Origin of the sequence: Massilia sp. DWR3-1-1 (assembly GCF_049898325.1) — a bacterium.
Lineage (GTDB): Bacteria > Pseudomonadota > Gammaproteobacteria > Burkholderiales > Burkholderiaceae_D > JAFCUW01.
In genome coordinates this window covers 1-101062 of sequence record NZ_JAFCXL010000019.1, presented here as the reverse complement: position 1 = coordinate 101062, position 101062 = coordinate 1, and the positions used below count along the sequence as shown (strand labels likewise).

The window sequence follows — 101062 nt, the reverse complement described above, 5'->3', positions numbered from 1 at the left end:
CACTGGTCGTCCCGCATGGTCATCACGACGGCGCGCTCCTGTGTCGTCAGATGGGTATAGATTTTCGGCATGGCAGCACCTTACAGCAAAGGGTGTTGCACTTGGTTTTAGAGGCTGCCTGGCATATGCATGGATGTTTTAATAAAATCGAAATATTGATTTTAAGAAAATATCATCTTTTTGCCGGCTTGGATAGCCCCGCGCTCCCCCTCGCGACGCCGTGTTACGCCTTGGGCAGGGTCACGCCCCGCTGGCCCTGGTATTTGCCGCCGCGGTCCTTGTAGGAGGTCTCGCACACTTCGTCGCTCTCGAAAAACAGCACCTGCGCGCAGCCTTCGCCGGCGTAGATTTTCGCCGGCAGCGGCGTGGTATTGGAAAACTCCAGCGTCACATAACCTTCCCACTCCGGTTCGAACGGCGTGACGTTGACGATGATGCCGCAGCGCGCGTAGGTCGACTTGCCCAGGCAGATCGTGAGCACGTTGCGGGGAATGCGGAAGTACTCGATGGTGCGGGCCAGCGCGAACGAGTTCGGCGGGATGATGCAGACATCGCTCTTGACGTCGACAAAGGAGTTCGAATCGAAGTTTTTCGGATCGACGATGGTGCTGTTGATGTTGGTGAAAATCTTGAATTCGTCGGCGCAGCGGATGTCATAGCCGTACGAGGAGGTGCCGTAGGAAATCGTCTTGTTGCCGTTGGCATCGGCACGCACCTGGCCTGGTTCGAACGGCTCGATCATGCCCGTTTCCTGCGCCATGCGGCGGATCCATTTGTCGCTTTTGATAGTCATCGATGAGGCTTTCGGAGGTAGTGGCGGATGAGGTGGCGCAAAACGGCGTGGCGCCGCACAGACCTGCTGGGGGCCGCGTCGCGGTGAGCGCGATTTTACGCCATAACCGTGCTACCGGGCCAGCCCCGGCAAGAGCTGATCGATCATCCGCGCCGTCAGCGCCGCCGCCTGCCCGGGCGACTCCATGGGGAACAGGTGGCCGCCTTCGATCTGCAGGTAATGCGGTCCGACCAGCTTGCGGGTGGCGCCCAGGCCAGCCTGGCGCAGCTCGGCCGAAGCACTGCCGCCGATGAAGCCGACCGGCAGGGGGAACGGCGGCTTGACGATGGTGCCCATGTGGTGCGGCAGCGAACGGTAGATCGCCGTTTCCACCTCGCGCGCGAAGCGCAGCTGGACGCCGTCCGCGTGCGCTTTGAGGCCATGGGCGATGTAGTCGTCGAGCACGCCGGGAGCCCAGGCGGCGAAGATGTCCTTGGCGGCAAAGTGCGCATGCGCCTCGGCCGCGCTGGGCCAGAGCATGCGGCGCTTGTGCGAAAAGCGCGCGGGCGAAAAACGCTCGGCCCAGCTGCCGCGCTTGGCATGACGGAGCAGGAACGCGCGCCAGCCCGCCACCACCGGCGAATCGAGCATCACCACGCAGCGCGCCAGCGCGGGACGGCGCCGCGCCGCCATCAGGCTGAGCATGCCGCCCAGCGAGTGGCCGACCAGGATCGCCGGCGTGGGATAACTGGCCAGCTGCGCGCTCAGTTCGTCGACCAGTCCCGGCCAGCCGTCGCTGACGGGGTAGGCGGGATCGTGGCCCACCATGTCGGAGACGCGCACGTCGAAGCGCGCGCGCAGGCCGTCGAGGTAGCGGCTGTAGACGCCGGCGGGAAAGCTGTTGCCGTGGGTGAAGTGCAGCAGAGGTTTTGTCATCCAACAATTGTATGCGCAGGGCGGCCAGCACGGCTAGAGGGAAGCCCCTAAGCGCCCAGTCAGCGCCAAGTCAGCGCCAGGCGCACATGCCAGCAGGCATTGTGGCCCATCAAGACCGTCGTGCCCGATTGGCATAAGGTCGTCAAGGTCCCCTGCCGCCTGGCGCGGCGCCTCTACCAGGAGAATGCATGAGTACCATCGACGACAGCAGTGCGGAAACCGGCGGCGGCAGCGCGCCGTCCCCCCACAAGCGGGCCCGGGCGGGCGAAGCGGCCGTGAAGGTCCGCCCGGCCACACCGGGGCCGACCAGGGCGGCCTGCCCGGCCGGGGCCGCCCTGCCCCGCTTCGCCGACATGTGGCGCGGCTATCCCGAGGGGCAGCCGTCGACCGAGCGCTGGCAGAGCGACATCATCGAGCAGGGTATCGTGCTGGCGCGCAAGGGCGAGCTGAAGTACCCGGACCAGTGCGCCATCAAGCTCAGCGTTGCCCTGCATGCGGGCGGCGTCGACATGCGCGCCTATCCGGGCGCCGCCACCGTCATCGACGGCAAGCGCGCGGGCCTGCGGGCGGCCGAACTGGCTGCCTGGCTGAACAGGCAGGCGTTCTGCGGGGTGCCGCTGGCGCTGCGGGTCACGGGCGCCGACTGGAAAGACCAGATCGCCAACAAGACCGGCATCATCTATTTTGCCAATTACTGGCGCCGCAGCGGCGAATCAAAGCCCAGCGGCGACCACATCGACCTGTGGAACCGCTCGACCTTGTCACCCTCGCTGGAATCGTTCTTCCGCTTTCGCTTGGGCATCGACCGCATTCCCAATCCCTTCGAGCGCCTGCGCGGTCAGCCAGGCAACTGGTACTCGAACCTGGACGAGGCGACCGAGATCTTGCTGTGGGAAGTGGCATAGGCCAAAAAAAACGGGCTGCCACGCAGCCCGTTTTTTCACCTGCCTGTGAACGTGCGCGTCAGGCGCGCGCCGGCAGGTGCAGCTCGCCGCCGCCGGCCAGTTCCTGTGCCTGCAAGGTGCGCGACGCCTCGACGTGCCGGGCCAGGGTCGGCCGCAGCACCACGATGGCCAGGAAGGCCGCCGTCAGGTCCATCGCCGCCACCGTGTAGAGCACCGTCGACCAGGTTCCGGTCGCTTCCATCATCAGGTTGCCGACCGGGACGAACAGCGCGCCGATGCCCTTGGCCGTGTACAGCACACCGTAGATCTTGCCGATATGCCGGGTGCCGAAGGCGTCGCCGGCCAGTGCCGAGAACAGCGAATAGACTTCGCCCCAGGCCAGGAACACCACGCCCGACAGGATCAGGAAGGCGTAGGGATTGCTGCCGAAGTAGCCCAGCGCGATAATCCCCAGGCCTTCGAGCGTGAAGGCGATCACCATGGTTTTTTCACGGCCGATGTTGTCCGAAATCCAGCCGAACAGGGGCCGCGAAATGCCGTTCATGATCCGGTCGAGCATCAGCGCCAGCGGCAGCGCCGCCATCACGAAGAAGTACAGGTCGACCTTGAATTCCTTCACGCCCAGATCCTTGGCGATCACGCCCAATTGGGCCACCGCCATCATGCCGCCCGTGACGACGAGGATGAACATCAGGAACATCAGCCAGAACAGGCGGGTGTTCAAGGCTTCCTTGAGCGTGTAGTCGCGGCGCGCCTGCACCAGCTTGGCCGAGCCCTTCACTTCGGCCGCAGTGGGCGAGCGCAGGAACCAGGCGGCAACGAAGGCCAGGCTGCCCTGCAGCAGGCCGAACACCAGGAAGGTATGCTGAAAGCCCGAGCTTTCGATCATGGCGGCGATCGGCAGGATGGTGGCGGCCGAACCGGCGCCGTAGCCGCCGGCGGTCAGTCCGACGGCCAGGCCGCGCCGGTCGGGGAACCACTTGAGGGCATTGTTGATGCAGGTGGCATAGATGGAACCGACGCCCAGGCCGCCGACGGCGGCGCCGATATAGAAGCCCGTCAGGCTGCTCGCCTGCGAGTTGATGACCCAGGCGGCGCCGATGAAGACGGCGCCGAACGCGACCATCAGGCGGGGACCGAATTTGTCGATGAAGTAGCCTTCGATGGGCGCCAGCCACGTTTGCACCAGCACGAAAATGGTAAACGCGAGCTGGATCTTGGCGCGCGACCAGCCGTAGGTTTCCTGGATTTCAGGCACGAACAGGGTCCAGGCATACTGGATATTCGCGGTGGCGATCATGCAGATCACGCCGACGGCCAGTTGCAGCCAGCGGGTGTTGGGGGAAGCGGCGCCGTGCGGCCCGTGCGCCAGGGCGGGGCTAGTCATGGCGCCCTCCTGCGACGGCCAGGGGGCGGCGGGCCGCGACGGCAGGCATCGCGGCGGACCCGCGCGGCGCCCGGCTCAATATGGTATTCGGCATTGTTTGTCTCCATTGTCATGGTTATGCTGTGTCGGCTGCACGAGGCGCAGCCCACCAGTTTTTTTATGCAAAATCAAAACACGTGCATGTCACGGCCGCCGTCGCCTCGCGCGCTGTGGCCCACCTCCCCTGGACGAATCTCCTCATCGAACGAGCGCCATCGCCTGCTCCAACAGGCTGCCTGCGCTCCCGCGGGCGATGGGTTTGTCAGCCACCGCGCCGACCGTGTATGTACAGCGGCGAAGTCATTGTGCAAAAACTTATTTTGCGAATCGTTGACCGCCGTTAGGTTTTTGAATTTTTATGCAAGGTTCCACAAGATTGTTTGCTATGCCAAACAGCCACACAGCGCCGGCCTGGCGCACACGGTCAGCGACCGTACCAGTAGCGGGGGTGGCTGTGGCGGTAGGCCTCGGCCTCGATTTGCGGGCCGAAGTGCACGGTCACCGCGCCCGATTCGTCGGTGCGCAGGCGGGCGATGCCGGCATCGCCGTAGCGTTGCCACACTTCCTGCTTGGGATGGCGGTAGCGGTTGCGGTAGCCCACCTGGAAGATGGCCAGGCTGGGCCGCACGGCGGCCAGAAATGCCGTCGTCGACGAAGTGCCGCTGCCGTGGTGGGGCGCCAGCAGCACGTCGGCCGGCAGGTGGGCGATGTCACGCCCCAGCAGTTGCGCTTCCTGCGCCGCCTCGATGTCGGCCGCCGCCAGCAGGGTGCGGCTGCCGGTCGAGATGCGCAAGGTGCAGCTGCGCGCGTTCGGCTTGAGGCTGGCGTCGGCGTAGCTGGCGGCGGTGGGCTGGAGCATGTCGAACTGCACCCCGTCCCAGCGCCAGTGCTGGCCCGCCGTGCACGGCAGGGCCGCGCGGGCCGCCCGCACGATGGGGTGGCGCGCCTCCAGCGACGACCAGAGCTGGTCGACCGGCAGCGATGCCAGCACGGACAGGGCGCCGCCGGCGTGGTCGGCGTCGCTGTGGCTGATCACCATCGCATCAAGCCGGCCGATGCCGCGTGCTTTCAGGTAGGGGTGGATGACGCGGTTGCCGCCGTTGCCATCGACCGAATACTGGGGACCGGCGTCGACCAGCAGGCGATGGCTGGCCGTTTCGATCAGCACCGCCATGCCCTGCCCCACATCGAACACGGTGGCGGTGAAGGTGCCCGGCGCGGGAGATACCGGCAGCGCGGTCAGCGCCGGCAGCCAGGCGGCCAGCCCCGCCGCCCGCAGCGGCCAGCCACGGGGAGCCAGCAGCCAGGCGGTGCCCAGCAGGGCAAAGGCAAACAGCACCGGAGTCGGCGCCGGCGCCGACACCACCGCCAGCGCGCCGCTGCCGAGCCAGTCCAGCCAGGCGGCCAGCCCTTGCACCAGCGCGTGCGCGGCGATCAGCAGATAGTCCGACAGGGGCGCCGGCAGCAGACTGCCCGCCAGCGCCAGCGGGGTGACGGCAAAGCTGATGACGGGGATCGCCAGCGCATTCGCCAGCGGGCTCACCAGCGAGACCTGCGCAAACAGCAGCAGCGTCAAGGGCACCAGCCCCACCGTGACGACGTACTGGGTGCGCAGGGCCTGGACGCCGCTGCTGGCGAGGGCGGCGCGCAGGCGGCCCAGACGGGTGGGCGCCGTGCGCGCGCGCGGCGACCGCAGTTGCGTGCGGCCCACGCTGGCGTACAGGATCAGGCCGACGGCGCCGAACGACAGCCAGAAGCCGGGCGCCAGCACCGCCCACGGGTCGAGCAGCAGCACCAGGCCCAGGGCCGCGCACAGCACGTGCGAGATGCTGGTCAGGCGTCCGCTCCACAGGGCCAGCGCCAGCACGCTCAGCATGTACAGGGTACGCTGGGCCGGCACGCCGAAGCCGGCCAGCAGCACGTACAGCAAGGCGCTGGCGGTGCCGGCCAGCGCCGCCACTTTTTGCGCCGGCAGCAGCAGCGGCAGTTGGGCGCGGGTGAAGAACGAGCGCCGCCACAGCGCCGAGGCCAGCATGGCGACCATGCCAGCGACCATGGTGATGTGCAGGCCGGAGATGGAAATGAGGTGACTGACCCCGGTGCGACTGAACACCTGCCAGTCGTCCTGCTCGATGGCGCGCTGGTCGCCCACCACCAGGGCGACGATGACGCCGGCATAGGGCCGCCCCGCCAGCGCCCGCTCGATGCGCGCGCGCAGCACGGCGCGCCCGTGCCCGACCAGGTTCGATGGCGTGGCGACGAAGGCGTCGAGGCGGCGGTTGCCGCTGTCGGCGCGCACGTAGCCGGTGGCGCGCAGGCCCTGCTCGAGCAGCCACACTTCGTAATCGAAGCCGTGCGGATTGGCACTGCCGTGGGGCCGCTGCAGGCGCACCGTCAGCTGCCAGCGCGCGCCCGGCTGGACGTCGCCGACCGGCACGCCCGGCTTGCCCATGAAGCCCGCATACCAGGACAGCGCGAGGCGCGGTGGCACCCGCGGTGCCACCTGCGAGCGCGCGCCATCGTGCACCTGTTCGACCCGGAAGTGAAAGCGCACGCCCTGCTCGAAGCGGTAGGGCAGGCTGTCGATGGTGCCAACGACGGTGATGTCGCGCCCTTCATCGTCCGCCGCCAGTTGCGGCGCCAGCGCGGCGTGCGCCAGCAGGGCCGCCCAGCACAGGCCCAGCAGCGCGCCCGCCAGCGCCGCCCGCGCCCTGGCAAGGCCGCGCCAGGCCAGCAGCAGCACCAGCGCCGCCAGCGCCAGCGCGATCAGCGTGGCAGGGGCCGGCAGGCTGGCACAGCGCTGCAGCCAGGCGACTCCTGCCGCAAAGCCCAGAATCGCACATCGCATGGCGCGCTCCCCGACAAAAGGAGCCAGTGTCGGGGCAAACGGGGATGCAGCGTTTGGCGGGCGTCGAACGGACGCCAAATGGGCGTCGACCGGGAGTCAAACGGTGTAGCCGTGCAGGCAAGGTTCAGCCGCCATCTTCGTCCCCCGTGCCAGGAAGACGGCTGGCTGCTCAGCGCTGAACATTGCCTTGGAGAAGCGGATTCTTCGATTCCCGATGTTGAAGAACGTGTGACTTTCCAATAGGGCAATAGCCACTCTTAGTTACCATTTGCCATGGACAAACTGTATTACCATTCGGCATCAAGTCTTGGTGTTCATCGTGCTCCCTCAACCGGTGTCACCCCTGCCACTTCGTCGTTCCGCAAGTGCGCACCCCAGCATTCGCGCCATCATCGCCCCGGATCGGGCTTACCCTGTATTAGAAATTAATCATGATCAAAAAGTCAACTGGCGATGCGGCGTCGCGCCTCACTTACGGCGATCCGAAGCTCGAATTCCTTGTCTCCAAGGATGATGTACTGATTACCCGGACCGACCCGAAAGGCGTCATCGTCTACGCCAACGATGCCTTTCTGGAATCGGCACAATTCACCTTGGGCGAAGTTCTGGGCAAGGCCCATAACATCATCCGCCATCCTGACATGCCGCGCGCCGTCTTCGCCGACATCTGGGGCACGCTCAAAACCGGCAAGTCGTGGTCGGGCATCGTCAAGAATCAGCGCAAGAACGGCGGCTTCTACTGGGTGCGCGCCTTCGTCACGCCGGTAGCCAGTGGCGGCAAGGTCACGGGCTATATGAGCGTGCGGGTGCGCGCCACCAAGGAAGAGGTGGCGGCGGCCATCGCCGTCTATCGCCAACTCGACGCGGGCACCCTGATGAGCCCGGACAGCGCGCGCCAGGCCGCCGCCGCATCGGCCTATATCCTCCAGCAGGGCATGGCGGTGCGGCGCTTCGCCCCTTTGCGCCTGAAACACTGGTTGATGACGCGCCCCGTGGGCGCGCGCCTGGGTGCGTGCTGCGCCATGCTGTCCGGCGCCGTCGGCGTCGCCCTGCTGGCGCCCGTGCTCGGGCTGCCGGCCTGGCTGGCCATCGCCGCCGGCATCACCGCCGCGGCCATGCCGTGGGTCGGCTTCGCCTACCTGAACGTGCGCATCCTGCAACCGCTGGGCACGCTCAACCGCACGATTGGCCTGGTTATCAGCGGCACCCCGCTGGCGCAATTTACCCACCATGGCGACCAGGCCATCCTGAGCCTGGCCAGCGGCATGAACCAGATGACCATGCGCACCGCCGGCGTGCTGCGCGACGTGCAGGACCGGCTGGCCGTGCTGACGGCGACCGGCAACGACATGCAGGCCACCAGTGAAGGCCTCAGTGCCGGCGCAGAGCAGCAAGCGGCCAGCATCGCGTCGGTTTCCCAGTCCATCGCCGGCATCGCCGGCGGCGTGCGACAGACCACGCGCCAGTCTGACGAGGTGACGGACCTGGCCCGGCAGGCGCTGGCGCTGGTCGATTCCGGCACCGCCGCCTCGCACGATGTCAGCAACGCGTTCAATGGCATTGACGCAGCGACCCGCCAGGTCACGACCTTGATGGTGGCGGTGCGCGCCATTGCCATGCAGACCAATATCCTGGCCATCAATGCCCACGTCGAAGCGGCACACGCGGGCCAGGCCGGCGCTGGTTTCGCCGTGATCGCCATGGAAGTGCGTTCCCTGTCCGAGCGCGTGACCCACATCGTCGACCAGGTCGATAGCGTGAACGCCTCCGTCAACAGCGAGCTGGTGAACGCGGGCGCATGCCTGCAGCGCATGCATGGCGCCATTGCTGACATCCAGACGGCTTGCTCGCAAGTGGGCGGGCTTGCCACCGAGGTGGCCGCCACCACGCATGCGCAGAGCGCTGCCATCTCCGAAGTGTCCGATGCCATGGGCGAACTCGATACCGCCACCCAGCAAAATGCCCAGGCAGCGGAGAATTCGGCGCGGGCCGCGCATGATCTGCTAACGCACGCCATGCGCCTCGGTGCTGCAATTGCCTGAGTTGCCGCACCGGGGCGCTGCGCAGGCAAGTCAACCCAGGCAAACAGGACGCCCGGGGTGACCCGCCAGGCGTAATTTTTGCCCCGCACCAGCCTGAAAAGCCACATAATCGCCGTGGGACATTCCCCACTGCCACCTGCTATCCCACCCTTGCCATGATCGAACCTGGCTTTCCCACCCTGCTCGCCTATCCGGCCCTGTCGCTGGCGCTGGGCGCACTGTTGATCGGCCTGGCCGCGCTGGCGCTGGTCCGCTGTGGCCGTGCGCGCGCGGACGCGGCGGCGACGCGCTACTGGCGCCGCCTGCACCTGCTGTCGGAGGTATTGCTGGCGCTGGGCCTGATCGGCCTGGCCGTGTTTGCCGGCCGCTTGACGGTGGCGGCCGACCAGGTGCTGCTCGATGAGCGCGTGCGCAGCGCCCGGCAGGAGGTCGACGTGCGCCTGCGCGCCGTGATCGACACCGAATGCCAGCCGGCGCGGGCGCAGGCAGCTGGTCCGGCCCGGCGCACCGAACGGGGTGCCGTGCCCGACTCGGCCAACCTGACGCCCTACAATCCGGGCGTCGCCGCCAACGACTTGTGCGCCATCGCGCGCGCGCGTCCCGCCAACGGCGCCGTGCTGCTCGACTGGCAAATCAGCGCCCACGCGCTGCGCCAGTTCGGCGCGCGCTATCCGGGCTGCTTCGACAATATTTTTGGTCGCCACAACGATTGCGAGAGCACCTTGCGCGCGGCCGAGGACACGGCGGCGGCGCTCGAGCAACTGGTGCAGGCACTGGCAGCGCAACAGCAGGGTGGCGCGCAGATGCTGGCCGTGCAGGGCCGGCGCGACTGGGGCTTTGCCCTGCTGGCGGCGCTGCTGGCCGGCGCCGGCATGGCGATGCGGATCGCCCGCGCCGCCGCCCTGCTCAAGTAAGCGCACCAGCCAGTAAAGGACCAAGGCGCGGCAAGGCCGCCAGCGCGTTCTGCCAGGTGTGCGCGGCGATGTCGCCGGCGTCCACGCCACGCAGTTGCGCCAGCACCGCACCGATGGCCGGCAACTGCGCCGGGCTGTTGCGGCCCGGGTGCAGCCAGGCGGGCGCGATGTCGGGTGCGTCGGTCTCGAGCACGATCGCGGCCAGCGGCAGCTCGGTGGCCAGGCGGCGGATCTGCAGCGCACGCGTAAATGTCATGGCGCCGCCAAAGCCCAGCTTGAAACCCAGGTCAATGAAGATCTGCGCCTGCTGGGCGCTGCCGTTGAAGGCATGGGCGATGCCGCCCGGCGGGCGCACCTTGCGCAGGTGCTTGAGGACCTGGTCCTGCGCGCGGCGCACGTGCATCAGCACGGGCAGGTCGAAGTCGCGGGCGATGCGCAGCTGCTGCTCGAAAAAATGCGCCTGCTTTTCGCGCATGGCCGGTTCGGTCAGCGCGGGAATGAAAAAATCGAGGCCGATTTCACCGATGGCGACAAAGCGCGCATCGTCCATCGCCGCCGCCACCCGCGCGCGCAGCGCCAGCAAATCGGCTTCGACCGCGTGCGGCACGCAGATCGGATGGATGCCCAGCGCATAGGCGGCGTTCGGGGCGGTCGCCGCCAGCGCCGCGACGGCTTGAAAATTGTGCCGGTCCACCGCCGGAATGACCACCATCGACACCCCGGCGGCGGCGGCCTCGCGCGCTATCGCCAGCGAATCGGCGAGGCCGCCGAATTCACTGGCGTCGAGATGGCAATGGGTATCGATCCACATGCTGCGCCGTTCGACCTGCGCTCAGGCCGGCTGCAAGCCGTGCTCGGTCAGGCGGTACACGCGGTCGCAGCGGCGCGCCAGTTCGATGTCGTGGGTGACGATGACGAAGGCGGTGCCCAGCCTGGTCGACAGTTCGAGCATCAGGTCGAAGATCGACTGGGCGGTGGCGTGATCGAGGTTGCCGGTCGGTTCATCGGCCAGCACGCAGGCCGGCTGCGTCACCAGGGCCCGCGCCAGCGCCACGCGTTGACGCTCGCCGCCCGACAATTCGCCGGGGCGGTGAATCACCCGCTTCGACAGGCCCACCCGGGTCAGGATGGCGCCCGCGCTGGCGTTGGCGTCGGCGCGCTTCTGGCGCCGGATCAACAGCGGCATGGCCACGTTGTCGAGGGCCGAGAACTCGGGCAGCAGGTGGTGGAACTGGTAGACGAAACCCAGGTCACGGTTGCGCAACTCACCGCGGCGCGATTCCGACAGACCGGCGAAATCCTCGCCATTCAAACGCACCGTGCCGCGGGTGGGCGTGTCGAGCCCGCCCAGCAGGTGCAGCAGGGTCGACTTGCCGGAGCCGGAGGCGCCGACGATGGCGACGCGCTCGCCGGGGAAAATAGTGAAGTCGACGCTATTTAAGACGTCGACGGCGTAATCGCCCTGGCGGAAGGTCTTGCCCAGGCCGGTGCAACTGAGGACCGGCACGGCGGCCTGCCCGGTGCCTGCCTGATTGAAGACCTCAGGCTGATTCATGTCAGGCTTATTCATAACGCAGCGCCTCCGCAGGTTTCACGCGCGAAGCGGCGTAGCTTGGATACAGGGTGGCCAGGAAGGCCAGCACCACCGCCAGCACGCCGATCTTGGCGACGTCGGGCCAGCGCAGGTCGGACGGCACGGTGCTGATGAAGTAAATGTCCTTGGACAGGAACTGCACGCCCAGCAGGTGCTCGATGAAAGGCACGATGACGTCGATATTCATCGCCACCAGCACGCCGAAACCGACGCCGATGGCCATCCCCATCAGGCCCACCAGCGCGCCCTGGATCATGAAGATCTTCATGATCGAGCGGGGCGAAGCACCGAGCGTGCGCAAGATGGCGATGTCGGCCTGCTTGTCCGTCACCGTCATGACGAGCGTGGAGACGAGGTTGAAGGCGGCCACCGCGATGATCAGGGTCAGGATGATGAACATCATCTTCTTCTCCGTCTGCACGGCGGCGAACCAGGTGGCGTTGGCCTGCGACCAGTCGCGCACCACCAGCGGGCCGCTCATGCTGTTTTTCAGCTGCTGCGCCACTTGCGGCGCCTGGTGCATGTCGTCGATGCGCAGGCGCAGGCCGGACGGGCCGTCGAGCCGCTCCATTTTTTCCGCGTCTTCCAGGCTGATGAAGGCCAGGCCGGAATCGAATTCGTAGTGACCCGCCTCGAAAATACCGGCCAGGGTGAAGGTGCGGGTGCGCGGCAGCATGCCGGCCGGGGTGGTTTGCGCCTGCGCCAGCAGCATCGTTACCTTGTCGCCGATCGACAGGTTGAGCGCGCCGGCCAGGGCGTAACCCATGACGATGTTAAACGAGCCCGGTTTGAGGTCGCTGAAGCTGCCCGCCTTCATTTGCCGCGCCACGTCGGACACCTTGCCCTCTTCCTCGGGCAGCACGCCGCGGATGATGGCCGGGCGCATGACGTCGCGCACCAGCATGCCCTGGGTTTCGACGAAGGGCGCGGCGCCCTTGACGGCGGGATTCTTGAACGCTTCGCGGGTCGAGGCCTGCCAGTCCGGCAGCGCGCCGCGCGGATCGAACACCTCGACGTGGGCCAGCACCGACAGCATGCGGTCGGTGACCTCTTTCTGGAAGCCGTTCATCACCGACAGCACCACGATCAGGGCGGCCACGCCAAGGGCGATGCCGGCCACGGAAATGAGCGAAATGAAGGAGATAAAACTGTTGCGGCCACTGCGCTTGCCGGCGCGCGTATAGCGCAGGCCGACCAGCCATTCATACGGCAGATTCTGGATGATGCTCATGTGCTCCAACGGGAAATGCGGGTAAGAGCGAAGTGTGCCACACAAACTCGGGCGGTGTGAGCTTGTCACAACACAATTGTTCCCAGGACAGGGCAAGGGCGCGCCCCTTGGCGGCGGCCGCCCGCCGTGGCGCCGGCCGATGCCCTACAATGGCGGCATGACCGAATTGACGCTTGTATTGCCGTTTGCCCTGCCCCCTGATGAACTGGCCGCCGACCTGGTGCGCGTCCTGAAGGCGCCGAACCTGGCCGCGCTGCTCTCGCGCAGCGCCCGCTTTTCACGCCGCAGCGACGACGGCTTCGCCCGCAGCCTGCCGCACGAACGGCTGCTGGCGCATGCGCTGGGCCTGGCCGGCAGCGATCACGCCGGCCTGCCCTTCGCAGCCGCCGTCATGCGCGGCTACGGCCTCGACCCGGGCTCCGACAGCTGGCTGATCGTCCACCCGGCCCACATCGAAATCGCCCGCACCCACCTGCTGATGGGCGATGCTCGCCGGCTGGGACTGGTCGAGTCGCATGCGCGCGCCCTGTACGACAGCGCGCGCCCGTATTTCGACGAGGACGGCCACACCTTGTTATATGGCGACGCCCTCACCTGGTTCATGCGCGCCGGCGACTGGGCCACGCTCGATACCGCCAGCCCCGACGCCACCGGCGGCATGAACCTGACCGACTCGATGCCGCAGGGTGCGTGCGCGCTGGCCTACCGCAAGCTGCAAAACGAGGTGCAGATGCTGTGGCATGATCATCCCGCCAACGCCGAGCGCGAGGCGCGCGGCCTGCCCGCCATCAATGGCTTCTGGCCGTGGGGCGCGGCGGCAGCGGCGCCGGCGCCGGCCGGCGCCATGGCCTTCGCCAGCGCCAACGCGCCGCCGTGGATGGCGGCGCTGGGGCCGGTCGTGCACGGTCCGTTCGGGCCATGGCTGGCAACGCCCGCGCGGCCGGCCGGCTTTGTCGAAGCGTCGCTGATCGGCCCCGCACTGGGCGGCGACTGGGCCGACTGGCTCGTGCAGATGGGCCGCATCGACACCGAACTGCTGGCGCCGGCGCTGGCCGCCGTCAAGGGCGGGCTCACACTGCGCCTCGTGCTCAGCCACCGCAGCGCGCTGATCGAGGCGCGCGTCAGCGCCCTGTCGCAGCGCAGCTTCTGGCGCCGCCACAGCCTGGAGCGCCTGCTGGGCTGATCTGGCCCGTTCGCCACTATTTACCGCATTTACCTACCCGGACAATTTTCGCCATGACCCGTATCGCCATCCGCCCCTGTTCCTTCCGCCATTCCGAAATGCTGCGCCAGGGCGGCGTGCACCCCGTGCTGGCGCGCCTGTACGCCGCGCGCGGCCTGACCGATGCCCGCGAACTGTCGAGCGACCTGGCGTCGCTGATCGCGCCGGCCGGCCTGCTGCACATCGGCGCGGCCGCCGTGTTCCTGGCTGACGCCATCGGCGCCGGCAAGAAAATGGTGATCGTCGCCGACTACGACTGCGACGGCGCCACCGCCTGCGCCGTCGCCCTGCGCGGCTTGCGCGCGATGGGCGCCACCGTCGACTTCATCGTGCCGAACCGCTTCGAGTACGGCTATGGCCTCACCCCCGAGATCGTCGCCCTGACGGCGCGCGAAAAGTCGCCCGACATCATCATCACCGTCGACAACGGCATCGCCAGCATCGACGGCGTGCTCGAAGCGAACCGGCGCGGCATCGAAGTGGTCGTCACCGACCACCACCTGCCCGGCGACGCCCTGCCGGCCGCGCGCGTGATCGTCAATCCGAACCAGCCCGAGTGCGGCTTCCCCAGCAAGCACCTGGCCGGGGTCGGCGTGGTGTTCTATGTGTTGCTGGCGCTGCGCGCCGAACTGCGCCGGCGCGGCGTGTTCGACGCCGCCAGCCAGCCCAAGCTCGACAGCCTGCTCGACCTGGTCGCGCTGGGCACCGTGGCCGACGTCGTCAAGCTCGACCCGAACAACCGCATCCTGGTCGCCCAGGGCATCAAGCGCATGCGCGCCGGACGCATGCACGCGGGCGTGGCCGCCCTGTTCCGGGTGGCCGGGCGCGAAGCGCGCAGCGCCTCGCCGTTCGACCTGGGCTTCGCGCTGGGCCCGCGCCTGAACGCCGCCGGGCGGCTCGACGACATGTCGCTGGGGATAGAATGCCTCGTCACCGACGACGAGGGCCGGGCCTGGGCGATCGCCCAGCAGCTCAATGAAATCAACCTCAAGCGCCGCGAGATCGAGGCCGACATGCAGGACACCGCCCTGCTCCAGCTCGACGCCTACGAGCCTGCCGACAGCAGCACCATCACCGTCTTCGACGCCGGCTGGCACCAGGGCGTGATCGGCATCGTCGCCTCGCGCCTGAAGGAAAAGTACTTCCGGCCCACCATCACCTTCGCCCCCGGCGCCGACGGCTTCATCAAGGGCTCGGGCCGCTCGATTCCCGGCTTTCACCTGCGCGACGCGCTCGACCTGGTGTCCAAGCGCGCCCCCAGCCTGATCGACAAGTTCGGCGGCCACGCCATGGCGGCCGGCCTGACCCTGCGCGCCGACGCGTTCGAGGCGTTTTCCGCCGCCTTCGAAGAAGTCGGCAAGGCCTGGCTGAGCACCGCCCAGCTCGAACGGGTGATCGAAACGGACGGCCCGCTCGAAGACGCCTATTACACCACCGCCTTCATCGCACTGATGGATGGCGAAGTGTGGGGCCAGGGTTTCGCGCCGCCCGTGTTCTGCGACGAATTTCGCGTCGTCAGCCAGCGCATCCTCAAGGAGCGCCACCTGAAACTGCTGCTCGAGCGCAACGGCCAGCGCTTCGACGCCATCTGGTTCGGCCACACGGCGGCCGTGGGCGAGCGGGCGCGGGTGGCGTTCCGCCTCGACGCCAACGAATACAACGGCGTCACCAAGGTGCAGCTGCTGGTCGAGCACGCCGAACCGGCGTGACGGCGCGCGCGGCGGCGCACCCTTGCAACCTTTCCGAAACCGGAGTATAAATACTCCATCACCGGAGCCATCATGAATGCAGCCTACGCCTATCCCAAGAGTCGCTACGAGCCGGCCGAACTGGTCGACCTGAACAACCGCGCCGAGCGCGAGCGCCTGTCGAAGTCCGCCCTGAGCGGCTTTTTCAAGCTGACGGCAGCGTGGCAGCTGCGCGACGAAGACGCCCGCGAACTGCTGGGCGGCCTGTCCTCGTCCACCTTCTACGAGTGGAAAAAGAACCCCGACCGGGTGCTCGAGGTGGACCGCATCACGCGCATCTCCTACCTGCTGGGCATCTACAAGGCCCTGCACATCCTGTACGGCGACAAACTGGCCGACGAGTGGGTGGCGCTGCCCAATACCAATCCCGTGTTCGGCGGGCGCACGCCCCTGTCGCAGATGCTGGCCGGCGGCCTGCTGGCGATGCAAACGGTGCGCAAGTTGCTCGACGCGCGCCGCGGGGGTCTATGAGCCTGCTGACCTTGCCCAATCCGACGCTGCCACCATTGACCCTGCTGCGCCAGTTCGACACCTGCCGCCTGATCCCGTCGCGCTTTGCCGACCTCGAGGACTCCGTGCTGGCGCCGCTGGCCGACGACGCGGCCGTGCTGGCCGACCTGTTCGAGCTCGATAACGCCACCAACGAGCGCCTGCGCGGCGAATACGGCAGCCTGCCCGGCATCGGCGTCGATGAACTGGTGTTCGGCGTGCCCAATTTCCGCATCATCAATGCCGCCTACACCTATCCGCGCCCGGAAGGGAGCCGCTTCAACGACGGCGAACGGGGCGCCTGGTACTGCGCCTTCGAGATCGACACGGCGCTGGCCGAAATCACCTTCCATAAAACCGTCGAATACCAGGAAATCGGCCGCTTCGACGACAGCGTCACCTACCAGGTGATGCTGTCGGACTTCACGGGCACTTTCCACGACCTGCGCGAGGTGGCCGGGCAGGCGCCGTTTGCGGCCGTGCTGGCCGGCGACAGCTACATCGCCTCGCAGGCGCTGGCCGCCACCCTGCTCGAACTAGGCTCGATGGGGGTGATCTTCCCCAGCGTGCGCCTTGACGGCGGCACCAACCTGGCATGCTTTCGCCCGGCCCTGGTGAGCAACACCCGCAAGGGCGGCGCCTACCGCCTGACCTGGGCCGGCACGCCGCAGCCCGTCATCGAAGCGCTCTGACGGCATTTTTATTGACCCCGCTCGAACGTATTGCTTACTTATCCAGACCCACCATGCTCAATCCCGACAAAGACCTCGAACTGCACCATAAAATCAACAGCGAAACGGCGCGCCTGCCGTGGGCCGAACTGCAACGCCATTTTGCCCAGGGCGCGGTGATTTTCGTCAGCCCCGATCTCGACCTGATCGAGGTCGCCGTGCGCATCTCGCACGACGACAAGGCCAGCATCGGCGCCTGGCTGGCCGACGGCAAGGTGGGCAAGGTCAGCGACGAGCAGGCCCAGGCCTGGACGGAAGCGGCCAGCATGCTGTGGACCTCGGTGGTGCACCCGTTCATCCTGGTGCAGCAGGAAAAAGCCCGGCTGAACTAGCGCGGCACGCTACTTCGCCAGGTCCAGCCCGTACAGGGCGAAGCCCTTGCCGGCGCCATCATCGGCCTGCAACTGCGTCACATTGGCGATCCCCGCCGCCTGCGCCAGCGCCAGTTTGCCGGGCGCGCCATGGAACACCACCGGCCCGGCGGTGCGCACTTTCGCGAAGCGCCAGCTGCGCTGGGCGCCATGCGCGGCCATGGTCAGCTGTTTCGCCCCCTTGATCCAGCCGATCAGCACATCGCGGTTGGCGTCGGGCGACGCCAGCACGGTCTTGCTGCCATCGAGGCCGGGAAAACCGCCGCCGCCGCTGGCGCGGTAGTTATTGGTGGCGACGATGAACTGCGCGTGCGCTGCCACCGCCTGGTCGCGGTAGCGCAGATTGACGATGCGCTGGCCGGGCGCGCGCGTGAGATCGATCTCGTATTGCAGCGCGCTGGTGGTGGGCATGTCGAAGTTATAGCTGGGAAAAGACGGATTGATCAGCTCCTGCGGGGCGGCGCGGGCCGGATCGATGGTATTGAAGCGCCCGGCGCTGTGCTCGAGCCAGGCCTTCAGGCCGGCGCCGTCGATCTTCACCGCGTACAGGGTGTTCGGGTACAGGTACAGGTCGGCCGCATTATTGAGCGCCAGCGTGCCGGCGGGGACGTCGGTGTAGTCGGACACGCCGGCCGAGCCGCTCTTGAAGGCCGAGGCCATCGACAGCACCGGCAGCGCGGCGTACTGGGGCAGATTGGCCTGGACGTAGCGGGCCACGTAGTCGGCCTGCGCCAGGTTGACGGGGGCGATCGCGCTCACCTCGCCCACGTCGGCAAAGTAGCTCGACATACGAAACGCGCTGGCGCCCACCGGGGTCTTGACGTAGTCGATGGTGGCCGCGTGCTCGGCGGCGACGAGCGCCACGATGGCCGGATCGGCGGCGACGAAGGACTTGTCGGCCTGCTGGGCGCCGCGCGCCTCCACGGTGGTGCGCGATTTGTCGATCAGCCAGTGCGCGCCATCCCATTGCAGGCGCAGGCCGATCACGCCCAGGTGCTTGCCCCACAGGTTGGCCATGGTGGTAGGCACGCCGTTGACGGTGCCGGCCGCCTTGTCGACGCCGGGCAGATTGAACTGGGCGACGGCGCTGGCGGCGTTCGGAAACACCTGGTGCGAGTGGCCGATCAGCATGGCATCGATGCCGGGCACTTGCGCCAGGTACCAGTTGGCGTTTTCCATCGACGGCGCGTACGGGCTGTTATCGAGCCCGCCGTGCGAAATGGCGATGACGATGTCGGCGCCGGCGGCGCGCATCTGCGGCACATATTTTTCGGCCGTCTCGCGCACCCCTTCCGTGTAGACCTTGCCGTCGAGCCAGCGCTTGTCCCATTCAACGATGGTGGGCGGGGTGAAACCGATGATGCCCACCTTGACGATGGCGCTCACGGCCTTGCCGTCGGCGCCGGTGGCGCTGATGCGCTTGTCGATGATGTGGAAGGGCGCAAACAGCTGCCTGCGCGTCCTGCTGCTGTAGACATTGGCCAGCACCTGCGGAAAGGCGGGGCCGGCGCAGCGGGGCTGGGCGGGATCGACGCCGTCGACCTCGAAGCGGCTGCCGGTGACCTGGTTCAGGTAGGCCAGGCCATAATTGAATTCATGGTTGCCGATGCCGCCCCCTTCCATGCCCAGCCGGTTCATCACCTTGTAGACGGCCAGGGTGTCGGTGCAGGCGAGCGGCTTGACCATGGCCTGGTAATCGGCCAGCGCGGTGCCCTGGATGGTGTCGCCATTGTCGAGCAGGAGCGTGTTGGGGAACTCGGCGCGGGCGCGCGCGATCAGGGTGGCGGCCCGGTCGAGTCCGAACGACTTGTCCTCGGCCAGCTTGTAGTAGTCGTAGCCGATCACGTTGGCGTGGACGTCGGTCGTCTCCAGCACGGCCAGGGTGGCGCTGGCGCCGGCGGCCAGCGGGGCCGGCGTCTCCAGCGCCACCCGCGCGACCGGCCCCGCGCAACCGGCCAGCAGCAGCGCCGTCATCAACAGGGTCAGACAAGGCAAAGTGGGGCGAGCAGTGTGCATGGGCAGGTTCCGGTAAAGTCGAGGCAGGCGGCCATCATACGGCAGCGCCGGCGTCATCGCCAACGCTGGCGATGACGGGATATATCAGGCAGCCACAGTCGCGCTCCGGTATAATCGAAGGTTCATTTCATACTACGCAAAGACACCAAGATCATGGAAGCCGAACGCATCAACGCCCTCTCCGCCCTGCTCAACGACCTGACCAGTCGTGAAGCCGAACTTCGGAGGTATCTTTGACTTCGATAAAAAGTCAGAGAAACTAGAGCAGGTCAACGAAGAGCTGGAAGACCCCACCGTCTGGAACGACCCGAAACGGGCGCAGGAACTGGGCAAGGAGAAGAAGGCGCTCGAGGGCGTGGTGGACACGCTGATCAAGGCGGACGCCGACCTGAAGGACGCCCACGACCTGTTCGACATGGCGCGCGAAGAAGCCGACGAAGACACGCTCGAAGCGGTCAGCGCCGACGTCGACGCCATCCTGAAGATCATCGAAGGCATGGAGTTCCGCCGCATGTTCAGCGGCCAGCTCGACGCCAACAACTGCTTCATCGACATCCAGGCCGGCGCCGGCGGCACCGAGGCACAGGACTGGGCCTCGATGCTGTTGCGCCAGTACCTGCGCTATTGCGAGCGCAAGGGCTTCAAGGTCGAGATCATGGAGCAGTCCGACGGCGAGGTAGCCGGCATCAAGACGGCCACCCTGAAGGTCGAGGGCGAGTACGCCTATGGCCACCTGCGCACGGAAACGGGCGTGCACCGGCTGGTGCGCAAGTCGCCGTTCGACTCGGCCAATGGCCGCCATACCTCGTTCACCAGCCTGTTCGTCTACCCGGAAGTGGACGACTCGATCGAGATCGACGTCAATCCGGCCGACATCCGCGTCGACACCTACCGCGCTTCCGGCGCCGGCGGGCAGCACATCAACAAGACCGATTCGGCCGTGCGGATGACGCACGGCCCCACCGGTATCGTGGTGCAGTGCCAGAACGACCGCAGCCAGCACCGCAACCGCGCCGAGGCGATGGAAATGCTCAAGGCGAAATTGTACGAGCATGAACTGCGCAAGCGCATGAGCGAGCAGCAGAAACTGGAAGACTCCAAGACCGACGTCGGCTGGGGCCACCAGATCCGCTCGTACGTGCTGGACCAGTCGCGCATCAAGGATCTGCGCACCAATTTCGAGACGGGCAATACCAAGGGCGTGCTCGACGGAGACCTCGACGACTTCATTTCGGCGTCGCTGAAACAAGGCGTCTGATGGCCGCTCCAGCAACTGCCGCCTGCGCCTTCATCTTCGACATGGACGGCACCATCGTCGACAACATGGCCTACCACACGCGCTCGTGGATTGACTTCTTCGGGCAGCGTGGCATGGCCATCGACGCCGACGAGTTTTTCCGCTCCACGGCCGGCCGCCAGGGCAAGGAAATCATCCGCGCCCACCTGGGCGAGCACCTCGCTGACGACGCCGTCAGCGCGCTCAACCTGGAAAAGGAAGCGGTGTACCGCGAACTGTACGGCCCGCACCGCAAGAGCGTCGCCGGTTTCGATGCGCTCATCGCGCGCGCGCGCGCGGCCGGCGTCAAGCTGGCCGTGGCCACCGCGGCGCCCGTGGCCAACATCGAGTTCACCCTCGATGGGCTGGACCTGCGGCGCCACTTCGACGCCGTCGTCGGCGCCGCCGACGTGGCGCGCGGCAAACCGCACCCGGATGGCTTTCTGCTGGCCGCCGAACGCCTCGGCGTGCCGCCGTCGGCCTGCATCGTCTTCGAAGACGCCCCGCTGGGCGTCGAAGCGGCGCGCAACGCCGGCATGCGCTGCGTGGTGCTCACCACCACCCTGCCAGCGGCCGCCTTTGCCGCCTTTGACAACGTCATTGCCATCGTCAGCGACTTCGCCGCGCTCGATGTCGACGCCCTCTTTCACTAACACCAACGACAACACCATGACCACGGACATCCAGGACCAAGCCGCCTCGCCGGCGGACGAAAACAAGATCATCGCCGAGCGCCGCGCCAAGCTGGCCGCCATCCGCGCCAAGGGCATCGCCTTCCCCAACGACTTCCGCCCGCAGCACAACGCGGCTGCGCTGGCGGCCGAATACGGCCACAAAACCCGCGAAGAACTCGAAGCATCGCCCGTCGCCGTGGTCGTCGCCGGCCGCATGATGCTCAAGCGCGAAGCGGGCAAGAAAGCCGCCTTCGCCACCTTGCAGGACGCCTCGGGCCCGCGCGCCGACGGCCGCATCCAGATCTACGCCACGCTCGACCTGACCGGCGCCGAGGCGATGGAAGCGCTGCACCACTACGACCTGGGCGACATCCTCGGCGTCGAGGGCACCCTGTTCAAGACCAAGACGGACGAACTGACCATCAAGGTCAGCACCCTGCGCCTGATCACCAAGTCGCTGCGCCCCCTGCCGGACAAGTTCCATGGCCTGTCGGACCAGGAAACCAAGTACCGCCAGCGCTACGTCGACATGATCATGAGCGAGGAAACGCGTCGCACCTTCAAGGCGCGCACCGCCGCCATGTCGTCGATCCGCCGTTTCATGGAGAAGCACGACTTCATGGAAGTGGAGACGCCGATGCTGCACACGATTCCCGGCGGCGCCGCGGCCAAGCCCTTCATCACCCACCACAATGCGCTCGACATGGAGATGTTCCTGCGCATCGCGCCGGAGCTGTACCTGAAGCGCCTGGTGGTGGGCGGCTTCGACCGCGTGTTCGAAGTGAACCGCAATTTCAGGAACGAGGGCGTGTCGCCGCGCCACAATCCTGAATTTACCATGATGGAGTTCTACGCCGCCTACACCGACTACCAGTGGATCATGACGTTCACGGAAAACGTGATTCGCCAGGCCGCCATCGATGCGCACGGCACGGCCGAGCTGACCTATGGCGGGCGCGCGCTCGACCTGAGCAAGCCCTTCCACCGCATGACCATCGTCGAAGCGATCACCAAGTTCGCGCCCGCCTACAGCAACGCGCAACTGCACGATGCCGACTTCATCAAGGCCGAGCTGCTCAAGTTCGGCGTCAAGCCGTTCGCCACCGCCGGCCTGGGCGCGCTGCAACTGGCGCTGTTCGAAGAAACCGCCGAAGCGCAGCTGTGGGAACCGACCTTCATCGTCGACTATCCGGCCGAAGTGTCGCCGCTGGCGCGCGCCTCCGACACCGTCGCCGGCGTCACCGAGCGCTTCGAGCTGTTCATCGTCGGTCGCGAAATCGCCAACGGCTTTTCGGAGTTGAACGACGCCGAAGACCAGTCGGCGCGCTTCCTGGCACAGGTGGCGGCCAAGGACGCGGGCGATGAAGAGGCGATGTTCTACGACGCCGACTACATCCGCGCCCTCGAGTACGGCATGCCGCCCGCGGGCGGTTGCGGTATCGGCATCGATCGCCTGATGATGCTCATCACCGATTCGCCCAACATCCGCGACGTGATCCTGTTCCCCCACCTGCGCCGGGAAGAGTAATCAAGCAGGGGGCGGCAGCCTGCGCTGCCCGCCCCCTGCGCGGTTTATTTGATCACCCGGTAGCACGGCACATAGGCCTTGCCCGGCAGTTTCATCCTGCTCTGCTCCACGAACGACGCCAGCAGCGCGTCCATCGGTCCCATGATCTCGGCGTCGCCGTGAATTTCAAAGTGGCCGAATTTTTCGATGGCGCGGATGCCCTCGTCCTTCACGTTCCCCGCCACCACGCCTGAAAACGCCCGCCGCAGATTGGCCGCCAGCAGGTGCGTCGCCTGGTTCTTGTGCAAACTGAGCGAGCGCATGTTGTCGTGATTGGGCTTGAACGGGCGCTGGAATTCTTCGTCGATTTTCAGCAGCCAGTTGAAGTAATAGGCGTCGCTGCGCGACTTGCGGAACTCGCGCACTTCCTTGATCGCCGTCTGCATGGTCTGCGCCACCAGTTCCGGGTCGTCAACGATAATCTGGTAGCGCGCCTGTGCCTGCTCGCCGAGCGTGGTGCCGATGAAGGCGTCGATCTGCCTGAAATAATCGCGCGACGATTCGGGGCCAGTGAAAATGAGGGGAAATGGTATCGCCGCGTTCTCCGGATGGAGCAGAATGCCCAGGATGTACAGGATTTCCTCGGCGGTGCCGGCGCCGCCCGGGAACACGATGATGCCGTGGCCCGTGCGCACGAACGCTTCGAGCCGTTTTTCGATATCGGGCATGATCACCAGGTCGTTGACGATCGGGTTGGGCGACTCGGCGGCGATAATCCCCGGCTCCGAAATACCCAGGTAGCGGCCATTCGTCAGGCGCTGCTTGGCGTGGCCGATGGTGGCCCCTTTCATCGGTCCCTTCATCGCCCCCGGCCCGCAGCCGGTGCAGATGTCGAGGTCGCGCAGGCCCATCTGGTAACCGACTTCCTTCGAATAATTGTATTCGACCCGGTTGATCGAATGGCCACCCCAGCACACCACCAGGTTCGGATTGCGCATGGGCCGCAGCACATTGGCGTTGCGCAGGATATGGAACACCGAATCGGTGATGCCATCGGAGCGGCTCATGTCGAAATTCGGGTTGTCCGTCACTTCATTACTGATGAAGACAATATCGCGCAGCACCGCGAACAGGTGCTCGTGAATCCCCTTGATCATTTTGCCGTCGACGAAAGCAATCGCCGGCGCGCCCTTGATATCGAGCTTGATGCCGCGCTCGCGCTGGACGATATGGATGTCGAACGAGGCATACCGTTCGAGCAGTTCCTTGCCATCGTCGATCGAGCTGCCGCAATTGAGCACGGCCAGCGCGCAGCTGCGGAAAACCTCGTACAGGCCGCCTTTGCTGGTATCGAGCAGCTTGGCCACTTCGGCCTTGGAGAGCACTTCGAGCCGGCCTTCCGGCGAAATGAGGGTGTCGACGATGTCGTATTCCATGGGGGCCTTCCTTTTCAATTCCTGTTTCTGGTATGAGCGAACGCACGTGCAATGCCAATATACGACAAATTCCGGGGCACCGGCCGCTGTTGCGCCGAATGGTGCGCTGCGCCAAAATCGGCGTATTGACGACACGGGGCAAAAGTTCGCAGGCGCTGTCTGATTTACATTAGAATGCAGCCGTTAGTGAAAAGGGCCGCCTGCGCCCGGCGCTTACCCGCGCCGGCGCCGGCTGCCCTTTGTATATGATTTATCCATTCATAATTTCAAATATTTTGGGGGAACCCCGCATGAGCGGTGCAGCTACATCCGACCAGCCAGTCGTCGTCCCGGAGTTCAAGCAGATCTTGGGTCATCCAAGTCCGCTCTGGATGTTGTTCATGACCGAATTCTGGGAGCGCTTCGCGTTCTACGGCATTCGCTGGGCCCTCGTGCTCTACATCGTCACCCAGTTCTACGGCGGCGCCGCCGTCGGCGAAGCCGATGCCAACCTGACCTACGGTTCCTACCTGGCGCTCGTGTATGCGGGCGCCGTGTTCGGCGGCTATGTCGCCGACCGCGTGATCGGCTACCAGCGCTCGATCCTGATCGGCGCCGCCTTCATGGCCGCCGGCCTGTTCGCCATCACCATTCCCGATCCCGATGTGTTCAAGGTCGGCCTGGCCACCATCATCGTCGGTAACGGCCTGTTCAAACCGAACATCTCGACCATGGTGGGCAAACTGTATGCCATCAACGATACCCGCCGCGATTCGGGCTTCACGATTTTCTACATGGGCATCAATGCCGGCGCCTTCCTCTCGCCCATCCTGACCCAGATCCTGGCGCAGAAAATGGGCGTCACGGACAATATCCCCGCCTATAAAGTGGTGTTCTTCGTCTCCGGTATCGGCATGCTGATCAGCCTGGTGTGGTTCGCCATCGGCCGCAAGACCCTGCAAGGCATCGGCGCGCCCGTCGGCGCCGCCAAAAACCCCATGCGCATGGTAATGGTCGTCCTCGGCGGCCTGTGCGTCATTCCCGTCATGTACGGCCTGCTCAAGGCGGGCGCCGGCAATCTGCAGATCGTGCTGACGATCCTTTTCGTGATCCTGGCCATCATGCTGATGGTCGAGGGCATCCGCGACGGCAAAGTCGCGCGCGACAAGACCATCGCCATGATGATCATCTTCGCCTTCAACATCCTGTTCTGGATGTTCTTCGAACAGGCCGGCAGCTCGTTCACCTTCCTGGCCGAGAATATCGTCCAGCGCAACCTGGGTGGCTTTATCTTCCCCACCGCCTGGTTCCAGAGCGTGAACTCGATCGCCATCATCGCCTGCGCGCCCGTCATCGCCTGGATCTGGGTGGCGCTGGGCCGGCGCAACGCCAACCCCTCGATTCCCCGAAAATTCGGCCTGGGCATCATCTTCAATGCACTCGCTTTCGGCCTGCTGATCTACGCGCTGTCGGTGCTCGTTGGCGCCGACAACAAGATCCCGTTCTGGACCCTGTTCGCCGTCTACTGCATCCAGTCGATCGGTGAGCTGTGCCTGTCGCCGATCGGCCTGTCGATGGTGACGAAGCTGGCGCCGACCCGCCTGGTGGGCCTGGGCATGGGCGGCTGGTTCCTCTCGACTGGTATCGGCAACAACCTGTCGGGCATTTTCGCCAGCCACGTCAGCGGCGAAGCGGGCATGTCGGTCGCCTCGGCCCTGTCCGGCTACACCTTCGGTTTCTGGTCGCTGCTGGCCGGCGGCGTGCTGCTGCTGGTGCTCGCGCCCTTGATCCAGAAGCTCATGCACGGCGTCAAATAAGACGCGGCTGTTCGATGCGATGAAAGGCGGGCCTGCGGGCCCGCCTTTTTTTTGGCAGGCGCGGTCTTCTGCCTTGCTGCCAAAAGCACCGTCCAACGCGCCCGCGCCGCCTGCTCTTGCCGAATCGGCGCCGCAGCCTTAAGGTTCGCTTCAATCGGCCCGCCTTATAATGTGGTTCACTTCGCGAGAGACTGTTTTGACAAGCTTACACAAGCTGGCGTCCCGCCGGCCCTCCCCTGCCTCCCCGGGCGGCTTCATCATCGTCGCCCTCCTGATCATCGTCGCTCTCATCCTCGGCGCCATTTACACGGGCGTGGTCCTGTGGGCGAATGTGCCCTCGATCGCCGCCGTCACCGATTACCAGCCGAAGATACCCCTGCGCGTCTACACGGCCGACCACGTCCTGATCGGCGAATTCGGCGAAGAGCACCGCGACTTCGTGCCGGTGGCGCAGATGCCGCCGCTGATGGTCAAGGCCCTGCTGTCGATCGAGGACAAGCGCTTTTACGAGCACGGCGGCATCGACTGGATCCGCGCCATGGGCGCGGCGCGCTCGAACCTGAAAGGCGGCTTTCGCCAGGGCGGCTCGACCATCACCATGCAAGTGGCGCGCAATTTCTTCCTCTCGCGCGACAAGCTGATCGCCCGCAAGGCCACCGAGGTGGCGCTGGCCTACAAGATCGAAGGCGCCCTGTCGAAGCAGCAGATCCTCGATCTGTACATGAACCAGATCTACCTGGGCCAGCGCGCCTTCGGCTTCTCCAGCGCCGCCCGCACTTACTTCGGCAAACCGCTCGACGCCCTCTCGATCGCCGAAATGGCCATGCTGGCCGGCCTGCCGCAAAACCCGGCGCGCCACAACCCGGTGGCCAACCCGCAGGCGGCGCGCGCGCGCCAGCAGGTGGTGCTCAAGACCATGCGCGACCAGGACATCATCAGCGCGCCCCAGTACCAGGCGGCGCTGGCCGAGCACCTGCGCATCAACGCCAGGGGCCAGCAGTTCGAGGTGCACGCCGAATACGTCGCCGAACTGGCGCGCCAGGCCGTCTACGAGCAGTTCAAGGAAGACGCGTACACGCGCGGTATCGTGGTCACCACCACCATCGTCAGCACCGACCAGGATGCCGCCTACAAATCGCTGCGCCGAAACGTGCTGGCCTACGACCAGCGCCACGGCTACCGCGGCCCCGAGAGCCGCATCGACCTGCCGGACAAGCTCGAGCAGCGCGACGACGCCATCGAGGAGGCGCTGCAAAAGCGCCGCTCGAGCGACGCCCTGCTGCCGGCGGTGGTGCTGGCCGCCTCGCCCAGGCTGGTGCGCGCCGTCACGGTGGACGGCGAAACGGTCGAGATCAGCGGCGCCGGCCTGAAGTTCGCCGCGCCCGGCCTGGCCGCCGGCGCCAAGGCATCCTTGCGCCTGGACGCCGGCGCGATCATCCGCGTCAGCCGGGACAAGAGCGGCTGGGCGATCGTCCAGCTGCCGCAGGTGGCGGCCGCCTATGTCGCCCTCGACGCCTCGACCGGCGCCTACCGCGCGCTGGTGGGAGGCTTCGACTACAACCTGCAAAAGTTCAACCACGTCACCCAGGCCTGGCGCCAGCCCGGATCGGCATTCAAACCCTTCCTGTATTCGGCGGCGCTGGAAAAAGGCTACTCGCCGGCCACCGAAATCCTCGACGCGCCGCTCGACATGCCAGGCGAAGACGCCGGCAAGACCTGGTCGCCGCAAAACGACGACGGCGTCTTCGACGGCAAGGTGACGATGCGGCGCGCGCTGGCGCTGTCGAAAAACGTGCCCTCGGTGCGCCTGCTGCGCACCCTGGGCGTACCCTACGTGCACGAGAGCCTGGCGAAATTCGGCTTCGACGGCGCGCGCCAGCCGAACAACCTGACCATGGCGCTGGGCACGGGCGCCGTCACCCCGCTGCAGATGGCCGGCGCCTACGCGGTGTTTGCCAACGGCGGCTACCGGGTGCAGCCCTACCTGATCGCGAAAATAGTCGATGCGCGCGGCGCCGTCATCGCCGAGGCGAAAGCGCCCACGCCGGGCCGCGCCGAAGACCGCGTCATCGACGCGCGCAACGCCTTCATTACCGACTCGATGCTGCGCGACGTCACCCGCTACGGCACCGGCGCCGACGCCACCCGCAAACTCGAGCGGCGCGACATCGCCGGCAAGACCGGCACCACCAGCGATGCCTTCGACGGCTGGTTCGCCGGCTACGGCGCCCAGCAGGTGGGGGTGGCCTGGATGGGCTACGACGAGCCCCGCTCGCTGGGCGGGCGCGAATTCGGCGCCACCCTGGCCATGCCGATCTGGATCGACGCGATGCGCGCGGCGCTGGCCGGCAAGGCGCAGCAGGAACGCATCGAGCCGGAAGGGGTGATGCGCCAGGACGACGACTGGATCTACGCCGAGTATGCCGGCTCGACCGAATTCAAGGGCATCGACCTGGAGCAGGCAGCACCGGCCGATCCAGCGCCGGAACCAGCCCTGGCGCAGCCGTGAGCGGCCAGTCGACAGCAACGCTTGGGAATTCGTGGTGAGGCGGTTATGATGGGGCGGGCCGGCTTTTGCATGCATTAAAAACAAGCATGCACGCGCGGCCTGACTTTTCATCAACCTCTCAATGGAGCGCTGCGGATGGCGACGGTATCACTGGCTGAACCAAAAGAGATCACGGTCCGCGGCATCGTCCTCGGCGTGATCATCACCCTGATCTTCACCGCCGCCCAGGTCTACCTGGGCCTGAAGGTCGGTCTCACCTTCGCCACCTCGATCCCGGCGGCCGTCATCTCGATGGCCCTGCTGTCGGCGTTCAAGAGCGCCACCATCCAGGAAAACAACATCGTCCAGACCATCGCCTCGGCGGCTGGCACCCTGGCCTCGGTGATTTTCGTGCTGCCCGGCCTGTTGATGATCGGCTGGTGGGCGCACGTGCCGTTCTGGCCCACCTTCGGCTGCTGCGCCATCGGCGGCGTGTTGGGGGTGATGTACACCATGCCGCTGCGGCGCGCACTGGTGTCGCAGTCCGACCTGCCCTACCCGGAAGGGGTGGCCGCCGCCGAGGTGCTCAAGGTGGGCATGTCCTCGCGCAGCGGCGCCGCCGAAGGCAAGGCGGGCCTGTGGGCGGTGATCTGGGGCAGCCTGGCTTCGAGCCTGTTCGCCGCCTTCGCCGCCGCCAAGCTGATGGCCGGTGAAGTGGCGATCTACTTTCGCACCGGTTCCGGCGCCACCGGCATCGGCGCCTCGAGTTCGCTGGCGCTGATCGGCGCCGGCCACCTGATGGGCATCACCGTCGGCATCGCCATGCTGGCCGGCCTGGTGATCGCCTGGGGCGTGCTGGTGCCGTGGATGACCTCGGGCATCCCGGTGGCCGACACCGTCAGCGCCGCCGACCAGGCGCTGGGCGTGTGGAGCCGCCAGGTGCGCATGATCGGCGCCGGCGTCATCGGCGCGGCCGCCCTGATCACCCTGGCCAGCCTGGCCAAGCCCGTCATCGGCGGGCTGCGCTCGGCGATGGCCGCGTCGCGCCACTCCAGCGCCACCGACGGCGCCCTGCCCCGTTCCGAGCGCGACCTGCCGATTTTCCTGGTCGGCCTGGTGACCCTCATTTCGATGGTGCCGGCGGGCTGGCTGCTGTCCGAATTCCTGCAAGGAGGTCCGCTGGCGTCGCTGTCGGTGCCGCTGGTGGCCGTCGGCGTGGGCTACATCCTGATCGCCGGCATGTTCGCCGCCGCCGTCTGCGGCTACATGGCGGGGCTGATCGGCTCGTCCAATTCGCCCGTCTCCGGCATCGCCATCCTCACCATCCTGGGCGCCTCGCTGTCGGTCGGCATGGTTGGACGCCACCTGATCGGCCCCGATGTCGCCCAGGCGCTGGTCGCCTTCGCGCTGTTCGTCACCACCGTGGTGCTGGCGGTGGCGGTGATCGGCAACGACAACCTGCAAGACCTGAAAACCGGCCAGCTGGTCGACGCCACCCCGTGGAAGCAGCAGGTCGGCCTGATCATCGGCGTGTTCGCCGGTTCGGCCGTGGTGCCGCCCGTGCTGGAACTGCTCAACCGCGCAAATGGCTTCGCCGGCGCGCCGAATATCGGCGCGATTTCCTCGACGCCGCTGGCGGCGCCCCAGGCCACCCTGATCTCTACCCTGGCCAAGGGCGTCATCGGCGGCGACCTGCCGTGGTACCTGCTCGGCTACGGCGCCGCCATCGGCGTCGCCCTGGTGCTGGTCGACTACCTGCTCAAAAAATCCAGCGCCGGCAAATACAGCCTGCCGCCGCTGGGCGTGGGACTGGCCATTTACCTGCCCAGCGCCGTCACCCTGCCGGTGGTGGTGGGCGCGGTGGGCGGCTACCTGTTCGAACGCGCCGTTTCCAGCCACAGCTGGGGCGAAGCGGCCAAGCGCATGGGCGTGCTCGTCATGTCCGGCTTCATCGTCGGCGAGAGCCTGTTCAACGTGGCGCTGGCGGGCCTGATCGTCTCGTCCGGCAAGGGCGAGCCGCTGGCCATCGCCAACGGCCTGAGCGAACACCAGGGCATGCTGGTGGCGCTGGTGCTGGGCGCGGCGCTGCTGGGCAGCTTGTACCGCTGGTCGGCGCGCAACGCCCGCCGCGTCGAAATTTGACCAGCCCGGATGGCAGCGGCCACGTCTGATATAAGATAAGCCGTCTTTTATTTCATCATTTCCTGCGCGGCGCCCCGATGATCAACTGGATTACCCGATGGTTCAAGGGGAGCGGGGCCGCGCAGGCGACCGGGCAGCAGCGCGCGCCGGCCGCGCCAACTGCTGGCGCATCGCTCGCACCACCATTCACCACCGAGGTCCCCGTCATCGATCTGCCCCTGCTGTTTTATCGCTACCTGGCCGGCGGCCCCTCGGCCGAGGTGCCGGCCGCCACCGAGCAGTTGATTCTCGACGAATTCGCCCGCCTGGCGGACTCGCCCCACGATGGCGCCGACCTGGTGCCACGGGTGCCCGCAGTGATTCCCCAACTATTAAGAAGCCTGCGCGACGACGCCATGTCGGGCGCCGAGCTGTCGCGCCAGCTGGCGCAGGACGTGGTGCTGGTGGCCGAAGTGATCCGCGAAGCCAATAGCCCGTATTACAGTCCCGCCGCCCCCGTGCGCACCATCGAAGGGGCGGTCATGCTGCTGGGGCAGAACGGCATGCGCATGCTGCTCGCGCGCGTTGCCTTCCGGCCCATCATCAGCATGCAGGCGGGCCGCTTCGCCCACCAGTGCGCGCCGCTGGTATGGCGCCAGTCGGAGTCGTGCGCGCTGGCGGCCAGCCTGAGCGCGCCGTCCGCCGGCGCGAATGTCTTCGAAGCCTACCTGGCGGGCCTGTTGCACCATGTCGGCCTGATCGTCGCCCTGCGCCTGATCGACCAGATCTACAGCGGCGCCTCGCTTCCCCGCTCGGCGCATTTTTGCGCGCGCCTGCTGGCCGACGCGCGCCGCGTGTCGGCCGGCATCGCCACCGTGTGGGAGTTCCCGCCCAGCGTGGCCGCGGCCATCGCCGGCGACGCCGCCGGTGGCCCATCGAGCCTGGCCGGCGTGCTGGCCGCCGCCGACCGGCTGGCGATGCTGCGCCTGCTGGTCGACGCCGGCCAGATCGACCCTGCCCTGCTGCCCGCGCTGGCCGACACGGGCGAACTGGCCATCCTCGAACAGCTGCGCGTGGCGCCCCACTGATGGCCTTCGACATCAGCGAAAAACTCGTCATCGGGGTGGCCTCGTCGGCCCTGTTCGACCTGTCCGCCTCGCACCAGATTTATCTCGACAGCGGCGCCGAGCAGTACCGCAGCTATCAGGAACAGCACCTCGACGTCATCCTCGAACGGGGCGTGGCCTTTCCCTTCATCCGGCGCTTCCTCAACATCAACAAGTACTTTCCCCGCCAGAGCCCCGTCGAGGTGGTGCTGTTTTCCCGCAATTCACCGGAAACGGGGCTGCGGGTGATGCGCTCGATCGCCCACTACGGCCTGGACATCTCGCGCGCCGCCTTCATGACGGGCGCTTCGCCGTATCCGTATCTGCCGGCCTTCAACACCGCGCTGTTCCTCAGCGCCAACGAGGGCGATGTGCGCAGCGCCATCGCCGCCGGCCACGCGGCGGGGCTGGTGCTGCCATCGAAGATCGATGACGACGACAGCGACCCGGAGCTGCGCGTGGCCTTCGACTTCGACGGCGTCATCGCCGACGACGAATCGGAGACAGTGTTCAAGCAAGAGGGCCTCGACCAGTTCCACGCCCACGAGACGCTGCACATCGCGCGGCCGCACCAACCGGGACCGCTGGCGGCCATGTTCCAGCGCCTGGCGCTGATGCAGCGGCTGGAAGAGCGCATGCAGCGCAAGGACCCCGCCTACCGCAAGCTGCTGCGCATTGCCATCATCACGGCGCGCAGCGCGCCCTCGCACGAGCGCGTCGTCACCACCCTGAAAAACTGGGGGGTGTCGGCCAACGAGACCTTCTTCCTGGGCGGGATGGACAAGGCGCGGGTGCTGTCGGTGTTCAAGCCGCACATTTTTTTCGACGACCAGCTCAGCCACCTGCGCACCGCGCCCGATGGCACCATCCCCATGGTGCACGTGCCGTTCGGGATCGCCAACCGCGCCGCGCCGGCCTGAGCGGCGCTTTCGCTTGCGGCCAGGCGCCGGTGCCGGCGGGCGAATCGGACTATAATGGCAGGCTCCAGAATACGCATTTCGCCACTCACACTCGCGCCTCCCGCATGCCCTTCGAGCTCTCCCAATCCCTGCCGAAACCGGGCGCACGTTTCGCCCTTCCCACCCTGTACGGCTCCGCCGACGCCTATGCGCTGGCGGTCGCCGCGCTGGCGCTGAAAGCGGAAAAACGCATGCTCACGGTGGTTGTCGCCAACGCCAGCGACGGCCAGCGCCTGCTCACCGAGCTGCCCTGGTTTGCCAGCGGCCTGGCCTGCCACCTGCTGCCGGACTGGGAAACCCTGCCCTACGACGCCTTCTCGCCGCACCAGGACCTGGTCTCGGAGCGCCTGGCCACGCTGCACGAAATCCGCAACGGCCAGTGCGATGTGCTCATCGTGCCGGCCACCACCGCGCTGGTGCGGCTGGCGCCGCCGTCCTTCCTGGCCGCCTACACCTTCTTTTTCAAGCAGGGCGAAAAGCTCGACGAGGCGGCCCTCAAGGCGCAACTGACCCTGGCCGGTTACAGCCACGTCAGCCAGGTGATGTCGCCCGGCGAATACTCGGTGCGCGGCGGCCTGATCGACCTGTTCCCCATGGGCTCGGCCCTGCCCTACCGGCTCGACCTGTTTGGGGACGACATCGAAACCATCCGCACCTTCGACGCCGACACCCAGCGCTCGCTCTACCCGGTGCGCGAAGTGCGCCTGCTGCCGGGCCGCGAATTCCCCATGGACGAGGCGGCGCGCACCAGCTTTCGCAGCCGCTGGCGCGAGCGCTTCGAGGGCGACCCCAGCCGCTCGGTGGTCTACAAGGACATCGGCAGCGGCATCGCCTCGGCCGGCATCGAATACTACCTGCCGCTGTTCTTCGAACAGACCGCCACCCTGTTCGACTACCTGCCCGCGCACGCCAGCCTGGCGCTGGTGGGCGACATCGACGGCGCCATCAAGCGCTTCTGGAGCGACACCCAGTCGCGCTACCGCTTTCTCAAGGCCGACCGCGAGCGCCCGATCCTGCCGCCCGACGAATTGTTCCTCAGCGATGAAGCGTTTTTTACGCTGGCCAAGCCGTATCCGCGCTGGATCGTCACCCGCGACGGCGACGGCGCCGCCTCGGCGCTGTCGGCGCCGATCCCGAACATCGCCGTCAACCGCCGCATCGACGACCCGCTGACCAATCTGCGCGCCTACCTGCTAGGCCAGCGCGGACGGGTGATGATCTGCGCCGAATCGAACGGCCGCCGCGAAACGCTGCAGCAGTATTTCAACGAGTACCACCTCGAACTGGCCAGCGTCGAAGGCTTTGATGGCTTCAGGGAGTCGTCGGCCCGGCTGGCGCTGGGCGTGGCGCCCTTGCAGGCCGGTTTCGAGCTGTTCGACCAGGGCCCGGACCCGCTGGTGTTCATCACCGAGACGGAGCTGTACGCCGGTTCCGGGCGCCGCGTGGGGCACAAGAAGCAGGAAGGCGTCACCCAGGTCGAGTCGATGGTGCGCGACCTGTCGGAGCTCAAGATCGGCGATCCGGTGGTGCACATCAACCACGGCATCGGCCGCTACATGGGCCTGACCAGCATGGACCTCGGCGAAGGCGAGACCGAGTTCCTGCACCTCGAATACGCCAAGGACACCAAGCTCTACGTGCCGGTGTCGCAGCTGCACGTGATCGCCCGCTATTCGGGCGCCTCGCCCGAAGACGCGCCGCTGCACTCGCTGGGCTCGGGCAACTGGGAAAAAGCCAAGCGCCGCGCCGCCGAACAGGTGCGCGACACCGCCGCCGAACTATTGAACCTGTACGCGCGCCGCGCGCTGCGCCAGGGCCACGCCTTCGAATACTCGTCGCACGACTACCAGAATTTCGCCGACAGCTTCGGCTTCGAAGAGACGCCCGACCAGGCCGAGGCGATCACCAACGTCATCAAGGACATGACCAGCGGCAAGCCGATGGACCGCCTGGTGTGCGGCGACGTCGGCTTCGGCAAGACCGAGGTGGCGCTGCGGGCGGCGTTCATCGCCGTCATGGGCGGCAAGCAGGTGGCCATCCTCGCGCCCACCACCCTGCTGGCCGAGCAGCACGCCCAGACCTTCGCCGACCGCTTCGCCGACTGGCCCGTGCGGATCGCCGAGCTGTCGCGTTTTCGCACCGGCAAAGAGATCAACAACGCCATCAAGGGCATGGCCGACGGCACCCTCGACATCGTCATCGGCACCCACAAGCTGCTCTCGCCGGACGTGCAATTTACCCGCCTGGGCCTGGTCATCATCGACGAGGAGCACCGCTTCGGCGTGCGCCAGAAGGAGGCCCTGAAGGCGCTGCGCGCCGAGGTCGATGTATTGACGCTCACGGCCACGCCGATTCCGCGCACGCTGGGCATGGCGCTCGAAGGCCTGCGCGACTTTTCCATCATCGCCACGGCGCCGCAAAAGCGCCTGGCCATCAAGACCTTCGTGCGTAGCGAAGACGGTTCCGTCATCCGCGAAGCCTGCCTGCGCGAACTGAAACGGGGCGGCCAGATCTATTTCCTGCACAACGAGGTCGAGACCATCGGCAACCGCATGGCGATGCTGACCGAACTGCTGCCGGAAGCGCGCATCGGCATCGCCCACGGCCAGATGCACGAGCGCGACCTGGAAAAAGTCATGCGCGATTTCGTCGCCCAGCGCTACAACATCCTGCTGTGCACGACCATCATCGAGACCGGCATCGACGTGCCGACGGCGAACACCATCATCATGCACCGGGCCGACAAATTCGGCCTGGCCCAGCTGCACCAGTTGCGCGGCCGGGTCGGCCGTTCGCACCACCAGGCCTATGCCTACCTGCTGGTGAACGACGTCGCCAGCCTGACCAAGCAGGCCCAGCGCCGCCTCGACGCCATCCAGCAGATGGAAGAACTCGGTTCCGGCTTCTTCCTGGCCATGCACGACCTGGAAATCCGCGGCGCCGGCGAAGTGCTGGGCGAGAACCAGTCGGGCGAGATGCTCGAAGTGGGCTTCCAGATGTACTCCGACATGCTGCAGGAGGCGATCCGCTCGCTCAAGGCGGGCAAGGAGCCGGACCTGGCGGCGCCGCTGGCGACCACCACCGAGATCAACCTGCACGTGCCGGCGCTGCTGCCGGTCGATTTCTGCGGCGACGTCAACGAGCGCCTGTCGATCTACAAGCGGCTGGCCAACTGCGCCAGCGCGGAAAAAGTCGACGATATGCAGGAAGAGCTGATCGACCGCTTCGGCAAGCTGCCCGACCCCGTCAAGGCGCTGATCGAGACGCACCGCCTGCGCATCGCCGCCAAGGCGGTCGGCATCGTCAAGATCGACGCCCACGGCGAGGCGGCCAGCCTGCAGTTCATGGTCAATCCGCCCATCGACTCGCTGCGCATCATCACCCTGATCCAGAAAAACCGCCACATCAAGCTGGCCGGCCAGGACAAGCTGAGAATTACCGCCAGCATGCCGGACCTGGCGGCGCGGGTGACCCAGGTCAAACACACCATCAAGCAACTGCTGGCATAACACCATGACAATGAAACTGATTTTGCAGGGCCCCGGCGCCGACATGGCCACCCTGAACCGCCTGGCCGCGCTGGCCGCCCCCGCCGGCACGCGCGAACTGTCGCGGCACGCCTTGCGCTGCGACAGCGTGCAGGCCGATGCGGCCACGCGCCAGGCAGTCGAGGCAGCCGCGCTGGCGGCGCGCATCGACGCCACCTTCATCGCCAGCGCGACAACGCTGGCCGATTTCGGCCTGCTGGCGATGGACATGGACTCGACCCTGATCACCATCGAGTGCATCGATGAAATCGCCGACATGCAGGGCCTGAAGCCCCAGGTGGCGGCCATCACGGAAGCGGCCATGCGCGGTGAAATCGGCTTTGCCGACAGCCTGCGCCGGCGCGTGGCGCTGCTGGCGGGGCTCAGTGCCGACGCCCTGCAACGGGTCTACGAAGAACGCCTGCAACTGTCCCCCGGCGCCGAGACGCTGCTGGCGGCGGTCAAGGCGGCCAATATCCAGACCCTGCTGGTGTCGGGTGGCTTCACGTTTTTCACCGACCACCTGCGCGCGCGCCTGGGCCTGGACTACAGCAATGCCAACACGCTCGAGATCGTCGACGGCAAGCTGACCGGCCATGTCGCCGGGGCGATCGTCGACGCCGAAGCCAAGCGCGACACGGTCAAGCTGGTGTGCGACGAACTGGCCATCCACCCGTCGCAGGCGATCGTGATGGGCGATGGCGCCAACGACCTGCAGATGATGTCGATCGCCGGCCTGTCGGTGGCATTTCGCGCCAAGCCGGTGGTGCGCCAGCAGGCCGACGTGGCGCTCAATTTCAGCGGCCTCGACGGCTTGCTGCACGTGCTGGCCTGACGGCGGGCCCGCTCAGGGCCGCTGGTCCTTCAGCGCCACCCCCGTGGTGTGCAGGCGCCGCGCGCCGTCGATCAGGTAGAGCAGCGCCGCCAGCGCCTGCCCGTACGGCAGCCCTTCCGGGCGCACGTTCGAGATGCAGTTCCGGCGCTCGTCCGTCAGCCCCACCCGCGGCGCCCAGGTCAGGTAGATGCCCATGCTGTCGGGCGAACTCAGGCCCGGCCGTTCGCCGATCAGCACCACCACCAGTTGCGCGCCCAGCGCCGCGCCGATGTCGTCGCCCAGCGCCACCCGCGCCTGTTCGGCCAGCACGGGCGGCGCAAAGCGCAGCGACGGCAGTGCCTGGCGCAGCAGCGCGTACAAGGGCGCGCCGTGGCGCGCGATGGCCGGCGCCGACAGGCCGTCGGCCAGCACCACGCCGATATCGTGGCGGCCCGCGTGCGCCGCCAGGCGTGCGCGCGAAGCCTCGTCGAGGCGCCGGCCCAGGTCGGGGCGGCGCAGGTAGGTGGGACGGTCGGGCGCCAGGCTGTGCACCGGCAGGCTGGGCTCGCCCAGTTGCGCGGCCAGCGCGGCCACGTCGAGCGGCACGTGGACGGCGTCGCGCGCCTGCGCGTGCGCCAGCTGAAACGCCAGCTGGGGCGCGGTCGGCATCGACACCCCCACGTGGCCCTGGGCGATGCGCGCCGCCGTCAGCCGGCGCAGCCCGTGCCAGGGGTCGAGCGGCGTCGTCATGGCGCTCATGGCAGCAAGCGCCGCGCCGCCTGCGCCAGCAAGGGCGGCATGGCTCCCAGCCGTACACCGTCGGCGTCGGCGCCGGCAAAAATGCCCATGCGGCGCAGCCAGTGTTCGAATTCCGGTGCTGGCTGCAAGCCCAGCAGGCGGCGCACGTACAGGGCGTCGTGGAACGAGGTGCTCTGGTAGTTGAGCATGATGTCGTCCGCGCCCGCCACCCCCATGATGAAGGTGCAGCCAGCGGCGGCCAGCAGGGTGAGCAGGCTGTCCATGTCGTCCTGGTCCGCCTCGGCGTGGTTGGTGTAGCAGACGTCGCAGCCCATCGGCAGTCCCATCAGCTTGGCGCAAAAATGGTCTTCCAGGCCGGCGCGGATGATCTGCTTGCCGTCATATAAATACTCGGGGCCGATGAAGCCCACCACCGAGTTCACCAGCAGCGGCTCGAAGGCGCGCGCCACCGCGTAGGCGCGCGCCTCGCAGGTTTGCTGGTCGACGCCATGGTGGGCATTGGCCGACAGGGCGCTGCCCTGGCCCGTCTCGAAATACATCAGGTTCGTGCCCAGCGTGCCGCGCCCCAGCGACAGCGCGGCCGCCCGCGCTTCGCCCAGCAGGGCCAGGTCGATGCCGAAGCTGCGGTTGGCCGCCTCGGTGCCGGCAATCGACTGGAACACCAGGTCGACCGGCGCGCCCTTCTCGATGGCGGCAAGCGTGTTGGTGACGTGGGTGAGCACGCAGGACTGGGTGGGAATGTCGAAGCGGGTAATGAGGTCGTCGAGCGTGTGCAGCAGCGTGACGAGCCCGCCCACGTGGTCCGAGGCCGGGTTGATGCCGATGCAGGCGTCGCCGCTGCCGTACATCAGGCCGTCGAGGATGCTCGCGCCAATGCCGGCGCTGTCGTCGGTCGGGTGGTTCGGCTGCAGGCGCGTGGACAGGCGGCCCGGCAGGCCGATGGTGTTACGAAAGGCGGTGGTGACGCGGCAGCGCGAGGCGACCAGGATCAGGTCCTGGTTGCGCATCAGTTTAGAGACCGCCGCCACCATCTCCGGCGTGAGCGCTGGCGCCACTGCCGGCAAGGCGCCGGTGTCGTCGCTAGCCGCCTGCGTGAGCAGCCAGTCGCGCAAGCCGCCCACGGTCAGGTGGCCGATGGCGGCAAAGGCGGCGCCGTCGTGGCGGTCGACGATCAGGCGCGTCACTTCGTCGCTCTCGTAGGGCACCACCGCTTCGCTCAGGAACACCGTCAGCGGCAGATCGGCCAGCGCCATCTGCGCCGCCACCCGCTCGGCGGCGCTGCGCGCGCCAAGGCCGGCGAGCATGTCGCCCGAACGGGCCGGGCTGGCCTTGGCCAGCAAGTCGCGCAGGTCGGCGAAGCGGTACACCATGGCGCCGACGGTGTGGGCGTAGGCAGTCATGAGGGCGCCAGCGCGCGCCGCATCAGCGCCACCGGTACCGGTACCGCCAGCGGCAGGTGGTAATGCTCGACGAGCGCGAAGCCGCGGCTGCGGTACAGGGGCACCCCGGGCATGGTGGCGACCAGTTCAACGGCGCTGAAACCGGCGGCGGCGGCCTGCCGCTCGCAGTGCGCCAGCAGCATCGAGGCAATGCCCCGCCGCGCCATCGACGGGGCGACAAAAAAGGCGCGGATCTTGGCCGCCTCGCGGGCCGGATCGAGCAGCCGTTCAGGCGCCGACTTGTGCTTGTCGCCGCCGCAGCCGGTCGAGCGCTTGCCCCAGCCGCCGCAGGCGACCAGTTCGGCGCCGTGTTCGACCAGGTGTTCGACAAGGAAAAACGTGCCGTCGGCGATCAGCTGGCTGTCGACGCCGAACACTTCGCGGGTAACGGCGTCGAGCTGGGCCGGCGTGTAAAAATCGCCGTTCAGGCCCCGCGCAGATTGCTCGATGAAGCGCTCGAGCGCGATAATATCGGCGGGAACGGCCTGGCGGATGGTAAATAGGGGCTCAAGCATGTTGCAGGCCCCCTTGCAACTGTAACAAGCTGTAATCCGCATGGAACATGGCAGGTCGCCCCCTTATGATGATGTGCATCAAAGTGCCCCCCAAGCGTGAGGATCCCATGAAAACCCTGATTTCTGTACTCGCCGTCGCCGCCACCGCCACCCTGGGCGGCTGCGCCTATGATGCGCCGCGGGGCGCTTATGGCGCACCGTACGCCGCACCGTACGGCGCTAACTATACCGCGCCGGCCGATCCGGGTCAGTGGCGCGTGGTCTCCGTCACGCCCGTCGCGCCCGGCACAGGCGAGCGCCTGGCGGCCAGCTCGTCCAGCGGCTCGGCGACGCAATACAGTTCCGCGCCGATTGTGACACAGCCCGTCTACGTTGCGCAGCCCGTCTACTACCCGGCCCCCGTGTATTACGCGCCAGCGCCCTATTACTACCCTCCCGTGTCGATCGGCCTGGACCTCGGCTTCGGCCGCAGCTGGGGCGGCCACCGGGGCGGCCGCAACTGGGGCGGCATCGGCATCGGCACCCGCTTCGGGCGCTGAAATAGCGCACCAACTTGGGGAGGCCGCATCGTGATGCGGCCTTTTGCGTTTCCGTTCTAAGTGCTTGATCTTCCTACGCCTTCTTCCTTACCAACACCTTACGCCCAAGTTTGTTGCAGCGCGTCACATCTAACGATTGCTGTTAGCAAAATGGTCCCCTACAATCAGCCATCGATGGACGGCGACGTTCACGTAAGGCAGGTAGAACACAACATCATGGAGACAGCAAATGAATTTCAAGTTGAAAACGTTGGTAGCAGCGGTAGCGCTTGGTGTATCGATGTCGGCAATTGCTGCCGATCCCATCAAAATCGGTGTGGCCGGTCCCTTCACCGGCGGCTCGGCCCCCATGGGCGTGTCCATGCGCGACGGCGCCAAGCTGGCCGCTGCTGAAATCAATGCCAAGGGCGGCGTGCTGGGTCGCCAGATCCAGCTGATCGAGCGCGACGATGAAGCGGCCCCACCGCGCGGCGTGCAAGTGGCCCAGGAGCTGATCAACAAGGAACACGTCGTCGCCACCGTCGGCTACATCAACACCGGCGTGGCCCTGGCCTCGCAGCGCTTCTACCAGGAAGCAAAAATTCCGGTCATCAACAACGTCGCCACTGGCTCCATCATCACCCAGCAGTTCGCCAAGGAGCCGTCGAACTACATCTTCCGCAACGCCGCCAGCGACCAGATCCAGTCGGAAATGATCATCCAGGAAGCCGTCGACCGCCGCAAGTTCAAGAAGGTCGCGATCCTGGCCGACTCGACCAACTACGGCCAGCTTGGTCGTGAAGATCTGGAAAAAGCCCTCGACAAGCGCGGCATGAAGGCCGTCGCCACCGAGAAATACAACATCAAGGACGTCGACATGACGGCCCAGTTGCTCAAAGCCAAGCAAGCCGGCGCCGAAGCGGTGCTGACCTACGGTATCGGCCCGGAACTGGCGCAGATCGCCAACGGCATGGAAAAACTGGGCTGGAAAGTGCCGCTGGTCGGTAGCTGGACCCTGTCGATGGGCAACTTCATCGACAACGCCGGCAAGAACGGCGACGGCACCCGCATGCCGCAAACCTTCATCCAGGACCCCACCAACGCCAAGCGCAAGACCTTCATCGACTCCTACGTCAAGGCGTACAACCCGCCAAACGGCCGCATGCCGTCGCCGGTGTCGGCAGCCCAGGGCTATGACTCGATCTACCTGCTGGCCGCGGCCATCAAGCAGGCCGGCTCGACGGAAGGTCCGAAGATCCATGCTGCGCTGGAAAACCTGAACGAGAATGTCGACGGCGTCGTCACCTCGTACAGCAAGCCGTTCAGCAAAACCGACCACGAAGCGATCGACTTCAAAAATACCGTGTTTGGCGAAGTCAAGGGCGGCAAGGTCGTTCAGGCGAAGTAATTGCATAAATTGCCGCCATGCGCGGTAATTTTCGGCCGGGCTTGACTCTCAAGCCTGGCCGATTTTTTGTTGACCGGCGGCGCACTCGCGGCCCCGCCCACCGGACCCCATCATGGATATCCTGCTACAGATCGTCTTTTCCGGTATCGCGCTCGGCATGATTTACGCCGTCATCGCGTTCGGCTACCAGCTTACCTTCGCCACTTCCGGCACCCTCAATTTCGGCCAGGGCGAAGCCCTCATGCTCGGCGCCCTGGTCGGCCTGTCGCTCGTCAGTTCGATTCACGGCGGCCCTTACCTCAGTTACCTCCTGATGATCCCCGTGGTGCTGTGCTTCGGCGCGCTGCAGGGCATGTTCGTCGAATGGATCGGCGTGCGCCCGGCCATCAAGATCAAGTCCGAATTCGGCTGGATCATGTCGACCATCGCGCTGGCCATCATCTTCAAAAACGTCGCCGAAAACATCTGGGGCAAGGACGACCTGACCTTCCCCTCGCCGCTGCCGACCGCGCCGATCAACATCCTCGGCGCCAATGTGCAGCCGATGCAGATCGCCGTCATCGTCGGTGCCATCGCCATCATGCTGGCGGTCGAACTGTTCAACCGCAAATCGATCTACGGCAAGGCCGTGGTCGCCACCTCGAACGACCGCGACGCGGCCGGCCTGATGGGCATTAACACCAGCATGGTGATCACGTTCTCGTACGCGCTGTCGTCGGCCACGGCGGCATTCGCCGGCGTGCTGGTGGCGCCGCTGACGCTCACCGGCGCCACCATGGGCGCTTCGCTGGGACTGAAAGCGTTCGCCGTGGCCATCATCGGCGGCCTGACCTCGGGCATGGGCGCCATCGTCGGCGGCCTGATCCTGGGCATCGCCGAAACCGCCACCGGTTACTACATCTCGACCGGCTACAAGGAAGTACCGGGCCTGGTGCTGCTGCTGCTGGTACTGGCGATCAAGCCGGCCGGCCTGTTCGGCAAAACCGCGATCAAGAAGGTTTAATAGGCATCCCATGAACAAGAAAATCTTTTTAGCGTCCGTCATCGGCATCATCGCGCTGATCGCGTTCCCCATCCTGATCCCGAATCCCTACTACATCCACCTGGCCGAGACCATCCTGATCTACGCCATCCTGCTCTTTGGCCTGGACATCGTGGTCGGTTACACGGGCCAGGTCTCGCTGGGCCACGCCGGCCTGTTCGGCATCGGCGCCTACATCACGGGCGTGCTGGTGTTCAAACTGGGCGTGCCATGGCCGCTGGCCATGCTCGGCTCGATCGGTGGCGCCGCCCTGTTCGGCGCCATCCTGGCCTTGCCGGCCCTGCGCGTGACGGGCCCCTACCTGGCGATGGTCACGCTGGCCTTCGGCACCATCATCCAGATCCTGATCAACGAGATGACCTTCATCACCGAAGGCCCGCTGGGCATCAAGATCTCCAAGCCCGTCCTGTTCGGCACCAAGCTGTCCGAAGTGGGCTATTTTTACCTGGTCGCCGCGCTGATGGTCATTTCGCTCATCGTCGTCCACCGCATCCTCAAGTCGAACCTGGGGCGCGCCTTCGAAGCACTGCGCGACAGCCCGATCGCCTCGGACTGCATGGGCGTGTCGGTGTACCGCTACAAGGTCTACGCTTTCGTCATCAGCGCCGGCCTGGCTGGCCTGGCCGGCAGCCTGTTCGCCTATTCGGAAGAATACATCTCGCCGCAGACCTTCAATTTCGAGCTGACCATCCTGTTCCTGCTGGCCGTCATCATGGGGGGCCGCAAGACCCGCTCGGGCGCCCTGATCGGCGCGCTGATCGTGGTCATGCTGCCTAGCCTGCTGGCCGACATCGAACTGTTCCGCAAGATCGCCGTGTTCTTCGCCGTCGTCGCCGTCGCCAGCGCCATCTACCTGCTGGCGCGCCAGAAGAGCACCCCGCGCAAGGTGCTCATCCCCGTCGTCGCCACCGTCGCCATGGCATATTTCTCGTACCGGCTGGAGAACATGACGGACTGGCGCCTGACCATTTTCGGCTTGATGACCCTGTTCGTCGTCTACTACCTGCAAGATGGCATCGTCGGCTTCTTCCGCTCGCTGCTCGGTCGCGGCGCCGTCCACGACACCTCGCTGGCGGTGGCCGCCGGTAATGCCGACGCCTTTGCCGGCGCCGCCAGCAGCGGCAAGGCCGGCGTCGCCCTGCTCAAGGTCGACCAGGTCCTGATGCAGTTCGGCGGCCTCAAAGCGCTCAACCGGGTCGACCTGCAAGTGGGCGAACGCACCGTGCACGGCCTGATCGGCCCGAACGGCTCCGGCAAGAGCACCATGATGAACGTGCTGACGGGGATCTATCAGCCCACCGACGGCAACGTCGCCTTCGACGGCGTCGTCATCACGGGCCGCACGCCGGCGCAGATCGCGCTGGGCGGGGTCGCGCGCACCTTCCAGAACGTGCAACTGTTCGGCGAGATGACGGCCACCGAAAACGTGCTGGTGGGCCTGCATCACACCTTCCATTCGAACGTCGCCGACGTCATGCTGCAAACGCCGCGCTACCGCCGCGAGGAAAAGGCGGCACGCCAGCGCGCCGCGTCGATCCTCGAATTCGTCGGCCTGTCGGACCTGGCCAACGAGGAAGCGCGCAATCTGCCGTACGGTAAGCAGCGCCTGCTCGAAATCGGCCGCGCGCTCGGTCTCAATCCCCGCCTGCTGCTGCTCGACGAGCCAGCGGCCGGCCTGACCGCGCCCGACATCAAGGAGCTGATGGCGATCATCCGCAAGATCCGCGACCACGGCATCACCATCATCCTCATCGAGCACCACATGGACGTCGTCATGGCCATCTGCGACACCGTCACCGTGCTCGACTTCGGCCAGAAGATCGCCGAAGGCACGCCGGCGGCAGTACAGAGCGATCCGAAAGTGATCGAAGCCTATCTGGGCGGCAGTGCCGATGCCCCTGCGGCGCACTAATAAGGACAACCATGTTATCGATCCAAAATCTGTACGCCGCTTACGGCAAGGTGCAAGTACTGCACGGTATTTCGCTGGAAGTGCCGAAGGGCAAACTGGTCACCCTGATCGGCTCGAACGGCGCCGGCAAGACCACCACCATGCGCGCCATCTCCGGCATGATCCGGCCCACCTCGGGCACGGTCAGCCTCGGTGGCAAGGACATCACGGGCCTGGAGTCGCACAAGATCGCCCGTAGCGGCCTGGCCCACTCGCCCGAGGGGCGCCGCGTGTTCCCCACCATGAGCGTGACGGACAACCTGCTGCTGGGCGCGTTTCCCCGCTTCACGGGCTCGCGTCCGAAAGGCGAGATCAAGCTGGACCTGGAAAAGGCGCTCGAACTGTTCCCCCGCCTGAAAGAGCGCCAGCACCAACTGGCCGGCACCCTCTCCGGTGGCGAGCAGCAGATGCTGGCAATGGCGCGCGCCGTCATGCTCAATCCCGAAGTGATCCTGCTCGACGAGCCCTCGATGGGGCTGGCCCCGATCCTGGTCGAAGAGGTCTTTCGCATCATCACGCGCCTGAAAAGCGAAGGCGTGACGATGCTGCTGGTGGAGCAGTTCGCCGCCGCCGCCCTCAACGTGGCCGACTATGGCTACGTGCTGGAAAACGGCAGCATCTCCGTGCACGGTCCCGCCGAGAGCCTCAAGACCGATCCGAAGGTGGTCGCCGCCTACCTGGGCGGTTCGCACTAGGATCGCCACCGTGGAAAAATCCCTGGGGGCGCGCGACTACGTCGCCGCCCTCGGCGTGGTGCTCATCTGGGGCACCAACTTCATCGCCATGAAGTTCGCCCTGCACGACATGACGCCGTTCCAGCTTGGCGCGGGCCGCTACCTGTTCGCCGTGCTGCCCCTGATCCTGTTTTTCCGCCCCCCCAGGCTGCACTGGAAATTCGTGCTGGCCTACGGCCTGCTGCAGGGCGTCGGCCAGTTCGGCTGCCTGTTCCTGGCGCTGAAGGTGGGCATGTCGGCGGCACTGGGTTCGGTGCTGATGCAAACCCAGGTGTTTTTCACGGCCCTGTTCGGCTTCGTGCTGCTGCGCGAGCGGGCCAGCACGGCGCTGCTGTGGGGCCTGGGCCTGGCGGCGCTGGGCATCGCCTGCTTTTCGCTCAATTACCTGGCGCCGGGCGCGGCCACCGGCGGCACCACCGCGGCCGGCTTCGTGCTGGTGCTGGGCGCGGCCGCCATGTGGGCCGCCTCGAACATCGTCGTGCGGCGCGCCCAGCAGGCGAGCGCCGGCTTCGACGTGGTCCCGTTCATGGTGTGGAGTTCGCTGGTGCCGGTGCTGCCCTTCATTTTGCTGTCGCTGGCCTTCGACGACCCCGCCACGCGCTGGCGCTGGCTGGCGGCGCCGTGGACCACCTGGGCCTCGCTGGCCTACCTGGGCTGGTTCGCCACCATCCTCGCGTATGCCTTGTGGACGGGCCTGTTGAAACGCCACCCGCTCAACCGGGTGGCGCCGTTCAGCCTGGCCGTGCCGGTGGTGGGCATCAGTTCCGGCATGATCATCCTGGGCGACGTCATCACCCCCTGGCAATGGGCCGGCACCGCGCTGGTGGTGGCCTCGCTGGCGACCGTGATGTTCGGCCCCCGCCTGCTGCGCTGGCGCGCCCGCGCCTGAGGCGGCAGGTGCTGCCAATGTATTGACGAAAGCAACACTTCGTTGTCCGCAAACAACTGAACGTGTTGCTCGCTAAACAATCTTGCCGGATTCTGATTGCGGGTCAAATGTTTTTCATGGGAGTATAGACCCACCAATTGACCACCCTGTGCATGCTGGTTCGGCCTTTCGCCGCACGCGCAGGCGGACACCACCAAAGGCCGACATGCAGCTCGATCCCCAGTCTCTTCCCCACCCACGCCTGTTGGCGCAGCGCGCCATGGCGCTGGCCCTGCTGGACGCGATCATCTGTCCCGAAGTCGACTACCGTTATTTCAGCTACGATCCCGGCTTCGCCGCCGGCGAGCACCTCGCCGCGATGGGCAATGGCGAGGGCGATCACTGGTATCTGCACCTGTCGGGCGCGGGCGCCATCATCAAGGGCCACGTGCAGGAGCTGCCGCATGCCCAGGCGCGCGCGATGGCGCTGCAGGCGCAGGCGACGTTGCCGGACGCCTTCGCGCCCCTGCTGCACCATGCGTCCTTGCAGATGGACAAGGTGAGCTTCTGTTACTGGCGCGGCGCCAGCGACGCGGCCTGGTCGAGGCTGACCGCTTCGGACGGCCGCCTCCAGCACCGCTACGACGGCTCCGAGGACTACCTGTCGATCCTGCTGGCGCCGGCCAGCTGCTATTACGAATACGCCGTCGATTATTTTGAATGCGAGCCACCGCTGGCCAGTATCGAGCAACTCTACGCGCACGGGCCACTGACGGCGGCGCTGGTCAAGTCGCTCAACCCGCACATGTGCCTGGGCGACGCCATCGAGGCGGCGGCGCTGATCGGCTACCCTGGCCTGCCACAGCGCCCCGCCGTGCCTGCAGCGCACCTTGCCGGCGTGCGTACCACGCACGAGCACGCCGGCGGCGCGTCGGCCTGACCGCCACCATCACTTTGCGCACCAGCACTGCGTGGCGCGCGTCGGCGGACGAAAAAATTGTTTATAGTGCAATTCTGCGGCGCCCCCCCGCAGTGTGGCCGCGCGCTAACGAACACCCCGCGTTCGTGCGCCGGATTTACAATCCTGTTAACAGAAAAATGGAGCCCGACCTGCAATGAGTGAAACAATCTACGAGCATGTGGTGTGCCCTCACTGCGACGCCGTCAACCGCCTCGCCCATGCGCGCCTGGCCGACCATCCGGACTGCGGCAAGTGCGGCCAGCCCCTGTTCCAGGGCCGCCCGCTCGACGTCGTCAGCGCCCGCTTCAACCGCCACATCGAGCGCAGCAGCATTGCCGTGCTGGTCGATTTCTGGGCGCCGTGGTGCGGACCGTGCAAGGTGATGACGCCAGCCTATCAGCAGGCCGCCAGCGAGCTCGAGCCTGCCATGCGCCTGCTGAAAGTCGATACCGAGCAGGCCCAGGACCTGGCGGCGCGCTGGAACATCCGCTCGATTCCCACGCTGGCGCTGTTTCACAACGGCCGCGAAATCGCCCGCCAGGCCGGCGCCATCGACACCCGCGCCATCGTGCAATGGGCACGCACACATCTGCCGGCGACGCAATCCCGGTAAATAACTAGCTCGTGCGGTTTTAGTTGAAACATCATTAACAAAGGAGTGCATATGTCACAAATACTGGTCATGGACAACGAGCTCGAAGACGCCAAAAATTTCGCCCGCGTCATGTACGTGGTGCACGCCGTGGTCTTCCTCTTTTCGCTGGGCACGCTCTCGCTGCTCCCGCTGATCGCCAACTACATCAAGCGCCCCAGCACCGAGGGCACCTTCGTCCATAGCCACCATACGTGGATGATCCGCACCTTCTGGTTCTCGCTGCTGTGGGCGCTGGTGGGCTGGTGCCTGTTCTTCACCATCGTCGGACCGTTCATCGTCTGGGGCCTTGCATGGATCTGGTATGTGTACCGGGTCATTCGCGGTTTTGTTGATCTGAATAATAACAAGGCGATGCCAGTGTAGCGCTCTAGCCTCGCCGTTGAAAAATTACTGTACAGCAATGGTGAAGTTGCTGGCATACTGTCGAACAGTTCATTCAACCATCGAGAGCACAGATGAAAAACGTTCAGCAGGAAGTCGACGAGCGCAGCAATTTGACCGGCACCAACAAGTTTGAGTTGCTGCTTTTTCGCCTCGGCGCTGACAAGAACGGCGACCGCAACGAGCTGTTCGGCATCAACGTTTTCAAGATCCGCGAAATTGTCGCGATGCCGGAAGTGACGGCCATCGCCGGCGCCATGGATCATGTGCTGGGGGTGGTCAACCTGCGCGGCGCCATCATCCAGGTGCTGGACCTGCCGGCCATCGCCGGTTGCGTGCCGAAAAGCGGCCTGAACATCATGCTGGTGACGGAATTTGCCCGCACCACCCAGGCCTTCGCCGTCGAATCGGTCGAGGAAATCGTCCGTCTCGACTGGAGTTCGGTGATGTCGGCCGAACGCAGCGCCGGCACCGGTGGCCTGGTCACCAGTATCGCCCGCCTGGAAGACGACGCCGCCGGCCCGCGCCTGGCCCAGGTGCTCGACCTGGAAACCATCTTGCGCAATATGAATCCGTCCGACCGGCCCGACGTCAACGCGGCCACCATCGGCGCACCGATCAAGATCAAGCCCGGCTGCGTGGTGCTGGCCGCCGACGATTCGGTGGTGGCGCGCGCCCTCATCGAACAGGGTCTCGATGCGATGGGCTTGCCCTTCATCATGACCAAGTCCGGCAAGGAAGCCTGGGACCAGTTGAACATTATCGCCAACCAGGCCGAAGCGGATGGCCGCAGCGTCTACGACCGCGTGGCGATGGTGCTGACGGATCTGGAAATGCCGGAAATGGATGGCTTCACCCTGACCCGTTCGATCAAGAAAAGCAACCGCTTCAAGGACTTGCCCGTGCTGATCCACTCGTCCCTGTCGGGCACCACGAACGAAGAACACGTCAAGTCGGTGGGCGCCGATGCCTACGTGGCGAAATTTAACGCCGACGAACTGGCCGCGGCACTGCGCCAGGTCCTGAAGAACTGACCGGCACTGCCCTCGTTAAAAAAGCGCGCCTTTCGCAAGGCGCGCTTTTTTTATGGCGCTTTCACCATGGCCGTGAAAGCGCATCCTTGCCAGCGCCGCGGCGCATCGCGATGCGCCGGCATCAAGCCACTGCCGGCAAGCTCCCCAGGGCATGTTCGATATCGGCGATCAGGTCGGCGGGGTCTTCCAGGCCAATATTGAAGCGCACCAGGATGCCCTGGTCGGGCCAGTCACGGCGCATGGCCTGGATGCGGTACGGCATGACCAGGCTGTTGGCGCCGCCCCAGCTGTAGCCGATCCCGAACAGGGTGAGCGCGTCGACAAACCGGTCGGTGTCGGCTTCCCCGTAGGCGCTGTGGAAGACGACGGAAAACAGGCCGCCCGCGCCCGTGAAATCGCGCTGCCAGGTGGCGTGGCCGGGGCAATCGGCAAAGGCCGGGTGCAGCACCCTGGCAATCTCCGCTCGCCCCTTGAGCCAGCGCGCGACCTGGCGGGCACCGGCGTCGTGGGCGTCGAAGCGCAACTTCATGCTGGGCAGGCCGCGCATGACCAGGTAGGCATCATCGGCACTGACGCCCATGCCCAGGCGCATGTGCGCGAGGGCGATGCGTTCGATCAAGGCTTTGTCGCGCGTGATGATGGCGCCCATCAGCACGTCCGAGCCGCCCGACTGGTACTTGGTCAGCGCATGCATGATGATGTCGACGCCCAGGTCAAAGCCGCGCAGGGCCAGGCCGGCCGACCAGGTATTGTCGAGCGCGACGAGCACACCGCGCGCGTGGGCGGCCGCGCAGATGGCCGGCAGGTCCGGCACTTCCATCGACACGGAGCCGGGCGCCTCGGTCCAGATCAACCGGGTGTTGGGCAAGATCAGATCGGCGATGCCGGCGCCGATCATGGGATCGTAATAGCGCGCGGTGATGCCGAAATCGCGCGTGAGCCAGTTGCCCAGTTCGCGGTTGGGATTGTAGACATTGTCCGGCAGCAGCACGTCATCGCCCGTCGTCAGCAGCGCGAAGTCGACCATGGCAATGGCCGCCAGGCCGCTCGGCGCCAGCAGGCAGTCGCTGCCCCCTTCGATCTCGGCCAGCTTCGCTTCGAGCGTGAACGTGGTGGGCGTGCCGTGCAGGCCGTAGGTATAGGACTGCTTGTCTTTCCAGTTGCCCGAGCGCATGGCCGCGACGTCCTTGAACAACACCGTCGAGGCATGGTGGATGGCCACCGGGTAGGCGCCGAAGCCCGCTGGCGCCGTGTAGTCGCTGTGGACCAGGGCGGTCTGGAGAGACTTTTTCATCAGGCCACCGAGGCCCACAGGTCGTGCGCGTCGGCGCTGGTGACGAGCACGTCGGCGAATTCGCCCACCACCAGTTTTTTGCCTGGCATCAGCGACTTCTTGATGTGCACCACGCCATCGATTTCCGGCGCATCGGCGGCCGAGCGGCCGATCGCTTCGCGGGCGTTGACTTCATCGATCAGCACGCGCACGGTGCGTCCCACCTTGGCCTGCAGGCGCTTGGCGGAAATTTCTTCCTGCAGCAGCATGACGCGGGCGCGGCGTTCTTCGCGCAGCGCTTCCGGTACCGGGTTCTCGAGCAGGTTGGCGGTGGCGCCCGCCACCGGCGAATAGGCGAAGCAACCGAGGCGGTCGATCTGCGCTTCCTTCAAAAATTCCAGCAGGTACTCGAACTCGGCCTCGGTTTCACCGGGGAAGCCGGCAATGAAGGTCGAGCGGATCGTCAGGTCCGGGTTCATGGCGCGCCAGGCCTGGATGCGGTCGAGATTTTTTTCGCCGCTGGCGGGACGCTTCATGCGGCGCAGCACTTCCGGGTGCGCGTGCTGCATGGGAATGTCGAGGTAAGGCAACACATGGCCGCCGCTCATCATCGGGATGATCTGGTCGACGTGCGGGTAAGGATAGACGTAGTGCAAGCGGATCCACGCACCGTACTGGGCGGCCAGCTGGCCCAGCGCTTCGGTCAGCTGGGTCATGTGGGTCTTGACGGGACGGCCGTTCCAGAAGCCCGAGCGGAACTTGACGTCGACGCCGTAGGCGCTGGTGTCTTGCGAAATGACCAGCAGTTCCTTGACGCCTGCCTTGAACAGGTTTTCCGCTTCCAGCATCAGGTCGGCGATGGGGCGCGACACCAGGTCGCCCCGCATGGACGGGATGATGCAAAAGCTGCAACGGTGGTTGCACCCTTCGGAAATTTTCAGGTAGGCATAGTGCTTCGGCGTCAGCTTGACACCCTGCGCCGGCACCAGGTCGAAAAATGGCTCGTGCGGCTTGGGCAGGTGCAAGTGGACCGAATCCATCACCTCGGCCAGCGCGTGCGGCCCCGTGACGGCCAGCACCTTCGGGTGGATCTTCATGATGATGTCGTCGCCGGCAGCATCTTTCTTGGCGCCCAGGCAGCCAGTGACGATGACTTTACCGTTTTCCGCCAGCGCTTCGCCGATGGCGTCCAGCGACTCCTGCACCGCGGCGTCGATGAAGCCGCAGGTATTGACGATCACCAGGTCGGCGCCATCGTAGGATTTGGCCGTCTCGTAGCCTTCGGCACGCAGTTGGGTGAGGATTTGTTCAGAATCGACCAGCGCTTTCGGGCAACCGAGCGACACAAAGCCCACTTTCGGGGCCACGCCGGGAACGGTGACGATGGGCGACGGGATGCTCAATGGCAAGCCGGCGGCGGCAGGGGTGGACGTTGCGGCGGGTGCGGCGGGGATGCGACGAAGTTCGGTCATGGCTGGGAGCGGTATTCTGGCGGGCAATCTGCCATTGTACCGCGAGCGGCGAGGCGCCGCCAGACGAGGGTGGCTTTCGCGCCCGCCCCCGCCCCTTGACGCAATTATTTCTTGTCGCTGGGTGGCACAGGCGGAATCGGAAACGGAAACGCCCCGAAAATCGACTTGCTCTGGTTTTGCATCTGTTCCTGCATCTGCACGAACAGGTTTTTGCTTTGCTCGATGTAATTGTTCATCATGCCCTGCATCATCGGGCCCTGCACATTCATGAACTGCGACCACATTTCCGGGCTGAAGGGCTTGGCGTCGAGGCCGCCGGGGCCGGCCGTGAACTTGTGCTGGATGTCGGTAAACGCCTGCACGTTCTTTTCCAGGTAAGAGCCCATCATGCCCTGCATGGCGTGGCCGTAGTAACGGATGATCTGCGAGAGCACGGCGCTGGTGAACATGGGCGCACCGGCCGCTTCCTCTTCCAGGATGATCTGCAGCAAAATACTGCGCGTCAGATCCTCGTTCGACTTGGCGTCGATGACGGTAAATTCGTCGGCGTCGAGCACCAGCTGCTTGACATCCGTCAAGGTGATATAGGAACTGGTCTGGGTGTCGTACAGACGACGATTGGGATACTTTTTAATCAGGCGTTCACTATTTTTTTTTGCACTACTCATCGCGAATTCCAACGTATTGCGCCGCAGCGCGTTCTGAAGAAAAAACGGCTGGCGCCGCCTCCAAAGCCTGCCTGCCTCTTCATGTCTCCATTGCGGGCGGGTCGGGCTACCCGCCAAAATACCATGTTGCGCCACCCGGTGCAGCAATTATTGCAACGCACAGTAACAGTAAATACACAGCAACAACACTTGCATAGTTAACCACGGGCAAACACCCGTGGCCTTATTCGGCGCGCACCTTCACATAGCTGCCCGGTGCCGGTTCGATGGGCGCAAAGCGCGCATTGCCCGCCTGCGCGGGCGATGCCACCAGCTCGCCGCCATGCGTGGCCAGAAAGTCCGACCATTCGCCCCACCAACTGCCCTTGTGCTCGGTGGCGCCGGCCATCCAGGCGCCCAGCGAGGCCGGCGCAGCCGCAGCGGCCGCTGCCGCCTTGGCCTTGGCCGTCTTGCGCACCGGCGTCGCTGGCGCCGCGCCCGCGCCGTCGTGGACCCAATAGCTGCGCTTGCCCTTCGAGGCCGGATTGATGACGCCGGCGATATGGCCGGAGGCGCCCAGCACGTAGCGATTGCGTGCCGGGTTGCCGGGATTGAGCAGGCCCAGCGATTTATATGCGGCCTCGGGCGGCACGATATGGTCTTCCTTCGAGCCGTAGATGAAGGTGGGCGCGTCGATGGCGCCCAGGTCGACGGCGGCGCCGCCCACCCGCAGGGCGCCGGGAATGCGCAACTTGTTTTCCAGGTACATATTGCGCAGGTAATAACAGAACATGGGGCCCGGCAAATTGGTGCTGTCCGAATTCCAGTACAGCAAATCGAACGGCGGCGGCTCCTTGCCCTTCAAATAGTTCGATTGCACGTAGTTCCACACCAGGTCGTTCGGCCGCAGCGACGAAAACGTGGTGGCCAGGTCGCGCCCCGGCATCAGGCCGCCCTTGGCCAGCGCGCGCTCGCGCTGGGCCACCTGCTGTTCGTCGATGAAAACGTCGAGCACGCCCGTGTCTTCGTAGTCGAGCAAGGTGGTGAGCAGGGTCAGGCTGGCGGCCGGCTGTTCGCCGCGCGCGGCCAGCACCGCCAGCGCGGAGGCGACGATGGTGCCGCCCACGCAAAAGCCGAAGGCGTGCAGCTTGTCGCTGCCGCTGATGTCCTGGGCCACTTTGAGCGCTTCGATGGCGCCCCGCTCGACGTAATCTTCCCAGCCGATGCCGGCCAGGTCCTGGTTCGGGTTGCGCCACGACACCAGGAACACCGTGTTGCCCTGTTCGACGGCGTAGCGCACCACCGAGTTTTCCGGCTGCAAATCGAGGATGTAGAATTTGTTGATGCACGGCGGCACCATCAACAGGGGCACGGCGCGCACCTGGGCGGTGGTCGGCGTGTACTGGATCAATTGAAACAGGGGATTTTCGTACACGACCTGGCCGGCCGTGGTGGCGACGTTGCGGCCCACTTCGAAGGCCGATTCGTCCGACAGCGAGATGCGTCCCTTCTGCATGTCGGCCAGCATATTGCGCAGGCCCCGGGTCAGGCTCTCGCCCTTGCTGTCGATCAGCTTCTGCTGGGCTTCCGGGTTGGTCGCAAGGAAATTGGCGGGCGACATGGCATCGACCATCTGCTGCACGGCGAAGCGGATTTTTTGCTGCTCGCGTGGCGCGGCGCTGACCGCATCGGCCATGGCGGTCAGAAACTCCGCATTGAGCAGGTAGGAGGCGGCGCTGAAGGCGGCCAGCGGATTGGCGCGCCACTCGGGGGCGGCGAAGCGGCGGTCCGTCAGCACGGGGGTTTTCATGGCCACCATGTCCTGCCACAAGCCCATGGCCTTTTGCAGGTAGCTGGCGCGCAATCCTTCCAGCGTGGCGGGGTCGATCTGGGCTGCGACATCGGCCAGCGCGCCGCTCAGCGGGGGCGTGGCCGGCGTCATGTCCGTCATCCATTTCTGCCAGACGGCGGGATCGGAACACTGCGCCATCCACTGGCTGGCGATGGCTTGAGGATCAGTCTGGTTCATATCGGGGTCCATTGGTTACAATTGCGGTTTGTGCCGGAGGAAGCGTATGTGGATTGTCGCCCTTGCCTGGATTTACGTGGTCGGCCTGATGGCCCTCACCGAAACGTCGGTGGTGGCTGGCGTCATGACCTTCCTGGCCTACTGCCTGCTGCCCTTGAGTATCCTTTTTTATATCACTGGTTCCAGGCGGCGGCAAGAGCGAAAACGTCGAACCGCCCAGGCCGCCGCCCCGCCGCCCGATCACATCAGTTGAGCCAGATCATGCTGGCCAGGCGGCCGCTGACGCCGTCGCGCCGGTAGGAATAAAACCGGCTGGCATCGCTGGCCGTGCAGTCATTGCCGCCGGCCACCTCGGTCACCCCGTCCCGGGCCAGCAACAGGCGCGCCAGCGCATTCATGTCCGCCAAATATTTGCCGCCCTGGCCGCCACGGGGCGCGAACGCCGCCGCCACCGCCGCCGGTTCGACCGCATCGACCAGGAAGCGTTCCAACACATCGGCCCCCACTTCGAAGCGGGTCTTGCCGATGGCGGGGCCCAGCCAGGCGGTGATGGCGCCGGCGCCGGCCGCGCGCATGGCGCGCACGGTCTCGCCCAGCACGCCGTCGGCCAGTCCGCGCCAGCCCGCGTGGGCGGCGCCCACCACCTTGCCGTCGAGATCGGCAAACAGGACGGGCAGGCAATCGGCCGTCATCACGGCGCACACCACGCCGGGCAGCGTGGCGATGCTGGCGTCGGCCACCCGCACGGGCTGGCCGGGACCCACGCTGGCGGCGTCGACCACGGCTACACCGTGCACCTGAGAAATCCAGGCCGGTTCACCCGGCAGGCTGGCCCGCACCAGGGCGCGGTTGGCGCGCACCCGCTCGGGGTCGTCGCCCACGTGCATGCCCAGGTTCAGACCGCCGCCACCGGCGCCGTCATCGTACGGGCCGCCACTGACACCGCCGCGGCGGGTGGTGGCCAGCGCCCCCACCCGGGCGGGCAACTGGGGCCAATCCGGTCGGAGCAACTGCGCCATCAGGCCGCTTCCGGCTCGGCGATCCCGGCGCTGGCGATGAGGGCGGCGAAATCGTCGGCCAGCGGCACGATCCATTCGAGGTCCTCGCCGGTGGCCGGATGCACCAGCCCCAGCCGGCGCGCCTGCAGGGCCTGGCGGCCGAACACGGGCGTCAGGTGGCGCTTGCCGTAGACGGCGTCGCCCACCAGCGCGAAGCCGATCGACTCCATGTGCACGCGGATCTGGTGGGTGCGGCCCGTTTCAAGCTGGCACTGGACCAGGCTGACGGGGCGGCGGTCCAGCAAGCCGCTGTCGAGGCGCTGGAAATGGGTGATGGCCGGTTTCGCGGAAAAATTGTTCGACACGGCCATCTTGACCCGGTCCTTCGGGTGGCGGGCGATGGAGGCGTCGATGGTGCCGCCCAGCGACGGCGTGCCCCACACGAGCGCGAAATACTCGCGCTTGACGGTGCGCGCCTGCAACTGGCGCACCAGGTCGGTCTGGGCGGCCAGGGTCTTGCCCACCACCATCAGGCCGCTGGTATCCTTGTCGAGCCGGTGGACGATGCCGGCGCGCGGCACGTTGGCCAGTTGGGGCGCGTGGTGGAGCAGGCCGTTGAGCAAGGTGCCGGACCAGTTGCCGGCGCCCGGGTGGACCACCAGGCCGGCCGGCTTGTTGACCACCATGATGTGTTCGTCTTCGAAGACGATGTTGAGGGGAATGTCCTCCGGCGTGTAGGCGGTGTCCTCGGGCGCGCTTTGCGGGTGCACGACCACGGTTTCATCGCCGTACGAGGTATCCTTGCCGCGCGCGACCTTGTCGTCGACCAGCACGTGGCCGCCGTCGAACCAGGTTTGCAGGCGGCTGCGCGAAAATTGCGGTACCTGCGCGGCGATCACCTTGTCGAGCCGCTGGCCGCAGGCCTCGGGCGTCAAATGCAGGGTAATCGGCTCGAGGTCGACGCCTTCGCCAAAATCGCTTACGATCTCGTCGTCGAACTCGGCCTCCGCCAGGATGGCGGCGCTTGTATCTAATTGTAAATCCGCCAATTTTGGCGTCGAAGTTAAAGTCACATCAGTCCCATCGGCTATAATCAGCCTTCGTTGAATCTCGGTATAAATCTTGTAAAATCGTATGCAAAAAAAATTATCTCTGCTGCTCGCTTCCTGTGTCCTGTTCGGCCTGTCCGCTTGCAGCCTGTTTCCTGACAAGGCGGACGAGACCAAAAACTGGTCGGTGACGAAATTATACGCCGAGGCACGCGAGGAGATGAACGGCCAGCACTACGAAGCCGCCATCAAGCTGTGGGAAAAGCTCGAGTCGAACTATCCGTTCGGCGTCTACGCCACCCAGGCCCAGATGGAAATCGCCTACGCCTATTACAAGACGCAGGACCAGGCGCAAGCGCTGGCCACCATCGAGCGCTTCGTCAAGCTGCACCCGAATCACCCGCAGGCCGACTATATGTACTATCTGCGCGGGCTGGTCAGCTTCAATGACCAGATCGGCTTCCTGAGCAGCATCTATTCGCAGGACCCCACCGAGCGCGACCCAAAAGCGACCCGCGAATCGTTCGCCGCCTTCAAGGCCCTGGTCGACCGCTTCCCGGACAGCAAGTACACGCCGGATGGCATCGCCCGCATGAAGTACCTGGTCAATGCCATGGCCTCGTACGAAGTGCACGTGGCCAATTATTACTACCGTCGTGGCGCCTACCTGGCCGCCCTCAACCGCGCCGAAGGCGCCGTCACCGACTTCAGCGACGCCCCCGCCCGCGAAGAAGCGCTGTTCCTGATGATCCGCTGCTACGACAAGATGGGCAACCTGGACCTGCGCGACGACACCCAGCGCGTGTTTGTCAAAAACTATCCAGGCAGCAAATACCTGAAGCCCGAGGGCGAAAAGACCTTCTGGAATTTCTTTTCGCGCAAAGCCAGCTGATTGCTGTGCGCGGGTAAAACGGCAGCGCGTCCCCGCGGACGCGCTGCCGTTTTTACGTCAGGCTGAAGGCGCCGTGCGGCGAAATACCCAGTTGCTGTCCGTGGAGACCTTCTTGTCGAAGGCATAGCCCTCGACCTTGAATTTTTTCAGCTGTTCGGCATCGACCACGGACTTCTCGGCCGCGTAGCGCGCCATCAGGCCCCGTGCCCGCTTGGCGTAGAAGGAAATAATCTTGAACTTTCCGTCTTTCCACTCCTCGAACACGGGGTGGATGACGGTCACGGCCAGGCGCTTGGGCTGCACCGCATGAAAGTATTCCTGCGAGGCCAGGTTCACCAGCACCGTGGCGCCACTGGCAGCGCTCGCTTCATTGAGGCGGTCGGTGACGGCGTCGCCCCAGAATCCCACCAGGTCTTTGGCCCCGGCGGTGGGCAGGCGGGTGCCCATTTCCAGCCGGTGCGGGTGGATCAGGTCGAGCGGGCGCAGCACGCCGTACAGGCCCGACAGGATGCGCAGGTGCTGCTGGGTCCAGGCCAGCGCCTTCGGCTTGAGGGTCGGCGCGTCCAGGCCGCCGTACACATCGCCGTTGAACGCCAGCACGGCCTGGCGCGCGCCGGCCGTGTCGACGCTCCAGTCGGCATAACGCGCCACGTTGAGGGCGGCCAGCTTGTCGGACAGACTCATCAGTTCGGCCACCTGGCCCAGCGAATAGCCGCGCAGCACCTCGATCAGGGCGGCCGAACGGTCCAGCATGGCGGGGGTGGAAACCAGTTTGGTGGCGACGGGACTTTCAAAGTCGAGAGATTTTGCAGGCGACAACACAATCAGCATAAGATTCAAACTTTTCACACATAAAGAATTGCCCACATGATACCTGTCCCAGCCGAACGCATCGTCATCGACACCAATGTCTGCCTGGACCTGCTGGTATTCCACGACCCCCGCTGGGCCCCGCTGCTGGCCGCGCTGGAGGCCGGCACCGTCGAGGCCGTCACGCGCGCCGATTGCCGCGACGAGTACAACATCGTGCTGCACTACCCGCACCTGCCGCTCGACGCCGCCGCGCGCGCGCTCGCCGCCGCCCGTTTCGATGCCCTCATCACCGTGGTGGCGCCCGACGCGCAGCACGTGCGCCTGCCCATCTGCACCGACCGCGACGACCAGAAATTCCTGGAAATTGCCCGCGACGGGGGCGCCAGCGTGCTCATCACCAAGGACAAGGCCTTGCTCAAGCTGGCGCGCAAGACCGCCAGCGCGGGCATGTTCAAGATTCTGTTGCCGGAGGCGTGGCTGAAGTTGCAGGCAGCGGCCCACGACCCCATCTCCGACGGCGGCGCTGCGCTAGAATAAGGCATCGTCCACCACCGTCCTGTTTATGCCAAGCTCCCCGTTTACCCCCAGCCTGCAAAGCCGCCTGCCCCAGGTGGGCACCACGGTATTTACCACCATGTCGAACCTGGCCGCGCGCCACCAGGCGGTCAACCTGGGCCAGGGCTTTCCCGACTTCGGCTGCGATCCGGCGTTGCCGGCGCTGGTGACGGACGCCATGGCGGCCGGCCACAACCAGTATCCGATGATGAGCGGCGTGCCGGCCCTGCGCCAGGCGGTGGCGGCCAAAGTGGCCGCCCTGTACGGCCACCAGTATGACGCCGACAGCGAGATCACCATCACCAGCGGCGCCTCGCAGGCCCTGCTCACGGCAATCCTGTGCGCGGTCCACCCGGGCGACGAAGTGATCGTCATCGAGCCGGCCTACGACCTGTACCTGCCCGCCATCGCCCTGGCCGGCGGGGTGCCGGTGCCGGTAGCGATGGCGCTCACGGACACCGGCTACAGCGTGGACTGGGCCACGGTGGCGGCGGCGCTCACACCGCGCACGCGCATGATCATCATCAATTCGCCGCACAACCCCACCGGCACCATCCTGCGCCCGGCCGACCTCGATGCGCTCGCCGCCCTCGTCGACGGCAGCGACATCCTGATCCTGTCCGACGAAGTCTATGAGCACATGGTGTTCGACGGCGCCGCCCATGCATCGGTGTGCCGCCACCCGGCGCTGGCCGCGCGTGCTTTTGTCGTCTCCAGCTTCGGCAAGACCTACCACGTGACCGGCTGGAAGGTGGGCTACGTGGCCGCCCCGGCCAGCCTGACGGCCGAGTTCCGCAAGGTCCACCAGTACAACGTGTTTACCGTCAACACGCCCATGCAGCACGCGCTGGCCGCCTACATGGCCGACCCGGCGCCCTACCTGCAACTGCCGGCGTTCTACCAGGCCAAGCGCGACCTGTTCCGCGCCGGCCTGGCCGGCAGCCGCTTCACGCTGCTGCCGGCCGACGGCACCTATTTTCAGTGCGTGCGCTACGACGCCATCTCCAGCCTGCCCGAAGGCGAATTTGCCCGCTGGCTCACCAGCGAAGCGCGCGTGGCGGCCATTCCCATGGCCGCGTTCTACCGCGACGGCGTCGAATCGGGCATCGTGCGCTTCTGCTTTGCCAAGCAGGACGCCACCTTGCGCCTGGCGCTCGACCGACTGGCCCGCCTGTAAGGAAGCGCCACCATGACCGTCTCCGTCCTGCGCCGCCTGAACACCGCCAGCATGGCGCTCGACAGCCTGCTTAGCGGCCTGACCGTCTACAGCCACGCCGAACTGGCCCTGCGCCAGATCACCACCGACGTTGTCGAGGCGGCCGCCTGCGCGCCCCCCATCGCCATCGCCGCCATCGTCCTCAACCAGGTGGGCGGGCGCTACGCGATTCGCCATTGCATCGACAGTGCCGTGCTCGCTTCGCTGGTGGCGCGCCAGCTGGACCAGTCGGAGGCGGCCATCCTCAGCGCCACGGCCGCCGCGCTGACCATGAACGTGGGCATGCTGGGCGAGATCGACAGCCTGCATGCGCGCGCGGCCCCCTTGAGCAGCAGCGAGCGCGAACGCATCCGCCGCCATCCCGCCGACGGCGCCGAACTGCTGCGCTGCGCCGGCATCGACGACAGCAGCTGGATCGACTGCGTGCTGCAGCACCATGAAACAACCGACGGCAGCGGCTACCCGCAGGGTCTGCGCCAGGATGACATCGCCGTCAACGCCCTGCTGGTGGGCATGGCCGACCGTTACTGCGCCTGCATCGGCGCGCGCAATTACCGCCGCTCACTGCTCACGCCGGCCGCGCTCGAGCTGCTCATCGCCAACAACCCGGCCCAGGCGCGGCTGGTGCAGGGCTTCGTCAGCCTGCTGGGACCCTATCCGCCGGGCGCGCTGGTGCGCCTGGACGATGGCGCCCTCGGCGTGGTGGTCGATGTCGGCGCCGACGGGCCGCTGGTCAGGCTGCTGCGCACGGCCGACGGCGGCGCGGCCGACCAGTTCGTGCGCGCGCCCGCCATCGCCGGCGCGCTGCACGAGGACCAGGCGCGCCTGCGCTTTTCCATGGCGGCCGTGTGGGGCGCGCTGGCCGCCCTGTAAAGCCGGCGCGCTGGCGTGTACTATATTGCAATGACAAGCGCCCACCCTGCCCCCCACTCCCCCGCCCCGCGCCGCCGCGTCTTCCTGATGCGCCATGGCAGCGTGACTTATTTCGATGCCAACGGCAAGCCCGTGCTACCCGAGAGCGTGCCCCTGAACGAACTGGGCCGCACCCAGGCCAGCGCCGCCGGCAGCGCCTTTGCCAGCGACAATGTGCGCTTCGACAAGGTCATCGTCTCGGGCCTGCCGCGCACCGTCGAGACGGCCCGGCGCGTGCTGGCCGCCAGCGGCCAGGACATCGCCATCGAGACCTGGCCCCAGCTCGAGGAAATCCGCGGCGGGCGCCTCTCGCGCATCGCCGACGCCGACCTGAAGGACGCCTTCACCGGCGTCTTCGAGGGCGTCGTCGATCCCCATAAACGCTTCCTCGGCGGCGAGTCGGCGGGCGAACTGATGGACCGCGTGCACCCGGCGATTGCCCGCCTGCGCGCCGACAGCAGTTGGGACACCGCCCTGCTGGTGCTGCACGGCGGCGTCAATGTCGCCATCCTGTCGCTGGCCCTGACCGGCCAGCGCCTGTTCCTGGGCAACCTGGCGCAAACGGCCGGCTGCATCAATGCCCTCGACGTGGGCAGCGCCGAGCACGACTGGGTGGTGCGCTTCGTCAATTACACCCCGCCCCAGCCCCTGCAAGTGGCGGCGCGCGCCACCACCATGGAAGAGCTGTTCAGGCAATATCAAACATCACGGCAAAGATAATAGTACGGTCGTGCATTTTCATGCGCTAGAATAGACCACCACGACACCCATGCGGGAGAGACGATGTTTGAAGAAATGATCGGCACGAAAGCCGTTGGCGAACGCCAGCGCTTCGACCTGGACGCCCTCGGCGCCTACCTGCGCGCCAAGTTGCCCGAGTTTCCCGCCGGCCCCATCGAGGTCGAGCAGTTCAAGGGGGGCCAGTCCAATCCCACCTTCAAGCTCAAGGCGGGCGGCCAGTCCTTCGTGCTGCGCACCAAGCCGGGGCCCGCTGCCAAGCTGCTGCCGTCGGCGCACGCGATCGACCGCGAATTCAAGGTGATGGACGCGCTGCAGCGGGCCGGCTTCCCGGCGCCCCGGCAGTTGCTGCTGTGCCTCGATGAGGCGGTGATCGGCCGCGCTTTCTTCCTGATGGAATTCATCGAGGGACGGGTGCTGTGGGACCAGTCGCTGCCGGGCATGCTGCCGGCCGAGCGCGCCGCCATCTACGACGAGACCAACCGCGTCATCGCCCAACTGCACAATATCGACTACGCGGCGATCGGGCTGGCCGACTACGGCAAGCCGGGCAATTATTTTGGCCGCCAGATCGAACGCTGGACGCGCCAGTACCAGGCCTCGGCCACCGAGAGCATCGAGGCGATGGACCAGCTGATCGCCTGGCTGCCCCACCACATCCCCGAGGGCGAGGCGACGTCCATCGTGCACGGCGACTTCCGCCTCGACAACATGATCTTCCACCCCACCGAGCCGCGCATCCTCGCCGTGCTGGACTGGGAGCTGTCGACCCTGGGCCACCCGCTGGCCGATTTTTCCTACCACTGCATGAGCTGGCACATCGAGCCGGGCCAGTTCCGCGGCATCGCCGGGCTGGACCTGGCTGCCCTCGGCATCCCCGACCAGGCGGCCTACATCGCCGCCTACCAGGCGCGCACGGGCGCCGTGATCCGCCCCGAGGATTTCAATTTTTATCTGGCCTACAACATGTTCCGGCTGGCCGGCATCATGCAGGGCATCATGAAGCGCTATGTCGATGGCACCGCCTCGAGCGCCCAGGCGCTGCAAAACGGCAAGGCTGCGCGGCCGATGGCGGAACTGGGCTGGAAGTATGCCCAGGCCGCGATGGCCTGATGCGATCCACGTTCACCCCATAACGACAAGAGACCCCATGAACTTCGACTACTCCGACCGCTGCCAGGAACTGCGCAGCCGCCTGCTCGCCTTCATGGACGAGCACATCTACCCGAATGAAAAAGCGTTCAAGCAGGAAGTCGACCGCAATGGCGTCGAGCACGGCAACCGCTGGATTCCCACCGAACTGATCGAGCGCCTCAAACCGCTGGCGCGCGAGCAGGGCCTGTGGAACCTGTTCCTGCCGAAATCGGCGCGCGCGCCCGAGGGCCTGTCTAACCTGGACTACGCGCCCCTGTGCGAAATCATGGGCCGGGTGGTGTGGGCGCCGGAAGTGTTCAATTGCGCCGCGCCCGACACGGGCAACATGGAAACCATCGAGCGCTACGGCAGCGAAGATCACAAGACGCGCTGGCTCGAGCCCCTGCTGCGGGGCGAGATCCGCTCCGCTTTTGCCATGACGGAGCCGAACGTGGCCTCGTCCGACGCGACCAATATCGAAACGCGCATCGTGCGCGACGGCGACGACTACCTGATCAACGGCCACAAGTGGTGGATCTCCGGCGCGGGCGACCCGCGCTGCAAGATCTACATCGTCATGGGCAAGACCGATCCCGGCGCCGCCCGCCACCAGCAGCAATCGATGATCCTGGTGCCGGCCGACACCCCCGGCATCACGGTGGTGCGTCCGCTGCCCGTGTTCGGCTACGACGACGCCCCCCACGGCCATTGCGAAATCCTGTTCGAGAACGTGCGCGTGCCCGCCGCCAACCTGCTGCTGGGCGAAGGACGGGGCTTTGAAATCGCCCAGGGCCGGCTGGGACCGGGCCGCATCCACCACTGCATGCGCGCCCTCGGCGTGGCCGAACGGGCCCTCGAGCTGATGTGCAAGCGCCTCAATACGCGCGTCGCCTTCGGCAAGAAGGTGTCGGAGCAAGGGGTCTGGCGCGAGCGCATCGCCGACTGCCGCATCAAGATCGACACGGCGCGCCTGTTGACGCTAAAAACGGCCTCGCTGATGGACACGGTCGGCAACAAGCACGCGCAGGCGGAAATCGCCATGATCAAGGTGCTCGCGCCCAACGTGGCGCAGGAAGTGCTGGACATGGCGATCCAGGCGCACGGCGCGGCCGGCGTCTCGGACGACTTTCCGCTGGCCTCGCAGTGGGCCGGCAACCGCACCTTGCGGCTGGCCGACGGCCCCGACGAGGTGCACCGCAACGCCATCGCCAGGCTCGAACTGGCCAAGTGGACCGCGCTGGGCGAGGACCTGAGCCTGCCCGTCACCCGCAGTTAAGCGCGTCCGCTGGTGTTCATGCGGCCCCCGCCGCCAGCCGCCAGCCCACTGCCGTCTCCGTGAGCAGGTAGAGGGGGCGCCATGTATAGTTGTCGGCGCCGGCCAGCACGGCGGTATTGGTGCCCAGTTTGCCCGCCAGCTTGAGCGTGCACGGTGGCGGCGCCGCGCACTGCGGGTGTTCCCGTTGGCGTTGATCGACTGCCCGGCGCGGTAGACGCGCCCGCTTTTCAGGCGCGCCAGCAGTTCGTCAGCGGGCGGGTCGACCCGCGCCACTTCGTCGGCCGCGTCAAACACGCCCTCGGGTACAGTCTCGCCCACACGGATGCCGGTGAGGCCGCCGAGGACATCGTTGAGGCTCTCCAGGTGCTCCGGCGCAGGCGGGACGCCAATTATTTCCTGTCGGAATTCTTTACATTGAAATTCGGAAATTAATGTTTTCCAAGGCAAGCATTTGATTCTAATGAGAAATTATTTTAGGCATGGAAATTGCTCTTATACCGTTCTACACAATGGGAGTAATACGATGATCACTTTCTTGAAACACACTTGCGCCGTTGCCGCACTGTCCCTCGCCACCGTGACCTGCGCATCCGCAACGCCTGTGTTAACAGTCCAAAACGGCAAGCTCATGGGCGCCACCAATGTACTGGTCAACAATGTATCGTATGACGTCCTGTTCAAGGATGGCTCGTTCAACTCGCTGTTCCCCACCGGCTTTGCCGGCACCCCGTGGGCCACCAGCACCTTTGGGGTGGCGGCATCGGATGCCTTGTCGCTGCAGGTATTCACGGGCGCGTATGACAGCACAAGCGCGTTGACGAATGGCTGCACCAGTACTTCTTACTGCGATATTTTTACGACCTTTATCACAACGTCCTCTGTAGTGGATGGCTTTGACGTTAGCTATTTCCGCAATAATTCCGGCACCGCGACCGACACGGTGCATGCGCTGTCCAATTGGACCAAGTCGATTGATTTGAGCACTTATTCAGCCACGACCTATGCCGTGTGGTCGCTCCACGATACCAGTAACGATCTTCCCGAGCCGGCAACCCCCGTGCTGTTCGGCCTGGGCCTGGCGGCGCTGGCGATCTGGCGTCGCCGCGCTTCCAGCGAAGGCAAGCGCGCAGACATGATTGCAGTTTGATCGAAAACAGACGGTGCTGCAGGCGCTTCAGGGCGCCATGGCCAGCGCCGCCTCGAACGCGGCGACGGGCAGCGGGCAGCCGAACAGGTACCCTTGGAAGTCGCTGCAGCCGATGGCCAGCAGGATGCGGCGCTGTTCTTCCGTCTCGACCCCTTCGGCGATCACCGCCATCTTCATGTTGGCCGCCATCGCGATGATGGTGCGCACGATCGCCTTGTCGCTGTCGTTGGTGGCCAGGTCGCGCACGAACGAGCGGTCGATCTTGATCTGGTCGAGCGGCAGGCGCTTCAGGTATTGCAGGCAGGAATAGCCGGCACCGAAATCGTCGAGCGAGAAACCCACCCCCAGCGCCTTGATCTCGGCAATGATGGCGACGACTTCGTCGACTTTCTTCAGCAACAGGCTCTCGGTAATTTCCAGCTTGAGCAGCGCCGGATCGATGCCGTGGCGCTGCACTGCGGCGCGCACCTGCAGGGCGAAGTCGGGCTGGCGGAACTGGCGCGCACTGACGTTGACCGCCAGCACCAGCGTGCATGTGCGGGCGTCGCCCTGCCACGCCCGGATGCGCGCGCAAGCCTGCTCGAGCACCCAGTGGCCGATCGGCAGGATCAAGCCCGATTCTTCGGCCAGGGGGATGAACTGGTCCGGGCCGACCATGCCGTCCTCCGGATGGTGCCAGCGGATCAGCGCTTCGGCGCCGCGCGGCCGGCCGTGCTGGTCGACCTGCAACTGGTAATGCAATTCGAATTCGTGGCGCTCGATCGCCTCGTAGAGCTGGCTTTCCATCTTCAGCTTTTCATGGGCGCCCAGGTCCATCGCCGGCGAAAAGAAGCGGAAGGCATTGCCGCCATCGGATTTGGCGAAATACATCGAGGTGTCGGCGTTTTTCATCAAATCGTCGATGGTCAGCGCATTGTCCGGGTACAGCGCGATACCGATGCTGGCCGACAAGCGCAGCGTGTGCGCGCCGATCACGAAGGGCTGGCTGAGGCGGTGGTTGAGCTTTTTCGCCACCGCGATCGCGTCCGACAGGATCTCGGCGCCGCGCAGGATCACCACGAACTCATCGCCGCCCAGCCGCGCCACCACGTCGTAGTCGCGGATGCACGATTTCAGCCGCGCGGCCACCTCGATGAGCAGCTCGTCGCCGACCGGGTGGCCGAGGGTGTCGTTGACGTTCTTGAAGCGGTCCAGGTCGAGAAACATCACCGCCAGCTGCTCGCCCATGCGGCGGGCAATCAGGATCGACTGGTCGAGGTAGATCTGCAGGTGCAGCCGGTTCGGCAGGCCCGTGAGCACATCGTGGTGGGCCAGGTGGGCGATGCGCCGCTCCGACTCCTTGTACTCGCTGATGTCGACCGAATTGGTCAAAAAATACTCGATCTCGCCATTGCGGTCGCGCACCACGGAGACGGTCATGAACTTCGGATGGACGCTGCCATCCTTCCGGGTCTGCCACAGCTCGCCCTGCCAGTAACCGTCCGCATTGATGGTGTCCCACATCAGGCGGAAATGCTCCCTGGTATTGCGACTCGATGCCAGCAGCCGGGGATTCCTGCCCAGCACTTCCGCCTTGCTGTAGCCGGTCAGCTTGATGAAGGCAGCATTCACGTCGACGATGTCGTTATTTGCGTCCGTCACCATGATGGCTTCGCCGCTGAAATCGAAGACATGACCGGCCAGGCGCAGCTTGTCACGCTCCTCGCTGCGCTGGATCAGGTTGCGGGCACGGATAATCAGGGTGTCGCGGAAAATCGGCTTGACCAGGTAATCGTCGGCGCCCAGGTCGAGCCCCGTGGTCTGGAATTGTTCGGACGCGTCGGCGCTGACCAGGATCACCGGGATGTCGCACAGGTGGGGCGCCGCGCGCATGCGCCGCAACATGTCGATGCCGCTCATGCCCGGCATCCTGACGTCAACGATCAGCAGCTTCGGGCATTCGGCGCCACCGTCGAGCAGCGCCATGGCGGAGACGCCGCTGGTGGCCGTTTTCAGGCGAAAGTCGGCCTTCAGGGCGGCAATCATCACGTGCAGGTTGGCCGGCAAATCGTCGACCAGCAAAATCAGTGGCTTGTCGCGCTGCATCTCTTGAATAGCGTTTATCATTTTGTGCCACATTCGGCTTGTACCAGCTTCAGGGTCGCCATCGCCTCCGGGTGCGCGAAGTTGTCACAGAAATTGTGCAAGTCGCGCAGCAGTGCGGCATACGGCAGGTCCAGGTGGGAAAATTGTTGTAGGGAATCCATCAACGCATCGGGGATCACTTCCTGGCTGGCAATGAACGGGGCCAGCACTTGCAATAGCTCTTTCAGCGACCGGCTGGCCGGGGCGGTCGCTGGCACCGTGTCGTCCGCGCGGCAATCGGCCAGTTGCTCGCGCATGCGCGCCTGCGTCTCGGCCAGCGATGCCTCGAACGACGCTTGCGAGCGCAGCGGCGCCGTCGTATGCAGTTCGGCCAGCAGGCAACGGCACGCTTCGCTGAGCGCATCGGCGCCCAGGTTGCCGGCGACGCCCTTGACTGCATGGACCAGTTCGATCGCATGCGCGCGGCTGCCGGCCGCCAGCAGCGTGTGCAGACGGTCGATCAGCTCATGGTGACTATCGAGAAAGCCCTGCAGCAGGCGCCGCTGCAAGAGGCGGTCGCCATCGAGGCGTTGCAGGCCCCGCACCAGATCGAGCACCATGGGCGTCACGGCGCGGTGATCGTCGGGTGCGGGCGCCGTGTAGGCGCGCAATACCCGGACGATGTCGTCCGGCTCGACCGGCTTGGCGATGAAATCGATCATGCCCATTGCCGTGCAGCGCTCGCGGTCCTCGCTCATCACGGCGGCGGTCATGGCAACGATATTGAGTGCTTTCCCGCCCGGCAATGCGCGGATCTGCCGGGTCGCCTCGATGCCATTCATGACGGGCATGTGCAGGTCCATCAGCACCAGGTCGTAGTGTTGCTGGCGCAGCAGTTCGACCGCTTCCCCGCCGTGCGAGGCGATGGTCAGGGTGGCGCCCCGCTTGCGGATGATGCTGGCGGCCACTTCCTGGTTCAGTTCATTGTCTTCGACCAGCAGCACGCGCACACCGTCGAAGCGCTGGAGGGCCGGTTCGGCATGCGCCTGCTGGCTGACCTTGCCGTGCAACAGGGCATCGAACAACAGCGACGGGATGATTGGCTTGGTCAGCACGCCGGCGATGCAGGCCGCTTCCGGCTGTTGCAGCAGCGCCGGCTTGTTGTAGGCCGTGATCATCCAGATCGGCAAGGGGCTGCCCGCGCCGCTGGCCTTTTCCCGTTCGCGCAGTTCGGCCGCCACCGCCAGGCCGCTCATGCCGGGCATGTGCCAGTCGAGCATCATCGAATAGAAGGGCAGCCCGGTGCGGTTCGCTTCGGCCAGCAGTGCCAGCGCTGCCGGCCCGCTGTCCGCTTCCACCACCTGCATGCCCCAGGCCTTGAGCAACAGCGCCAGGATGTGGCGCGAATTGGACTGGTCATCGACCACCAGCACCCGCTTGCCGCGCATTTGCTGCAACTGGCGCCCCATGTGGCTGACCTCGCGCAGGTCGGGCGGGGCGAGCCCGGCTTCGATGGTGAAGCCGATATCGGTGCCCTGCCCCGGCGTGCTGTCGAGCATGATGGTGCCGCCCAGCAGCTCGACGAGCTTCTTGACGATGGCCAGCCCCAGCCCGCTGCCGCCGAACTTGCGCGTGGTACTCGAATCGGCCTGCGAGAACGGTTGAAACAGCAGGCCGATCTGCTCGGGCGCGATGCCGACCCCCGTGTCGCGCACGTTAAAGCGCAAGGTCAGCGCCGGCCCGCTCTGGCGCACCACCTGCACGCCGATATGGATATCGCCGTGGTCGGTGAACTTGATGGCGTTGCCGACCAGGTTGTTGAGAATCTGCACGAGGCGGAACGGGTCGCCCATCACCGTGGCCGGGGTGGCCGGATCGATCTCGAGACGCAACTTCAAACCCTTGTCCTCCGCCTGCAGCCCCAGCAGTTCAGCCACTTCCAGCAGCACCGCCTCGACCCGCATGGGAATGCGTTCGATGGCCAGCCGTCCCGCTTCGATGCGGGAAAAATCGAGGATGTCGTTGATGATGCGCACCAGCGCGCGGCCCGAGCGGTGCACCTTGTCGAGCTGTTCGCGCTGCTCCGGCCGCAGGTCCGACTCCATGACGATGCGGGTCAGGCCCAGGATGGCGTTCATCGGGGTGCGGATCTCGTGGCTCATATTGGCCAGGAACTGCGATTTGGCGATCAGGGCGGCCTGCGCCGTTTCCTCGGCCTGCTTGCGGGCGCTGATGTCGGTGCCGATCAGGAGGTAGCCGATGATGGTGTTGTGGGCGTCGCGCAGCGCGGTGACCGACACCACCGCGGGAAAGCGGCTGCCGTCGCGGCGGATATAGGTCAGCTCGTAGATATCCTCGATCCCGCGCGAGGCCTTGAACACGAGCGCCTCGAAGCCGGGGGTGATGGCGGTGCCCAGCTCCTCGCTCAAGGCCCTGGCGCGCGCCACCACTTCGAGGGGGTCGGAGATATCGGCCGGCGTGACCTTGTTCATCACCTCGCTGGCGGCGTAGCCGAGCATGCGCTCGGCGCCCACGTTGAAAATCTGGATCACGCCCTTGGCGTCGGTGGCGATGCTGGAGAAATTGGCGCTGTTGAAGATCGCGCTTTGCAGGGCGCCGGCTTTGAGCAAGGCCTCTTCGGCCTGCTTGCGGGCGGTGTTGTCGGTGCCGATCAACAGGTAGCCGATGATGGTGTTGTGGGCGTCGCGCAGCGCGGTGACCGACACCACGGCGGGGAAGCGGCTGCCGTCGCGGCGGATGTAGGTCAGCTCGTAGATATCCTCGATGCCGCGCGAGGCCTTGAACACCAGTGCGTCGAAGCCGGGGGTGATGGCCGTGCCCAGCTCTTCGCTCAGGGCGATTGCGCGCGCGACCAGCTCGAGCGGATCGGAGATGTCGGCCGGGGTGATCTTGTTCATCACGTCGCCGGCCGCGTAGCCCAGCATGCGCTCGGCGCCCACGTTGAAAATCTGGATCACGCCCTTGGCGTCGGTGGCGATGCTGGAGAAATTGGCGCTGTTAAAAATCGCATTCTGCAAGGCGGCGCCCTTCAACAGCGCTTCCTGGCCTTCCAGATTGCCGGCCGTTTCCGGGTTGCTCAGGGCGTCGCCGAGCGAGGGGGAATGTCGTTGCATGGGATGTCTTTGCGGTCGTATGGGGCGCGCGCCTGGGGGCACGCTGCATCAATCGCGGTCGACGGGGGCGGGGTCGGAGGGGCGGCTGGCGGAGATATGGCGGGGAGGATCGGCAAGGGCTGCGTGGCGCAGCGCAGGGCGGCAAGCGCCCTCAGCGCCGTGCGCGCGATTGCCTGGACCGGTAGCGGCGAGCGAGCGCGGACGCGCTAGCGGTGGATGGCGCGGCGATGGAGTGGCCGGGAAAGTCGAGGTGGTACATGAAAGCCCGGACGACGGATAAATGCGAAATTCATCGTACCCGCTTTAACTAAAACTTGTCACAACAATCGATACTACTGGTAAATAAAAGGCAGGCAAGCTGGACAAAGCGACAGTTAGATGGCTAACAGGCAATTTATCAATCCGTTCCCGACGAAGGCCGCGGACCCGCGCCGGCCTTGTGCTGGATTTCTGCGTGCTCCCCGCCGGTCTTTTGTTTACTTCTCGGCCGCGTCGAGAAAGAAGATGGCATAGGCCTTGGCGGGCACCGTCTCGGTGGGCTTGTGCACCTGCACCTGGGCGCAGTCTTCGGCGGCCAGGCTGCGCCAGTTGGCGATGCCGGCGTTGGCGAAAAACGCCGTCGCTTTCGAGCCCAGGCTCAGGTCGAGCGCGATGCGCGCGTTGCGCGCCCCCGTCTTGGCGTAGTTCACACCCAGCAGGTCGAAACCGAACTGCGCCAGCCATGGCTCCCACAAACCCGACTCGGTGCCGCTGACGATGCGCGCGAACATCTCGTGCAGGGCCAGGCCCTTCTTCACGCCCACCCGCAACACTTGCAGAGACGGCGCCTCGCGCGCGTCGACGCTGCGCTTGGCGGCGCCCCGTTCGGCGATCGCCTTGAGCTCCTTCGAAAACGCGGCGTCGCGCTCGGTGTAGTCGCGCATGCGGCCGTACAGATCGGCGTCAAGAAAGGGATTCGGTGGCCGACCGGCCGGTACGTCGGTGGCGGGCTTGACGGGCTTGGCGGACTTGACGGCAGGGGTTTTTTTATTGGTCATGATGAGAAATACAGTAAAGCCGAAGGCGTGGGGCGACAGTGTAGCACTGTGCCCCCGCCAAAGCCGCCCGTGGCGTCTAATAACGCCGCATCAGCATCTCGGCCACGCACACCGGCTTGGCGCTGGCGTCGCATTCGATGACGACCTGCCAGGTCAGCTGCTCGCCGCCATCAAACGCATCGACCGCCAGCAGCGTGATGCGGGCGCGCACGCGGCTGTCGACCGGCACCGGGGCGGGAAAGCGCACCTTGTTCAAGCCATAATTGAGTACCAGTTTGGCGCCCACCAGGCGGATGGCGTTTTCAAACAGCGCCGGGATCATCGACAGCGTCAGAAAGCCGTGCGCCACCGGCGCCCCGAACGGCGACTCGATCTTGCAGCGCGCGGCGTCCGTATGAATCCACTGGTGGTCCTCGGTGGCGTCGGCGAAGGTGTCGATCCGCGCCTGCGGCATGGCGTGCCAGGCCGATACCCCCACCTCGGTGCCGATCAGGGAAAACAAGCCGGCCGCGCGTGCCTCGCCCTCGGCGCCGGCAAGCGTGCGTACGTCGATATCACGCATGGACAACCTCCCCGGGACGGCGGCGGAACATGCCCATCCCTTCGATGGTGCAGACCGGGACGCCGTGCTGGTTGGTGGCCACCCATTTCGACCAGACCACGCCGCGGTCGGCTTTCGATTCGGACGGGCGGCAGGTGACGGTTTCGTAACGCACGCTCAAGGTGTCGCCGGCGCGCACGGGCGCCAGCCAGCGCACCGCGTCCAGACCGGGCGAACCCATGCTCGACGACGCCGCCATCAGGCCGTCCACCACCAGCCGCATCATCATGCTGCAGGTGTGCCAGCCGCTGGCGATGACGCCGCCGTAGATCGATTGCGCCGCCGCCTGCGGGTCGACGTGGAAGGGCTGCGGATCGAAGCGGGTGGCGAAGTCGATGATCTCTTCTTCGCTCACGTGGCACTGCCCCAGTTCGATCACCTGGCCGGGAAAAAAATCCTCGAAATACCAGCTCGTCGTGCTCATGCCGGGGTCTCCGCGCCCGCAAAGCCGGGCTGCGCCATGAACCGGCGCAGGTGGTGATCGCTGTCGCCAAAACTCAGTTCAATCGTGCACAGGCGCTTGAAATGGTGGGCGGCGGGCAGCTCGTTGGTCACGCCCATGCCGCCGTGCAGCTGGACCGCCTGCTGGCCGATGAAGCGGGCCGCCTGGCCGATCCGGTACTTGGCCGCCGAGACGGCGCCGCGGCGCTCGTCGGGGTCGGCCGCGTCGGCCTTGACGGCCGCCAGCAGCGCCATCGAGCGGGCTTGTTCGAGGTGGATGAACATGTCGGCCATACGGTGCTGCAGGGCCTGGAATTTGCCGATCGGCGCGCCGAACTGGGTGCGCGTTTTCAGGTAGTCGAGCGTGGCGTCGAACAGCGCTTCCATGGCGCCCAGCGCCTCCGCGCACAGCAGCGCCGCGCCGTAGTCGGCGCAGGCGTCGAGAATATCCCAGCCGGCGCCGGCCGGGCCGATCAGGGCGCTGGCAGGCACGCTGACGTGATCGAACACGATGTCGGCCGCGCGCTGGCCGTCCAGGCTGCGGTAGCCGGTGACGCTGACGCCGGCGGCATCGACCGGCACCACGAACAGCGAAATGCCGGCCTGCTCGCGCTGGCCGCCGCTGCTGCGCGCCGAGACGATGACGCTGTCTGCCTCGGCGCCGTGGACGACGACGCTCTTGCGGCCATCGATGATGAAGCCGGCGGCGTCGGCGCGCGCCGTGACGGCGATGTCGGCCAGCGCGTGGCGCGACTGCCGCTCGTGCAGCGCGCACGCGAGTTTGAGTTCGCCCGCGGCGACCTGTTCGAGCAGCGCCGGATGGGCGCCGCCCAGCTTGAGAAACTGCGCGCCCAGCACGGTGGCGAAATACGGCTCGACCACCAGGCCGCGGCCCAGCTCCTTCATGACCACGTACAGGTCGATGGCGCTGCCGCTGAAACCGCCCTGCGCCTCCGGCACCGGCAAGGCCGTCATGCCCAGCTCCACCAGCGTGCGCCATGCCTCGTCCGACACCCCGGCCTCGGAGCCGATGATGCGCTTGCGCGCGTCAAAGGTGTAGTCCTTGTCGATCCAGCGGCGCAGGGCATCGGCGAACTGCAGCTGCTCTTCCTTGAAATTGAAATCCATGTCGTCTCCTTTGTCGGCGCTTACAGGCCCAGGATCATCTGCGAGATGATATTGCGTTGAATTTCGTTCGAACCGCCGTAAATCGAGGTCTTGCGGAAGTTGAAGTAGTAGCCCGCCAGCGGCGCGGCGTCGTCGTCGCCGCCAATCGCCTGCTCGCTCCCGGACTCGAGGAAGACCGGGTCGAACGGCAGCGCCATGGGACCGGCCGCCTCCACCATCAGTTCCGTCAGGCGCTGCTGGATCTCGGTGCCGCGCACCTTCAGCACGGACGCCTCGGCGCCCGGCGCCCTGGCCTGCGCCAGCACCCGCAGCACCGTCATTTCCAGCGCCATCAGTTCGATTTCCAGCGCGGCCACCTTGGCGCCGAACAGGGGCTCACGCAGCAGCGGCACGCCGTCGACCTGCCGGGTGGCGGCGTAGCGCTTCAAGAAGGCCAGCTCGCGCTTGGAGCGGCCGACGGCGGCAATGCCCGTGCGCTCGTGGCCCAGCAGGTACTTGGCGTAGGTCCAGCCCTTGTTTTCCTGGCCCACCAGGTTGGCCACCGGCACCCGTACATTGTCGAACCAGACCTCGTTGACTTCATGGTCTTCGTCGAGCATTTCGATGGGGCGCACGGTGATGCCGGGCGACTTCATGTCGATCAGCAGGAAGGAGATGCCCTCCTGCTTGCGCACGCCCGTGTCGGTGCGCACCAGGCAAAAGATCATGTCGGCATGCTGGGCCAGGGTGGTCCAGGTTTTCTGGCCATTGACGATGTAATGGTCGCCGTCGCGCACGGCGGTGGTTTTCAGCGAGGCCAGGTCGGAGCCGGCGCCCGGCTCCGAGTAGCCCTGGCACCACCAGTGTTCGCACGACAGGATACGGGGTAAATAATAGGCTTTTTGTTCGGCGCTGGCGAAAGCCATGATGACGGGGGCGACCATGTTGACGCCGAACGGCAGGATCGGCGGCGTGCCGGCGCGCGCGCATTCTTCTTCCCACAGGTGACGCTGGACGGGGCTCCAGCCGGTGCCGCCGTATTCGACGGGCCAGCCGGGCGCGACCCAGCCCTGCCTGGCCAGGATCTGGTGCCAGCGCACGTAGTCAGCGCGCTGCAGGCGCTTGTGCTGGTTGACCTTGTGTTTCAGATCGGCCGGCAGGTGCTCGGCCAGGAAGGCGCGCACCTGGCCGCGGAAGGCCAGGTCGTCGTCGCTGTAGTGCAGATCCATGCTGTCTCCTCGATGTGGGTCGCCGTAAAAAAGCACGACCGTTCACAAGGATTGTACCCGAAATAAACCGGGCAACAAGGGCGCGATGCAGCGCCGCGGTTTAGTTCCCCACCGCCTTCACGGGCGCGCGGTACGGCATGGTGCGCGAGGCGAGGCGGGTGTCGAGCTTGAGCATGGCCGCTTCGTCGGCCAGCACGTGCGCCGCTTCCTGCAGCAGCACGTCCTTGGCGTTCTTGGCCGCCTTTTCCGCCGCCAGTTCCGCTGCCAGGTTGCGTTCGTCCGCCATCAGGCCGTCGTCCTGGCGGCGCGAGCCCTTCAGTGCCGACGCCTTGACGCGCTTGACGGCGGTTGCCACCTTGGTGCGCGCCTCGCTGCCATCGACCACGGCGCCGTCTTCGAGTTCGGCCAGGCGCGCGTCGCGCAGCTTGGTGCGGGCGTCCTGGGTGTCGCGCTCCTTGCGGCGCACCGTTTCATTGAGCGACAAGACGTTGTCCTTGCGGATCTTGCGGAACTCCGTGAGGTCTTCCTGCAGGTACTGGAAGTCCTTGTCCTTGGCGATGCGGGCTTCGTGGCGCTTCTGCAGGGGCGCGACGATTTCCTTCAGGTCGCCCGAGGCGGTGTAGGTCGCCGGCTTGATGGTGGTGTATGGCAGCGCATTGTCGTAGGTCGACTCGCCAAACGCATCGGCGTCGGCGGTCACGGGGAACTTGATGTCCGGGGTCACGCCGCGCAACTGGGTGGTGCCGCCATTGATGCGGAAAAACTGCGCGATCGTCATTTTCAGCTCGCCGAAGTGCACCTTGTCGTTCGGCGCATAGCGGTCGAGATTGACGATGGTCTGCACGGTGCCCTTGCCGAAGCTGGGCTCGCCGATGATCAGGCCGCGGCCGTAGTCCTGGATGGCGGCCGCAAAAATTTCCGACGCCGACGCCGAACCGCGGTTGATCAGCACGCCCACGGGGCCGTCCCAGGCCATGCCGGGCACCATGTCGGACTCGACTTCGACCTTGTCCGTGGTTTTCTGCATCACCACGGGGCCCTTGTCGATGAACAGGCCGGTCAGCTCGACCGCTTCGGTGAGCGAGCCGCCGCCGTTATTACGCAGGTCGATCAGGACGTTGTCGACCTTCTCTTTTTTCAGTTCGCCCAGGATGCGGGCGACGTCGCGGGTGGCGCTTTTATAGTCTTTGTCGCCACGGCGGCGGCCGTCGAAGTCCTGGTAGAAGGTGGGCAGCGCGATGACGCCGATGCGCCGCTTGATGCCGGCTTCCTTGACCTCGATGATGGACTTCTTGGCCGACTGCTCTTCCATGCTGATTTTTTTACGCACCAGCGACACCGCCATGTGCTTGCCGTCGGTGCCGGCGTCCGCCGGCAGCACGTCCAGTCGCACCACGGAATCCTTGGCGCCGCGCACCAGGGTGACGACATCGTCGATGCGCCAGCCCAGCACGTCGGTGAAGGGGGCGCTGTCGCCCTGGGCGACGCCGACGATGCGGTCGCCCACTTTGAGCTTGCCCGACAGGGCGACGGGGCTGCCCGGCACGATTTCGCGGATGACGGTGTACTCGTCGCGCGTTTGCAGGACGGCGCCGATGCCTTCGAGCGAGAGGCGCATGGCGATGTCAAAATTTTCCGCCGAGCGGGGACCGAGGTAATTGGTGTGCGGCTCGATGGCGGTGGCGTAGGCGTTCATGAACATCGAAAAGACGTCGTCGTTGTTGAGCTTCTTCACGCGCGACAGGTAGTTATCGTAGCGCTTGTCGAGCGTCTCGCGGATCGCCTTGTCGTCCTTGCCCGCCAGTTTCAGGCGCAGCCAGTCGTTCTTGACGCGGCGGCGCCACAGGTCGCGCGCCTCTTCCTCGGTTTTCGGCCAGGCCGCTTTTTCGCGGTCGAGCTGGAGCGATTCGTCGGCGCTGAATTCGAACTTGCCCTTGAGCAGTTCGCGCGCATAGCCCATGCGCTGGGCGAAGCGCTGCTGGTAGACGTTGTAGACGGCAAACGGCAGGCTCAGATTTTCATTCTGGATCGCGTCGTCGAGCTTGCTACGGCCGATATCGAACTGGTCGATGTCGGCCTGCACGAAATACAGCTTTTCGCTGTCGAGACTTTTGAAGTAGCGGTCGAAGATTTTCTCCGACATGGTGTCGTCGAGCGGCACCGCCTTGTAGTGGTAGCGGGCGAGGATTTTCGACGCCCACAGGGCCGCCTGGGCCTGGGCCGGCTCGGGCTTGAGCTGCACGAGGGCGCCGCGGTCGGCCGCTGGCTGCTGGGCCACGGCGGCGATGGTGTGGGCGGACATGGCGACGGCCATGACGGCGATGAACATCTGCTTCTTCATGCGTGGACTCTCCGTGCGTTGTTCGAGGGTGCTGCCGTTACGGGCGGTGCGCTGCAATTGCATGTTGTGCGCGATCGAATCGATTCTAACAGGAGTGCGCGAGCAATCAGGGCGACACGGCATTCCCGTTAAGGCCAGCTTAAGCGTTGCGCGCCGGGCGTCACGCAGTTTTACACGCTGAAACACGCGCGCGTGATGGCGCTCAACACGATAATTATGCGAAGTTACGCATAAAAGCAGCGCCCGCAGGCCTGGCGGTAGCGCTCATTGCCGCCAATGCTGACCTGTTCGCCGTCACGAATGCGGCGGCCCGCCTCGTCGACGCGCACATTCATCGTGGCCTTCTTGCCGCAGGTGCAGATATTTTTGAGCTCTTCGATGTCGTCGGCCAGCGCCAGCAGGTAGGCCGAGCCGGCGAACGGGTCGCCGCGGAAATCGCTGCGCAAGCCGTAGCAGATGACGGGCACGCCGCGCACCTGGGCCAGCTGGTGCAACTGCTGCACCTGCACGGTGGTGAGGAACTGCGCCTCGTCGATGAGCACGCAGGCGACCTTGGGCACGCTGGCGAGAAAATCGGTGGCGGCGTCGAAGGTATCGACATCGCGCTGGGGGCCCAGCCGCGAGGTGACCTTGCCGCTGCCGTAGCGGTTGTCGATGGCGGCCGTGTAGAGCTTGACGTGCTGGCCCTGCTCTTCGTAATTGTGGGCCACCTGCAGCAGCGCCGTCGACTTACCGGCGTTCATCGCCGAATACCTGAAGTAAAGTTTTGCCACAGCCGCACCTGAATCGTTGGAAGCGGCGATTATACAGAGGTGACGGCGCCCGCTGCGATGCGATGGCGCCGTCCCTTATTGCCCGGGGTGGTATTGGCGCTCGAGGTGTTGGGCGATATCGGCCGGATAAAACAGCACGTCCTTGAACTGGCCCTTGCTGTACATCTCGGCCTGGTCCGCGAAGTGGATCGAGGCCGGGTCGGCGCTCTGCCCGCCCGCCAGGATGCTCCGGGCGCGCACGGTGGGGCCGAATTCGACCACCGCAACAAAGCTGTTGCCGCGGTCGCCGTAGATGCGCTTGGTGGTCTGCTTGGCCACCATGCCGAAGGCGGCCAGCGAGCCCCAGGTGGCCGAGGCGAACGGCACCGGCCAGCTCGGCTTGCTGTCGTCGTAGCGCTGCACGACGTCGCCCGACAGGCGCTGGAAGCGGTTGATGTCGCCCCACGGCGTTTGCCAGCTGCCGAAATCGGCGTTCAGCTTGGCCGTGGCCGCCGCCAGCGCGTCCAGGCGTTCGCGCGCGCCGATGCGGCTGATGATGAAATCGGCCGCCGGCATTTCAGCCGCGCGCGCTGCAGGCGTGGCCGCCGCGACCAGTTGCTGACCCCAGTAGACGGCCACCGAGGTGGGCACCGAATCGACGCCATAGCGCAAGTCCCAGCCGCGCAGCGCCGCCACCGGCCCGGCCAGCCGCGCCTTGAGGGGGTCCAGCGGCGCCAGCGCATCCCAGTCGGCCAGCACTTGCGGCAGCAGGGGCTCGAACTCGGTCAGGTAGCTGTCGTAGGCGGCGGCGGTCAAACTGTCGATGGTGAAATCGGTCTTGTCCTTGAGCACCCGCACGGCGTGCGCGCCGCGGGCGTTCTCCGGCAGCGCCCACATATATTTGGGGAAGTCGGCCAGTGTCGGGCTGCTTGCGCCGGACGCGGCGAACGGCCAGTTGTTGGTGTTGAGGATGTAGCCGCTGGCCGGATTGTGCAGCGTGATGGTCTGGTCCACCGTGTGCAGCCCCTGCCACTCGGTGGCGGCGACGCTGCCGTCGACCGGGTGGGCCCAGTCGATGGAGGCATCGCGGCGGGGAATGAAGTTACCGTGAAAATAGGCGATGGTGCCGTCGGCGTCGGCGTAGACGGTGTTGTTCGACGAGTTCGTGCGCAGCGCCATGGTGGCCTTGAACTGCGCGTAGCTGGTCGCCTTGGTGCGCGTGTACGACTGGGTCAGCGCCTTGAGCGGCTCGTCCATCATGCGCACGGCCACCCATTTGCCATCGAGCTGGCGCACCACCGGGCCGTGGTGGGTAAAGTGGGCGGTGACGGTCTTGCTGGCCATGCCAGTGGCGGTTTTATACGGCAGCTTGATGTCGACCGCACGCACCGGGCGCAGCTTGCCCTCATAACGGTAATACCATTTACCCTTTTGTTCGACCACGGTTTCCAGGTATTCGTCGATGACGTCGCCGCCGCCCGAGGTGTGCATCCACCCTGCCCGCTCATTGAAGCCCTGGTAGACGAAGAACTGGCCCCAGGTCACGGCGCCATACGCGTTCAGTCCCTGTTCACTGACCATGTGCACTTCGGGACGGAAGTAAAACGAGGTATGCGGATTGATCAGCAGCAGCGCATGGCCGCCAGCGGTGCGCGCGGGCGCGATGGCAAAGCCGTTCGAGCCACGCGGCTCGGTTTCGGGCGGCTGCCCGGCGCTGGCCAGCGCGGGGCCAGCGGGGACGGCGGCCTTGGCGGCGTTCTTGTCGTACAGGGCCGCCAGTTGCTTGAGGTCGATCGATTCGATATCGCCGCCGATGCTGCCTTCGCTGAAGGCGAGCGCCATCCACGGCTCGAAATGGCCGATCAGTTTCGGCTTGACCTCGGGGTGGCGCGCCAGGTAAAAATTGAGGCCGTCGGCGAATGCCGTCATCAGTTCGCGCAGCCAGGGCGGGCTGGCGGCGTACCGGGCGCGCATCGCCTGGGGCGTGATATAGAGCTTCATGCGCAGGTCGCGCCACAGCGCCTGTTCGCCCTCCACTTCGGCCAGGCGGCCCAGCGCGTTGATGTAATTGAGTTCGACGCGATTGAAATCGTCCTCGGCCTGGGCGTACAGCAGGCCGAACACGGCGTCGGCGTCGGACTTGCCGAACACGTGCGGGATGCCCCAGGTGTCGCGCATGATCGTCACGCGCCGGGCGGTGGCGGCCCAGCGCGCCTGTTCGGCGGCGCTGGCGGGCGCGCGCGGGGACGCGGCGGGCGCCGGTTTCGCGACTGCCGCGGCGGCGGCGCTGGCGCTGGCCAGCAGCATGGTGGCGGCAACGGCGCAGGCGCCAGCCAGGAAGGTCAAGGGCCGGCGCGCTGTGCTCATCGTGGTTCCAGTTGGTTTTTGAGGTCGGCGTTTTCCGCCGTCAGGGCATCGATTTTTTCGCGCAGCGCCGCCACCTGGGCACGCAGCGCCGTCACTTCCGAGGGCGGCTCTTCCTTGGGCGGGCGGGCCGCCGCTTTTTGCTCGCGCACCTGGCGCGCGGCCTCCTGCAACTGCTTCTTGCCGCCGGCGACGGCGGCGATCTGCTGCTCGGCGGGCAGCGAGGCGACGTTGGCCGCCGCATTGATCGAGATGGTACCGGTGCGCACGGCCTCGACCAGCTGCGGCGCCGCCGCTTTCTGGATCCGTTCGATCTGGCTGATGGTATTGCTCGACACCCGCGCCGCCTTGGCGACGTCTTCGCGCGTGTGCCATGGCGGGCCCTGGTCGGCGGCGGCGGCGGCGGACTCGGTGCCTGCTTCGGCCTTGTCAGGCTGCCCGGCCGCGCTGGCGCGCTGGGCGCTGACGATTTCCTTCTTGCGCAGCGCCAGCACGCCGCGCTGGAAGTCGGACACGCTGCGGCGCGCCAGGTGATTGTCGATCATCCACAGCATGACATCGTCGAGCGAAGCGAAGCTGCTGTTCTGGACGGTGCGAAAGGCAATCTGATGGCGTCTGCAAATGTCGTAGCGGTTATGGCCATCGATGAGCACCTCGCCCCACAGCACCAGCGCATCGCGGCAGCCTTCGGCCAGCAGGCTGCGCTCGAGGGCGGCCTGCTCGGTGGCGGTGAGGGGATCGATAAACGCGCGTAATTCTTCGTTGATGGTGATGTTCAAATCTTGTCCTTGGGGTGCCGGTGGTTCGTGCGCAGCGCATGCGGTGACCGCAGTGGCGGTGCCGCCCCGAATGCTACACCATCGGCGCCGTCCCCTGCGGCGGGCGGCCCGGTTTGGCTGGCCCCGCTGTTATCGATTGTGCTAAACTACGGCCCGCTGCCCGGATGGTGAAACTGGTAGACACCCGAGACTTAAAATCTCGTGCTCGCAAGGGCGTACCGGTTCGATTCCGGTTCCGGGCACCATTAGTTGATTCAAAGTAGTTCAACGAAGTGTTATTTTTCCGGCGCCTCCTCTGCGCGCCGCGCTTAACTAGTTCAACAACGGTCAAAGAGCGTTATTGCAATCCAAGAGCCTTGCGTCCATACTTGTATCCATGGATGCAAATGCGCTCCCCTCATGGATGCAAAATGCCAAAATTAGCCACACCGCTCACCGATACCAGGATCAGGACTGCGAAGCCTCGCGAGAAGTCCTATACGCTCGCTGACGGCGGCGGAATGTACCTGGAGGTCTCGCCCGCCGGGTCTAAGGTTTGGCGAATGGCATACCGCCAGCAGAACGGCAAGTCGAACCGGCTGACCTTCGGATCATATCCGGAGGTTTCGCTCTCCGAAGCGCGGGCAAAACGCGCAGTCGCACGCAAGCAGCTTTCTGAAGCGATTGATCCGGCGCAGCACAAGCGTGACGAGAAATCCAGGGTTGCCGTAGCCGGCGCTCATAGCTTTGAAGTTGTGGCACGAGCCTGGCTGGCAAAGACTGCTGCCGAGCGCGCAACGTCGACCCAGAAAAAGAACACGAACTGGCTCGAAAAAAACGTGTTTCCCTTTATCGGATCGCTACCGATAAGCAGTATCAGGCCTGCGGAAGTTTTATCTGTGCTTCGTCGTATCGAGTCGAGGGGCGCATTCGAATCGACCCACAAAATCAAGCAGCTTTGCGGCCAAGTTTTTCGATTTGGAGTGGCCAGTTCGCTGTGCGATCGAGACGTCACCACTGACCTTCGCGGCGCCTTAGCTTCAGTGCCGGAAGCGCACTTTGCGGCGATCACTGAGCCGCGCCAGGTAGGGCCCCTGCTCAAAGCCATTCACTGCTATTCCGGACACCCATTCGCGGCGGCCGCGCTGCAGTTGGCCCCCCTCGTGTTCGTACGGCCAGGCGAACTTCGGTCTGCCGAATGGGGAGAATTTGACCTGGCCGCGGCGGAGTGGCGCATTCCAGCGGCCAAAATGAAAATGAGTAGCGACCACATCGTGCCACTATCTAAACAAGCGCTGGCGATTCTCAATCGCATGCAGCCCATGACCGGCACCGAGCGCTACGTTTTTCCAAGCATTCGCACAAGCGACCGATGCATGAGCGAAAACACGGTTAATGCAGCACTTCGCGGCATGGGGTTCGACAAAGAGACCATGACGGGCCATGGATTTCGGGCGATGGCCAGAACTATCTTGGATGAGGTGCTTGAGGAGCGCGTCGATCTGATCGAGCATCAACTGGCGCACGCGGTGAAGGATCCAAACGGGCGTGCGTACAACCGCACTGCCCACATGCCCGCGCGCAGAAAGATGATGCAGCGGTGGGCGGACTATCTCGACGGTTTACGTCATGCGGTTATCTGATGCCTCCGAAAGCCGCAAAGCCGGCAGCCGCCGGCGCACCGAAGCCAATCACGCGATACATAACGCTCAACGAGTGGGCGGCAAGCCAGTTCTCACGCCCGCCGCACTACAACACGTTGATCAAATGGGTACATGACGGCCGCATCCAGCCGCAGCCCGTAAAGATCGGCCGCGCGTGGCAAGTGCGGCCTCACGCCGAGTACATATGCGATTAATTGGCGGCGTACCACAATGACCGGCACCTTCATCACCGCCGAAGAAGTCGCCGAGATGCTATGCATCAGCCGCGGTGCCGTGTACGACCTGGCCGCGCCGAAGGGGCCTATTCCATGCGTACGGCTGGGGCGACGCTTGATTCGGTTCAAGGTCGCTGACGTCCTGGCTCACATCGTGGCTTGCACGCACTCGCAGGCGGCGCCGAGGATCAACCTGAAGATGTCGACCAGGCCAGTCGTGAAGCTTCAGGTTTCTAATCCGCTGAATTGCTTTGAGCGGCTGGGGATCAAGGTGAAACCGAAGTTGAAGTCAAAGCCGAAGAGTTGATGCGACCTGCGCCCTGCCGGTGCCGGCAGCGCCAGATAGGCGGAAAATTTGAAGGCGCGCCCGTCGTTGAAGGCGATTGCGGTGGCGCAGGGGTGGTGGTGGCCGCCGGAGCCGAGTATTTTGACGGTTGCTTTCATGCGCCGAGTATATCCCCACTATCAAGGTCAACAGTAGTCCTCCGCTGACGCGCGCGGGATCATGGACTCTTTACGGAGGCCCTATGTACCATTCTTTCGAATCGATCACCAGCACCGCAACAGGCGCCATCAGGGCCATTGGAGATGAGGCGCAGGATAGCGAGGACTGCGATCGCATAGCCCTGCGCGCCGTCGGCGTAGGCGTTCAATTCCTGTGGGAGCAACTGGTCGGAAAAAGCGCGTCGACGGAGGAAATCGAGGAAATGATCACTCTCATCAGGAGGATACCAGTCAGCGACCGCATCGACATCGGCCCGGGGTCGAGTTCCGGCGACGCCCCGGCGGCACCGTAGGCGCGCCCGGCTCCGAGTGAAGCCTCAGCCGGCCGGCCCGTACAGCCCCGCACCGCGCACCCAAGCCTGAAGCGCTCGCAGGCGCTCGGCCAGCGCATCAGCCTCCTGGGTCAACTGGAGAAGCTTTGCCTCAACATCTGCAGGAAGTGCAACGGTGCCGGCGGCGGCGCCATCAGGTCCGCCGGCGCCTGCGGCAGCGGCCGCTCCATCGTTCGGACCGGCGCAGATGGCCCGGGAGACGCGCAGCCCACCAGCAGCACGAATGGCAGCGCGAGCAGCGTCATACTGGCGCGTGAGGTCGGAGATGGCTTTTTCATGGTCAGACGATGCCTTTCTAGCAGTTGCTTCGTTGAATTTCTGGATTCGGACATAGCGCTCCTGGGCAGCGAGCAGTTCGGCCTGGGCTGCGGCTGCCGTGGCAATTTCCTTTTTCTGCCACTCGGTGCGCTCCAGGCGCTTGCCCACGCTGGCGCCGCCGAGGCAGAGTGCGATTGCCAGGAGCAGGCCGCCGGCCAGCGCATACGGGTTCACAGCAGGCCCCGCAGGCACATATCACGCTCAGCCGCGCGCCGCTTCACGAGGCCGGGCAACTGGATGCCCTTGGCGAACGTCCAGCGCGACAGCTCGTTACAGCCGCCGGCCGTGTCGCCCGCATTGATCTTGCGCGCCAGCATGGACCCGCACAGACTGCCCTGCCCCACGTTGTAGGTAAATGAAACGAGGGCCGCCCGCCTGTAGTCAGTCAGCGGCGCCCGGATGCAGGCATCGACGCCGCGGTTGGCCAGCTCGAGCGAATCGGCCAGCATGCCCTGGCATTCGGCGAGCGTCGCGCGCTGGCCCAGCTTCACGCCCTTGGTCTCGCCGAAGCAGATCGTGGGGATGCCGACGGGGTCCCGGTAAGCGACCTGGCGCAGCCCCTCGAAGCCGCTCACGCAAGTGACGGCGATTGCGCACCAGGCGGCACGCTGCTTATTTGACTGCGCCACCGCTCACCTCCTGCTGTGCAAGCAGCCGCGCCACGCCGGCGGCCAGCGACACGGCGCCGGCGATCCCGGCAAAGATGCCGCCGGGGATGCCGGCCGGCTGCACCAGTTGCACCCACACCTCGAGCGCGCTCAGCAGCAGCGATGCCGCGGTGAATTTGATCGACCAGGCCTTGGTCAGGATTGCCTGCCAGTTTTCTACGAGATTCATTTGCCATTCCCCAAAAAGTTGCCGACATTGGCGCTGCGAAGATTATTTTTAAATTTCATCATTCACTCCAAAATATTAACTATGAAAAATCCTATGTTTTAATATCTGCGGCACTAACCGCCGCCCAACGTATCGGCCTATAATATTAACCTTGTATGCCATATCAACCATGAGGTGAAATTAAATGAGCGACGCAACCGCATTAGAGATTGAGCGATTCAAGAGTAATTGGAGCCGAGTTGGCGAATGCATGATTTGGATTGATCGAAAAGATCGCGATGGCTATGGAATATTTAGCTTCCGCCGGGCATCCCGCCGAGCACACAGGGTGGCGATGTACCTTGCGGACAGGCCGATACCAGATGGCCATGTTGTAAATCACACATGCAGGAATAGGGCTTGCGTTAACCCTCAGCATCTAAATGCAATAACCGCATCAGAAAATTCAAAAAGAGACTCAACTTCTCGTGGTTATATAAATTCACAGAAGACGCATTGCATTAACGGCCACCCCTACGATCGCCAATATGGGAAGCAGCGATATTGCTCAATCTGCTCTGCCGAAAAGGGTAAGCGACTGAGGGAAAAATGGAAGGCTGAAGGAATACTGAAGATCTGATTCGATCCTTCTGTCTTACCAAAAACCGCTCCCCCTTGGCCCAGCAGCTCCTCGCTCTCCGGATTTTCCATCACTCCCGTCCCTACCCGGCTTTCCGCGATCGCCGGGGTCTCCCTTTTCCCCAATTCCGTCAATGCCTGGAACGCCGGCCGGGCCCGCCGGGCCGCGCACCGCCGCTGGCGCATACAGCCATGCGACGACGATCAGCGCCAGAGCGACGCCGACGAATATCCGCAGCACCCAATAAAATGAGACCGAAAGTTTCGTGTCCTTCATTTGATGTGGCCTCCCGTGATCAGGTTGAAAATCCAAGTCGCCATGCCGGCCACGGCCAGCCCGAGGGTACTGATGCCCCACCGAAGCGCCTTGTCTCGCTCAGCGACCAGAGCGGCGATGCTGGCTTTGTTGGCCTTATCGTCTGCATCGGCCTTCTCGCGGACCCGGCGGATTTCGGCGTCGGAATCGTCTTTCACACGCTTCAGGTCGGCCTCAAACTCGCGCTTGTTCTCCTCGACCTCCCGCTGGATGAACTCGATTTTCTGCATGGCGAGCAGAAGATTCGCCTCGTTCGATGCAATGGTTGCTGGCGGCATTGGCGCCCCTTATGGTTGTCCTGCCTCGAGCAGGTGGTGGTGAAAATGAAGGCAATAAAAAACCGCCCGAAGGCGGTTGGTGGGAAAAGCTTTTCGCGTAATTGTCCGGCATGTTGCGCCGCGCTACCTGGGCTTCGTAACAAGCCAGCAATGGTTACACTTACGGGGTCAGCGTACCGATCTTGACGGTGCCATTCGCCAGCTTGTAGGCAACTTTCAGTAAGCCATCCTGCTCATACATCGCAAAATAACCAGGGTTGATGTACGCGGAGTTGTAAGCGTTCATCACCCCACCTTGCAGGTGGCCGCCCGCTTGCGGGAACGCCAGCACACCTTTCTGCAGAACACCACCATCGCGCGGCAAAAGCATCCCGTAACCCTGCTCCTGCCCTGGTGTTGAATTCGACAGCACAAACGTCAGATCTGCCGCTGAGTTGTTGACGAACACCCCCCTCGGCCTACCGTGAATCGTCACCGCGTTCTGTGTCGCATCACTAGTACCGAGCTGCATGTTGTTCGTCGTTGTGTCTCCACGCGAGATCTGCATACCAGTACGGGTGCCAGTGCATCGCTCATTGGTCGTTTCGGTTGACGGGTCGGTCGTGTAGATTGCGTAACCTGCCGTAATCACCGCAGTCGTATGGACTCGCGGCAAGTCGAGTCGGTTGCCCGGCCCTTCGACGATAATTTGGTGCACGCCGGTCGAATTCATCCGGTTGCAGTCGCGCACGCTGGCACCCTTAATGTCGGTGTTCGTTACGCGCAGATAGACACCTGCGTTGACGCAATCGACCGCCGTCACGTTCGTGTACTCGTTGAACTGGCCGTCCCCCCACACGCCAATGCCATTGCATCTGGTTGCCTTGATGTTTGAAACCTTGTGCCCAGTCGGCAGCTTGTTCCACGCATAGTCCGCAAGAGGGAAATCGTCCACCCGTTCGGCTGCATCGCCAAAATCGGCATTAAAATCCACGCCGTCATAGAGCGTCAGATCGGGGGCGATGTCGTTAAAAATCATGCCGTAGCACCGCGTTGACCTGTTGCCGACTTCGTTCTGATAGGTCTTCACGCCCGACTCACCACAACGGCTCGGGACGAAGCCGCCGACCACGCCGCCGCGCTTGTTGCGCATGAACGTGACACAGCTATTGGTTCCGCCCTGAACGAAGCCGCCACGCACGAAGTTTTCGACGCCGTAGCCTGTCGTTTGCATGTTGGTGAACAGGATCGTCCCGAACTGGCCCTTACCCCCCGCTGTAATTTGCGGATTGACCACGTTCACGCGGTTGCACATATCAAACTCATAGAGACAATGACGTCCGCTTGGGTTTAGTACCAACAGCCCATTTGCCCCGTACACATAGAGTTTTGCGCTGATGTTTTGCGCCTTTTGCGCCGCAGTCAGTCCCGCATACAACTCCCCGTCGTTGACGCCCGGCTGGTAGTAGTTGTCAGCGTTCGATTGCGTCAGAGTCGCTGCGATGGCGGTGGGTGCCAGCCACGTGTCGTCTGCTGCCCACCGTGTAATGACCCATGGCGCAGTGATGTTATTCATCTCGGGCTGATTGATGATAGAGCGCTTTCCCGGATTCAGGATTTTGAGAACTGGGCCATCAGACTGCACGCAGTAGCCGGCAAAGTCGAACAACAGTTTTGCTCCCGCCATGTCGATCGACAGCTCGACCGCTAGCACCGGACTGGCGTCGAGCCGGATTGGTTTGCCGGTGGTCTTTGCGTAGGTCAGCAGCGACAGCAGTGCAGCCTGGTCGCTGCCGTAATACGACATCGGCCGCGCGCCGTCCAGTGCCATGAGTACGGTAGCAACACCATTCCCGATAAGCGATGAGCCAGCGGGTAGAGCAAGCTCCTCTTTAGTCGCCCCTTGGTGAATCATGACCTTACCAGCAGCCAAGTCCGCAGCCACTGTCGTGGAAATATGCCCTGCCAGGGCCACATATGAAATGTTTGCACTGGTGTAAACGTCTTTTACCGCGTATGCAGTTGCGGTGGAAAATGCACCGCGCACGTTGAACGCTTTGAGGGAATTGATGGCACCAAGAACGGTTGGCTTTGTGGTGCCGAGTCGGTCAGTGGTAACTTGAAGATCCGAATTGGCCAACTCAGCAATGTGCTCCAGATCCGCCTTGCCGTTCTTTAAATCGTTAATATTGAGAGCTGCTGACATATTTTCCTTTTTTTGTGAGGCGTAAATAGAGCCTGATAGTGCGGGCTTCGATGATTAGACATCCTGCGAACTCCTATAAGCCGAGTCCGTGGTACACCGCCAAAGCGCGCAGGTTGTTGGCCAGGGTGATGACGCTGGCAAGATCCGTCGCCGCTGGCGCCAACGCGTACGCAACGCGCGCTGGCTGGTAGGCGCTCGATGCTGTGAAGGCGGCGCTACCCAGCGTGCCGCCGCCGCCAACATTTAACGCAGCACCGTCGGTGCCGCGCAGGGTGATCGTGTTTTCCGCTGAAAGGGTTTTCCCACTGGCGATCGTCAGCACGGCGCTCACTGCCGGCGCTGTAATCTGCACCTTGTTGACCGACGCGACACTTAGCGCCGGCGGCGTACCAAAGCTGTAGTACATGCACCTAGTGACGCCGGCCGCGTACCCGCGAAAGCTGGCGAAGTCGCCGGCGGCCGTGGTGATGTTCGCTCCGCCCACCAACTGCAGCGCCGCGCTATGCACGAGCTGTGAGGCGCCGGTAAAGCGAACGGTTCGCGTCTGGCCCTCGCGTAGCACAATCGCATTGATCATTGCTACGCCGGCGACGTCGACCACACCACCCACGACTGCACCGAGTGCGATGCTCGAGGCGCCGGCGATCGCGTCATTGCCAACGTCGCCTTCGATCCGGATGATGGTGTCATCCTTGCGCTTGCTATACAGGGCGCCATCGGTAACGTTGACAGCCAGCGCCCCGACGTCGACTTCGGCCGAAATCGGGCGTTTGAGCGCCACAACGCTTTGTGTGATTCGTACAGGAGCAACCATTCTAGATCCTCAGTTGATAATGGTTTCTTTGGCCGGAATCGCCGCGTAGTCCGCAGCGAAATACGTATCGCTGTAATTGACCGCCTTGAGCGTCACGTACTGCCCATCCGACAGGTCCAACTCCTGCACCTGGTACGCCTGCGCCCCGCGCGCGCTGTCTGCCGCGAAGCTGAAGATCGTGCGAATCCCGGTCGGGCCATAGTTGGTGGTGATCGCCTCCGTCGGCAGCGACTGCAGCACAACCTGGTTCGCCTCAGCGCCGGCGGTAACCGGGATGCTCTGCAGCGTGCCGTCACGACGCATCAGGACGATGCTGTGCGGCAGGCCTGCGGCGAACCTGACGTCCTGGCTCAGCGTCAGCACGAGCCCGTCCTGCCCCACCACCTCGCCGTCGTAGGACTTGAAGCGCGTGTTGTCGACGATGTCGATGCGGGCGTTCGGCAGCAGCGCCCGGGCGTCCATGGTGGTGGTGGTCTCGATGTTGATGCGCTGCCCCCGGATCTTGAAATACTCGCGGTTCGCGCGCAGCCAGGCCTGCTCGAACGACCGAATGCCGGCGATCTCGAATTTTTTCAGTTTCGTGTAGCTGCCATCGAGCGGCAGCGTGATCGTCTCCGACTGGTCGCTGTCAGGGTCCACGTAGACGAACTCGACGCCGTCGTAGTCGGCATCAGAGGCGAACTTTCGGGTGATGGTTTCAGCCCGCGGCTTCTTATTACGGTGCGTGAACAGCGCCGTGCTGGCCGCCTGGGCCCGGTCGAGCGACAGGCGAATTTTCCCGTTCTGGCGGTAGGCGATGCAAAAACCGGCATTGGCGATCGAGATGATCGTTTCCTCGAACGACGTGTTGTCCGTGTCGAACGTGAAATTGAACTGCCCGCACTCCGGATTCCACGCATCAAGCGCCTGCTGCACGCCCCAGATCTGCGCCATGTCCACCTCGGTGACCAAGTCGCGCGCGCCGATTTTTGGGTCGAGCGAGACGGCCGCGATGATGTCGACCAGTTTCGATGTCGCCGCGATGGTGCCGCTGGCCAGCCGACCGGTAGCGTCGAATGCGCCGGAGAACGTGGTGCCGCTGTAGATCGGCAGGCGCCGCGACGCCAGGCAGTTGAGCTGGCGGGTTTTCACCGCGGTCGCGCGCGCCGTCGCTTTCGTGATCGTGTGGATCGTCGTTTTGTTCCCGAACTCTGTTTTGCTGACCGGGGTCACGCTGTACAGATCAGCCCATTTGATCTCGTCCTGTACCGTGCCTTTGAACGCGAAATCGTGGTTCGATGTCCGGGCCACCCGCACGCGCGCCGGGCCCGCCCACGCCGTCGAATGCTCGATGGTATCGGCATGCTCGTCGGAGTCTGCGCCAGTGAGCGATCCAGTGACGACCTCGACCACGCCGGTCGGGACCATAGCCGCGGTCAGACGTTCGATCTGAATTTCAAAATCGACATTGCATGGGGCCTTGCCGCCGTCGTCCTTGAACAGCCCGTTCGGAGCAGTGATATTGCACCACACCTGGGTGCGCGCCAGATCAGGCAGCGTTACCCACCCCATCGACGCGGGCGGGGTCGTCAGCGATACGCGGCCAGAAATAGTGAGCGCGTCCTCAATCCAATCGGCATCAACGTAAATGTATCCGTCGCCAACATCTGTAACGACGAATGTGCCTGAATAGTTGGGCCTGGTCGGCAGGGGCCCGTGCGCGATTACATCAACTGAATCGCCCACCTCCAAAATTGAGTTGAAGTTGGGCTGTTTCGTCGACTGCTCGATCAGCCCGGAGGAGTAAAACGAATACACCGACCCGCCCGATGGTAGGTCTGCCTGGTTCGCCGCCTTCAGCGTAATGCCATCGACCTCTGCGGCGCGCCGCACCGTCAGCACGTCATCAATGATGGCCGAGCCGACCTGCAGCTGCGGCGCATCGTCGCTGTTCGGTGACGTGAACGGCGCATACACGGCTGCACTGGCGCCATCGATGTCCGCGATCAGCGTATCTCCGTCGCACAGCTCAGCGATGTCGTAGTAGCCCCGGCCCACACAGTAGTAGCCGTACTCGAATTTCTTGTTGTCGATGTACTTGTTATACGTCGGCATCATCAGCGACGGGATCGATTTCACAGTGCCGTAAATATCTTCGACCCGCTCCAGCAGCCGCACTTTGTTCTCTCGGCTACCCAGCGCATTGTTTGGGCTCTGCTGCGTACGGTTGACATTGCCCGGCATGACAGGCTTTGGCATCAGCACGTAGGCAGCGACGGCAAACACGGCAGCGATGATGACCGCCCAGGTAAAAGGATCGGAGCCCGGGCTTTCGAGGATCACGTATTCGTCTGCATCGCCCGCGAGGATCGCGCCCACATCGTGACTGATCTCATTTTCCGCAGACGGCTCGCCCGCGAAAATCTGCACGGTCACCTGCGGCGCGGCGCCGTAGTGCTCGAGCAGCCATTCGGCCAGGCTGGCAGCCTCAAACAGGCGCGGTGCCACTGCGGCGAACGGGTGATCAAACAATCGTATTCTTATCATTCCGACCACCCTGAAAAATTAACCAATTTTGCCTCTCTGGCGGAAATAAAAAAGCACTCCGAAGAGTGCTTGTGGGGCTGCGTTAAAATTTAAATCAGGAATCCACGTGATCGCATAAAGTCGTGTGGTAGCTTATCGTGCTTTTCCATATTGCAAGTAGGGCACAACAGTTGAATATTATCATCTGAATTTGACCCGCCTTTCGCCAGTGGATCAATATGGTCCATATGGAAGCCAGATTTTTTTAAATCACATCTGCAACATGCGCACATCGATTTTTGCAAGCGCATCAAAACTTGCGCCCTCCCTGGCGAAATTCGACCTGTCGCTCCGCGTTGCAATGCCTTCCTGTTTCTATTATTTACCCGTATCTTTTCGGGATTATTTTTCCTGTACTTAGCTGCAAGTTCGCTTGATCGCTCAGGATTTTCTGCGCGCCATTTTTTTGCGGATAGTCTTGCGATTTCTCTCCGGCTTGCCAGCACCTCATCAGAAGGAACTCGAATTACTTTTAACCGGACCTTTTTCTCACGCAGTCTTACAACCTTCTTCCGCGGCTTTCGCATTCTGATGGGCCGTAGGGCTGCAGCTATTGCCCTATCGCGCCCTTCATTATTTGCATAATGTTCCGCATTGCGTTTGCTGATCCTATCGAAGTTTTCCGAAAAATACGCGGCATAGTAAAGCTTCATGCGATCTTGGTTCTCAACATCCCACTGCTTCTTATACGCTAATATTTTTTCTTTGTTACATTGTGCATAAAGCTTTTTGCAGGCCTTGCAATATTTTCCGGAGAATATAATGGAGCATTTTTTGCATGCCCTCTCTAGTGCAGTAGTTTCGCTCATGCGCTGGCTCTTCATTAAGGAGTCATCATTACTGGTGGGGCGCAGCAGGCGGGTAATGAATCCGCTTTTCAGCCGCTAAACCTAGCTGCGCACTGCCACTATACCATATCGGTCTTACCCCAAAATTCAATCAGCGCGTACTCGTCGCCGATGACGCTCATCTCCTGGTACTGGCCTCCGCTCTCGAGCATGTGCAGCACCCGGCCCTGGTAGTAGATGCCGCAGTGGTGCAGGCCGGTGCGCGCCGTCTTGCCAAGCAGGACCACGCAGTAATCGACCGGCTCGGCGATCTGCGCAAACCCGTGCGCCGATTTGTGCAGGGCGAGGCGGAAAGTGCCGGCGATCGAGCGGATCGACTTGTTGACCGTCTTGTAGTCGGTCACCGTGTCGTCCAGCTCATTGGTGTAGACGTCTGCAACCAAACACCAGCAGGGCGGGAATGGGTACTGGCGGCCTAGGTAGTCGTTCACGTTCACAGGAAACCTCGCAGCATTGGCACATCTTTGGGTGAATAAAGCTCGCCGGTTCGGGTCACATTCAAGCGCGGTGACACCGCCGAGATACTGGCGGCGCCCACCTCGTACGAGATGCTCTCGGCCTGCAGCGTGGCCGTGGCCTGGGCTACCGTCAGGTCGTCGCTGAGAAATTCGCGGTACACGATCCGGATTTTCTCGGCGGTGCTGACCGGGATACGGTCGAGCTGCTCGCGGAACTCATCCTCGATGTCAACCAGGCCGAGACGAATATCGAATTTCTGATCCAGGTGGCCCTCGCTGCCAGCCAACTTGACCTCAAAATTCGCCATCTGCATCGTGGCGCCGCCGGCCACGCCAGCGTACGGTTCGCGCCAGAGATGGTACGTTTTCGACATTGCAGAGTGGCTGATCTCCAGCGTCTGGATGGTCCAGATGGTCTGCGGCGCCGAGGACAGGAAGGCTTTCAGGCGCGATTCCAGATCGAGGCTCATGGGAAGTCCAGTACGTTGGTGTCGACGTTGGCGAACTGGGCAAGCCGGGCCAGCAGCGCGAATTGGGTATCACCATAGGCATTGTGCAAATCAATGATGACCTGCGCATCAGCTGCCGTATATTCGTAAATCGTCGGTTCGGCCTCGACGATGAATGACACCACGGTTGCAGTGCCGCCCGTGCGCGCGCTCGAGTACGTCCCAGGTACGATCGTCGCGGCGTGCACATCAGGGCCCGTGCCGCTATCGAGCCGCATGTTGAACGTGCGCGAGCCTTTGGCGATCAACCGATGGAACCAGACGGACCAGGCAGCGAACTGCGTGGCCGTCAGAATGAACGTGCAATTGAAGCGCTGCGTGCCGCGCGCCCATTGAAGTGCATAGCCGGCGGCGCCACCCCCCAGTTGGTCGCGTTCGACACCATCGGGCCCGGCAAACGAGTAGGCTGCAATAGTCGGCACCATACCGGCCGGGAGCGTTGTTGCGCTCAGGCCGTACGCGGCCACCTGGGCATCGCTGAGGCTGTACACGGCGCTCTCGCACTCAACGACAAAGCTCGCCATGTAATTGCCGCCTGCGGCCGCCAAGCTGTATGAGCCCGGCAGAATGTGCACACTATGTGGCATCACGCCCAGGCCGCTATCGAGGCGCATGTCGAAAGCGATGGCGCCCTTCTTGATGATATGGTGGTAGAAGGCCGTCCAGACCAGCAGACGGCCGCCGTCGAGCGCAAGCTTCACATTGAACCGCTGGCGGCCGCGCGCCCAGTCCAAGCGGTAGCGCGCCGGGCCGCCGGCCACCTCCGTGCGCGTGACGCCCTCCGGCGCCTCGCTTGACAGGGCCGATACCAGCGGCACCAGTCCATTCGGCATTGTCGGCATCAGCGAGACCTCTGAACGTTAAAGTTCCGCTTGAGCGATGCAGAGGTACGGCTATTCGGCTCGCTCATGGCGGCTGCCGTCGCGTTCACCGCATCTTCGACAATCATCGCCCACTCGTCCGGCGCAACCTGCTTGCTCTCGACCACGCGCTGCTGCGTTCCATTATTGACCAGCGTCAGCTTGAAGCCAGCACCGGCGCCGCCGCCATTCGCTGCCAGACCGCGGATCACATCGGCAGGCCCCTTTGGTAGAACCATCTCTTTTTCGTGCAGCTGGGTCACCGGGTTCACGCCGCCAGGGATGTCGTAGCCACCCTCTGCCGATGCAATCGTGGTGCCGATGACGATGCCTGCAGACGCGTAGCCGAGCGCACGGATGCCGATCGACAGCGGCGGGCCAAAGATCGGGCCGCCGACGGCCAGCGCCTTGGCAGCAGCTACCTCCGTATTCATGATGATCTCAGCCACGGCGATCGCCTTGCTAGCGATGAACAGCGCCTTGCCAAGTGCCGTCTGCTGCATTCCGGCATTCGCAAGCAGGTTATACAGTTGATCTGCGGAGTTACCGGCAAGGGCAAGCGTTTGCAGCCCCTCTTGGGCGCGGATATCTACCATCACCTGCTGATGGCGCGCATTTTCCCGCTCAATTGCAAGGTTGCCGTTTGCAATTGCCTCCAACTCCCCGTCCTTACTGGACATCAGCGTCTTCATCAGGTCCGTATGATTCTGCTGCTCGATCTCGGCAGGCGTGCGCTGATTCGCCACGATCTGCTGGACCGCTCCCTGAGTCATGAATTTTCCAGCAGCAGCAGACTTGGCCTTTGCGTCGGCGAGGTAGCCTGCAATCGACTCATCGGTAATGGAGCCATTTTTCTTGGCCATCCGGATCTTTTCTTCGACGTCTAGCTCAGCCTGATGCGCCGCCGTCAGCTGCTGCACTTCCAGTGCCGACTTACCGTACAGGCTGTTCGAGAACTTCATCTGGGCGTTTGCCTTATCCTGCTGAATATCCCATTCCTTCATGGTCTTATTCAGGTCAGCTTGGGCGGCGCCGAGGCCCAGGGCGTTTAATTGCAGGGCCTGCGATGCCTCGGTGCGCGCCTTTGTTTTCGCGGCCTCACGCTCGGCGATCTGGTTGTCAATTTGCGCGATCGCCGGCTTGTCGGTCGATGCGGCGCGCGCCTTTTCCAGGACGGCGATCTCTTTGTCGTACGCGCTCAGGGCCGCAGCGAGCCCATCATTGATGGCCTTGAGCTTGCCAGCGTTGTAGGCGTCGAGGCTGATCAGACCCTGATTGCGCTCCTCCTGCATGTACTGCGACTGGAATGCGATCTGGCTGCGCTCGGCCGCGTAGGCGTCTTCGAGGGCCTTGAGCTTGCCAGTGGTGCCCAGTTTAGCGATTCGCGCTGCCTCGCGCGCAGTCTTGTCGGCGCCGGCCTGCATGGCCCCGTCCTCGCCAGCAGTGTTGAAGTTGGCCTTTTTACCGCCGGAGCCGTCAACGCCGTATCCTTCGGTTTCCTGCTTTTGCTTGCGCGCAGCGATCTTTTGCTCTGCTGCATGGCGCGTTGCCGCCACATCCATCGCGAGAAACTTGTTCCACTTCGCATTTGCGGCATCTAAGTCGCGGTCGCGTTCTGCAAGTTGAATTTTCACATCGGCGAACGGATTGTTGCCTTTCGCTGCAGAGAATGCCATCGCCGCAGGGTTTGCAGTCGACATCAATTTGATATCGTTCCAGACGACTTTGAAGCTCGATGCAACAGCGGGCACCAAATTTCCAATGATCCGAATATTATCTATCAGATATGAGACTGCGACTAAAGCCGTATCTGCCCATCCCTCGATAGAATTATCGTCTGCAAGGCTCTTCCCGGCAGCATTGACCACGTTCGTGTTCTTCGACGCCTCCAGCAGGACTGCTGAGAAATCGCTCAGGGCCGGCAGCAGCGCCACTGCAACGGTCTTGAATAGCATCCCTTGCTGGGCTTCGAGCTTGGCCATATCGCGCGCGTACTGGCGCGCTGCCGTCGCCTGCTCGGTCGTCACTTTGGCGACAATATCACCCTGCTCACCCATCATTTTCAGAGTGGGCAGCATATCGGCGCCGGCCTTGCCGAACAGTGCCTGCGCGATAGCTGCCTTTCCGGCGCCATCCTCGTACTCGTACAACTTTTTGGCGATCTCAGTGAACATTACGGCCGGGTCCTTGAGGTTGCCGGCAGAGTCCTTGGCACTGACGCCCAGGTAGTTGAGCGCCAGGCCTGCGCCTTTCGTCTCGTTGTCGGCGCCCGCCATGCCCTTCGACATTTTCGCCAGCGCGGCGGTGACGGCCTCGATATCGGACCCAGACTGCTTCGAGATAAACGCAAGTTTCGAAAGATTCTCAACGCTTGCGCCGGTTTTTTCAGACAGGGTTTTGAGGTTGGCCATGGTGCTGATGACGCCCATGATTTTGCCAGTAATTGCCTCGTAGCTCATGCCGACGGCGGCGCCCAAGATCATGCCCTTGGCCAGTGAAATTGCAGCCGACTTTGCGTTATTTGCCTGGCCTTCCAGCTTCTTGACGGCATCGGTCGCAAGCTTCGTACTAGCAGCCATGGTCGTCATCGACTGGTCGACCTGCTTCGCCGCGGCACCCATATCCGAATTGAATTTGGCCATGTTCGCTTCAAGCGAGACGACCAGCGCCCCCAAATTTCCTGATGCCATTTTGATTCCTTTATGCGGCAGGTGAATCCCTTGGCGGCAAGCCAAACATGGATGCCCGGATCAAGTTTGATTGCGCCACGGGGTCGGCCAGTAGGGTCGGCTCTTTGTCGTCAGCCGGCGCCTGAGCCTCGCGACCGTACATGAAGTCCTCGGCCTTGAATGGCTCGGAGCCAGATCCTCGTTGCGAGTTGGCAAACAGCGCTGTCGCAACGCCGTGCCGTCGGTCCTCGACCGGCCCACCGAACGGCTCGAGCTCATAAAATGCCTGCCATTCGGTGAACTCGGCCGACGTCATTCGAGCTTGGAGCTCTCCGACGGTTGCGCCAAGGGCAAGGGCGAGCCGGAACCAGAATCGCCGCTCTGGCCGCTCTCGGAGTTTTTTACGGCATCCTCGACAGCGCTGCCGCCCAGGCCATTGAGGCGCATGGCCACGCCGGCGGGCTTGTCGATCGATGCCGCACTTTTCTCTGCCAGCTGATCGATCTCATCCAGGGTGAAAAGGCGGGCACCCGACTCGTCGATCAGCGTGGCCGCCAGCAACGCGACGGAAAATCGCCCGAGCGCAACGCCCTCCTCCGATGCGACTGATGCGCGGAACTCGTCACGCTCAGCGCCGGTCATGACGCGCACGCGCACGGTGCCACCCCAGGCCGGTACTTCCACATCCTCGTGTTTCAGATCTTCGGCGCCGAGAATCGCCGCTTTGTTGAGCAATCTCATGATCAGCTCCACACCACAGGGCCGCTGATGCGGGTGTCGATCTTGCCCTTGAGGACGGCATTGACGCCGCCCGAGGTCGGCATCGACTTGACGATCACGTTGAACGTCGCCACGCTGGCGTCGGGCAGGGTCAGCACCATGCCGACGACGGCGCCGCTGGTGCGGTTCGCGCGCAGCGCGATCTGGCCGGCGTCGGCTTTAAGGGTCTTCGCCTCGAAGCCAAACTTGCCTTCGTCCTTGATGCCGCTGATGAATTCCTTCGCAGTCGAGTCCAGGTCGGTAACATCGAGCTCATCGGCGGTTCCGTCGAAACCATCGAAGGACGTCAGGCCATTGATTTTCGTGTACGTGTTCGGAGTAGCAGTGCCACCCGAGGTATAGGTCAGGCCAGTGGTATCGGCATCGAGCAACGCGAACGTGCTGGCAGTCTTGTTCGACACCACGCGCGTGGTGCCATTCAGCAGGGATGCCGAAGCGCCGACGATGCCAGCCAGCACGACGACGTCGCCGTTGTTCAGGCCGTGCGCAGCGCTGGTGACGATCGCCGGGAAGCCCGCCGAGATCGCGGTGATGGTTTTGGCGCCGCCGGTGCCGGTGGCGATGCGCAGCGTACTGCCTTGAGCGGAGATTCCGGACATGGTTTGATCCTTTTTGACGTAAAAAAACCCGCATCAGCGGGCGGGTTGGGAGATGGTGTGGCGCCTACAGGTGCCAGGTGGAGATGTCGAGTGTGATTCGGTGAAGCTTCGTGTCGGGCTCGTAGCCGTCCAGTTCGAGCAGAAGGACGTTTTCGACTGCCCATCCTTTGAGTGCCGCCTTCACGCCTGCCGCCAGGGCATCGACTTGGGCGCCAGTCGGACCGTAGATGTCGAGCTGCAAGCGCGTGTTCGTCGGGTTGCCGGTCCCGCCATTCGCGTCAAGCGTCGATTCCTCCACGCCGGTGACGCGGAAATAGACGCCGTAGGCAGCCGCCGGCGATGGCGCGAAGTTGCGGTACAGCTGGCCGCCGAAAACCGGATCGAGCAGCGCGTAGAAGTCGGACTGGATACTCATTTTCCGCTCGCCAGAAGCTGCGCCTCTTCGATGAGTCCGGCCGCCAGGCTTTCGCCGATGACTCGCACCGCATCCACCTTTTTCGATTCGTAGGCCGGCCGCATGAATGGGCGGGCTACCATCTTCGATGTGCCCAGCTCAACGAAGCGCCAGTAAAAACTGTCGCGCTGCACGTCGCGCCCCTTGCCGGCCATGCGAGACTTCTTGCCAGTCCGAACAAATACCGAATAGGTCGCTGCCAGGTCGCCGCCACGCGCATCCCGCTCGCGCTTGACCATGATGTCGCGCAACATCTCGCCCGTTGCTACCGGCGCGCGCGCCTTGGCGTCGTTCTTGATGACGGTGGCGCCGGCTGCGACGGCGCGGCGCAGGCGCTTGCGGGCGACGCGCGGCGCGAGTTGGAGCATTGCCGCGGCAAGCTCTTTAAAGCCGGAGAGATTCGAGTCAGCCATTCGACACCCCCGAGATGCACATTAAAATTGTCCAGGTCGGATCTGTATCGAGCACAGCCTCGACGTCATAAATTCTCGCCCCGTACAGGACGCGCATCCGGGCTTCAATACCGGCGCGCTTGCGGATCGCGATCTCTGTCATCACGGCGTTCTGCTCGGCCCGGGCGGCCATGTACTGCCGGCCGGTCTGGTCCTTCACGCGCGCCCAGACCTTGCCATTGCCGGCCGTGACGACGTTCGCCCAGCCCTCAGCGACGGCGCCGGTCTCGTCTTTAATGTCGCCGCGGCGCTGAATCAGCACCAGGCGCGTCAATTCCTCGACGCGCATCAGGCATACACCCGCAGTTGATCGAGCAGCGAATCGGCGAACACGGATGCCGCCGTCTCGCCGAACTTGCGATTGGCGGGGTCCCACAGGTCCGCCAGGCGTAGCAAAATGTACTGGCGTGCGCACTCAGGCACGTCATCTGCGCTCACCCCGTAGCCCGCGGTGTAGTCTACGGTGACGGCATTGATCCGCACCATCGTCTCGGGCCAGGCTTTGCTGACCGCCGGCACGAGCCAGCCGGGCACCGTGGCGTTGTCGACCTCAAAATCCTGCGGGTCCAGCTGCTGCATCATGCCGGCGGCATCGCGGAAATTGAGGGCGGTGACAGCGAACACCGGGCCCCGCTCGATCCGGATCGCCTCGGGGAATGCGTCGAGCGTCGCGCGCATCCCGCGATTGATGAATGAGCGCTGCGTCTTGTGCTCGGCCTCTTGCGTGATGGCGCGCACGGTCAGGGCCAGCGTCGGGCCGATGGCGTCGAGCGCGTCAGCGTCCAGGCGCAGCGTTGCGGCGATGTCGTCCAGCGACACGGCCAGGGCGACCGGCGCGGAAACTTGGGTGGTGCTCATCGTGTCGATCCTTGTGTGTTTGCTGGGCGCGCTTGGCTGCGCGGTTGCTGCGGGGTAAAGCCGGAGCCGGATGGGGCGCGGGCGTAGAACGTCTGCACCAAGACCGCCATCGAATGGGCCTCGCGGCCTTCGGTCCAGTTGCCGATGATGATCGCGGCCGACGCACTGCCGACGGCAATAGCGATGACCTCCGCGCCCTCGGTCCAGCCGATTGCCGCCGAGCTGCTGGCGGGCGCCGCGACCGCGCCGGTGGCGCTGCACGTTTCGGCACCCTCAGTCCAGCCGAGTGCCGCGCCGATGACGATGCCGACGGCGCCGGCCGCGATGATGGACTCCGATCCCTCGGTCCAACTGGCGGTGCCGGTGATCGGGGCGGCGCTTGCCTGGTAGGAGCCGAACGGTGCGCTGCCAAATGGGGATTGTCCGAACATGGGTCAGAGAGCTTTCAATTCGAGCAACGCAAAAACGTTGTTTTTTCATCAAACTACTTAGGTATCTTTACAAAGAAAACCAATAGGCGCTTAATGATGGATTAGCCAATATTTACCAAAAAATATGCGCCAGAGAATATTCGTCTTTCTAAGGTCGGCCTGGAGATGCATGATGACCCCCTCACCCAATCCACCGAACTTAGCAGCGCCGCGTCTCAGCACGGCTTCTGGCTCATGAACTTGTGCGATTTCGGACGTGGGACCCGAGGCTTCGATTTGATGATGCCAGGGCGGTGCGAGTAGGT

The 101062-nt window shown here is 64.7% G+C and carries 94 protein-coding genes, 1 tRNA gene and 1 pseudogene; 43 read left to right on the top strand and 53 right to left on the bottom strand.

All coding sequences use genetic code 11. The features are described from left to right. Positions 1–223 precede the first annotated feature (223 nt). Both dcd and ACP7EY_RS18890 read right to left on the bottom strand, forming a co-directional pair. Positions 224–793, bottom strand: coding sequence for a dCTP deaminase (gene dcd, locus ACP7EY_RS18895; protein ID WP_426196340.1), 570 nt, complete (start codon positions 791–793; stop codon positions 224–226). 111 nt (positions 794–904) lie between these two features. Next, on the bottom strand, positions 905–1708 hold the full coding sequence (locus ACP7EY_RS18890; RefSeq protein WP_426196338.1) for an alpha/beta fold hydrolase: 804 nt from the start codon (positions 1706–1708) through the stop codon (positions 905–907). Positions 1709–1896: 188 nt separating this feature from the next. Between ACP7EY_RS18890 and ACP7EY_RS18885 the strand changes: the two genes are divergently transcribed. Beyond that, positions 1897–2613, top strand: a complete 717-nt coding sequence (locus tag ACP7EY_RS18885; RefSeq protein ID WP_426196337.1) for a T6SS effector amidase Tae4 family protein — start codon at positions 1897–1899, stop codon at positions 2611–2613. 58 nt (positions 2614–2671) lie between these two features. Here ACP7EY_RS18885 and oxlT read toward each other — a convergent pair whose 3' ends face one another. Beyond that, a complete protein-coding gene (oxlT, locus tag ACP7EY_RS18880; protein WP_426196335.1) occupies positions 2672–4000 on the bottom strand; it encodes an oxalate/formate MFS antiporter in 1329 nt (442 codons plus the stop codon). A gap of 463 nt (positions 4001–4463) precedes the next feature. Beyond that, positions 4464–6887, bottom strand: coding sequence for a DNA internalization-related competence protein ComEC/Rec2 (locus ACP7EY_RS18875; RefSeq protein WP_426196333.1), 2424 nt, complete (start codon positions 6885–6887; stop codon positions 4464–4466). Positions 6888–7318: 431 nt separating this feature from the next. Between ACP7EY_RS18875 and ACP7EY_RS18870 the strand changes: the two genes are divergently transcribed. Both ACP7EY_RS18870 and ACP7EY_RS18865 read left to right on the top strand, forming a co-directional pair. Next, on the top strand, positions 7319–8929 hold the full coding sequence (locus tag ACP7EY_RS18870; RefSeq protein WP_426196331.1) for a methyl-accepting chemotaxis protein: 1611 nt from the start codon (positions 7319–7321) through the stop codon (positions 8927–8929). Between the two features lie 155 nt (positions 8930–9084). Then, a complete protein-coding gene (locus tag ACP7EY_RS18865; protein WP_426196330.1) occupies positions 9085–9843 on the top strand; it encodes a hypothetical protein in 759 nt (252 codons plus the stop codon). Here ACP7EY_RS18865 and ACP7EY_RS18860 read toward each other — a convergent pair. The 3 genes from ACP7EY_RS18860 to ACP7EY_RS18850 are packed head-to-tail and all read right to left on the bottom strand — an operon-like array spanning position 9836 to position 12668. Then, a complete protein-coding gene (locus ACP7EY_RS18860) occupies positions 9836–10654 on the bottom strand; it encodes a TatD family hydrolase (protein ID WP_426196328.1) in 819 nt (272 codons plus the stop codon). The genes ACP7EY_RS18865 and ACP7EY_RS18860 overlap by 8 nt on opposite strands. A 21-nt stretch (positions 10655–10675) precedes the next feature. Beyond that, on the bottom strand, positions 10676–11398 hold the full coding sequence (gene lolD, locus ACP7EY_RS18855) for a lipoprotein-releasing ABC transporter ATP-binding protein LolD (RefSeq protein ID WP_426196326.1): 723 nt from the start codon (positions 11396–11398) through the stop codon (positions 10676–10678). 7 nt (positions 11399–11405) lie between these two features. Continuing rightward, positions 11406–12668 carry a lipoprotein-releasing ABC transporter permease subunit gene (locus tag ACP7EY_RS18850; protein ID WP_426196324.1) on the bottom strand — a complete coding sequence of 421 codons (1263 nt, stop codon included), beginning with the start codon at positions 12666–12668 and terminating at the stop codon, positions 11406–11408. Positions 12669–12744: 76 nt separating this feature from the next. Here ACP7EY_RS18850 and ACP7EY_RS18845 point away from each other — a divergent pair, with 76 nt between their 5' ends. The 5 genes from ACP7EY_RS18845 to ACP7EY_RS18825 all read left to right on the top strand — a co-directional run bounded on the left by ACP7EY_RS18845 (position 12745) and on the right by ACP7EY_RS18825 (position 17190). Beyond that, positions 12745–13851 carry a hypothetical protein gene (locus tag ACP7EY_RS18845; RefSeq protein ID WP_426196322.1) on the top strand — a complete coding sequence of 369 codons (1107 nt, stop codon included), beginning with the start codon at positions 12745–12747 and terminating at the stop codon, positions 13849–13851. A 53-nt stretch (positions 13852–13904) separates the two neighbouring features. Continuing rightward, positions 13905–15599, top strand: a complete 1695-nt coding sequence (recJ, locus tag ACP7EY_RS18840; protein ID WP_426196320.1) for a single-stranded-DNA-specific exonuclease RecJ — start codon at positions 13905–13907, stop codon at positions 15597–15599. Between the two features lie 72 nt (positions 15600–15671). Next, complete coding sequence (locus ACP7EY_RS18835) at positions 15672–16109, top strand: MbcA/ParS/Xre antitoxin family protein (RefSeq protein ID WP_426196318.1); 438 nt, start codon at positions 15672–15674, stop codon at positions 16107–16109. Then, complete coding sequence (locus tag ACP7EY_RS18830; RefSeq protein WP_426196316.1) at positions 16106–16819, top strand: RES family NAD+ phosphorylase; 714 nt, start codon at positions 16106–16108, stop codon at positions 16817–16819. The genes ACP7EY_RS18835 and ACP7EY_RS18830 overlap by 4 nt, the downstream gene beginning before the upstream one ends. A 53-nt stretch (positions 16820–16872) precedes the next feature. Beyond that, positions 16873–17190 (top strand): DUF2288 domain-containing protein, encoded by a 318-nt coding sequence (locus tag ACP7EY_RS18825; RefSeq protein WP_426196314.1) that lies wholly within the window; start codon positions 16873–16875, stop codon positions 17188–17190. Positions 17191–17199: 9 nt separating this feature from the next. Here ACP7EY_RS18825 and ACP7EY_RS18820 read toward each other — a convergent pair whose 3' ends face one another. Continuing rightward, the gene (locus ACP7EY_RS18820; RefSeq protein WP_426196312.1) at positions 17200–19245 is read right to left on the bottom strand and encodes a bifunctional 2',3'-cyclic-nucleotide 2'-phosphodiesterase/3'-nucleotidase; all 2046 of its coding nucleotides are present in this window, start codon (positions 19243–19245) and stop codon (positions 17200–17202) included. Positions 19246–19398: 153 nt separating this feature from the next. Here ACP7EY_RS18820 and prfB point away from each other — a divergent pair. The 3 genes from prfB (at position 19399) to lysS (ending at position 22723) form a co-directional block, all read left to right on the top strand. Then, a protein-coding gene (prfB, locus tag ACP7EY_RS18815) for a peptide chain release factor 2 (protein ID WP_426196310.1) occupies positions 19399–20503 on the top strand; the annotation gives its coding sequence in 2 pieces (ribosomal slippage) (positions 19399–19479 and positions 19481–20503; 1104 coding nt in all). Further along, complete coding sequence (locus ACP7EY_RS18810) at positions 20503–21174, top strand: HAD family hydrolase (RefSeq protein WP_426196308.1); 672 nt, start codon at positions 20503–20505, stop codon at positions 21172–21174. Before prfB ends, ACP7EY_RS18810 begins: the two co-directional genes overlap by 1 nt. Positions 21175–21190: 16 nt before the next feature. After that, positions 21191–22723 carry a lysine--tRNA ligase gene (gene lysS, locus ACP7EY_RS18805; RefSeq protein WP_426196306.1) on the top strand — a complete coding sequence of 511 codons (1533 nt, stop codon included), beginning with the start codon at positions 21191–21193 and terminating at the stop codon, positions 22721–22723. A 44-nt stretch (positions 22724–22767) separates the two neighbouring features. On the opposite strand, the gene ppnN is transcribed toward lysS, so the two are convergent. Beyond that, positions 22768–24138: a nucleotide 5'-monophosphate nucleosidase PpnN gene (gene ppnN, locus ACP7EY_RS18800; protein WP_426196304.1), complete on the bottom strand. Its 1371-nt coding sequence runs from the start codon at positions 24136–24138 to the stop codon at positions 22768–22770. A 290-nt stretch (positions 24139–24428) separates the two neighbouring features. Between ppnN and ACP7EY_RS18795 the strand changes: the two genes are divergently transcribed. The 7 genes from ACP7EY_RS18795 (at position 24429) to serB (ending at position 36970) form a co-directional block, all read left to right on the top strand. Continuing rightward, a complete protein-coding gene (locus ACP7EY_RS18795; RefSeq protein ID WP_426196302.1) occupies positions 24429–25934 on the top strand; it encodes a peptide MFS transporter in 1506 nt (501 codons plus the stop codon). A gap of 196 nt (positions 25935–26130) precedes the next feature. Beyond that, a complete protein-coding gene (locus ACP7EY_RS18790) occupies positions 26131–28443 on the top strand; it encodes a penicillin-binding protein 1A (protein ID WP_426196301.1) in 2313 nt (770 codons plus the stop codon). Positions 28444–28578: 135 nt separating this feature from the next. Continuing rightward, positions 28579–30564, top strand: a complete 1986-nt coding sequence (locus tag ACP7EY_RS18785; protein WP_426196300.1) for an OPT family oligopeptide transporter — start codon at positions 28579–28581, stop codon at positions 30562–30564. 77 nt (positions 30565–30641) lie between these two features. Beyond that, a complete protein-coding gene (locus ACP7EY_RS18780; protein ID WP_426196298.1) occupies positions 30642–31631 on the top strand; it encodes an HDOD domain-containing protein in 990 nt (329 codons plus the stop codon). Beyond that, positions 31631–32569 carry a 5'-nucleotidase gene (locus tag ACP7EY_RS18775; protein WP_426196296.1) on the top strand — a complete coding sequence of 313 codons (939 nt, stop codon included), beginning with the start codon at positions 31631–31633 and terminating at the stop codon, positions 32567–32569. Before ACP7EY_RS18780 ends, ACP7EY_RS18775 begins: the two co-directional genes overlap by 1 nt. Before the next feature lie 104 nt (positions 32570–32673). After that, the gene (mfd, locus tag ACP7EY_RS18770) at positions 32674–36117 is read left to right on the top strand and encodes a transcription-repair coupling factor (protein WP_426196294.1); all 3444 of its coding nucleotides are present in this window, start codon (positions 32674–32676) and stop codon (positions 36115–36117) included. Positions 36118–36121: 4 nt separating this feature from the next. Beyond that, the gene (gene serB / locus ACP7EY_RS18765; protein WP_426196292.1) at positions 36122–36970 is read left to right on the top strand and encodes a phosphoserine phosphatase SerB; all 849 of its coding nucleotides are present in this window, start codon (positions 36122–36124) and stop codon (positions 36968–36970) included. Between the two features lie 12 nt (positions 36971–36982). Here serB and eutC read toward each other — a convergent pair whose 3' ends face one another. The 3 genes from eutC to ACP7EY_RS18750 are packed head-to-tail and all read right to left on the bottom strand — an operon-like array spanning position 36983 to position 39662. After that, positions 36983–37708, bottom strand: coding sequence for an ethanolamine ammonia-lyase subunit EutC (eutC, locus tag ACP7EY_RS18760; RefSeq protein WP_426196290.1), 726 nt, complete (start codon positions 37706–37708; stop codon positions 36983–36985). After that, positions 37705–39108 carry an ethanolamine ammonia-lyase subunit EutB gene (locus ACP7EY_RS18755; RefSeq protein ID WP_426196288.1) on the bottom strand — a complete coding sequence of 468 codons (1404 nt, stop codon included), beginning with the start codon at positions 39106–39108 and terminating at the stop codon, positions 37705–37707. The genes eutC and ACP7EY_RS18755 overlap by 4 nt, the downstream gene beginning before the upstream one ends. Beyond that, positions 39105–39662 (bottom strand): GNAT family N-acetyltransferase, encoded by a 558-nt coding sequence (locus tag ACP7EY_RS18750; protein ID WP_426196286.1) that lies wholly within the window; start codon positions 39660–39662, stop codon positions 39105–39107. The genes ACP7EY_RS18755 and ACP7EY_RS18750 overlap by 4 nt, the downstream gene beginning before the upstream one ends. A 107-nt stretch (positions 39663–39769) precedes the next feature. Here ACP7EY_RS18750 and ACP7EY_RS18745 point away from each other — a divergent pair, with 107 nt between their 5' ends. The 10 genes from ACP7EY_RS18745 (at position 39770) to ACP7EY_RS18700 (ending at position 49214) form a co-directional block, all read left to right on the top strand. Then, positions 39770–40201: a hypothetical protein gene (locus ACP7EY_RS18745; RefSeq protein ID WP_426196284.1), complete on the top strand. Its 432-nt coding sequence runs from the start codon at positions 39770–39772 to the stop codon at positions 40199–40201. A 229-nt stretch (positions 40202–40430) separates the two neighbouring features. Further along, the gene (locus ACP7EY_RS18740; RefSeq protein WP_426196282.1) at positions 40431–41588 is read left to right on the top strand and encodes an ABC transporter substrate-binding protein; all 1158 of its coding nucleotides are present in this window, start codon (positions 40431–40433) and stop codon (positions 41586–41588) included. 112 nt (positions 41589–41700) lie between these two features. Then, a complete protein-coding gene (locus tag ACP7EY_RS18735) occupies positions 41701–42591 on the top strand; it encodes a branched-chain amino acid ABC transporter permease (RefSeq protein ID WP_426196280.1) in 891 nt (296 codons plus the stop codon). A 10-nt stretch (positions 42592–42601) separates the two neighbouring features. Next, positions 42602–44542: an ABC transporter permease subunit gene (locus ACP7EY_RS18730; RefSeq protein ID WP_426196278.1), complete on the top strand. Its 1941-nt coding sequence runs from the start codon at positions 42602–42604 to the stop codon at positions 44540–44542. A gap of 11 nt (positions 44543–44553) precedes the next feature. Beyond that, entirely contained in the window at positions 44554–45276 is a 723-nt protein-coding gene (locus tag ACP7EY_RS18725) for an ABC transporter ATP-binding protein (protein ID WP_426196277.1), read from the top strand. A 22-nt stretch (positions 45277–45298) separates the two neighbouring features. After that, on the top strand, positions 45299–46204 hold the full coding sequence (locus ACP7EY_RS18720; RefSeq protein WP_426196344.1) for an EamA family transporter: 906 nt from the start codon (positions 45299–45301) through the stop codon (positions 46202–46204). A 205-nt stretch (positions 46205–46409) separates the two neighbouring features. Further along, a complete protein-coding gene (locus tag ACP7EY_RS18715; RefSeq protein ID WP_426196275.1) occupies positions 46410–47123 on the top strand; it encodes a hypothetical protein in 714 nt (237 codons plus the stop codon). A gap of 175 nt (positions 47124–47298) precedes the next feature. Continuing rightward, the gene (gene trxC, locus ACP7EY_RS18710; RefSeq protein ID WP_426196273.1) at positions 47299–47757 is read left to right on the top strand and encodes a thioredoxin TrxC; all 459 of its coding nucleotides are present in this window, start codon (positions 47299–47301) and stop codon (positions 47755–47757) included. Positions 47758–47808: 51 nt separating this feature from the next. Beyond that, positions 47809–48162: a DUF4870 family protein gene (locus ACP7EY_RS18705; protein ID WP_426196271.1), complete on the top strand. Its 354-nt coding sequence runs from the start codon at positions 47809–47811 to the stop codon at positions 48160–48162. A gap of 92 nt (positions 48163–48254) precedes the next feature. Further along, a complete protein-coding gene (locus ACP7EY_RS18700; protein ID WP_426196269.1) occupies positions 48255–49214 on the top strand; it encodes a chemotaxis protein in 960 nt (319 codons plus the stop codon). Positions 49215–49335: 121 nt separating this feature from the next. Here the strand turns inward: ACP7EY_RS18700 and ACP7EY_RS18695 are convergent, their stop codons facing one another. From ACP7EY_RS18695 to ACP7EY_RS18680, 4 genes are all read right to left on the bottom strand, one after another. Next, positions 49336–50508: a cystathionine beta-lyase gene (locus tag ACP7EY_RS18695; protein ID WP_426196267.1), complete on the bottom strand. Its 1173-nt coding sequence runs from the start codon at positions 50506–50508 to the stop codon at positions 49336–49338. Then, a complete protein-coding gene (rimO, locus tag ACP7EY_RS18690; protein ID WP_426196265.1) occupies positions 50508–51959 on the bottom strand; it encodes a 30S ribosomal protein S12 methylthiotransferase RimO in 1452 nt (483 codons plus the stop codon). The genes ACP7EY_RS18695 and rimO overlap by 1 nt, the downstream gene beginning before the upstream one ends. Positions 51960–52063: 104 nt before the next feature. Beyond that, on the bottom strand, positions 52064–52627 hold the full coding sequence (phaR, locus tag ACP7EY_RS18685; RefSeq protein ID WP_426196263.1) for a polyhydroxyalkanoate synthesis repressor PhaR: 564 nt from the start codon (positions 52625–52627) through the stop codon (positions 52064–52066). Between the two features lie 223 nt (positions 52628–52850). Next, positions 52851–54635: an alpha/beta fold hydrolase gene (locus tag ACP7EY_RS18680; protein WP_426196261.1), complete on the bottom strand. Its 1785-nt coding sequence runs from the start codon at positions 54633–54635 to the stop codon at positions 52851–52853. A 46-nt stretch (positions 54636–54681) separates the two neighbouring features. On the opposite strand from ACP7EY_RS18680, the gene ACP7EY_RS18675 reads away from it, so the two are divergent. After that, complete coding sequence (locus ACP7EY_RS18675; protein ID WP_426196259.1) at positions 54682–54888, top strand: hypothetical protein; 207 nt, start codon at positions 54682–54684, stop codon at positions 54886–54888. On the opposite strand, the gene pgeF is transcribed toward ACP7EY_RS18675, so the two are convergent. Then, positions 54881–55654 carry a peptidoglycan editing factor PgeF gene (gene pgeF, locus ACP7EY_RS18670; protein ID WP_426196258.1) on the bottom strand — a complete coding sequence of 258 codons (774 nt, stop codon included), beginning with the start codon at positions 55652–55654 and terminating at the stop codon, positions 54881–54883. The two genes, ACP7EY_RS18675 and pgeF, sit on opposite strands and share 8 nt — an antisense overlap. Next, positions 55654–56682 carry an RluA family pseudouridine synthase gene (locus tag ACP7EY_RS18665; RefSeq protein ID WP_426196256.1) on the bottom strand — a complete coding sequence of 343 codons (1029 nt, stop codon included), beginning with the start codon at positions 56680–56682 and terminating at the stop codon, positions 55654–55656. Before ACP7EY_RS18665 ends, pgeF begins: the two co-directional genes overlap by 1 nt. Positions 56683–56767: 85 nt before the next feature. Between ACP7EY_RS18665 and ACP7EY_RS18660 the strand changes: the two genes are divergently transcribed. Then, positions 56768–57574 (top strand): outer membrane protein assembly factor BamD, encoded by an 807-nt coding sequence (locus ACP7EY_RS18660; protein ID WP_426196254.1) that lies wholly within the window; start codon positions 56768–56770, stop codon positions 57572–57574. Between the two features lie 57 nt (positions 57575–57631). Here ACP7EY_RS18660 and yaaA read toward each other — a convergent pair whose 3' ends face one another. Continuing rightward, entirely contained in the window at positions 57632–58405 is a 774-nt protein-coding gene (yaaA, locus tag ACP7EY_RS18655) for a peroxide stress protein YaaA (RefSeq protein WP_426196252.1), read from the bottom strand. Between the two features lie 36 nt (positions 58406–58441). On the opposite strand from yaaA, the gene ACP7EY_RS18650 reads away from it, so the two are divergent. From ACP7EY_RS18650 to ACP7EY_RS18625, 6 genes are all read left to right on the top strand, one after another. Then, on the top strand, positions 58442–58924 hold the full coding sequence (locus ACP7EY_RS18650; protein WP_426196250.1) for a putative toxin-antitoxin system toxin component, PIN family: 483 nt from the start codon (positions 58442–58444) through the stop codon (positions 58922–58924). A gap of 25 nt (positions 58925–58949) precedes the next feature. Further along, complete coding sequence (locus ACP7EY_RS18645) at positions 58950–60119, top strand: pyridoxal phosphate-dependent aminotransferase (protein WP_426196248.1); 1170 nt, start codon at positions 58950–58952, stop codon at positions 60117–60119. 12 nt (positions 60120–60131) lie between these two features. Then, positions 60132–61031 carry an HD-GYP domain-containing protein gene (locus ACP7EY_RS18640; protein WP_426196246.1) on the top strand — a complete coding sequence of 300 codons (900 nt, stop codon included), beginning with the start codon at positions 60132–60134 and terminating at the stop codon, positions 61029–61031. 30 nt (positions 61032–61061) lie between these two features. Next, a complete protein-coding gene (locus tag ACP7EY_RS18635; protein ID WP_426196244.1) occupies positions 61062–61790 on the top strand; it encodes a histidine phosphatase family protein in 729 nt (242 codons plus the stop codon). A 63-nt stretch (positions 61791–61853) separates the two neighbouring features. Continuing rightward, positions 61854–62921, top strand: a complete 1068-nt coding sequence (locus ACP7EY_RS18630; protein WP_426196242.1) for a phosphotransferase family protein — start codon at positions 61854–61856, stop codon at positions 62919–62921. Between the two features lie 37 nt (positions 62922–62958). Further along, positions 62959–64218 (top strand): acyl-CoA dehydrogenase family protein, encoded by a 1260-nt coding sequence (locus ACP7EY_RS18625; protein WP_426196240.1) that lies wholly within the window; start codon positions 62959–62961, stop codon positions 64216–64218. Between the two features lie 177 nt (positions 64219–64395). Here ACP7EY_RS18625 and ACP7EY_RS18620 read toward each other — a convergent pair. Next, positions 64396–64587 (bottom strand): annotated as a pseudogene (locus ACP7EY_RS18620) (hypothetical protein); the annotation flags it as partial. A gap of 154 nt (positions 64588–64741) precedes the next feature. Here ACP7EY_RS18620 and ACP7EY_RS18615 point away from each other — a divergent pair. Continuing rightward, the gene (locus ACP7EY_RS18615; protein WP_426196238.1) at positions 64742–65365 is read left to right on the top strand and encodes a PEP-CTERM sorting domain-containing protein; all 624 of its coding nucleotides are present in this window, start codon (positions 64742–64744) and stop codon (positions 65363–65365) included. A 27-nt stretch (positions 65366–65392) separates the two neighbouring features. Here ACP7EY_RS18615 and ACP7EY_RS18610 read toward each other — a convergent pair whose 3' ends face one another. From ACP7EY_RS18610 to ACP7EY_RS18560, 11 genes are all read right to left on the bottom strand, one after another. Then, a complete protein-coding gene (locus ACP7EY_RS18610) occupies positions 65393–67471 on the bottom strand; it encodes a putative bifunctional diguanylate cyclase/phosphodiesterase (protein WP_426196236.1) in 2079 nt (692 codons plus the stop codon). Further along, a complete protein-coding gene (locus ACP7EY_RS18605) occupies positions 67468–70563 on the bottom strand; it encodes a response regulator (RefSeq protein ID WP_426196234.1) in 3096 nt (1031 codons plus the stop codon). Before ACP7EY_RS18605 ends, ACP7EY_RS18610 begins: the two co-directional genes overlap by 4 nt. A gap of 476 nt (positions 70564–71039) precedes the next feature. Then, entirely contained in the window at positions 71040–71600 is a 561-nt protein-coding gene (locus ACP7EY_RS18600) for a hypothetical protein (RefSeq protein WP_426196232.1), read from the bottom strand. A gap of 76 nt (positions 71601–71676) precedes the next feature. Continuing rightward, positions 71677–72162, bottom strand: a complete 486-nt coding sequence (locus ACP7EY_RS18595; protein WP_426196230.1) for a MaoC family dehydratase — start codon at positions 72160–72162, stop codon at positions 71677–71679. Beyond that, on the bottom strand, positions 72155–72625 hold the full coding sequence (locus tag ACP7EY_RS18590) for a MaoC family dehydratase (protein ID WP_426196229.1): 471 nt from the start codon (positions 72623–72625) through the stop codon (positions 72155–72157). The genes ACP7EY_RS18595 and ACP7EY_RS18590 overlap by 8 nt, the downstream gene beginning before the upstream one ends. After that, positions 72622–73770, bottom strand: coding sequence for an acyl-CoA dehydrogenase family protein (locus tag ACP7EY_RS18585; protein ID WP_426196227.1), 1149 nt, complete (start codon positions 73768–73770; stop codon positions 72622–72624). The genes ACP7EY_RS18590 and ACP7EY_RS18585 overlap by 4 nt, the downstream gene beginning before the upstream one ends. Before the next feature lie 20 nt (positions 73771–73790). Continuing rightward, positions 73791–74978 (bottom strand): acyl-CoA dehydrogenase family protein, encoded by a 1188-nt coding sequence (locus tag ACP7EY_RS18580; RefSeq protein WP_426196225.1) that lies wholly within the window; start codon positions 74976–74978, stop codon positions 73791–73793. 100 nt (positions 74979–75078) lie between these two features. Continuing rightward, positions 75079–77319, bottom strand: coding sequence for a carboxy terminal-processing peptidase (locus ACP7EY_RS18575; protein WP_426196342.1), 2241 nt, complete (start codon positions 77317–77319; stop codon positions 75079–75081). A gap of 224 nt (positions 77320–77543) precedes the next feature. Continuing rightward, on the bottom strand, positions 77544–78092 hold the full coding sequence (locus ACP7EY_RS18570; protein ID WP_426196223.1) for a thymidine kinase: 549 nt from the start codon (positions 78090–78092) through the stop codon (positions 77544–77546). Between the two features lie 75 nt (positions 78093–78167). Further along, positions 78168–80438 (bottom strand): penicillin acylase family protein, encoded by a 2271-nt coding sequence (locus ACP7EY_RS18565; protein ID WP_426196221.1) that lies wholly within the window; start codon positions 80436–80438, stop codon positions 78168–78170. Continuing rightward, the gene (locus ACP7EY_RS18560; protein WP_426196219.1) at positions 80435–81214 is read right to left on the bottom strand and encodes a hypothetical protein; all 780 of its coding nucleotides are present in this window, start codon (positions 81212–81214) and stop codon (positions 80435–80437) included. Before ACP7EY_RS18560 ends, ACP7EY_RS18565 begins: the two co-directional genes overlap by 4 nt. Before the next feature lie 158 nt (positions 81215–81372). Here ACP7EY_RS18560 and ACP7EY_RS18555 point away from each other — a divergent pair. The 4 genes from ACP7EY_RS18555 (at position 81373) to ACP7EY_RS18540 (ending at position 83379) form a co-directional block, all read left to right on the top strand. Then, positions 81373–81459: transfer RNA gene (locus ACP7EY_RS18555), tRNA-Leu, on the top strand. A 165-nt stretch (positions 81460–81624) separates the two neighbouring features. Beyond that, positions 81625–82836: a tyrosine-type recombinase/integrase gene (locus tag ACP7EY_RS18550; protein ID WP_426196217.1), complete on the top strand. Its 1212-nt coding sequence runs from the start codon at positions 81625–81627 to the stop codon at positions 82834–82836. Beyond that, on the top strand, positions 82836–83051 hold the full coding sequence (locus ACP7EY_RS18545) for an excisionase (protein ID WP_426196215.1): 216 nt from the start codon (positions 82836–82838) through the stop codon (positions 83049–83051). Before ACP7EY_RS18550 ends, ACP7EY_RS18545 begins: the two co-directional genes overlap by 1 nt. A 16-nt stretch (positions 83052–83067) precedes the next feature. Continuing rightward, on the top strand, positions 83068–83379 hold the full coding sequence (locus ACP7EY_RS18540; RefSeq protein WP_426196213.1) for a helix-turn-helix transcriptional regulator: 312 nt from the start codon (positions 83068–83070) through the stop codon (positions 83377–83379). Here the strand turns inward: ACP7EY_RS18540 and ACP7EY_RS18535 are convergent. After that, positions 83298–83516 carry a hypothetical protein gene (locus ACP7EY_RS18535; RefSeq protein ID WP_426196345.1) on the bottom strand — a complete coding sequence of 73 codons (219 nt, stop codon included), beginning with the start codon at positions 83514–83516 and terminating at the stop codon, positions 83298–83300. The genes ACP7EY_RS18540 and ACP7EY_RS18535 overlap by 82 nt on opposite strands. Before the next feature lie 83 nt (positions 83517–83599). Here ACP7EY_RS18535 and ACP7EY_RS18530 point away from each other — a divergent pair, with 83 nt between their 5' ends. Continuing rightward, positions 83600–83869, top strand: coding sequence for a hypothetical protein (locus ACP7EY_RS18530; protein ID WP_426196211.1), 270 nt, complete (start codon positions 83600–83602; stop codon positions 83867–83869). A 24-nt stretch (positions 83870–83893) separates the two neighbouring features. Here the strand turns inward: ACP7EY_RS18530 and ACP7EY_RS18525 are convergent, their stop codons facing one another. The 3 genes from ACP7EY_RS18525 to ACP7EY_RS18515 are packed head-to-tail and all read right to left on the bottom strand — an operon-like array spanning position 83894 to position 85063. Next, positions 83894–84400 carry a hypothetical protein gene (locus ACP7EY_RS18525; protein WP_426196209.1) on the bottom strand — a complete coding sequence of 169 codons (507 nt, stop codon included), beginning with the start codon at positions 84398–84400 and terminating at the stop codon, positions 83894–83896. Next, on the bottom strand, positions 84397–84855 hold the full coding sequence (locus ACP7EY_RS18520; protein WP_426196207.1) for a lysozyme: 459 nt from the start codon (positions 84853–84855) through the stop codon (positions 84397–84399). The genes ACP7EY_RS18525 and ACP7EY_RS18520 overlap by 4 nt, the downstream gene beginning before the upstream one ends. After that, entirely contained in the window at positions 84839–85063 is a 225-nt protein-coding gene (locus tag ACP7EY_RS18515; protein ID WP_426196205.1) for a hypothetical protein, read from the bottom strand. Before ACP7EY_RS18515 ends, ACP7EY_RS18520 begins: the two co-directional genes overlap by 17 nt. A 184-nt stretch (positions 85064–85247) precedes the next feature. Between ACP7EY_RS18515 and ACP7EY_RS18510 the strand changes: the two genes are divergently transcribed. Continuing rightward, complete coding sequence (locus ACP7EY_RS18510; protein WP_426196203.1) at positions 85248–85682, top strand: HNH endonuclease signature motif containing protein; 435 nt, start codon at positions 85248–85250, stop codon at positions 85680–85682. Positions 85683–85954: 272 nt separating this feature from the next. On the opposite strand, the gene ACP7EY_RS18505 is transcribed toward ACP7EY_RS18510, so the two are convergent. From ACP7EY_RS18505 to ACP7EY_RS18420, 18 genes are all read right to left on the bottom strand, one after another. Beyond that, on the bottom strand, positions 85955–86275 hold the full coding sequence (locus ACP7EY_RS18505; RefSeq protein ID WP_426196201.1) for a hypothetical protein: 321 nt from the start codon (positions 86273–86275) through the stop codon (positions 85955–85957). A 160-nt stretch (positions 86276–86435) separates the two neighbouring features. Continuing rightward, entirely contained in the window at positions 86436–88460 is a 2025-nt protein-coding gene (locus ACP7EY_RS18500; protein ID WP_426196199.1) for a tail spike protein, read from the bottom strand. Between the two features lie 73 nt (positions 88461–88533). Beyond that, positions 88534–89274 carry a hypothetical protein gene (locus ACP7EY_RS18495; RefSeq protein WP_426196198.1) on the bottom strand — a complete coding sequence of 247 codons (741 nt, stop codon included), beginning with the start codon at positions 89272–89274 and terminating at the stop codon, positions 88534–88536. Positions 89275–89283: 9 nt separating this feature from the next. After that, entirely contained in the window at positions 89284–91785 is a 2502-nt protein-coding gene (locus tag ACP7EY_RS18490; protein ID WP_426196196.1) for a host specificity factor TipJ family phage tail protein, read from the bottom strand. Between the two features lie 104 nt (positions 91786–91889). After that, positions 91890–92648, bottom strand: a complete 759-nt coding sequence (locus ACP7EY_RS18485) for an HNH endonuclease signature motif containing protein (RefSeq protein ID WP_426196194.1) — start codon at positions 92646–92648, stop codon at positions 91890–91892. Between the two features lie 98 nt (positions 92649–92746). Beyond that, entirely contained in the window at positions 92747–93070 is a 324-nt protein-coding gene (locus tag ACP7EY_RS18480; RefSeq protein ID WP_426196192.1) for a hypothetical protein, read from the bottom strand. A 50-nt stretch (positions 93071–93120) separates the two neighbouring features. Beyond that, on the bottom strand, positions 93121–93615 hold the full coding sequence (locus ACP7EY_RS18475; RefSeq protein WP_426196190.1) for a hypothetical protein: 495 nt from the start codon (positions 93613–93615) through the stop codon (positions 93121–93123). Next, the gene (locus ACP7EY_RS18470; protein ID WP_426196188.1) at positions 93612–94496 is read right to left on the bottom strand and encodes a hypothetical protein; all 885 of its coding nucleotides are present in this window, start codon (positions 94494–94496) and stop codon (positions 93612–93614) included. The genes ACP7EY_RS18475 and ACP7EY_RS18470 overlap by 4 nt, the downstream gene beginning before the upstream one ends. Further along, positions 94496–97204: a hypothetical protein gene (locus tag ACP7EY_RS18465; protein ID WP_426196186.1), complete on the bottom strand. Its 2709-nt coding sequence runs from the start codon at positions 97202–97204 to the stop codon at positions 94496–94498. Before ACP7EY_RS18465 ends, ACP7EY_RS18470 begins: the two co-directional genes overlap by 1 nt. 10 nt (positions 97205–97214) lie before the next feature. After that, positions 97215–97499: a phage tail assembly protein T gene (locus tag ACP7EY_RS18460; protein ID WP_426196184.1), complete on the bottom strand. Its 285-nt coding sequence runs from the start codon at positions 97497–97499 to the stop codon at positions 97215–97217. After that, complete coding sequence (locus tag ACP7EY_RS18455) at positions 97496–97924, bottom strand: hypothetical protein (RefSeq protein ID WP_426196183.1); 429 nt, start codon at positions 97922–97924, stop codon at positions 97496–97498. Before ACP7EY_RS18455 ends, ACP7EY_RS18460 begins: the two co-directional genes overlap by 4 nt. 2 nt (positions 97925–97926) lie before the next feature. After that, complete coding sequence (locus ACP7EY_RS18450; protein WP_426196181.1) at positions 97927–98562, bottom strand: phage tail tube protein; 636 nt, start codon at positions 98560–98562, stop codon at positions 97927–97929. A 64-nt stretch (positions 98563–98626) separates the two neighbouring features. Next, the gene (gene gp17, locus ACP7EY_RS18445) at positions 98627–98977 is read right to left on the bottom strand and encodes a tail completion protein gp17 (protein WP_426196179.1); all 351 of its coding nucleotides are present in this window, start codon (positions 98975–98977) and stop codon (positions 98627–98629) included. After that, on the bottom strand, positions 98974–99429 hold the full coding sequence (locus ACP7EY_RS18440) for an HK97-gp10 family putative phage morphogenesis protein (protein ID WP_426196177.1): 456 nt from the start codon (positions 99427–99429) through the stop codon (positions 98974–98976). Before ACP7EY_RS18440 ends, gp17 begins: the two co-directional genes overlap by 4 nt. Then, on the bottom strand, positions 99422–99757 hold the full coding sequence (locus tag ACP7EY_RS18435) for a phage head closure protein (protein ID WP_426196175.1): 336 nt from the start codon (positions 99755–99757) through the stop codon (positions 99422–99424). Before ACP7EY_RS18435 ends, ACP7EY_RS18440 begins: the two co-directional genes overlap by 8 nt. Then, complete coding sequence (locus ACP7EY_RS18430) at positions 99757–100326, bottom strand: head-tail connector protein (protein WP_426196173.1); 570 nt, start codon at positions 100324–100326, stop codon at positions 99757–99759. The genes ACP7EY_RS18435 and ACP7EY_RS18430 overlap by 1 nt, the downstream gene beginning before the upstream one ends. Then, positions 100323–100757, bottom strand: coding sequence for a hypothetical protein (locus tag ACP7EY_RS18425; protein WP_426196171.1), 435 nt, complete (start codon positions 100755–100757; stop codon positions 100323–100325). The genes ACP7EY_RS18430 and ACP7EY_RS18425 overlap by 4 nt, the downstream gene beginning before the upstream one ends. A gap of 90 nt (positions 100758–100847) precedes the next feature. Continuing rightward, positions 100848–101062, bottom strand: a 215-nt coding sequence (locus tag ACP7EY_RS18420) for a hypothetical protein (RefSeq protein ID WP_426196169.1), incomplete at its 5' end; no start/stop codon positions are given.

Bases quoted from the DNA above. Each gene is read 5' to 3' on its own strand.
- ACP7EY_RS18455 (WP_426196183.1), bottom strand. From the start codon at position 97,924: ATGAGATTGCTCAACAAAGCGGCGATTCTCGGCGCCGAAGATCTGAAA.
- ACP7EY_RS18830 (WP_426196316.1), top strand. From the start codon at position 16,106: ATGAGCCTGCTGACCTTGCCCAATCCGACGCTGCCACCATTGACCCTG.
- ACP7EY_RS18425 (WP_426196171.1), bottom strand. From the start codon at position 100,757: ATGTTCGGACAATCCCCATTTGGCAGCGCACCGTTCGGCTCCTACCAG.
- ACP7EY_RS18595 (WP_426196230.1), bottom strand. From the start codon at position 72,162: ATGCGTGATATCGACGTACGCACGCTTGCCGGCGCCGAGGGCGAGGCA.
- ACP7EY_RS18795 (WP_426196302.1), top strand. From the start codon at position 24,429: ATGAGCGGTGCAGCTACATCCGACCAGCCAGTCGTCGTCCCGGAGTTC.
- ACP7EY_RS18630 (WP_426196242.1), top strand. From the start codon at position 61,854: ATGTTTGAAGAAATGATCGGCACGAAAGCCGTTGGCGAACGCCAGCGC.
- ACP7EY_RS18730 (WP_426196278.1), top strand. From the start codon at position 42,602: ATGAACAAGAAAATCTTTTTAGCGTCCGTCATCGGCATCATCGCGCTG.
- ACP7EY_RS18650 (WP_426196250.1), top strand. From the start codon at position 58,442: ATGATACCTGTCCCAGCCGAACGCATCGTCATCGACACCAATGTCTGC.
- ACP7EY_RS18810 (WP_426196308.1), top strand. From the start codon at position 20,503: ATGGCCGCTCCAGCAACTGCCGCCTGCGCCTTCATCTTCGACATGGAC.
- ACP7EY_RS18475 (WP_426196190.1), bottom strand. From the start codon at position 93,615: ATGAGCCTCGATCTGGAATCGCGCCTGAAAGCCTTCCTGTCCTCGGCG.
- ACP7EY_RS18885 (WP_426196337.1), top strand. From the start codon at position 1,897: ATGAGTACCATCGACGACAGCAGTGCGGAAACCGGCGGCGGCAGCGCG.
- ACP7EY_RS18465 (WP_426196186.1), bottom strand. From the start codon at position 97,204: ATGGCATCAGGAAATTTGGGGGCGCTGGTCGTCTCGCTTGAAGCGAAC.
- ACP7EY_RS18575 (WP_426196342.1), bottom strand. From the start codon at position 77,319: ATGAAGAAGCAGATGTTCATCGCCGTCATGGCCGTCGCCATGTCCGCC.
- pgeF (WP_426196258.1), bottom strand. From the start codon at position 55,654: ATGGCGCAGTTGCTCCGACCGGATTGGCCCCAGTTGCCCGCCCGGGTG.
- ACP7EY_RS18875 (WP_426196333.1), bottom strand. From the start codon at position 6,887: ATGCGATGTGCGATTCTGGGCTTTGCGGCAGGAGTCGCCTGGCTGCAG.
- ACP7EY_RS18775 (WP_426196296.1), top strand. From the start codon at position 31,631: ATGGCCTTCGACATCAGCGAAAAACTCGTCATCGGGGTGGCCTCGTCG.
- ACP7EY_RS18435 (WP_426196175.1), bottom strand. From the start codon at position 99,757: ATGCGCGTCGAGGAATTGACGCGCCTGGTGCTGATTCAGCGCCGCGGC.
- ACP7EY_RS18645 (WP_426196248.1), top strand. From the start codon at position 58,950: ATGCCAAGCTCCCCGTTTACCCCCAGCCTGCAAAGCCGCCTGCCCCAG.
- ACP7EY_RS18585 (WP_426196227.1), bottom strand. From the start codon at position 73,770: ATGGATTTCAATTTCAAGGAAGAGCAGCTGCAGTTCGCCGATGCCCTG.
- dcd (WP_426196340.1), bottom strand. From the start codon at position 793: ATGACTATCAAAAGCGACAAATGGATCCGCCGCATGGCGCAGGAAACG.
- ACP7EY_RS18865 (WP_426196330.1), top strand. From the start codon at position 9,085: ATGATCGAACCTGGCTTTCCCACCCTGCTCGCCTATCCGGCCCTGTCG.
- ACP7EY_RS18785 (WP_426196300.1), top strand. From the start codon at position 28,579: ATGGCGACGGTATCACTGGCTGAACCAAAAGAGATCACGGTCCGCGGC.
- ACP7EY_RS18890 (WP_426196338.1), bottom strand. From the start codon at position 1,708: ATGACAAAACCTCTGCTGCACTTCACCCACGGCAACAGCTTTCCCGCC.
- ACP7EY_RS18640 (WP_426196246.1), top strand. From the start codon at position 60,132: ATGACCGTCTCCGTCCTGCGCCGCCTGAACACCGCCAGCATGGCGCTC.
- ACP7EY_RS18470 (WP_426196188.1), bottom strand. From the start codon at position 94,496: ATGCCGACAATGCCGAATGGACTGGTGCCGCTGGTATCGGCCCTGTCA.
- ACP7EY_RS18430 (WP_426196173.1), bottom strand. From the start codon at position 100,326: ATGAGCACCACCCAAGTTTCCGCGCCGGTCGCCCTGGCCGTGTCGCTG.
- ACP7EY_RS18820 (WP_426196312.1), bottom strand. From the start codon at position 19,245: ATGCACACTGCTCGCCCCACTTTGCCTTGTCTGACCCTGTTGATGACG.
- ACP7EY_RS18755 (WP_426196288.1), bottom strand. From the start codon at position 39,108: ATGACTGCCTACGCCCACACCGTCGGCGCCATGGTGTACCGCTTCGCC.
- ppnN (WP_426196304.1), bottom strand. From the start codon at position 24,138: ATGGAATACGACATCGTCGACACCCTCATTTCGCCGGAAGGCCGGCTC.
- ACP7EY_RS18860 (WP_426196328.1), bottom strand. From the start codon at position 10,654: ATGTGGATCGATACCCATTGCCATCTCGACGCCAGTGAATTCGGCGGC.
- ACP7EY_RS18565 (WP_426196221.1), bottom strand. From the start codon at position 80,438: ATGAGCACAGCGCGCCGGCCCTTGACCTTCCTGGCTGGCGCCTGCGCC.
- rimO (WP_426196265.1), bottom strand. From the start codon at position 51,959: ATGACCGAACTTCGTCGCATCCCCGCCGCACCCGCCGCAACGTCCACC.
- ACP7EY_RS18460 (WP_426196184.1), bottom strand. From the start codon at position 97,499: ATGACGTCGGCCGAGTTCACCGAATGGCAGGCATTTTATGAGCTCGAG.
- ACP7EY_RS18605 (WP_426196234.1), bottom strand. From the start codon at position 70,563: ATGCAACGACATTCCCCCTCGCTCGGCGACGCCCTGAGCAACCCGGAA.
- ACP7EY_RS18700 (WP_426196269.1), top strand. From the start codon at position 48,255: ATGAAAAACGTTCAGCAGGAAGTCGACGAGCGCAGCAATTTGACCGGC.
- mfd (WP_426196294.1), top strand. From the start codon at position 32,674: ATGCCCTTCGAGCTCTCCCAATCCCTGCCGAAACCGGGCGCACGTTTC.
- ACP7EY_RS18530 (WP_426196211.1), top strand. From the start codon at position 83,600: ATGTACCATTCTTTCGAATCGATCACCAGCACCGCAACAGGCGCCATC.
- eutC (WP_426196290.1), bottom strand. From the start codon at position 37,708: ATGAGCGCCATGACGACGCCGCTCGACCCCTGGCACGGGCTGCGCCGG.
- ACP7EY_RS18750 (WP_426196286.1), bottom strand. From the start codon at position 39,662: ATGCTTGAGCCCCTATTTACCATCCGCCAGGCCGTTCCCGCCGATATT.
- ACP7EY_RS18600 (WP_426196232.1), bottom strand. From the start codon at position 71,600: ATGACCAATAAAAAAACCCCTGCCGTCAAGTCCGCCAAGCCCGTCAAG.
- ACP7EY_RS18495 (WP_426196198.1), bottom strand. From the start codon at position 89,274: ATGGTTGCTCCTGTACGAATCACACAAAGCGTTGTGGCGCTCAAACGC.
- ACP7EY_RS18580 (WP_426196225.1), bottom strand. From the start codon at position 74,978: ATGGATCTGCACTACAGCGACGACGACCTGGCCTTCCGCGGCCAGGTG.
- yaaA (WP_426196252.1), bottom strand. From the start codon at position 58,405: ATGCTGATTGTGTTGTCGCCTGCAAAATCTCTCGACTTTGAAAGTCCC.
- ACP7EY_RS18500 (WP_426196199.1), bottom strand. From the start codon at position 88,460: ATGTCAGCAGCTCTCAATATTAACGATTTAAAGAACGGCAAGGCGGAT.
- ACP7EY_RS18740 (WP_426196282.1), top strand. From the start codon at position 40,431: ATGAATTTCAAGTTGAAAACGTTGGTAGCAGCGGTAGCGCTTGGTGTA.
- ACP7EY_RS18635 (WP_426196244.1), top strand. From the start codon at position 61,062: ATGACAAGCGCCCACCCTGCCCCCCACTCCCCCGCCCCGCGCCGCCGC.
- ACP7EY_RS18870 (WP_426196331.1), top strand. From the start codon at position 7,319: ATGATCAAAAAGTCAACTGGCGATGCGGCGTCGCGCCTCACTTACGGC.
- ACP7EY_RS18835 (WP_426196318.1), top strand. From the start codon at position 15,672: ATGAATGCAGCCTACGCCTATCCCAAGAGTCGCTACGAGCCGGCCGAA.
- ACP7EY_RS18680 (WP_426196261.1), bottom strand. From the start codon at position 54,635: ATGAACCAGACTGATCCTCAAGCCATCGCCAGCCAGTGGATGGCGCAG.
- ACP7EY_RS18735 (WP_426196280.1), top strand. From the start codon at position 41,701: ATGGATATCCTGCTACAGATCGTCTTTTCCGGTATCGCGCTCGGCATG.
- ACP7EY_RS18625 (WP_426196240.1), top strand. From the start codon at position 62,959: ATGAACTTCGACTACTCCGACCGCTGCCAGGAACTGCGCAGCCGCCTG.
- ACP7EY_RS18695 (WP_426196267.1), bottom strand. From the start codon at position 50,508: ATGAAAAAGTCTCTCCAGACCGCCCTGGTCCACAGCGACTACACGGCG.
- phaR (WP_426196263.1), bottom strand. From the start codon at position 52,627: ATGAGTAGTGCAAAAAAAAATAGTGAACGCCTGATTAAAAAGTATCCC.
- serB (WP_426196292.1), top strand. From the start codon at position 36,122: ATGACAATGAAACTGATTTTGCAGGGCCCCGGCGCCGACATGGCCACC.
- ACP7EY_RS18850 (WP_426196324.1), bottom strand. From the start codon at position 12,668: ATGAGCATCATCCAGAATCTGCCGTATGAATGGCTGGTCGGCCTGCGC.
- ACP7EY_RS18725 (WP_426196277.1), top strand. From the start codon at position 44,554: ATGTTATCGATCCAAAATCTGTACGCCGCTTACGGCAAGGTGCAAGTA.
- ACP7EY_RS18615 (WP_426196238.1), top strand. From the start codon at position 64,742: ATGATCACTTTCTTGAAACACACTTGCGCCGTTGCCGCACTGTCCCTC.
- ACP7EY_RS18660 (WP_426196254.1), top strand. From the start codon at position 56,768: ATGCAAAAAAAATTATCTCTGCTGCTCGCTTCCTGTGTCCTGTTCGGC.
- recJ (WP_426196320.1), top strand. From the start codon at position 13,905: ATGACCCGTATCGCCATCCGCCCCTGTTCCTTCCGCCATTCCGAAATG.
- ACP7EY_RS18515 (WP_426196205.1), bottom strand. From the start codon at position 85,063: ATGAATCTCGTAGAAAACTGGCAGGCAATCCTGACCAAGGCCTGGTCG.
- ACP7EY_RS18825 (WP_426196314.1), top strand. From the start codon at position 16,873: ATGCTCAATCCCGACAAAGACCTCGAACTGCACCATAAAATCAACAGC.
- ACP7EY_RS18440 (WP_426196177.1), bottom strand. From the start codon at position 99,429: ATGGCTGACTCGAATCTCTCCGGCTTTAAAGAGCTTGCCGCGGCAATG.
- trxC (WP_426196273.1), top strand. From the start codon at position 47,299: ATGAGTGAAACAATCTACGAGCATGTGGTGTGCCCTCACTGCGACGCC.
- ACP7EY_RS18780 (WP_426196298.1), top strand. From the start codon at position 30,642: ATGATCAACTGGATTACCCGATGGTTCAAGGGGAGCGGGGCCGCGCAG.
- ACP7EY_RS18610 (WP_426196236.1), bottom strand. From the start codon at position 67,471: ATGATAAACGCTATTCAAGAGATGCAGCGCGACAAGCCACTGATTTTG.
- ACP7EY_RS18550 (WP_426196217.1), top strand. From the start codon at position 81,625: ATGCCAAAATTAGCCACACCGCTCACCGATACCAGGATCAGGACTGCG.
- ACP7EY_RS18505 (WP_426196201.1), bottom strand. From the start codon at position 86,275: ATGCCGCCAGCAACCATTGCATCGAACGAGGCGAATCTTCTGCTCGCC.
- ACP7EY_RS18485 (WP_426196194.1), bottom strand. From the start codon at position 92,648: ATGAGCGAAACTACTGCACTAGAGAGGGCATGCAAAAAATGCTCCATT.
- lolD (WP_426196326.1), bottom strand. From the start codon at position 11,398: ATGAATCAGCCTGAGGTCTTCAATCAGGCAGGCACCGGGCAGGCCGCC.
- ACP7EY_RS18535 (WP_426196345.1), bottom strand. From the start codon at position 83,516: ATGAAAGCAACCGTCAAAATACTCGGCTCCGGCGGCCACCACCACCCC.
- ACP7EY_RS18590 (WP_426196229.1), bottom strand. From the start codon at position 72,625: ATGAGCACGACGAGCTGGTATTTCGAGGATTTTTTTCCCGGCCAGGTG.
- ACP7EY_RS18705 (WP_426196271.1), top strand. From the start codon at position 47,809: ATGTCACAAATACTGGTCATGGACAACGAGCTCGAAGACGCCAAAAAT.
- ACP7EY_RS18545 (WP_426196215.1), top strand. From the start codon at position 82,836: ATGCCTCCGAAAGCCGCAAAGCCGGCAGCCGCCGGCGCACCGAAGCCA.
- ACP7EY_RS18675 (WP_426196259.1), top strand. From the start codon at position 54,682: ATGTGGATTGTCGCCCTTGCCTGGATTTACGTGGTCGGCCTGATGGCC.
- ACP7EY_RS18510 (WP_426196203.1), top strand. From the start codon at position 85,248: ATGAGCGACGCAACCGCATTAGAGATTGAGCGATTCAAGAGTAATTGG.
- ACP7EY_RS18745 (WP_426196284.1), top strand. From the start codon at position 39,770: ATGAAAACCCTGATTTCTGTACTCGCCGTCGCCGCCACCGCCACCCTG.
- lysS (WP_426196306.1), top strand. From the start codon at position 21,191: ATGACCACGGACATCCAGGACCAAGCCGCCTCGCCGGCGGACGAAAAC.
- oxlT (WP_426196335.1), bottom strand. From the start codon at position 4,000: ATGACTAGCCCCGCCCTGGCGCACGGGCCGCACGGCGCCGCTTCCCCC.
- gp17 (WP_426196179.1), bottom strand. From the start codon at position 98,977: ATGAGTATCCAGTCCGACTTCTACGCGCTGCTCGATCCGGTTTTCGGC.
- ACP7EY_RS18540 (WP_426196213.1), top strand. From the start codon at position 83,068: ATGACCGGCACCTTCATCACCGCCGAAGAAGTCGCCGAGATGCTATGC.
- ACP7EY_RS18715 (WP_426196275.1), top strand. From the start codon at position 46,410: ATGCAGCTCGATCCCCAGTCTCTTCCCCACCCACGCCTGTTGGCGCAG.
- ACP7EY_RS18450 (WP_426196181.1), bottom strand. From the start codon at position 98,562: ATGTCCGGAATCTCCGCTCAAGGCAGTACGCTGCGCATCGCCACCGGC.